The following is a 113,401-nucleotide window of genomic DNA, read 5'->3' on the forward strand; positions in this document are numbered from 1 at the left end:
CGTACGTCACCACCGGAGTGCGGCGCACGGGGTTAACGTCATGGACGGGGATGACCACAAGGAAGTTCTGCCCCCGATCCGTTCGGTGAATCGGTGAACGGGCGCTCCCGCACAAGCGTATGAACCGGCAACCGTCCGCGGCACGGGGAAGGCGGGCCGCGGAGACGACGTGAGGAACAGGCGATGAACGACCGGGTTACTCCTCCGATGCACGCCACGCCGGACGGCGAGGCGGAGATCGCGCTCGTGATCCGACTCCCTTGGGAGGACGTGGCCAGGCTCGGCCAGGAGGCGGGGCGGCTCGCCTCGCAGATGCAGCGGCCGGTGACGCTGGACGAGGCGGTGAGCCACCGCTTGCGTTCCCGGCCCGCGGCCGCCGCGCACGCGAAGCCCACGGAGCAGCCTGCGGCAAGCTCGCCGGTTTCCACGTTGCCGAGGCTGTCCGGGACGGCCTAGTCCTCCCGTATCAGTCGCCCCGCACCTTTGCCGACGCCTTTCTCGCCGCCACCAGCACCGGGTCCCATACCGGGCTGAACGGCGGGGCGTAGCCCAGGTCCAGGGCGGTCATCTGTTGCACCGTCATGCCGGCCGTGAGGGCCACCGCGGCGATGTCCACGCGTTTGCCCGCGCCCTCCCTGCCCACGATCTGCACGCCCAGCAGTCGGCCCGTGCGGCGTTCGGCGAGCATCTTGACCGTCATGGGGGAGGCGCCGGGGTAGTAGCCGGCGCGGCTGGTGGACTCGATGGTGACCGCCTCGTACTGGAGGCCGGCCCTGCGCGCGTCCTTCTCGCGCAGGCCGGTGCGGGCGATCTCCAGGTCGCAGACCTTGCTGACGGCCGTGCCGACGACGCCCGGGAAGGTGGCGTAACCGCCCCCGGCGTTGGTGCCGATGACCTGGCCGTGCTTGTTGGCGTGCGTGCCCAGGGGGACATGGCGTTCCTGACCCGACACCAGGTCGAGGACCTCCACGCAGTCGCCGCCGGCCCAGACGTTCTCATGGCCGCGCACCCGCATCCCCAGGTCGGTGAGCAGGCCGCGGTGGTCGCCCAGGGGGAGGCCGGCGGCCTCGGCCAGGGCCGTCTCCGGGCGGACGCCGATGCCGAGGACCACCACGTCCGCCGGGTACTCGGCGTCCTCCGTGACGACCGCCCGCACCCGGCCGTCCTCGCCGGTGAGCAGCTTGGTGACCTCGGCGTCGTTCACCATGGCGATGCCGAGGCCCTCCATGGCGCCGTGCACCAGCCGGCCCATGTCGGGGTCCAGCGTCGACATCGGTTCGCTGCCGCGGTTGACGACCGTCACCTCATACCCGCGGTTGATGAGCGCCTCCGCCATCTCCACGCCGATGTAGCCCGCGCCGACGACCACCGCGCGCCTGCCCCGCGCGCGCGTGAGCGTGTCGATCAGCTCCTGGCCGTCGTCCAGGGTCTGCACCCCGTGCACCCCGAGCGCGTCGACGCCCGGCATGTCGGGCCGGATCGGCCGGGCCCCCGTCGCGATGACGAGCTTGTCGTACGACGTCCAGGACAGCGCCCCGGAGTCGACGTCACGCGCGCGTACGCGCTGCCCGGCCACGTCGATCTCGGTGACCTCCGTGCGCAGCCGCAGGTCGATCCCGCGCGCGCGGTGCTCCTCGGGCGTGCGGGCGATCAGATCGTCCCGTTCGGTGACGTCGCCGCCCACCCAGTACGGGATGCCGCACGCCGAGTAGGACGTGAAGTGGCCCCGCTCGAAGGCCACGATCTCCAGGTCGTCCGGCCCCTTCAGCCGACGGGCCTGGGACGCCGCGGACATGCCCGCGGCGTCCCCGCCGATCACGACCAGCCGTTCCCGCCCGGCGCCCCCACGCGCGCCCCTGCCCTCGCTCATGTTCACGCTCATGCGAACACGCTACGTGCGGCACTTCGGTCCCGTCGGGGCCGGGTCGCTCCCGCGCGGTCCGGCGGGCCGGGTCAGTCCCGGGCGGGCTCGGCCGGGCGGGTCCTGCGCCGCCGGGCGCGCAGCAGCCACAGCCACACCAGCAGCAGCGCCAGGGCCAGCGCGGCGAACGGCAGCACCGCGCCGAACGCGACGGCGATCCAGCGCAGCGTCGTCACCAGCGCGTCCCAGCCGCCCGCGAGCGCGTCCAGGAACCCGGGGTCGTCGTCCTTCGCGGCCCGCTCCACCGGCGTCTCGGACAGCGTCAGCGTGACGGTGGCCATGCCGGTGCGGTCCTTCAGGGACGCCTGCCGGGCGAGCAGCGCCTCCAGGTCGGCCTCGCGGCGGCTCAACTCGCCCTCCAGAGTGACCACGTCGGTCAGCTTGGTGGCCTCGTCCATCAGGGCGCGGATACGGGCGACGCTGGCCCGCTGCGAGGCGATGCGGCTGTCGACGTCGACGACCTGATCGGTCACGTCCTGCGCCTTCGCCGTGCGCTCCAGGAGCTTGCCGGTGCCCTGGAGCGCGGTGAGGACGTCGTCGTACTTGTCGACGGGCACGCGCAGCACGACCCGGGTCTGGTCCGCGCCGTCCTCGTCGCGGGTGGTGGTCTCGTCGCCGACATAGCCGCCGGCGTTCTCGGCGGCCGTGCGGGCCGCGTCGAGCGCCTTGAGGACATCGCCGACCTGCACGGTCAGGGTCGCCGTGCGGATGACGCGGTTCACCGGCAGCTGCGGCGCGGAGCCGGCGCCGGTCGCCGCGCCGGACTGCGTCCCGCCCACGCCGGTCTTGGCGTCCGCGGCGGTCTCGCCGGCGGCGTCGGCTTCGGAGCCGCCGACCTCGTCGACGGCGGCGGCCTTGTCCTGCGCCTTCGAACTGCCGCCGTCCGAGTCGCCCCCGGCGCTGCATCCGGTGAGCGCGACGGCGGCGGCGAGCAGGAGTCCGGCCAGGGCCCGGGCCGGTCGTACGGTTCGTACGGATCGTCGTGTGCGCATGCGGGCGTACCCCCGAGAGTCGTGGAACGGCTTGACGGTCCTTCGACGCCGGGGCGCACCGGAACGTTGGCGGCCGACGGTCCCGAACAGGTCACGGTCGGGACGCGGGGAGGACACCGGGGCGCGGCGGGAGTGTCGGTGGGGTCTGAGAGAGTGGGGCCATGAGCGCAACGGGCACGAGCAGGGGGCATGTCGTCGTCGTGGGAGCCGGTGTCGCGGGCCTGGCCGCGGCCCACCGGCTGCTGGAGCGCGGCGCGCGCGTGACCGTGCTGGAGGCGTCCGGCCGGGTCGGCGGCAAGCTGCTGCCCGGCGAGATCGCGGGCGTCCGCGTCGACCTGGGCGCGGAGTCGATGCTGGCCCGCCGGCCCGAGGCGGTCGCCCTCGCGCGCGAGGTGGGCCTCGCCGGCCGTCTCCAGCCCCCGGCCACCGCCGGCGCCTCGCTGTGGACCCGCGGCGCGCTGCGCCCCATGCCCAAGGGGCACGTCATGGGCGTGCCCGGCGTCGCCTCCGCCCTGTCCGGCGTCCTCTCCGACGAGGGCCTCGCGCGCGTCGAGCGCGAGGCCGGCCTGCCGCGCACGGAGGTCGGCGAGGACGTGGCGGTCGGGGAGTACGTGGCGGCGCGCCTGGGCCGCGAGGTCGTCGACCGCCTCGTCGAGCCGCTCCTGGGCGGCGTCTACGCCGGTGACGCCTACCGCCTGTCGATGCGCTCGGCCGTCCCGCAGCTCTTCGAGGCGGCGCGCACGCACACCTCGCTGACGGAGGCCGTCCGCGGGATCCAGGCCAAGGCCGCCACCGCCGGGCAGACCGGGCCGGTGTTCATGGGCATCGAGGGCGGGGTGGGCTCACTGCCGCTCGCGGTCGCCGAGTCGGTCGGCGCGCGCGGCGGCGAGATCCTGACCGGGGCGCCGGTGACGGAACTCCGTAGGACGGCCCCGCCCGCGCCGTCCGCCGTCTCCGCTTCCACCCCCGCCTCCGCCCCCGCTTCCGGCCACGCGGCGGAGCAGCCGTCCACGGTCTGGCGGGTCGTGGCCGGCGGCCGGGTGCTGCACGCCGACGCCGTGATCGTCGCCGTCCCCGCGCCCGCCGCCGCCGCGCTGCTGGCCGCCGAGTCGCCCGAGGCCGCCGCCGAACTGCGGGCCGTCGAGTACGCCTCCATGGCCCTGATCACCCTCGCCTACCGCCGCTCCGAGGCCGCCGCCCTGCCCGCCGGCAGCGGCTTCCTCGTGCCGCCCGTCGAGGGGCGCACGATCAAGGCGTCCACGTTCGCCTCCCAGAAGTGGGGTTGGATCGCCGACGAGGACCCGGACGTCGTCGTCCTGCGCACCTCCGTGGGCCGGTACGGCGAGACGGAGATCCTGGAGCGCTCCGACGGCGACCTGGTCGACGTCTCCCGCCGCGACCTCGAAGCGGCCACCGGCCTCACCGCCACGCCCCTGGAGACCAGGGTCACCCGCTGGACGGACGGCCTGCCGCAGTACCCGGTCGGCCACCACGCGCGCGTGGCCCGCGTCCGCGAGCAGGTCGCCAAGGTGCCGGGCCTCGCGGTGTGCGGCGCGCAGTACGACGGCGTCGGCATCCCGGCGTGCGTCGCGAGCGCCCATGCGGCGGTCGACCAGATCCACGGCGACCTGCGCGCCGTGCGGGAGCTCACCGCCCACCCGGTGCAGAGCCTGCACGGCGGAGCGGGAGAATGAGGACCATGAGTGACGACGCCTCCACCCCCCAGCCCGGCAGGATCCCCAACAAGGGCAAGCTGGCCAAGGACCTCAACGAGGTCATCCGCTACACGCTGTGGTCCGTCTTCCGGCTGAAGGACGTGCTGCCCGAGGACCGCACCGGCTACGCTGACGAGGTCCAGGAGCTGTTCGACCAGCTCGCCGCCAAGGACGTCACGATCCGCGGCACGTACGACGTGTCCGGGCTGCGCGCCGACGCCGACGTCATGATCTGGTGGCACGCCGAGACCAGCGACCAGCTCCAGGAGGCGTACAACCTCTTCCGCCGCACGCGGCTCGGCCGCGCGCTGGAGCCGGTGTGGTCGAACATGGCGCTGCACCGCCCCGCCGAGTTCAACCGCTCGCACATCCCGGCGTTCCTCGCCGACGAGACGCCCCGCGACTACGTCAGCGTCTACCCCTTCGTGCGCTCCTACGACTGGTACCTGCTGCCCGACGAGGACCGCCGCCGCATGCTCGCCGACCACGGCAAGATGGCCCGCGGCTACCCGGACGTGCGCGCCAACACCGTCGCCTCGTTCTCGCTGGGCGACTACGAGTGGATCCTGGCCTTCGAGGCCGACGAGCTGTACCGCATCGTCGACCTCATGCGTCATCTGCGCGCCTCCGAGGCGCGGATGCACGTCCGCGAGGAGGTCCCGTTCTACACGGGCCGCCGCAAGTCGGTCGCCGACCTGATCGCCGGCCTCGCCTAGAGCGAACCGACGGGGACGCGGGGCCGCATCGAATGCGTTCCCGCGTCCCGTGTCCCCGCGGCCTCACCTCGTCCGTGCGCTCACTTCGCCGGGGCGTTCACGGTGGGCGCGTTCACCGTGGGCGCGGCGTGGCCCGCGCAGGCGGCGCGCCGCGCGGGCAGCCGGCCCTCCAGCAGGTAGGCGTCGAGATGCCCGTTGACGCACTTGTTGGGCCCGCCCGCGATGCCGTGGGTGCCGGCGTCCCGCTCCGTCACCAGCACCGAGTCCGACAGCCGCCGGTGCATCTCCAGCGCCCCGTCGTAGGGCGCGGCGGCGTCCCGCTCGGCGGCGAGGATCAGCGTCGGCGGCAGCTCGCCCGGCCCGGTCCGCACGTCCAGCGGCCGCTGCCGGGGCGCCTGCCAGTACGCGCACGGCAGGTTCGCCCACACGTTGTCCCAGGTCTCGAACGGCGCCACGCGCGCGAGACGCGTGTTGTCGCGGTCCCACACCCGGAAGTCGGTCGGCCAGGGCGCGTCGTTGCACTCGACGGCCGTGTAGACGGCGCTCGCGTTCTCCGCCTCCGCGGCGGCCTCCCGGACCGGCGAGGCCAGCGCGACCAGCGGCTTCGGATCGCCCTTCAGATACGCCGACAGCGCCTCCGCGCGGGACGGCCAGTAGTCGTCGTAGTAGCCCGCCTGGAGGAACGCGCCCTGGAGCTGCCCGGGGCCCACGGTGCCGCCGGCCGGCTCCTCGGCCAGCCGCGCCCGCGCCCGCTCGTAGCTGCGCCGCACCGCCTCCGCGGTCCTGCCCAGGCCGTAAGCGTCGTGGTTGCTCGCGACCCACTCGCGGAAGTCGGCCCAGCGGCTCTCGAACGCCGCCGACTGGTCGAGGTTGTTGCGGTACCAGACCTGCGCCGGGTCCGGGTTCACCGCCGCGTCGAACACCATCCGCCGCACGTGCGAGGGGAACATCGTCGCGTACAGCGCCCCGAAGTAGGTGCCGTACGACGCCCCCATGAACGTCAGCCGCTCCTCGCCGAGCGCGGCCCGCAGCACGTCCAGGTCGCGGGCGTTGTTGAGCGAGTTGTAGTGCCGCAGGGCGCTGCCCGTGCGCTCGGCGCAGCCGCGCGCGAACGCCTTGGCCTGCGCGACGCGTTCGCGCTTGTACGCCTCCGAGGGGTGGGTCGGGGCGAGCGAGGGGCCCTTGAAGAAGTCCTCGGGCTTCTGGCAGGACAGCGGCGCGGAACGGCCGACGCCGCGCGGGTCGTAGCCGACGAGGTCGTAGGCGGCCCCGATGCGCTTCCACTCGGGCAGCAGCCCGGCCAGCGGGAAGTACAGCCCGGAGGCGCCGGGGCCGCCCGGGTTGAAGACGAGCGCGCCCTGCCGGGGCACCCGGTGCTTGCTGTTGTTCGGGTCGCGGTGGGTGGCGCGCACCCGGCTGACCGTCAACTCGATCTGGCGGCCGTCCGGTCGCGCGTAGTCGAGCGGGACGGTGACCTTGCCGCACTGCAAGGCGCCCGGCAGGTCCTGCGCGTCGGAGCACGTCCCGAACCTGATGCCCTCCGCGGCGGCCCGCGCGGCGGCGAGTGCGACGCCGGAGGAGCCCGCGGCGGCCGGGGCCCCGGGGGAGCCCGCGGTGTTCGGGACACCGCCGGCCGGGGCGGCGGAGAGGGTGGACAGGAGCAGGGCTCCGGCGGCCGGGTAGAGGGCGGCGGCTCTCATCGGGGGTCCCTTCGGTGCGCGGCGGCGACAAAAGGGATGTTTGGTTCGGCCGAGGGGTGAAGGCAAGCACCGCGCCCGGGTGTCGCGCCCAATGCCCCCAGTGCGCCCCTCCCATGACGGCGCGCCCCTCGCCGCCCGGCGCGCCCCTTCAAGCACAGGTGCGCCTCGTCGAACGGAAGTGCCCCGCGGCCGGGCTCAGTCGTGGCGGTGGGCGAAGGCCGCGCGCAGGTCGGGTTCGCCGATCGCGTGGACGCCGTGGACGGCGACCGAGGTCAGGTAGGTGCGCTCGTCGCCCTCGCCCGCCGCGGGCAGGGCGAGCGTCCCCAGGAGCCGCTGCCCGGCCGGGGAGGCCCAGCGGGAGTACGGGTGCGCCTCGACCCGGGCGAGGGCCAGGCAGCTCAGGGTGAGCGCCAGGGGCAGCGCGAACCACAGGGCCACGTGCGCGCGTGGCGTGTCCGGCGCGACGGGCGTCAGCAGCGCGACGGCGCCCAGCGCGAGGACGACGACGGCGGCGGCCCGCACCTGCCGCACCCCGGCCGCGACCGTCGTACGGGCCGCGTCGGGCAGCGCCAGGCCCGCGCCGACGAGCCGGTCGGCGAGACCGCGCACGGCGTCGGCGGCTGCCGCGGCGGCCCGGACCGGCGCGATCCGTGACTGTCCCTCGGGTCCGATGGCCCCGATGACCGACCGCTCCATCTCGTCGCGCCCGCGCGGGTCGACGACGGTCGCCCAGCCGGTGTGGGCGAGCAGCAGCCGCCGCTGCCGGGCCATGGACACCAGGGTCAGCTCGGCGACGCGGGCGGGCCCGCCGGAGAGGAACGCCGCCTCGTAGAGCGTCAGATCGTGTCCGCGCCCCGTGCCCCTGTCCCCGTCCGTGTCCGTGTCCGTGTCCGTGTCCGTGTCGACGGTCGCCGCGCGGACGGCGGCCAGGCACAGCCGGGTGCACGCGGCGCCGGCGACGGCCCAGGCCAGGAGCAGGAGAAGGACCCAGAACATGCCGTTTTTCTATGCCAGACGCACAGGGGAACGCCATGCCTTGTTCGCGATCCGGACCGAGCGTTGCGGGTATGTGACGTTCCGTTTGTCCGCGTCAGTAGCGGCCTCACGACGCCGGTGACGGCGACGGCGGTCCGGTGGCGGCCGGCGGCAGCGGATAGGTCACCGACGGGGACGGCGCGACCGGGACGACCTGACCGACGCCGGCCGGGGGATCCGTCGGGACGGCGGAGGGGCCGGCCGGCGGGGCGGCGGAGGGGCCGGCCGGCGGGGCGGCGGTGGCCGCCATCTCCCGGGCCAGGGCGCCGAAATCGACGTAACCGGTCGCCTCCAGGACCGTGATGTGGTCCAGCACGGTGCTGTTGGCGTCGTCGGCCAGGCCGCGCACCAGCGCGTTCTGGGTGCTCGCCCGCACCTGTGCGACGACCGAGAAGACCCGGCCGTGCGCCAGCCGCAGGATGTTGGCGAACTTCCGGTCGTAGTCCACCCCTTGAGCGACCGACAGCTCGGTCAGCCAGGCCCTCTGCTGGGCGTCGGCCTCGTTCGGCAGCGGCACGCCGAGCTGCTCGGCGACGGTGCGCACCCGTTCGTCGAGGAACGTGTGCCCCTCGACGAGGTGCTTCCCCGCCGTCCGCACGGCCTCGGTGGTGCCCTTCTGCTGCGCCTGCTGACCGGCCGGCAGCTCCCACAGCCCGGCCAGCCGGACCTTGGTGAGGAAGTCCCGGTCGAGCGCGGACAACGGCCCGTACAGCGTCGCCACGGTCTCGGCGTTCAGCGTGTCGGCGCTCGCCCCCGGCGACTCGTCCTCGTAGGACCAGAAGGGGAGCAGCAACGCCACGAGCGTCGCCGCCAGGCCCGTGATGATGATCCCGGTGCCGGTGAATATGCCTCTGCCCCTGATCGGGGGTCGCGGTCGCATGGTGCCTCCTGCTCACCGCACCGCACGCCAGTGCGCTTCGGGTGCGGGAGAGGCATTTTACTGCGCCGGCCGCAGGGGCTGCCGCGAGGGGGCGGAGGGGCGGAGGGGCCACGAGCCGTCCCGCCGGCTTTCGCCGCTTCAGCAAGCGATCAGACCGATCAGCGACCGATCAGCGACCGATCAGCGAACGCCCCACCTGGCCCACCCGGGCCAGCCGTGACCGGGGCCTCGGGGCGGGCCCCGACCGGTCCAGCCACCACTGCCGCAGCTCCCGCCGGGGCCGGCCCTCCGTCAGCTTCCCCGCCAGCAGCAGGTTCTCCGCGAAGTCCAGGGCGTCCTGGCGGTAGCCCGCGCGCATCGGGTGGCGCTGGGCGTAGCCGACGAACGCGGGCCGGTACTCCGCGCCGAGGATCGTCGGCAGCTCTGGGGCGACCTTCGCCACCACGTCCGCCCGCTTGGCCGCCAGCGCCCGCGCCTGCACGCCGAGCCGCACCCGGTCGAACCCCTCCGGCACGGGCGTCCCGGCGACGAGCGCGGACAGCAGCGCGGCCTGCGCGAGCCCGAGCCGCTGCCGGGCGGAGGCCGAGTCGGACGCGGGGCCGGACTCGGAGTCGGAGGCGATGCCGGAGTCGGACGCGCGGCCGGACTCGGCGGTGCCGGAGTCGTGAGCAGGGGTGGCCGCAGGACGACGGATCCGCGCGCCCCTCTCCACCGCCTCCCGGATCGACGCCAACTCCCCTTCCAGCTCGCCCGGTTCGGGGAAGTTCTCGTCCCGCTCGAGGAGCACGCCGGGCGGGGAGATCCGGGAGGTGAGGTCGGTGAGGATGTCGAGGACCGGGCGCGGCACCGGGTGGGCGTGGCTGTCGTGCCACACGCCGTCCCGCTCGAAGCCGCCCGCGACATGGACGTACGCGATGGCCTCCAGGGGCAGTTCGGCGAGCGCCTTGGCCGGGTCCTCGCCGCGGTTGACGTGGTTGGTGTGGAGGTTGGCGACGTCGATGAGGAGCCGCACGCCGGTGCGGTCGGCGAGCTCGTAGAGGAACTGGCCCTCGGTCATCTCCTCGCCGGGCCAGGAGATGAGCGCGGCGATGTTCTCCACGGCGAGCGGTACGGGCAGCGCGTTCTGCGCGATGCGCACGTTCTCGCAGAGCACGTCGAGGGCGTCACGGGTGCGCGGCACGGGCAGCAGGTGCCCGGCCTCCAGGAGCGGGGAGGCCGTCAGGGGCCCGCCCGCCCGGACGAACGCGATGTGCTCGGTGACGAGCGGCGAGCCCAGCGCCTCGGCCCGCTCGGCCAGCGCCGTGAGCCGCCCCTCGTCGGGCCGGTCCGCCCCGCCGAGCCCGAGCGAGACGCCGTGCGGGACGACGGTGACGCCGCGCTCGCGCAGCCGCAGCAGGGAGTCGGGGAGGTGCCCGGGGCAGACGTTCTCCGCCACGGCCTCGACCCAGTCGATGCCCGGCATCCGTTCGACGGCGTCCGCGATCTCCGGCCGCCAGCCGATTCCCGTACCGAGTCGCGTCATGGTCCCCTCCTCCGTCCGGCCCCCACCGTGGTGACGGGGATATGACCCCACCGCCACGCCCCGAACCGCCCACCGCCGCCCTTCAGAGCAACATTTGAGGTTCGGCCCGGGGTCGCACGGGCAGCGCCTACCGGCCCCGTCCTCGTGTGGTACGGGCGGCGGGCGCGCGGGGTTCAAAAGACAGCGAAGAAGCCAGCGAAGAAGCCAGCGAAGAAGCCAGCGATGAAGCGAAGAGCGGTCACCGCGCCAGGGCCGGGTGGTCCGCGACCACCGTGCAGCTGCCGGGGGCGATCTCCGTGAAGCCGGCGTCCCGGACCAACGGCAGTCCGCTGGCGGTCAGTTCACGCCAGTGCGGTGGTTCCGCCGTGCGTACGGAGAGGGGGAAGCCCGACTGCCGCCACGCCGACCGCTCCTCGTCCGACAGTTCCCACCAGGCGAGCTGCGCGCCGTGGCCGGCCTGCGCCATCGCCTTCCCGGCGGACATCTCCACGTCCGGGTTCAGCCACAGCACCGGCGTACCCGGATCCGCCTCCGTCGGGGGCTCGGGGTCGTCCAGCTCGGTGCCGGACACCTGGAGCTTCGCCAGCTCCTTCGGCCAGCCGTCCAGCGGTACCGGCGGGAACACCCGCACCTCGGCCGCCTTCCCCGTGACGGTGATCCCGGGCAGCGCCTCGGCCCGCCGCCACTCGGCGCCCCGGGCCCGCCGTACGACCTTCCGGATGCGGGCGTCCTGCCAGTCCCGCACGGCCTGCGCCCACTCGCCGTCCCCGGCGGACCGCTCGTCGCTCAGCAGCACGAGCACGGCCCGGGCGGCGGTCTCCAGCGCGTCGGTACGGGCGGGAGGCGCCGCCTTCTCCAGGCGGAGGACGAGGGGCAGCACGAACTGCGGCGCGAGGTCGCGCGCGTTCGCCTCGGACCGGAAGGGGCTGTCGCCGGCGGACGCATGATCGGTGCTCACACCGGCCAACCCTACGGGGCGCGCGACCGTCCTCCTCCGCGAGGGCGTGTACGAGAGGATGCCGCCATGACACACGCGTTACGTCTGGACGGGGTGGGCCGGCGCTACGGCGTGCGCGGTCCGTGGGTGTTCCGCGACGTGAGCCTGGAGCTGACGCCCGGCACCCTCACCCGCGTCCAGGGGGCCAACGGCACCGGCAAGTCCACCCTCCTCCGGCTCCTGGCCCGCGTGGACGCCCCGACGGAGGGCCGGCTCACCGGCCGCCCCCGCACCGCGTACGTCCCGGAACGCTTCCCCGCCGCCCTGCCCTTCACCGCCGTCGGCTATCTCACCCACCTCGGCGCCGTGCACGGCCTCACCCGCGCCGCCGCGGGGCGCGCCGCCGAGGAGTGGCTCGACCGCTTCGGCGTCACCGCCTACGCGCGCGTGCCGATGGCCCGTCTTTCCAAGGGCAGCAGCCAGAAGATCGCCGTGGCGCAGGCCCTCCTCGCCGACCCGGAACTGCTCGTCCTCGACGAGGCGTGGACCGGCCTGGACGCCGACGCGCGGGCCGAGCTGGACCGCGCGGTCGCGGAGCGGACGGCCGCCGGGGCTGCCGTCGTCTTCGTCGACCACGACCCGCGCCGGCTCGCCGGGACCGCCGACGCCGAATACGCGGTCCGCGACTGCGCCCTGCACCCCCGCACGGGACCGGAACCGTCCGCCGCTCGCTCCGGTCCGCACGTGGTCGTCGTCGTGCAGGGACCGCCCGCCGGACCGCTGCCCGCGGAGGCGCTGCGTCTCGCCGTCACCGCCGAGGAACTCGCCCCCGGCAGCCACCGCCTCACCGCCCCCGCCTCCCGCTCCGACGTCCTGCTCCGCGCCCTGCTCGCCGCCCGCCCGCCGTGGCACGTGGTGAGCGTCGGCCCGGCGACGGCGGCCCCGCACGACCGCGAAGGCACCCCGTGAACGCCCTCCTGCGCTACCAGGCCGCCCTGCTCGTGCGCTCCCAGCGCTGGCTGCCGCCGTTCCTGCTGTACGCCGTCTTCCTGGTCGTCGGCGTGCGGAGCGGCCAGCCCGTGCTGGACTCGCTCGGCTACGCGGCAGCGGCCCTGCTGCCCGTCGCCGCCTGGCTGGTGCGGGTCTGCGTGGCCAACGAGCCCCCGGCGGCCCGTACCGTCGTCGCCGCGGCGGCCGGGCCCGGACGGGCGCACCTGGCCGCCGTGCTGGTGGCGCTGACGGCCGCCGCCGTGCTCGGAACGGCGACGACGGCCGTCCTGGCGCTGATCAGCGACCCGGTGAGCGCCGATCATCAGCAGCGGATCCCGCTGCCCCAGGCCGCCGGGGCGGGACTGCTCGCGGCCCTGACGTGCGCCCTGCTCGGCACGGCCGTGGGCGCGCTCGCCGCCTGGCCCGTGCTGCGCACGCCCGGCCGGGCGGTGCCCTCGCTGCTGCTCGCGGCCCTGCTGGCGCTGGTGGTCACGGGGTCCCCGGCGCACGCGGCGGTCCAGGGCCTGGTCAGCGGGTCGCACTCGGCGACGGTCCCTCTGCCGCTGCTGCCACTGGCCGCCGCGGTGCTGATCGCCGCCGCGGCCACGGCCGTGGCCTGCGCGCTCACGTCCCGCCGGTCGGCCTGAGGCGTCGGCGCGGAACAGGGTCCGCTCAGCCCGAGCAGGCCGTGCGCTGGGCCTCCTGCCATTCGCAGACGGGGCACAGGGTGATGCCCTTGTACGACTCCGGGTGCTCCGTCGGCTCGCGGCACAGCACGCACTCCGCGTACGGGGGACCGTCGGCCAGGGGAGGCCGGGTGGCGTCGATCAGGCAGTAGGCGTTGTCGCCGTCGTCGCTCATACCTCCAGCGTACGAAAGCGGCGCAAGCACGTATGCGCGTACGCAGGCACGTACGCGTGTGCCTCTCAGGGCCGCTCGCCCGCGGCCCGGATCAGCTCCGACACCTTGACGAAGCGGTAGCCCTGGCGGCGCAGTTCGGGCACGATCGCGCGGACCGCGCGCTCGGTCGTGGGGGCGGCGCTGCGGGTGCAGTGCATGACGACCACCGACCCGGGCTTCACCCCCTCCAGCACCTGCCGGGCCACGGCGTCCGCGTCCGTCGCGAACGCGTCGCCGCTCACCACGTCCCACTGCACGGCGGTGACGCCGGCACCGCCCACCGCGCGCAGCGCGCGCCGGTCGTAGCAGCCGCCCGGGAAGCGGAAGTAGGGCATCGCGTTCTCCACCCCGGCCTCGCGGAAGGCCTCGTACGCCCGTTCCACGTCGGCCCGCATCCGCTTCTCCGGCACCGTGGGCAGGCCGTAGCAGTCGTCGGTGAAGGCGTAGTGGCTGTAGGAGTGGTTGGCGACCTCGAACAGCGGGTCGCGTCCGACGGAGCGGGCCTGGTCCGGGTACTCCTCGGCCCAGCGGCCCGTCATGAACACCGTCGACGGCACTTTCAGCGCGCGCAGCGCGGCGATCAGTTCCGGGTGGTCGAAGCGCTCCCCGTCCGCCGCCCGCGCCCCCTGGTCGGCGGTCATGTCGGCGTCGAAGGTGAGGGCGACCGTCTTGTCGCCGGTGCGGGGGGCGTGGTGGAAGACGGGGGGGAGGCCCGCCGGTCCCGGGGCCAGCGTGGGCGCCCGGGACGGGGCGGGAGCGGGCGCGGCTGGGGAGGACGGTGCTGCGGAGGAACCGGCCGGGGCGGGCCGGTCGGGGGCCGGGCGGGCGGCCGGGGGCGCCGGAGCCGTGCCGCAGGCGGCCAGTGCGGCGCCCAGGGCACAGACCGCGGCGAGACGGCGTACGGGAATGATCACCCGATGAAACTACGGGGACCGGGCGATCACTCGTGTGTAAATATGCGCGCGTCTGCGGCCCCGTCACCCGCGCGGATCACCCGCCCGGATCACCGGGCCCGGACCCGTCGACGTCAACGACGCCAGGGCCCCGTCACGGCGAACGTCGTCCCCGGGGTGTAGCAGTTGACGTACATCGTGCGGCCGTCGGGAGAGAAGGCGACACCCGCGAACTCGCCCCACTCGGGCTCCTCGGGGGTGCCGCCCGCCGCGGTAGCGGCTGATGTGATCGCCTGCCGGCCGCGCGCCATCGCGTACACCTCCCCCCGCCGGGTCACCCCGTACACGTGCTGCGCGCCGTTGCCGTCCTCGCAGACCATCAGGCCGCCGCTGGGCGCGAGACAGATGTTGTCGGGGGACTCGCCGGGCAGCTGGACGTCCGTGTCCGGGCCGAAGACGATCACCAGGGTCAGCCGGCGGCGTACCGGGTCGTAGCGCCAGATCTGGCCGAAGTGGTCGCCCGCCGAACCCTCGGAGCCGCGCGCGAACGACGACACGAAGTACACGCTCCGCCCGCCCCAGTAGCAGCCCTCCAGCTTCTGCGCGTGCGTGATGCCCTTCGGGCCGAAGTCCTGGAGCCGGATCGGCGTCCCGACGGCCAGCGGGTCCGGCACGTCGACCCACTCGACGCCGTCGAAGGACGCGCCCGTCTCCTGGACGGCGGACAGGTCCGGCACGCCGGGGACGCGCATCGCCTGGAGCCGCCCGCCCGCGCGCAGCGAGCCCACCCCGCCGAGCGGCTTCTCGGGCAGGAACCGGTAGAAGAGGCCGAAGGGCTTGAGGAAGGCGTCCTCGGTCTCGTAGACGATGCCACGCTCCGGGTCGACGGCGATCGCCTCGTGCTGGAAGCGGCCCATCGCGGTGAGCGGGACGGCGCCGGTGCGGCGCGGGTCGGCCGGATCGACCTCGAAGATGAAGCCGTGGTCCTTCGTATAGCCGTTGACGCCGGCCTTGTCCTCGGTCTCCTCGCAGGTCAGCCAGGTGCGCCAAGGGGTGGGGCCGCCCGCGCAGTTGACGGCGGTGCCGGCGATCGCGACCCGCTCGGAGAGCACCCTGTCGCCGGGGCCGAGGGTCAGGGCCGTGCAGCCGCCCTTGCCCGCCGGGTCGTAGGTCAGGCCCTCGACCGTCGGGACGCCGTATTTCGCGGTGGGGCGGTTCTCGTGGTTGCGGACGAGGTGCACGCGGCCGGCGCGGCCGGGGAGGGCCGTCATGCCGTCGTGGTTGGAGGGGACCGGGCCCTCGCCGGAGCGCAGCGGGTCGCCCTCGCGGGAGAGGACCCGGTAGCGGAAGCCCGCCGGCAGGTCGAGCAGGCCGTTCGGGTCGGGGACGAGGGGGCCGTAGCCGCCGTGGCCGAGGTTCTGGGTGGCGGCGGCGGTGTCCGTGAACAGCTCGGACAGGGCCCCGGTGAAGACGATGCCCGCCCCCAACGCGCCGCTGCGGGCGAGGAGTTGACGGCGGGACGTCGTACCGGAGGATTCCGGGGAGGAGACAGTGGACCGAGAGGTTTCCGACATGGGCAGTAACCTTCCTGCTGGCGGACAGGAACACACTGACCCGCCTGTGTCTATCACTCGTCGTGCACCCCGGGAACCACGCGCGTAGCAGAGGTCACGGCGTGGCGGACGGAGCGGCATACGGCGCGGCGGCCTGCGCCGGAGGCGGCTGCGACGAGGGCTGCGGCGGCGGAGTCTGCTGCGACGAGGGAGGTTGCGTCGGAGGCTGCTGCGACGGGGTCTGTTGCGGCGCAGGCGGTTGCTGCGGCGGCGGTGCCGGCTGAGACGAGGTCTGCGGCGGCGGCGCCGCTTGCGCAGCGGGCTCTTGCGACATGGTCTGCTGTGGCGCGAGCGGCTGCTGCTGGGCCGCCCTCTCCAGGAAGCGCAGCAGCTCCACCGGGAAGGGCAGCACCAGCGTCGAGTTCTTCTCGGCGGCCACCGCCACCACCGTCTGGAGCAGCCGGAGCTGGAGCGCGGAGGGCGTGCCCTCCATCTGCTGCGCCGCCTCGGCCAGCTTCCGTGACGCCTGGAGCTCGGCGTCCGCGTTGATGATCCGGGCGCGCCGCTCCCGGTCGGCCTCGGCCTGACGGGCCATCGAGCGCTTCATCGTGTCCGGCAGGGAGACGTCCTTGATCTCGACCCGGTCGATCTGCACGCCCCAGCCCACAGCCGGGCTGTCGATCATCAGCTCCAGGCCCTGGTTGAGCTTCTCCCGGTCGGACAGCAGATCGTCCAGCTCGCTCTTGCCGATGATCGACCGCAGGGAGGTCTGCGCCATCTGTGAGACGGCGAAGCGGTAGTCCTCGACGTTGACGACCGCCGCCTGCGGGTCCACGACCTTGAAGTACACGACGGCGTCGACCCGCACGGTCACGTTGTCCCGGGTGATGCCCTCCTGGGCCGGCACGGGCATCGTCACGATCTGGAGGTTGACCTTGCGCATCCGGTCGACGGCGGGGATCACCATCGTGAATCCGGGCTTGCGCACCGGCCCCACGACCCGGCCCAGCCGGAAGACCAGCCCGCGCTCGTACTGCTTGACCACCCGCGCGCCCGCCACGACATACGCGAACCCCGCGGCGCCGACCGCCGCGGCCGCCGCCAGCAGATCCTCCAGCATGACGACCTCCTCACCCCGCGAACCGTTCCCCCGAACCTGTCGAGGGTCCGAGAAGTCCGTGCTGCAACGATATGCCCGTCAAGGGGTCCCGGGCCACGCGCGGTGACCTGGGACCCCGTGACGGGCGGAGTGCGGCGGTGAGGCCGGCCGGGCCGCTACGCCGCGGTGACCGTCTCCATCTTCGTCACCTTCACCGGTTCCGGGCCCACCGCGCTGTGCCGTTCGGCCCAGTTCTCCAGAGCGGTGCGGCAGGCGTGGTCGAGGTGGTGCAGGCCCGAGAGGTCCAGTTCGACCGGGCGGTCCTGGGGCAGAGCCTCCAGGTCGTCGAGGATCTTCGGCAGACGGAGGAAGGTCGCGTTGCCCGACAGGTACACCTGGACGGGGCCCGCGCCCTTGTCGACGACCTCGACCTTGATGTGCGAGGCCTCCCAGGCCGTCTTGACGACGGCGAGCGCGAGACCGATGAGGACGCCCTCGAACATGCTGACCGCGACGATCGACACGGCCGTCACGACGAGGATCAGCGCCTCGCCGCGGTGCTCGCGCCACATCGACGCGATCGAGCGCAGCGGCACGAGCTTGGCGCCGGCGTGCACGAGGATGCCCGCGAGGGCCGGCAGGGGGATGTAGGCCAGCACGCTCGGCAGCAGCGCCGCGAACAGCAGCAGCCACACGCCGTGCATCACCCGGGACGCCTTGGTGCGGGCGCCCGCCGCGACGTTGGCCGAGCTGCGCACGATCACCGCGGTCATCGGCAGCGCGCCGAGCACACCGCACACCGCGTTGCCCGCGCCCTGCGCCACCAGTTCCTTGTCGTACTCGGTGCGCGGCCCGTCGTGCAGCCGGTCCACCGCCGCCGCGCTGAACAGCGACTCGGCGGACGCGATCAGCGTGAACGCGATGATGGTGGCGAGCAGTCCGACGCTCGCCAGCTCGCCGAACGCGGTCAGCGGCGGCGGCTGGACGGAGCCGAGCAGGCCCTGCACCTCGACGGTGGCCACCGGCATCGAGAACACGAGGGCGGCCAGCGTGGCGAGGCCGACCGCCGCGAGCGGCCCGGGGACCGTGCGCACCTTGGCCGGCATCCGCTTCCACAGCACCAGTACGGCGATGGTGGCGGCGCCGAGTCCGAGCGAGGCCAGCGCGCCGGTGTCGCTGACGGAGTCCACGAGGGCCCCCGGCAGCCCGGCGATCTTCGCGAGCCCGGACTCCGGCGCCTTGGCGCCCGCCATCGAGTACAGCTGACCGGCGATCAGCACCAGGCCGATTCCGGCCAGCATGCCCTCGACGACGGAGACCGAGATGGCCCGGAACCAGCGCCCCAGCTTCAGGACGCCCATCGCGACCTGGAGCAGACCGGAGACGAGCACGATCACGCCGAGCGCGGGCAGCCCGAACTCCTGCACCGCCTCGAAGACCAGCACGGTCAGACCGGCCGCCGGACCGGACACCTGAAGGCTGCTGCCCCGCATCAGACCGGTGACGATGCCGCCGACGATGCCGGTGACGAGCCCGAGCTCGGCCGGCACGCCGGAGGCCACGGCCACGCCCACGCACAGCGGGAGCGCGACCAGGAAGACGACGAGCGAGGCGGCGAAGTCCTGCTTGAGATGGGGAAACCTGGATGTCTTCGCTATGTTCACGGGGCCCCTCACAGCGCGCGGAAGGCGTCGGAGGCGGTGTCGTGGGTCAGCACGGACCCGGTGTGCACCTCGTAGTACCAGGCGTGCACGGTGAGCTGACCGGCCGACAGCTTCTTGTCGACGAACGGGTACGAGCGCAGCCGCAGCACCTGGGCCAGGACGTGGTTCTGCACGCCCTCGGCCACGGCCGGGTCCTCGGCCGCGCCCGTCGGGCACGGTTCGGCCCGCGTGAGCCAGGCCTGCACGGCCGGCACGGCGGTCAGGTCGTCGCCGCGGACCAGGGCGCCGACGGCGCCGCAGTGGGAGTGCCCGCAGACCACGATGTCGCTGACGCCGAGGACCTCCACGGCGTACTCGATGGTGGCCGCCTCGCTGGTGGGGTGCTCGGAGGCGTACGGGGGGACGATGTTGCCCGCGGTGCGCAGCTCGAAGAGCTCGCCGGGCCGGGCGCCCGTGATCAGGGCCGGGACGACCCTGGAATCGGAGCAGGTGATGAACAGGACCTGCGGTGACTGGCCGGCGGCCAGCGGGGCGAACTCCTCAGGGCGCTGTCCGTGCGTGCGGGCGTTGTCGATGAGGGGCTGCATGGCGTGGTGACTCCTCCTGGCGCGCCGAAGGCGCGTCGGGCTTGCGTGACAGAGGTGGGGGGAACTGCTCTGCGGGTCAGCAGCGGAAGACCTGGAGTGCGGCCGGAGAGTGCGCTGTCGGGGGTCTCGACAGGGTGAACGCGGCGCGCGCGACGAGTGGGGGTGCGTCCGCACTGTCCTGGTCCGGCAGGGGGCGTTCGAGCCCCTGCGGAGGGAGGTCGGCGGCGCGGTGGCGGTCGCGGGCGCGCAGGGGACCGGTCGGGTCCCCTGAGGTGTCGCAGGGGCGCGGAACGGCGGTCTTGTCGCGGAGCGCCTTGCCGGAGAGCTTGTTTCCGGGCTGGGCGTTGGCCTCGACATGACGGGCCGTGTACGCGGATGCGAAGCACTCGGTGGGGGTGAGGAAGGGGAGGGCGAGCAGGGCGGCCGCGAGGACCGCCAGCATGGTCGAAACGGTGGTACCTCGGAACATGCGCCCCCTCCCGGCAGTTCACGCCTCTAGTCCGGACCAACGGTTGGTCAACGGCTGGTCAAGAAACACATTAACCCTGCAAAGTTGTTTGCAGGGTTAACTTAACGTTTCGAGCTGAAGAGAGGCTGAAGCGCGCGGGGTGGTTGGCGGGAACCGCCTCTTGATCCGCGTCAGTTGATCGGGTAGTGGGACCGTCAGCCGGTTTCGACGAGGTGCCGCGCGTCGCGGGCGAGCGCGGTGAGCCGGGAGATCGCCCGGAAGTACTTCTTGCGGTAGCCGCCGTTCAGCATCTCCTCGCTGAACAGCCGGTCGAAGGGCAGCCCGGAGGCCAGCACCGGCACCTCGCGGTCGTAGAGCCGGTCGGCGAGGACGACCAGGCGCAGCGCCGTCGACTGGTCGGGAACCGGCCCGACGTCGGTGAGGCAGACCGCTTTCAGGCCGTCGGTCAGCGCGCCGTAGCGGCTGGGGTGGACCTTGGCGAGGTGCTCCAGCAACCCCGGGAAGTCGTCGAGCGAGGCGCCCTCGTTCGCGTACGCCGCCTTCGTCACCTGTTCGTCGGAGTACGGCGCCGGCGCCTCGGGCAGGCCGCGGTGGCGGTAGTCCTCGCCGTCGATGCGCAGCGCGCGGAAGTGGGCCGACAGGCCCTGGATCTCGCGGAGGAAGTCGGCCGCCGCGAAGCGGCCCTCGCCGAGCTTGCCCGGCAGGGTGTTGGAGGTGGCGGCGAGCGCCACGCCCGCCTCGACCAGCTTGCCCAGCAGGCTGGAGACGAGGACGGTGTCGCCGGGGTCGTCCAGCTCGAACTCGTCGATGCACAGCAGCCGGTGCCCGGAGAGGGTCTGCACGGTCTGCTGGAAGCCGAGCGCGCCGACCAGGTTGGTCAGCTCCACGAAGGTGCCGAACGCCTTGAGCGCGGGCTCGGCCGGGGTGGCGTGCCACAGGGAGGCCAGCAGGTGGGTCTTGCCGACGCCGTAGCCGCCGTCGAGGTAGACGCCCCGCGGGCCGGCCGGTGTCCTGGGCGACTTCGCCCTGCCGAACCCGAAGAACCCCCGCTTGGCGGAGCCGGCGGCGTGCGCCCCGCCCAGCCCCGCGGCGAATCCCTCCAGCACCCCGACCGCCTCGGTCTGGCTGGGCTGCTTCGGATCCGGGATGTACGTGCTGAAGCGGACCGAGTCGAACCGCGGCGGCGGCACCATCTCGGCGACCAGCCGATCCGCGGGAACCCGCGGCTCGCGCGCGCACAGGGACACCGGGGCGGCGTCGGCTATGGGACCGGATGCGACGGCCGGGACGGAGGCGGGGGTGGATGACGACACGGTTCACCATGGTACGTCGCGTGCCAGACTGCCTGGCATGCGACGGCTGTTCCCTGTGACCGACCAGACAGCGACCCAGACAGCGACCCGGACGGCGACGAAGGTCCCCGGCGAGGGCGGTGCGGCGCCCGGGGCGCGCGACGCCCGGGAGTGGGGTCTCGACGAGATCGCCGAGGCCTACGCCTATCCGGAGCCCGCGCCCGGCAGGCCCGCGGCCTGGCTGCGGGCCAACATGGTGTCCACGCTCGACGGCGCCGCCCAGCACGACGGGCGCTCCCAGCCCATCTCCAACGCCACCGACATGCGGATCTTCGGCACCCTGCGGGCCCTCGCCGACGTCGTGCTCGTCGGCGCGGAAACGGTGCGCCAGGAGGGGTACCGCCCCGCACGCGCGCGTGCGGAGTTCGCCCGGCGGCGGGAGGCGGCCGGTCAGGGGCCCGCGCCGGCGATCGCGATCGTCTCCGCGAGCCTGGACCTCGACTTCTCCCTCCCGCTGTTCACCTCGCCGCTCGTGCCCACCCTCGTCCTGACGGGCGCGACGGCCGCCCCCGACCGGATCGCCGCCGCGGAGAAGGCCGGCGCCAGGGTCGTCGTCGCGGGTGACGGCACGGGCGTGGAACCGGAGCGGATCGTGCCGGCGCTCGCCGCGCTGGGGCACACCCGGCTGCTGACCGAGGGCGGCCCCCGCCTGCTGGGGCAGCTCGTCGCCGCCGGCGTGCTCGACGAGCTGTGCCTGACCCTCTCGCCGCTGCTCACCGCGGGCGACGCCCAGCGGATCGCGGGCGGCCCCACGATCGCCGTACCCCGGCAGTATGAGCTGGTCTCCCTCCTGGAGGAGGACGGATTCCTGTACGGAAGGTACGGGAGGGACGGCCGCGGCTGACGAGTCGGCCCCGGGTGGGCAGACTGGGAAGCAGTTCCTGTGGACACACGGGGAAGGATGGTTTCCGCAGGGCCGGGCACGGTCCACGGAGGACTGAGGGCCACGGGGGCCCTCGAAGAGAATGGGGCGCTGGTGTTCACAAGCGTTTTGATGATCGAGAAGGCCCTGACGTCCGCCGACGTGGAGTTCGTCACCACCTTGCACGGCGACGAGCAGGTCTCCTTCTACGTGCTGCTCCAGCCCCGCGGCGACCAGGCCGACCGTCTGCTGCGCGCCATCGACGACGTGGCGCTCGGCGAACTGGACGAGGCCGCGCGGGAGGGGGAGACCCCGGAGGGCGACGAGGCGAAGGGGTTCGGGGAACGGGCCCTGGACGTGTCCCTCCAGGCACTGCGCGTGGCCGGGAGCGAGGCCGTGGGACGGCTGGTGGAGGACCACCCGCTGGACGCGCTCAAGACCCTCGTCGTCGAGGTGGGCGCGGACGAGGTGATCGTGCTGACGGACCCCCACTACGTGGAGGAGTTCTTCCACCGCGACTGGGCCTCCCGGGCCCGTCACAAGGTGGGCGTACCGGTCCTGAAGCTGTTCTCCCACAGCAAGGCGTAGCCGACGGCGGGGCGGCGCTGTCGGGCGCACCTTGCGCGGCGCGTCCCTTCCGTACGCAATAGTCTGGGGGCGCGCTCCTGTCCGGGGGCGCGTTCACTGTCGTACGGAACTTGGGAGAACGCGCATGGCACCTGGCCTTCCTACCGCCATGGACCGACCGCACTTCATCGGCATCGGCGGCGCCGGGATGTCGGGGATCGCCAAGATCCTCGCTCAGCGTGGGGCCCAGGTGGCGGGCAGCGACGCCAAGGAGACGGCGACCGCCGAGGCGCTGCGTGCGCTCGGCGTGACCGTGCACATCGGGCACGCGGCCCAGCACCTGGCCGACGACGCGAGCTGCGTCGTGGTGTCGTCGGCGATCCGCGCGGACAACCCGGAGCTCACCCGTGCGGCGGAGCTGGGCATCCCGGTCGTCCACCGTTCGGATGCTCTTGCCCGCCTGATGGACGGACTGCGCCCGATCGCGGTCGCCGGCACCCACGGCAAGACCACCACCACGTCCATGCTGGCGGTCTCCCTGACCGAGCTGGCCCTGCACCCCTCGTACGCGATCGGCGGCGACCTCGACGTCCCCGGCTCCAACGCGGAGCACGGCGAGGGCGAGATCTTCGTCGCCGAGGCCGACGAGTCCGACCGCAGCTTCCACACCTACGCGCCCGAGGTCGCGATCGTCCTCAACGTGGAGCTGGACCACCACGCCAACTACGCCTCGATGGACGAGATCTACGAGTCCTTCGAGACCTTCGTCCGCAAGGTCGTGCCCGGCGGCACGCTGGTGATCTCCGCCGACCACGAGGGCGCGCGGGAGCTGACCCGGCGGATCGAGGGCGGCCTGCGGGTGGTGACGTACGGCGAGTCCGACGACGCCGACGTGCGGATCCTGTCCGTGACGGCCCAGGGCCTGAAGAGCCGCGTGGTCGTCGCCCTGGACGGCCAGGAGCTCACCTTCACGGTCTCCGTGCCCGGCCGCCACTACGCGCACAACGCGGTCGCCGCGCTCGCGGCGGGTGTCGCCGTGGGCGTCCCGGCCACCGCGCTGGCGACGGCGCTCGGCGCGTACACCGGAGTCAAGCGCCGCCTCCAGCTCAAGGGCGAGACGGCGGGCGTCCAGGTCGTGGACTCCTACGCGCACCACCCGACGGAGATGACCGCCGACCTGGAGGCCATGCGCGGCGCGGCCGGCGACGGCCGCATCCTCGTCGTCTACCAGCCCCACCTGTTCTCGCGGACGCAGGAGCTCGGCAAGGAGATGGGCGAGGCGCTGACCCTGGCCGACACCTCGCTGGTGCTCGACATCTACCCGGCCCGTGAGGACCCGATCCCGGGTGTGACCAGCGAGCTGATCATCGCCGCGGGCCGTGCGGCGGGCGCGGACGTGACGCCCGTCCACGACAAGGACGAGGCGCCGACCCTCGTCGCGGGAATGGCCAAGCCCGGTGATCTCGTTCTCACCATGGGCGCGGGAGACGTGACCGACCTGGGCCCGAGGATCCTGGACCGTCTCGCACAGCGGTAGAGAGAAACAGAGGGGTTGGCCTTCATGTCGTACGACGTCGAAAAGCCCGACGAGCAGTGGCGGGCGGAGCTGAACCCGGCCGAGTACGCCGTGCTGCGCCAGGCGGCCACCGAGCCCGCCTTCACCGGTGAGTACACCGACACCAAGACGCGGGGCGTGTACTCCTGCCGGGCCTGCGGCGCCGAACTGTTCACCTCCGACGCCAAGTTCGACTCGCACTGCGGCTGGCCGTCCTTCTTCGACCCGAAGGACACCGACGCGGTGGAGCTGATCGCGGACCGCTCGCACGGCATGGTGCGCACCGAGGTGCGCTGTGCGCGCTGCGGCTCGCACCTCGGCCATGTCTTCGAGGGCGAGGGCTATCCCACCCCGACGGACCAGCGGTACTGCATCAACAGCGTGTCGCTGCGGCTGGCTCCGGCGGAGAGCTGACTCCGGCGGAGAGCTGAGCTCTGGTTCTGGCGGCGCGACGCGACGCGGCCCGGCCCGGTGATCCGGGCCGGGCCGCGCCGGCCGTTCAGAGCGCCTCGCGCTGCACCATCGCCGAGAGCACCAGCATCCCCGGCAGCAGGGGCAGCCAGATCGTCAGGACGCGATAGCCGATCACGGTGGCTGTGGCGAGGTGGAGCGGCGCGCCGTAGCCGGCCAGGGTGAGGAGCAGCGCCGCGTCTACGGGCCCGATGCCGCCCGGCGCCGGGACCGCGCCGGCCGCGGTGCTCGCGGCGAGGAACGCGAACAGCAGCTGGGGCCAGGACAGCGGGACGCCCAGCGCCGTGCCGACCGAGGCGACCACGCAGGCCTGGAGCAGCGGGGCCGCCATCGCCCCGCACCACAGGGGCAGGAAGCGCGCGGGCCGGGCGTGCAGTCGGCGGGCGTCGGTGAGCGCCGTGCGGAAGAAGTCCACGACGGGGCGGCGCAGGGGACGCACCAGGGCGACGAGTGCCGTGGCCGCGGCGGGGACGAGCACCAGGACCGCGGCGGCCAGCAGCAGCGTCCGCCCCTCCGGCAGGAGGGAGACCGGGGGCGCGGCGGCCGGCACCGCCAGCAGCAGGAACACCAGCAGCGGGGTCTTCGCCACCGCCCTGACCAGCGAGTACAGGGCGATGGACGCCGTGGCGCGGGACAGCGGGACGCCCTGGCGCTGGAGGAAGCGGACGGTGACCGCGTGGGCGCCGATGCTCGCGGGCAGCAGGTGGTTCGCGGCGCCCGCGGCGATCTGCGAGGCGAGCAGCAGGCCCTTGGGCAGCCGTTCGGGGATCGCGCCCTGGCGGGCGCAGGCGGCGGCGACCCAGCCCAGGCAGGTGAAGACGCACCCGGCCAGCAGCCACCAGGGGTCGGCGGCGGCGAGGCGGGCGGTGCCGTCGCGCAGGGAGCGCCAGTCGAGGGCGGCCCAGACGCCGAGCATCAGCAGCGGCAACAGGGTCAGGACCCGGCGGACGGCGGGGGAGGCCGAGGGACCGGCGGCGACAGGTGCGCCGGGCTTCCGCCGCCGCGGAGGCGGGAGCGGGGAAAGAGACAGGGGCGGAGCAGGGGCTGAGGACGAGGACAGGGGTTGGGACTGGGGCTGGGGCGGGGCGGTCGTCAGGGGGCGGTCTGCCGCGCGGGGGAGCGGGGCGGCGGGACCGTCGAGCGGCAGCGGGGACACGGCGCACGGCGTCCTTTCGGGGGCGAGGGCTTCCCCTCCGGCGGGCTGTGAGATGTCTGCCCGCGTCCCTCACGCTTCATCCCGTGCCCATGTCATCCCCTTCCCGCGTTGTCCCGGGTCATGCCCCTACGCCGGCGTATGCGCCGTCGGCAGCGTGAGGGTGAAGACCGTCGGGGCCGGTGCGTCGGCCAGGGTGAGGGAGCCGCCGTGGGCGTCGACCAGGGACCGGGCCACCGCCAGACCGAGGCCGCTGCCGCCGCGGTCGCGGCTGCGGGCCTTGTCGACGCGGTAGAAGCGGTCGAAGACCCGCGCCCGGTCGCCGGACGGGATGCCGGGCCCCTTGTCGGCGATCCGCACCAGCGCCGCACCCGGCGTCAGCGACACCGCGACGGACACCGGCGTGCCGGCCGGGGTGTGCACGGCCGCGTTGGTGAGCAGGTTGTCCAGCACCTGGCGGATCCGGTGCGGGTCCAGCCGCAGCCGCACCGACGCCGGGCCGGGCCGGACCGTCAGCGGATGCCCGGGGTGGCTCGCGCGGAACGCGTCGGCGGCCTGCTCGACCAGGGCGACGAGGTCGGCGTCCTCCATCCGCAGCGGCGTCTCCACCTCCGCCGCGTCCAGCCGGGCGAGCAGCAGCAGATCGTCGAGGAGGACGCCCATCCGCGCGGCCTCGGCGCGCAGCCGGGCCAGATGCCGGTCCCGCTCCTCGGGCTCGTTGGCCGCCGCGTACTGGAAGAGGTCCGCGTACCCGCGCACCGACATCAGCGGCGTGCGCAGCTCGTGCGAGGCGTCCGCGACGAAGCGGCGCAGGCGCTGCTCGGCGCGGGCGCGGACCGCGAGGGAGTCGTCGATGTGCTCCAGCATCGTGTTGAACGCGGTGCGCAGCTCCTCCACCTCCGGGCCGCCGCCCGGCGCGTCCGCGCGCAGGTGCAGCCGGGACGCCGACTCCGTCAGATCGTGCGAGGCGATGCCGTGCGCGGTGTGCGCCATGTCGCTCAGCGGCTTCAGACCGCGCCGCAGCAGCGCCCGGCCGAACACCACGAGGGCCAGCAGCGCGAGTCCGAAGGTGACGACCTGCACCGTGATCAGGTGCCGCACGGTGCCCTCGATGGCGTCCATCGGCGCGCCGCTGACCAGGACCACGCCCGGCTCCACCTCGCAGGCGCGCAGCCGGTACAGGCCCTCGCCCTTGAGGTGCTCCGTGCGCAGGACCTCGGCGCCGGTGACGGTCTGCGCCCTGGCCAGCGCGGTGAGGTCGTCGACGCTGTCGGGGTCCTCGGGCATGTCGCCTGCGTCCTCGGGCCTGCGCAGCACGGGCGCGCCGTCCGACACGTCGTACACGGCGTAGTACCAGCGGTAGTACTTCTTCCCGGTGAGCGAGCCGGAGTCCAGGATGCTCTTGGACTGGGCGACCTGGGCGAGCTTCAGCTGGTCGTTGAGCTGCGCCGACAGGTAGTCGCGCATGTACGTCGTCAACGCCGTGCCGACGATGGCGAACACCACCAGGGCCAGCGCGCCCAGGCCCAGCGCCAGCCGGGTGCCGAGCCGCAGCCTGCGGTACGCCCCCCAGATCCGGCGGATCACTCCGCCGCCTGCCGGATGACGTACCCGAAGCCGCGCACGGTGTGGATCAGCGGCACGCCCGTCGCGTCGAGCTTGCGCCGCAGCCGGCTCACCACCAGCTCGACGACGTTGGAGCGGCCCCCGAAGCCGTACTCCCACACATGGTCGAGGATCTGCGCCTTGGTCAGCACGGTCGGCGACTTGCGCATCAGATAGCGCAGCACCTCGTACTCCGTCGGTGTCAGCGTCAGCAGGCTCTCGTCGCGCCGCACCTCACGCGTGTCCTCGTCCATCGTCAGGTCCCCCACCCGCAGGACCGACCGCTGGAAGGCGGGGCCGGCGCTGCGCCGCAGCACGGTGCGCAGCCGGGCCATCAGCTCCTCCACCGCGAACGGCTTCACCAGGTAGTCGTCACCCCCACGGGTCAGTCCCGCGACCCGATCGGCGACTCCGTCGCGCGCGGTCAGGAACACCACCGGCACCATGGTTCCGGACCTGCGCAGACGGTCCAGGACGCCGAAGCCGTCGACGTCCGGCAGCATCAGGTCGAGCACCACGATGTCGGGGCGGAACTCGGTGGCGCGGCGCAGCGCCTCCTCGCCCGTGTTCGCGGTGACCGCGTCCCAGCCCTCGTACCGGGCGACCGTCGCCACGAGGTCGGCGATGGGCGGGTCGTCGTCCACCACGAGGAGTCGCACTTTTTCCACTCGTTCATACTGCGTCACGGACCCGGCCCCACCGGACCCCGGTCCCGCACCCGTGCGCAGATCGATACGCACTTGAAAGTTGTACGACAGGTAATCGACAGCTCCGGCCGGACAAGCTCTGTGTCCTGAGGACCCGATCGAGGAGTTTCCGTCCGTGACGACCGTCCAATCGCCTTCCGTAACCCCCACGGCGATACGGCCCAGAGCAGTGGCCCGCACCGGCCTGTACACCGTGCTGGCCGCCAACGCGGCCGTCGTGACCCTGTTCGCCGTCCAGGCGGGCTTCGCCTCCAACGCGCTGGTCGTGCTGGGCCGGTTCACCGGCCTGTACGCCGCGCTGCTGATGGCGTTCCAGCTGCTGCTGGTCGCCCGGCTGCCCTGGCTCGACCGCCGCATCGGCATGGACCGGCTGACCAACTGGCACCGCTGGACCGGCTTCGGTCTGCTGTGGACGCTGGTCGGGCACGTGGTGTTCATCACCTTCGGCTACGCCCGGTCCTCGTCGATGGACCCGGTCAGCCAGCTCGTGGACCTGGCCGAGACCGTCGAGGGCGTCTTCCGCGCGGTCGTCGCCCTGGCGCTGATCCTGGTCGTCGGCGGCGCCTCCGCCCGCTGGGCCCGCCGCCGACTGGCCTATGAGACCTGGCACTTCATCCACCTGTACACCTACGTCGCGGTGGTGCTCGCCTTCACCCACCAGGTCGCCGTCGGCACCACCTTCGCGACGTCGTCCGCCGCGACGGCGTACTGGTACGGCGTGTGGGGCGTCGCCCTCGGCTCGGTGTTCGTCGGCCGGCTCGTGCTGCCGCTGTGGCGGAACTGGCGGCACCAGCTGCGCGTCGAGGCGGTCGTCCCCGAGTCGGACAACGTCGTCTCCGTCTACATCACCGGCCGCGACCTGGACCGGATGCCGGCCCGCGCGGGCCAGTTCTTCCTGTGGCGGTTCCTCACCAAGGACCGCTGGTGGCAGGCCAACCCGTTCTCGCTGTCGGCCGCGCCCGACGGCCGCACCCTGCGGCTGACCGCCAAGGCCGCGGGCGACGGCTCCGCCGGGCTGCGCCACGTCAAGCCCGGCACGCGCGTCTTCGCCGAGGGCCCCTACGGCGCGTTCACCGCGATGCACCGCACCCGTCCCGAGGCCGTCCTCGTCGCCGGCGGCGTCGGCGTCACGCCGATCCGGGCGCTGCTGGAGGAGCTGCACGGGCACGCCGTCGTCATCTACCGCGTCGGCGCCGACCGGGACGCGGTCCTCTACGACGAGCTGCGCGAGCTCGCCCAGGCCAAGGGCGCCGAGCTGCACCTGGTCACCGGGCCGCCCGTCCCCGACCGGCTGGCCGCGGGCGAGCTGGTCCGGCTGGTGCCGGACATCGCCGAGCGGGACGTGTTCCTGTGCGGGCCGCCCCCGATGATGAACGCGGTGCTGGGCAGTCTGCGCGAGCTGGACGTGCCCCGCACGCAGATCCACTTCGAGCGTTTCAGCCTGGCGGGATGAGAGAGAGATCGTGAAGCGAGCACTGCCTGTCCTGGTCCTGAGCATCGCGGGTCTCATCCCGGTCTGGCGCTACGAGCCGTCCACGGGGACGTCGGCCGGCGAGGTCGCCTCGCCGGCGTCCACGCCGACGTCCTCCACGGGGTCTTCCTCCTCCTCGTCCGGGTCGTCCGTCGTCGTCAAGGGCACGGTCGTCAGCACCGACAAGGGGGACGTGCAGGTCGAGGTCACCTTCGAGGGCGACAAGATCACGGCCGTCAGGATGCTGAAGCAGCCGGACCATCCGCAGACGACGGCGGCGGTGCCGAAGCTGATCGCGGAGACGCTTCAGGCGCAGAGCGCGGACGTGGACACGGTGTCGGGGGCGACGATCACGAGCGACGGCTACCGGGAGTCGCTCCAGGCGGCGATCGACGCGCAGACGGCGGCGGCGTCGGCGTCTCCCTCCGCTTCGGCCTCCGCCGCGGCGTCCCAGGTCGTGGCCGGGACCACCGTCGCCACCGACAAGGGGGACGTGCAGGTCGAGGTCACCTTCGAGGGCGACAAGATCACGGCCGTCAGGATGCTGAAGCAGCCGGACCATCCGCAGACGACGGCGGCGGTGCCGAAGCTGATCGCGGAGACGCTTCAGGCGCAGAGCGCGGACGTGGACACGGTGTCGGGGGCGACGATCACGAGCGACGGCTACAAGGAGTCGCTCCAGGCCGCCATCGACGCCAAGGCCGCCTGACGTGCCGCTGCACCGCGTCGAACACGTCATGGGCTTCCCCGTCTCGCTGCGGGTGGACGACGACGGCGTCCCGGGCGAGGTCGGGGACGCCGTGTTCGCGTGGCTGCGGAAGGTCGACGAGCGGTTCAGCCCCTTCAAGTCCGGCAGCGAGGTGTCCCGGTACGGCCGGGGCGAACTGCCGGAGTCCGAGCTGAGCGCGGACCTGAGGGAGGTGCTCGGCCTCTGCGAGCACTACCGGGCCGCGACCGGCGGCGCGTTCGACGCGTGGCTGTCCGGACGGGGCTTCGACCCCTGCGGGATCGTCAAGGGCTGGTCCGTGCAGCGGGCGGCGGACCTGCTGTCGGCGGCCGGCGCGCGCCGCTACTGCCTCAACGCCGGGGGCGACGTGGTCGCGGCGGGCGGCCCGTGGCGGGTGGGCGTACGGCACCCCGAATTCGCGGACCGGCTCTGCACGGTGCTGGAGCTGACCGACGGGGCGGTGGCGACGTCGGCGCGCTACGAACGCGGCGACCACATCCTCGACGGCCGAACGGGCGAGGCGGCGACGGGCCTCCTGAGCGTGACCGTCACGGCCCCGACCCTGACAGAAGCGGACGCGGTGGCCACGGGGGCGTTCGCGATGGGTGCCGCGGGGGTCGAGTGGGCGGCAGGCGTGCCGGGGTGCGAGGTGTTCGTGGTGGACGACGGGACGGGGGTCCTGCGAAGCACGGGGTTCCCTTCGGCGGGGACGCCGGCGCCGTAGGCGGAGCAGGGCCTATGCCCACCCACCACCCGACTCGCTCGGACAAGAGGCGCCCTGCACCCATGGGTGTTCCGCTTGACTTACCGAGTCGGGTGGTGGGTGGGCATAGGCCGGGGGTGTGGGGGCGGAGCCCCCAGGGCTCACGTGACGTCGGAGGCGTTGAGGCGGTAGAGGCCTGTGTAGGTGGTTATCGCGGTGGCGTTTGACTTTACCCAGGTTGCTGTTTCGGTGTTCGAGCCGGCTCGGCTGCTGTCGGTGATCACTATGTAGTGGAGCTTGCCTGACTTGACCAGGCTCTTCAGCTTGGTCAACGTCATCGCGTCGTCCGTGCCGGACCAGCCGCCCATGGAGATCACGGGTTCGCCCGACTCCAGGATGATCGACGCCGCGGTCTGGTCGGTGGCCACCGCTACCAGCCAGGTGGCGCCGTCCTGGTTCTTCTTCAGATACGTGATCATCTCGGACGAGACCTGGGTGTCGCCGCCCGTGGGTGCGGTGCCGGTCGGGCGCTGGGTGCCGCCTTCCTTGGGGCCTCCGCCCGTTCCGCCGCCGCTGCCACGGCCCATGCCGCCCCCGCCGGTGCTCGGGCCCGCCGTCGGGTTGGTGCCGTTGGGGGTCGAGGTCGCCGCCGAGGCGGCGTACGCGGTCGGGCCGGCCAGCAGGGCGACGATCGCCGTCAGCGCCGCGATGCCCATCAGCCGGCGTCGCCGCGCGAACCGGCCGAGCAGCAGCCCGATCACCGCCGCCGCGCCGGCCACTCCCGCGACCACCTGCGCGACCGTGTACGCCGTCCCGGAGCCGGAGACCCGCTGGAGCAGGACCACCGACCACACCGCGCTCACCGCGACCGCGGCCGGGAGGACCCAGCCCCACCTGGCCGCCGGGCGGAGCCGGGTCTGAGGGAAGAGTGAGAATCAGCCGACTCACAGGAAGGCCACAGAAGACGGCGGGCGGCCATGGGAGAAACACGGGAGAACACAGGAGGACACAGGAGAACGCAGATGACAGGGGCCGCCGCCCGTCAAAACCCCCGCAACATGAGAGGTCTAGACTCTTTACGCAACGGCCCGGCCTCTTGTGGTCGAGAGCGGGCGGAGACTGTCAGACCCGAAGGGTATTCGGCGTTTTGATACGGATAGATTCAGTCACGAAGCGGTACCCGGACGGCACAGTGGCGGTCGACCGGCTCTCCCTCGACATACCGGACCGCTCGATCACCGTCCTGGTCGGCCCCTCGGGCTGCGGCAAGACGACGACCCTGCGCATGATCAACCGGATGATCGACCCCAGCGAGGGTTCCATCCTCCTGGACGGCAAGGACATCCAGCAGCAGCCGGTCAACACCCTGCGCCGGTCCATGGGCTACGTCATCCAGAACGCCGGTCTCTTCCAGCACCGCACCATCGTCGACAACATCGCCACCGTGCCGCGGCTGCTCGGCTGGAGCAAGGACAAGTCCCGCACGCGCGCACGGGAGTTGATGGAGCGCGTCGGCCTCGACGCCTCGCTCGCCAAGCGGTACCCGTACCAGCTCTCCGGCGGGCAGCAGCAACGCGTGGGCGTGGCACGGGCGTTGGCCGCCGATCCGCCGGTCCTGCTGATGGACGAGCCGTTCTCCGCCGTCGACCCCGTCGTCCGCAAGGGCCTCCAGGACGAACTGCTGCGGCTCCAGGCGGAGTTGGGGAAGACCATCGTCTTCGTCACGCACGACATCGACGAGGCCGTGAAGATCGGCACGATGGTCGCCGTGCTGCGCACCGGCGGCCGGCTCGCCCAGTTCGCGCCGCCCGCCGAGCTGTTGTCCCACCCGGCCGACGCGTTCGTCGAGGACTTCCTCGGGGCCGACCGCGGCGTCCGCCGGCTGTCCTTCTTCTCCTCCGCCGGACTCGACCTGCTCACCGCGCCGATCGTCGCGATCGACGCGAGCGCCGAGAAGATCGCGGCCCGCGCCGACGCCGGGGCTCCCTACCTCCTCGTCACCGACGTCGCGGGCAAGCCCCTCGGCTGGGGCGAGCCGGACGAGCTGACCGCCGGCCCGATCGACCCCGCTCGACTGCTCTCCTGCGGACGGCCGTTCGTCGCCGGGACGGAGTCGCTGCGGGCCGCCCTGGACTGCGCCGTGCTCTCGCCCACCGGCTGGGCCGTCGCCGTGGACGCCGAGGGCCGGGCCGCCGGGGTCGTCTCCCAGCAGGCCATCGGCGAGGCGATCCGCGGCGCCCACGCAGAGGGCGCCGGCAAGACCGCGGGGGCCGCGGGGGCCGCGGGGGCGGACAGCGTGCGGGACCCGGAAGACGCCGAGTCCTCCGACTCCGCCGGCTCCTCCAAGTCCCTCAGCTCCTCCAAGTCCGCCGGCTCCTCCGAGCCCCCCTCCAAGTCCTCCAAGTCCCCGAAATCCCCGAAGGCCGTTCGATGAGCGGGTTCTTCGACATCCCCAGCGACCTCCAGCACAGCTGGCTCGGTCTCATCGGGCTGCATCTGCGCGAGGCCCTGCTCCCCGTCCTGGCCGGCCTGCTGTTCGCGCTCCCGCTCGCCCAACTCTGCGTGCGACTGCGCTGGTTGTACCCGCCGGTGCTGTGGGTGACGACCGTGCTGTACGCGATCCCCTCGCTGGCCTTCTTCGTCGTCCTCATCGACTACACCGGCCAGACCGAGCTGACCGTGATGATTCCGCTGACCGTCTACACCCTGGTGGTCCTCGTGCCCGCGATCGTGGACGGGGTGCGCTCGGTGCCGCAGGAGACGCTCGCCGCCGCGACCGCCATGGGCTTCGGCCCCATACGCCGTTACCTCCAGGTGCAGTTGCCGATCGCCGTGCCCGCGATCATCGCCGGGCTGCGGGTGGCGACCGTGTCGAGCATCAGCCTCGTCAGCGTCGGCACCCTCATCGGCAACCAGGGCGCGCTCGGCAACCTGCTGCACGACGCCACCATCTACAACCGGCCCGAACTCGCCTGGAACGCCGTCCTCACCATGGCCGCCCTCGCGATCCTCGCCGACGCCCTGCTGGTCCTCGTGCGCGTGCTGCTGACCCCCTGGATGCCGAGCGGCACGCGCACGGCCCGGAAGGCGGTCGCGGCCCGGTGAACGTCCTCAACTTCGTCAGCGCCTTCTTCAGCGACGGCGCCCACTGGCAGGGCTACGACGGCATCCCCACCCGCCTCGGGGAGCACGTCGAGTACACCCTGCAAGCGCTCGCCCTGGCCGCCGCCATCGGACTGCCGATCGGCCTGGTCACCGGCCACTACGGGCGCGGCGGGAACGTCCTGTCCATGGTCGCCACCGCGGGGCGGGCCCTGCCCACCTTCGGCCTGCTGGTGCTGATGACCATGCTGCTCGGCTTCGGCATGCTGCCGGTGATGATCCCGCTGGTCGTCCTCGCCGTCCCGCCGATCCTGGTCACGACGTACGAGGCCGTGCGCTCCGTGGACCCGTCCCCGGTCGACGCCGCCCGGGGCATGGGCATGCGGGAGGGCGGAATCCTCTTCCGGGTGGAACTCCCGGTCGCGCTCCCGCTGATCCTCGGCGGTCTGCGCTCCGCCGCCATCCAGATCGTCTCCACGGCGACCATCGCCGCGTACGTCAGCCTCGGCGGCCTCGGCCGCTACATCGTCGATGGCCTCTACCAGCGGAACTACGAGAAGGTCGTGGGCGGCGCCACCCTGACCGCCGTGATGGCGCTCGCGACCCTCGCGGTGTTCTGGGCGGTGACCCGCGTGACGGTGTCGCCCGGGGTGCGCCGAAGCAACTAGGCCGCCGCACAGCCGCGTTGGTACGCCGCCGCGCCGCCCTGTCATGGCGCGGCGCGGCGGCGCCGGATCACTGCGAACTACAGCTGATCGACTCGACCTTGACCGTCTGGCTCGACGACAGCTTGTACCAGGGCGACCACGCCTCGCGGCTGCCCGACCGGGTGACCGGCCCCGAGGGGTGGTCGCCGGGTCCGCTCGCGGTCACGCGCGCCGAACAGCGCGCGGGGATCCGGTAGAAGTCCACGTCGATGCGCTCGGACCAGCCGCCGATGCCGCGGTTGGCGATGCTCCGGATGTCGGTGGAGGTGATCTGCACCTGGATCGGGACGGCCGACTGGTTCACCACCCGGCCGCAGGGCGGGACGACACTGCATCCGCTCGCCGCGGCCGACGGCGCGAAGGTGATGCCCCCGCCGAGCATCAGGGCGAGGGCGCCGAACGTGGCGGCGGAGCGCTGTCGCGCTCTGAGCCGGGAACGGGGAACGTCATTGTGGTGCACGGTGCCTCCGGTGTGTGGGGAGTGACCCCGGAGAGGGGCGAGCACATTTTCGACCTGGCGTCGGCGGCCGTCATTGTCCTGGAGTGCCAGACGGTTGTCAGCGTGCGCCGGGCAACGCGAGCGTCGGTTCCGGTGGTCTTAAAGTCAGACCACAAAAGGGGGTTGACGATGCATCAGGCGCTGGACCCACGTGACATGCCTGCCCGTGAACGCTTCTCCTTCCGGCAGGAGACCGTGATCCGCCCACCCCTGCCCGGCGACGAGCCCGGCCCGCACGACCCGCACGGCCCCCAGGTTCCGCACACCGACGGCTTCCGGGCGAGCACCCGCACGACGAGCCTCGGCCCGGTCCGGATGTCCGTCCACACCTACTCCCCGTTGTGGGACCGGGCCGGCCGGGACAGCACCGTGACCAGGAGCGACCTCGTGCTCTGCGATCCGTCGCACACCTGCCACGGCCCGGATCCCGCGGCCCACGGCACGGATCCGGCCGCTCACGGCACCGTCGCCGCCATCCACGTCCAGGTCCCGAGAGCGCTGATACCGCTGCGCCAGGACCAGGTCGACCGGCTGGCCGCCGTACGGATGCCGGCGGGCGAGGGAATCGGCGCGCTGCTGGGACAGTTCCTCACCCAGGTCGACCGGGACGCGTCCGGCTACCGGCCCGCGGACGCCGCCCGGCTGGGCAGCACCCTGATCGACCTGCTCACCGCCCTGCTCGTCCACCACCTCGACGCGGACGCCGAGCCGGAACCCCCGGCGAGCGGCCGGCGTTCCCCGGCGGGCGGACGGCGGGAGCTGCTGGCGCGGATCCACGACCACATCGAACGGTCCCTGAGCGATCGGGAGTTGTGCCCGGCGGCGATCGCCGTCGCGTGCCATGTCTCCCTGCGCACCCTGCACCGCCTCTTCCGGGAAGAGGACACCACCGTCCGGGACTGGATCCGCGCCCGGCGCCTGGAACGCTGCCGCCGCGAACTGGCCGATCCCCGCTGCCGGCACCAGCCCGTCCACGTCATCGCCGCCCGCTGGGGCCACCCCGACCCGGCCAACTTCACCCGGGCCTTCCGCACCGCGTACGGGGTCACCCCGCACAGCTACCGCCGGCAGTGCCTCGACGACTCGCAGCAGAGCTGAGCCCGGCGGCCCCGCGAGGAGGGCCCCGTCACCCCTCCGTGCGCGCCAGCGCCTGTTCCAGCACCACCAGCAGCGCGTCGCGGACCGAGCCGCGTTCACGGGCGTCGAAGAGCAGGACCGGGACGCCCTCGGAGACGTCGAGCGCCCAGCGGACCTCCTCCAGCGTGTGCGCGACCCGGCCGTCGAAGGCGTTGACGGCCACCGCGAAGGGGATCCGTCGGTGCTCGAAGTAGTCGACGGCGGCGTAGCAGTCGTCGAGGCGGCGGGTGTCGACGATGACGAGTCCGCCGACCGCGCCCTCCACGATGTCGTCCCACATGAACCCGAACCGCTCCTGCCCGGGCGTGCCGAACAGGTACAGCTTCAGGGTCGGGTCGATGGTGATGCAGCCGAAGTCCATCGCGACCGTGGTCGTGGTCTTGCGCGGGGTGTGGCTGAGGTCGTCCACACCCGCGGCGACCTCGGTGATGGCCGCCTCGGTGGTCAGCGGCTCGATCTCGGAGATCGCGCCGACGGCGGTGGTCTTGCCCACGCCGAAGCCGCCCGCGATCACCAGTTTCACCGGCAGCGGGGGCCGTACGGCGGCCTGGTCGGCGGTGTGCCGTACGAGTGGTTCAGTCGGAGTCACGGAGTACCCCCCGGGAGTCGGGGATGGCACGGAGGCCATCGATGAGCCTGCGCAGGACGGACGCGTCGTGGGTGACGCCGGCGTCCGGCACGTGCACCGACAGCTGCCCCGCCGCGCGCAGGTCCTCGGCGAGGACCCGCACCACGTTCAGGTGCAGCCGCAGCCGGGCCGCGATCTCCGCGATCGACTGCGGCACCCGGCAGGCGGCGACGATGTCGTGCTGTTCGAAGGAGAGCCGGTCGAGCGCCTCGAGCCCTCCGGTGGTGGCCACCAGCTGGGTCTCGACGGGCATCGTCCGCCCGGACGACGCCTCGCCCGCGCCGGCGACCCGGCCCGCGGTGACCAGGAAGGGCCGGACGGCGGACGCGGGACCGACCGGTGCGGCGCCGTCCTCGTCGGCGCCGCGCGGAGTGCGGCCGTCCGCCATCGCTGGTTCGCTTCCTCTCTGGACCGGCGGGACCTGTGGTGGCGGCCGGTCAGCGCGACCTGACGGCGCCGACGCTGTTCTTCAGCTCCAGGACGAGCTGCGGGCTCAGCGCGGCGCCGGCGCGGTTGGCGAACACGGTCATCTCGTAGGCGATGTTGCCGAGCTTGGCCTCCTTGTCGGTGACCACGCCGAGCACGGCGCCGCTGCCGATCGCGGAGACCAGCACATGGCCGCCCTCCAGATCGATGATGACCTTGTTCAGGCCGCCCAGGCCGTAGTTGCCGGACGCGCCCGCGGCCAGGCTGGTGATGCCGGAGACGATCGCGGCCAGCCGCTCGGAGTCGGCGTGCTCGCGCAGCTCCGACACGGCGATCAGCAGGCCGTCGGAGGACACCGCGATGGCGTCCACCACCCCCGCGGTCTCGGTGGCGAATCGATTGAGCAGCCAGGTGAAGTCGGCTGCCGCGGCCCGCAGATCGGTCGGCGTGGCGTCTCCCTGGGGAGTCTCACCTGTCGACGTGCTCACTGCTCGGCTCCTTCCGGAAGGTGGTTCTGGTGACGCGTGGGGTTCCGGTGGTCGGTGGGGTCACCGTGACGGTCGTCGGTCCGGTCGTCGGTTCGGTCTTCGGCTCGTTCGCCGGACCGGTGGTCCGGTCTCTCCCCGTCGCGGCGGGCTTCGGGGGCGGCGGGTCGGGGGTGCTCCCCGGTGTCCCGGTGGGCGCGTTCCACGGCCGCCTCGAACTCCTCCATCGCGCTGCGGACCGCGTCCGCGTCCACCGTGCGGGCGGGGCCGCGCGCGGCCTGCTGTGCGGCGGCGTCGACGGTCGTCCGCAGCGTGGCCCCGCGGACCCGGCGACGGAGGGGGCGCGAACCGGCGGCGTCGGCAGGGGACGTCGCGCGGTCGTGCGCCCCGGCGTCGCTGTCGAGGCCGGGGGCGGCCGTGCGGGCGTGGACCGGGGGCTCCTCGGCGAGGGCCGCCTCGGCTGACGTGGGCTGCCGGTCGTCGGCGTGGTCCGCCTCGTCCGCCGGGGACGGGTCGCGGCGGGGGACGCGGCGGGGGAGGGGAGCCGGTTCGCCGTCGTCGACGGCCCAGGTCGGCACGGAGACCGAACGGGAGGGGCCGGACACGGGAGCCGACGGCGCGCGCAGCGCTTCCGGCGTCGCGTCGGACGAAGGCTTGGCGTGCGTATCGGCCGATGGCTCGGCGCGCGAAGTCGTGTCGGAGACCGTTCCCGGCAGTCCCGTCCCGCTCAGCGACAGCAACAGGGTGGACGGGATCACCGCCTCCGCCGTCACACCGCCGCCCGGTGTGCGGGAGAGGGTGACAGCGATGTCCCAGCGGCGCGCCAACGCACCGACCACGAACAGGCCGAGCACCTTCGTCGGTACGACGTCCAGGCGTTCGCGGCGCACCAGGCGCGCGTTCTCCTCGGCGAGCCGCTCGGCGCTCATGCCCAGGCCGTGGTCGGCGACGGTGATCGTCGCGCCGTCGTCACGGGAGTCGACGGCCACCTCGACGGGGCTGCCCTCGGGCGAGAACGACACGGCGTTCTCCACGAGTTCGGCGATCATCAGCGTGAGGTCGCCGATGACGTCGGGCTCCACCGTGACCTCGGTCCCGGCGTGCAGCCGTACCCGCTGGAAGCCCTCGATCTGGCCGAGTGCGGCGCGCACCACGTTGGTCAGCGCGCTCGGACCCGAGTCGAGGACGGTCTCGCGGATGCCGGCCAGCAGCATCAGGCTGTCGGCGTTGCGGCGCAGACGGACCGCGATGTGGTCGATGGAGTAGAGCCGTTTGAGCAGCGCGGGATCGGTCTCACCGCGCTCCACCGCGTCGATCAGGGCGAGTTGACGTGTCGTCAGGTTGCTGACGCGGCGGCCGACGTTGCCGAACATCTCGGCGACGTTGCGCCGGCTGAGCACCTGACGCTCCAGCAGCGCCGCCGCGGTGGTCTGAACGTTGTTGAAGGCTTCGGCGAGTTCACCGATCTCGTCGTCCGCGGTGACCGGCAGCTCGCGCAGTCGCGGCGGCCCGCTCTCCTCCGCGTCGTCGTCCGCCACCCGGGCCAGCTCGCGCCCGGCGACGTCGGCGACCTCCTGCGCGGCCCCCGTCAGGGCCAGCACCGGCCGGATCACGGAGCGGCGCACCAGGACCGACAGGGCGATCCACAGCGCGAAGCCGAGCAGCGCCAGGTTGAGCAGCAGGCCCGCGCGCCACTGGGCGCTGACGGAGGCGTCGTCGGCCCGGTCGGCGATCTGGTCGATGAGCGAGGCGGTGATCGCGATCCGGGTGGAGGCCTGCTCGCTGTAGAGGTGGTACGCGTCGAGCGCCTGCCGGAAAGCCGTGCGCAGCTCGTCCTTGGAGCCGGCCTGCAACGCGCTGGGGTCGACGGCCAGTTCGGCGTAGTGCTGGCCGATCTCGGCCATCGAGGGGTTGTGCTCGATGCCGCCGAGCTCGTCGGTCTGCGCCTCATTGGCGAACCGGGCGAAGCGCTCGGCCTGGTAGGCGTACGACTCGGCGGAGCCGACCGCGCCCATGAACTCGATGAGGGCGTTGCTGTCGCCGGTGCGGGCGGAGAAGACGCCGGTCTCGAAGGCGCCGTGCGCGGCGTCGGCGCGCAGCAGCGAGTCGAGCAGGTTGCCGGTGAAGGTGGTCGCGAGATCGGAGCTGCGGTCCAGGCCGAGCCCGTCGATGAGGCCGTCGGCGGCGCCGGTGTAAGCCGGGTCGATGTTGTCGGCGGGGAGGTAGCCCTGCTCGATGGTGTCCCGCAGTCCGCCGAGGCCCTCGACCTCCTTGAGGGCCTGCGCCTCGGTGGCCGGCAGCCGGTCGCCGAAGGTCTCGCGCACCTTCTGCACCTGTGCGTCGACGGCGAGTTGGGCGAGCCGGTAGGCGTTGGTGGAGGGGGTGCCGCCGTCGAACGCCGCCTCGTGCCGCACGGAGAGCAGGACGGCCTGCTGGTGCTCGGCCTGTACGTCGGCGACGAGTTGGGCGACCTGGGAGCTGTCCCGGACCAGTTGTGCCGCCGACTCGGCGCGGTCGGACTCGTCGATCAGGTTGACGATGAGGTACGTCAGCAGCAGCGCGATCACCGTCATCGGAACACCGACGAGGACGTTCAACTTGCGCTGGAAGGGCCATCGGTCTGCGAAGCCCCGCAGACCCCGGCGGACGGACGAGGTCACCTTGGGTGCCGGCCGGGCAGGCGCGTCCACCGGATTCGTGGACACCAGGCCTCCTTCATGGGTCTTGCAGGCGTACGCCGTTGTGACCGACGTCAACTCCGGTGACACTATCGCGCCTCTGTACGGTCGAGTGTGTTGCCCTAAGTCAAGAATCCATTACGAAGCGCCTCCTTATGAGTACGCAAGTGGCCACGAATCGAAGCCGATCGGTAACCCGGTGGCACTTGACTGATGGAGAAGTGGATGGATTGGATCAGTTGCAGCGTGCTTCAGTTCCACCTCATCGATCCCCCGAGCCCGGAACGGCAACCGTGACTTCCAACGCCCACAGCAGCAGGTCCCTCCGGCACCACCCCGGCGCGGCGGCCGTCGCCCTCGCCGCGACGACGGCCCTGCTGGCGGGATGTTCCTCCTCCGGCGACACCTCCGACCCGCTCGCCGAGGGCAAGGCGGACGGCAACACCGTCGTCGTCGGCTCCAACAACTTCGCCGAGAGCATCCTCCTCGCCGACATCTACGGCGAGGCCCTCAAGGCCAAGGGCATCAAGGTGTCCTACAAGCCCAACATCGGCAGCCGCGAGACCACGTACGGCCTGCTCAAGAACGGTTCCATCACCGTGCTGCCCGAGTACAACGGCTCGCTGCTGGCGTACCTCGACCCGAAGGCGGAGCAGAAGTCGCTGGAGGCGGTCAACGCCGCGGCGAAGGCCAAGCTCGACTCCAAGCTGACGCTGCTGGAGTCCTCGCCGGCCGAGGACAAGGACTCCGTCACGGTCAACCAGGAGACCGCGAAGAAGTACAACCTCACGGCGCAGTCCACCCTCGCCGACCTCAAGAACGTCGCGCCGGAGCTGGTCCTCGGCGGTTCGCCCGAGTTCCAGACCCGGCAGCAGGGCATGGTCGGCCTGGAGGCGGTCTACGGGCTGAAGTTCAAGTCCTTCAAGGCGCTCGACGCCGGCGGGCCGCTGACCCAGGCCGCACTGAAGAAGAACACCGTGCAGGCCGCGGACATCTTCACCACGGACCCGACCATCACCAAGGAGAAGTTCGTGGTCCTCCAGGACCCGCAGAACCTCTTCGGCTTCGCCAACGTGACCCCGCTGGTCTACAAGAGCGGGCTCCCGCAGGAGGGCGTCGACGCGCTCAACGCGGTCTCCGCCAAGCTCGACACCAAGACGCTGCTCGACCTGGACTACCAGGTGCAGCTCCAGAGCAAGGACCCGCTGGACGTCGCCAGGGCCTGGCTGAAGTCGGCCGGCCTGGGCTGACGCGGGCGCACCACGGACCGGCCGGCGCGCCACGCGCACGACGCACCCGAACCACCTTGAACACGCCCGCCCCCGGCCCGGCCCCGGTGCCTCGCGCCCCGGGGGCCGCCCGGATCCTGCTGACCGGATCGGCCCTCACCGTCGGCGAGTTGATCGCGTTCGCCGACGGTGCGGCCGTGCCCGCCGTGGACCCCGAGGCCCGCGAGCGGGCGGTGCGCTCCTGGCACACCGCCCAGCGGCTGGCCGCCGCCGGCCGGCTCTACGGCCGCGGCACCGGCGTCGGCGCCCACCGCTCCGTGACGGTCGACGCGGACGACGAGGCCGCCCACGGCCTGCGCCTGCTGCGCAGCCACGCGGGCGGCGCCGGCGCGTTGCTGCCCGCCCGGCAGGTCCGCGCGATGCTCGCCGTCCGCACGAACCAGCTCCTCGCCGGCGGCTCCGGCATCCACCCGTCCTTCATCGACGCCCTCGCTGAGGCGCTCGAACTGGGCGTCCACCCTGCCGTCAACGAGTACGGCGGCATAGGCACAGCAGACCTCACAGCCCTGGCCCAAACAGCCCTGACCCTCCTCGGCGAACGCCCCTGGACGGACGAACGGGGGGCCCTGCGGGGCGGCCGGGACGGACGGGGCGGCGACGGGGGCTGTCCGCCGGGGGGCGGGGCAACCGGCCTCGCCGACGGGCCGACCAGCGGGCGGGCTGCCCTGCGGGGCGGCGGGCCGGACGCTGAGCGGGGTGCTGGGCCGGTCACCGGGTGGGGTGACGGGGCGGTCGGCCGGCAGGGCGGTGGGTCGGTAGGCGCGCGGGGTGGGGGTTCGGTCGGCCCGCAGGGCAGTGGGCCGGTCGCCGGGTGGGGTGACGGGGTGGTCGGCGGGCAGGGCGGTGGGTCGGTAGGCGGGCAGGGTAGTGGGCCGGTTGGCGCGCGGGGTGGGGGTTCGGTCGGCCCGCTGGGCAGTGGGCCGGTCGGGCGGAGTGCGGGTGGGGTGGTGGGGGGCGGGTCGGACGGGCTTCTGGACGGGCGCGCCACCGCCGGGCTCTACGACTGGTTGGACAGCCGGCCGGCCGATGAGCGGGGCGGAGCAGCGGGCGGCGGCCTCGGTCGCGGCGTGTCCGCCTCGCGGCTTCCCGCGCCCGTCGTCCTTCGTCCCGGTGATGCCCTCGCGTTGCTCAGCAGCAACGCGCTCGCGCTCGGGCAGGCCGCGCTCGGCGGGCACGCGCTCGACGTGTTGCTGCGGGCCACCCACGCGGTGGCCGCGTTGTCGCTCGCCGCGGTGTCGGGCTCGGCGGAGGCGTACGCCGCACCCGTGCACGCGCTGAGGCCCTACCCCGGCGCGGCCCACGCCGCCGCGGAGGTACGCCGCCTGCTCGAACTGCCCGACGGACGGCCCGACCTGGGCCCCCACGCCGGCCCCCGCGTCAGCCATCGTATACAGGACCCCTTCGGGTTTCGGGTGTTTCCGCAGGTGCACGGGGGTGCTCTCGACGCTGCTGATCGGCTGCGGCACGTCGTCGAGGTGGAGGTCAACTGTCCCTCGGAGAACCCCGTCGTGCTCGCCGACGCGGACGCCGCCTACCATCACGGCGGTTTCTACGCCGCGCCCCTGGGACTCGCCCTCGACGGGGCGAATCTCGCGCTGCTCCAGACCGCGCAGCTCTCCACCGCACGTCTGACCGCGCTCGGCGAACCCGGTCTCACCGGGCTGCCCGCGTTCCTCGCGGCGGGGCCCGCGAGCAGTTCGGGCACGATGATCCTGGAGTACACCGCCAACTCGGCGCTGGCGGAACTGCGTTCATGCGCGACACCGGCGACCGCGGGGCACGCGGTCCTCGCGCACGGTCTGGAGGAAGCCGCCAGTTTCGCCGGCCAGGCCGCCCGGCAGGCCCTGCGCGCCACGGACGCCTACGTCACCGTCCTCGCCTGCGAACTGGTCGCCGCCGTACGGGCGTTGCGTCTTCACCACCCGGTACCTCCAGCCGTCCCCGTCTTCCGCGTCGCGGACGCCGCTCTGCCCGACGGCACGGACGACCGCCCCTTGACCGGAGACGTGATGGCGGCTGCCGAACTGCTGCCGAGACTGGCCGAGTTGTGACTTACGAAAACCAGAGGCGGCCCCACGCGCCCCCGCACTACCCTCAGCGCCCGTGAACAGACGGCGACAGAAGAAGCTGACCAGACGCCTCGTGGAAGCGGCGGCGTCCGGCGACACCCGGAGCGTCGACGCGCTCCTCCGCACCGGCGCCGACCCGGCCAAGGCGGACACCGACGGCCGCACCCCGCTCTACGCGGCCTCCGTCCAGGGCGAAGCGGACACCGCCCGCGCCCTCCTCGCCGCCGGCGCCCCGCCCGACGCGCAGAGCGGCGGCCTCGGCTCGGAGGGCACCCCCCTGTGCGCCGCCGCCTGCTGGGGCCACACCGACACCGTCCGCGCCCTCCTCGACCACGGCGCCGATCCCAACCTCCGCGAGGACGACGGCACCGGCCACACCCCCCTGAAGTGGGCGACGACAGGGCCGTACCCCGAGACGATCGCCGTTCTGCGCGCCGCAGGAGCGAGCTGACGAGTCGTCAAGAAGCCGCTGATCGACCGGCGTCGGCGATCAGGAGATCGATCAGCGCGACGAGAACATCACGGCACGACTCCCGCTCCCGCGCGTCGCACAGCAGCAGCGGAACGCCCGCCGGCAACGCCAGCGCCTCCCGGATCGCCTCCGCCGGATAGGGGTGCAGCCCGTGGAAACCGTTCACCGCGACGACGAACGGGATCTTCCGCCGTTCGAAGAAGTCGATCGCCGCGAAACTGGCGTCGGGCCGGCGCACGTCGACCAGCACCACCGCCCCCAGCGCGCCGACGGCCAGGTCGTTCCACATGAACCAGAACCGCTGCTGCCCCGGCGTGCCGAAGAGGTACAGCACCAGGTCCTCGCCGAGGGTGATCCGCCCGAAGTCGAGCGCCACGGTGGTGGACCGTTTCTCCTCGACGCCCTTCAGGTCGTCGACGTCCAGCCCCGCGACGGTCAGCGGCTCCTCCGTGCGCAGCGGCGCGATCTCGCTGACCGCCCCGACCATGGTGGTCTTGCCGACGCCGAAGCCGCCGGCGACGAGGATCTTCACCGCGTCGGGCGCCGTGACCGTCCCGGCGGTGGGGTCAGATGCGGCCAAGACCGTCCCTCACTTTCTCCAGCAGCTCCAGGTCCCGGCCGTCGGCGCCGGTCACGGGGCGGGGCGGCCGGGCCGTGATCAGGCCCGCCTCCAGCAGATCGCAGAGCATGATCACGACCACGCTCACCGGCAGGTCCAGCAGCGCCGCGAGCTCCGCCACGGCGACCGGCCGGGCGCACAGCCGCAGGATCCGGACGTGCTCGGGCTGCGGACGCGCGGCCCGTTCCGGCGGCGGGTCCACCGCGGTCACGGTCGTGATGAGCGTGAAGTCGGCGCGGCTGGGGCGGGTCCGTCCACCGGTGAGGGTGAACGGCCGCACCAGCCGGCCCGCTTCGTCGCCTCCGCTCACCTCACCCGCCGAGGGTGCGCGGGGCGGGACCGAGACCGGTCCGCGGCGCCGCGCTGAGGTGCTCGCCGATCTTCTTCACCAGCATGTTCATCTGGTACGCCACGACGCCGACGTCCGCGTGCGAGCCGGCGAGCACCACGAGGTGGGCCCCGGGCCCGGCCGAGGTGAGGATCAGGTAGCTGTTGGCCATCTCGATGAGTGCCTGGCGCACCGGGCCGCCCCGGAAGTCCATGCTGACGCCCTTGCTGAGGCTCATCAGCCCCGACGCGGTGGCCGCCAGCCGCTCGGCGTCGTCCCGCAGGAAGCCCAGGGACTTGCTGACCACGAGACCGTCCTCGGAGAGCACGACGGCCTGGTTCACGTCGGCGACCCGTTCCACGAGACCGGTGAGCAACTGGTCGAGCTTGGTGTTCGTGGCGGGGGTGGAGTGTGTCATCGCGGTGTCCTTCATGAGCGGTCGGCGGGCGGTGTGGAGTTCGGGGCGTCGTCGCGTGCGCGCAGCGTGCCGCGCTGGAAACCGGCGAGGGAGGAGGCGGCACGCTCCGCGGTGAACTCCTCGAACGCGTCGACCCCACCGGCGTCGCCTCCGTCCCCTCCCGGCTCCTCCCGCAACTCGGCAACGAGACTGCTCTGCGGAACCCTGCGGGGCAACGGCGCGAGATCGCGGAAATCGCCGGAAACCGAGCCACCGCCCGCGACCACGCTCCCGGCCCCCTTCGCGGCCGGGGCGGCCGGGGCCTCCGAAGTGGCCGGAACCGTCGGAGTGGTCGGAGTTGCCGGATCCGCCGGAGCAGCGGGGGCCTCCGGGGTGACTGGGGCGGCCGGGGCCGTCGAAGTAGTCGGAGTTGCCGGATTCGCTGGGGCTGCCGGAGCTGCCGGATCTGCCGGGGCTGCCGGGGCTGCCGGGGCTGCCGGAACCGCCGGGGCCGTCAGAGTGGTCGGAGCTGCCGGATCCGTTGGGGCTGCCGGGGTTGCCGTGGCCGTCGGAGTGGTCGGAACAGCCGGGGCCGCCAAGGCCGCCGGTGCGTCCGGTGCTGCCGAAGCATCCGGTGTCGCCAGCGCACCCGTTGCCGCCGTTGCCTCCGCCGAAGTCGTCGTCCCCGTCGCCCCAGACCCCGCCCCCGCCCCCGTCCCCTCGCGCGTCCGCGCCCCCGCGCCCCCCGGTGTCCGCATGGGCAGCCCCGGCGTCGCCGGCGGTGTCGTCAGCGCCTTGCGTACTGCTTCCAGTACGTCCCGTGGGGGTGGCGCGAGAGGGGTGGGGTCATCGGTATGGGGTGGAGTCGGCTCGGGGACCACGATGTCCTGTGGTAGCAGGACGATCGCGGTGGTTCCGCCGTACGGTGACGGGCGGAGGGTGACTGTGATGCCGTGTCGGGTGGCCAGGCGGGCGATCACGAACATGCCCAGGCGCAGGTCGTCGGCGAGGGCGACCACGTCGAACTGCGGTTCCACGGCCAACTGCGCGTTGAGCGAGGCGTAGTCCTCCTCGGAGAGACCGAGCCCGCGGTCCTCCACTTCGATCGCCAGACCCTTGGCCACCGTCGACGCCCGCACCACGACCGGGCTCGGCGCGGGCGAGTAGGCGGTCGCGTTGTCGATGAGCTCGGCCAGCAGGTGGATCACGTCCGCCACGGCGGGCGGTGCGACGCACACCTCCTCCTCGGTGTGCACCTCCACCCGCCGGTACTCGGCGACCTCACCGACCGCGCTGCGCAGGATGTCGATCAGCGCGACCGGCTCCGACCAGCTGCGTCCGGGCCGGCCGCCGCTGATGATGACGAGGTTCTCCTCGTACCGCCGCAACTGGCTGGCCGTGGAGTCCAGTTCGTACAGTCCCTTGAGGACGTCCGGGTCCTGGTGCGTGCGCTCCAGCGTGTCCAGCTTGCTCAGCTGGAGGTTGACCAGGTTCTGACTCTGCCGCGCGATGCCGAGGATGACCTTCTGGAAACCGCGCCGGGTGTCGGCGAGTTCGACGGCGGTGTGCACGGCGGTGCGCTGCGCCGTGTTGAACGCCTCGGCCACCTGGCCGAGTTCGTCGCCGCCGTAGTCCAGGGGCGGGGTCGCCGAGTCCACGTCGACAGTCTCTCCCCGGTCGAGCCGGGCCACCACATCGGGGAGCCGCTCCCGCGCCAGACTCAGCGTCGCCATGCGCAGTCCGCGCAGCCGCCGGAACAGCGAGCGGGTGATCCGCCAGGACATCCCGACGCACAGCAGCAGCGCCACGAGTCCGCCGGCGCTCAGCGCGGCGGCCTTGATCAGCAGTGCGCGCGCCTCGTCCCCGCTGCTCCGCAGCAGCGCTTCGGTCTGCTGCCGGATCAGCGTCGAGTACTGCTCGGAGACGTCGATGAGAGCGGCGCGCCACTGCTTCTGCACGTCCGGCAGCGGGATGTCGCCGTCCTGGCGCTGGTCGGAGCGGGCCGCGAGGACCTTGTCCTCGACGGACTCCAGGGTCCGCCACTCGGCGCTGCGCAGGATCCTCTCGGTCCGCGTCTTCGTCGAGCCGGTGAGCGAGGGCACGATCTGGTCCTGCACGAGCCAGCGGCGCGCGTTCACCGTCTGTGCGAACGCGGCCCACTGCTTCTCGTCCATCCGCCCCGCCGGACCGGCGAGCGTGAGGTGCAGGTCCTCCTCCGAGACCAGTTCGGCCGCGTGCTCCAGGGCGACGAGCGGGCCGGCCTGCGAGGTGAGGTCGCCGTCGTCGACCTGGGACAGCTCCTGGAAGGCGTGGATCTGGTCGTCGATGATCGAGGTGTACTGGTCCAGCGCCTGCGCGGCGGTGATGTCGGTGGGATTGTCGACCTGGCCCCGGTAGTACTCCAGGCTGCCCACGGAGGCGATGACCGAGTACATCCGGTCGCGGACGCGGGCCGGCGCCCGCTGGATGTCGCCGGCGCGGGCGACCAGCTTGCCGACCGCCTCGTCCGTCCTCCTGCGCTGTGCCGTCAGCGGGGCGCGGGAGCCCTCGGGCGCGGCCAGCCACACGGCCGACAGACTGCGTTCCTGCTGGAGCGCGAGCGTCGCCTCGGTGCCCATGGCGCCGGTGGACCGGCTCAGTTCGGTCTGGTCGCGCAGCCGCAGTCCCTCCGAGAACATCTGGATCGTCGTCACGCTCCACATGGCCGCGAGGGTGACGCCGGGCACCAGCGCCAGGAGGATCAGGGAGAGACGTATGGAGCCGAGACGGCGGCGCCGGGCACCTGTCCGTGGTGACATGGTCGTCCTTGGGCGGGGGAGCGGAGGCAGAAGGGGGAAGCGGGAACGGCTGGGGGACCCGGCGTCAGCGGGTGCCGCGGGCGGCGAAGCGGGCGACGTCGGCGACGTTCGCCTTGGTGACGAAGGCGGGGCCCGTCAGGACGGGGGCCGTTCCGCCGCCGCTGACGTTGCCGTTGGTGCGGTAGAGCCAGAGCGCGTCCACCGCGAGATAGCCCTGGAGATAGGGCTGTTGGTCCACCGCGAAGCGCACGCTGCCGTCGCGGACGGCTTCGACCAGATCCTTGTTCAGGTCGAACGTGGCGACCTCGGCGTCACTGCCGGTGTCCTGCGCCGCCTTCACCGCGGCGAGCGCGAACTGCGCCCCGTTGGCGATGACCTGATCGATGTCCGGCTCCTGCCCGAGGCGCGCCCCGACGGCCGCGGTCACCGCGTCCATGTCGGTGCCGTCGACGTAGAGCATCTCGGTCTCGCCGGAGAACGTCTTCTTCACCCCCGCGCAGCGGGCTTCCAGGGCGACGTTGCCCCGCTCGTGGATGACGCACAGGGCGTGCCGTCCACCGAGGCCGTCGAGCTTGTCGCCGACGGCCCGCCCCGCGACGCTCTCGTCCTGGCCGAAGTACTCCAGCAGCCCCGTCGAACGCCAGGCGTCGATACCCGAGTTGAGGCCGACCACAGGGATGCCGGCCGCCTTGGCCTCGGCCACCGGGCCTTTCATCGCCTGGGGCTTGGCCAGGGTCACCGCGATGCCGTCGACCTTGCCGCGGACCGCGTCCCGGACCAGCTCGGCCTGTCCGGCGGCGTCGGCGTCGCTCGCGTAGGTCAGGTCGACGCCGTCCTTGGCGGCGGCGGCCTCCGCGCCCCTGCGCACCAACTCCCAGAAGTCGTCGCCCTTTCCGCCGTGGGTGACCAGCGCGACCGTCATCCGGCCGCCCGGACCGCCCGCGGCGTCCGCGTCCGCGCCGGACGACGTGTCGCCGGAGCAGCCGGTGACGAGGAGGAGACAGCACACGGCGGCGGCGGTCAGGCTCGTGGATCTGAGGGAACGGGAGGATGCGCGAGCGGGGAGGGGAGTGTTCATGGAGGGCTGCACCTCGCTGAGCGGCAGAGCAGGAGGACGGGCGAGCGCCACCGGCACGAAGGGGCACGCACCGGCGGAAAGCTTTCGCTGGCTCGGAGCCAACCGTGTGTGACCGCCGGTAGTCAAGTGAACGACCACACGGGGTGAGGCGCTGCTGCCGCATTGTGATGTGGAACGGGGTCGAGGTGGTATCGCCGCAGGTGAATTGAATGAACGTCAGTAAATGCGGAAGGTGCGGGTTCTCGGTGCCAGAGGCACTGTCCGTGCCATCGATGTCACCGACGTCAACCGTCGACGCCCCGGCGCCGCAAGCGGTGCCGGGGCTCGTCGCGGCCCTGGGGTCCGGTTCGGGCCGGGACCGTGCCGCGGAAGGGTCAGGCCGGTTCCCCGGTCCGGGGAAACGCCATGGCCTTGTCCGCCTGGGCGTCCTTGCGTCGCTGCCGGCGGCTGCGCCGGGGTTCCTGGTCGGGCAGCCAGCCGAAGGCCATGCAGCTACCGGTGACACCGAGGAGCAGGCCGATGACGAAGCCCCCGATGTTCGAGGTGAGCCACGAGCCCAGGGAGCACAGGACGCCGATGATCGAGTAGAAGAGGCGCTGCGAGGGGTTGACCAGGAGCAGCAGCCCGCACAGCAGCATCAGCGTCGGCAGGAGATAGCCGGCCAGGCCCTGCATGCCGATGCGCAGGATGACCGGCAGCGGAGCCTTCATGGTCAGCAGGATCTCCGCGCCGCCCAGGGCGAGCAGCACTCCGCCCGCGAAGGGCCGGTGCCTCTTCCACGACTGGAAGCGGTTCACTGCGGGCAGCCCTTGCCCCCGAACCTCATGTGCAGGTCGGGAAGCTTGAAGACGGCCGCGGTGGCGCCGTAGTTGTGCTGGTAGAGGTCGGTGATGACGACCTTGTCGGCCTGCTGGCCGTAGACGCCGGGCGGGCCCTGCTTGTTGACCTTGTCGAAGGTGCTGGAGTCCCGGCCGATCTCGATGTTGTTGAACGCGGCGTCACCGGTGATCTCGTCGGAGTCGATGGCCAGGTTCTCGACGTCGACCTTGGTGCCCTTGTTGCCGGCGGTCAGGACGAGCTGGATGCCGCCGAGGTCGACGCTCTGACAGAGGTTGGTCAGCTTTCCCTTCTTGACGACCGAGGTGACGACCAGCACCTGGCCGCCGGTGTCGCCCTCGTTGGGGCTGTTCTCGATCATGTGGTCGAGTGCGCCGAACTGCGCGAACCCTTCGCCTTCGAGCTTGTCGGCGGTGACCACGAAGGGCATACCTGAGATCGCGAACTGCACACCCAGCGCTCCCTGAGCGGTGAGGACCGCGAGGCCGGCCGCGACACAGGTCGCGGGCACCGCCATCACGGCGGCCCGGCGCAGCCGGACCCGGCCGCGTCGTGCGGCGGAACCGCTGTCGGGGTTCTCGGGGGTGTTGTCGGCGGACGACGTGACGTCCGGGGACGAGGCCATGTCTGCTCCCATGGGCATAGTCATGCGGGTTGGGCTTCAACGGCGTCGTTGTCCTGGCGCGGACAGCGGACTGCCGCGCACCGCTCCTCACAACTCCCGGATGTTGTCGCAAGGGCTTACTCGTTACGCGTCAGTAGCCTTACCCGGAAGTTACCGATGGTTACACCCAAGGGTCAAGGGAGATGTGGAAAAACAGTGTCCATTGTGTATCGCTCGTGATCCATTCTGTTTCCGGAGTGCGCGCATATTTCCAATGGATCATCAACTTCCTTACAAGTGCTTGACGTTGACTGACCCTCAGGTCTACAACTCTCGTGGCTCAGACCGGATCCGTGGCGCCGGATCCGCCGCGCGGTGACATCGACCGCGCTCCCGGACACAGGTCCGGCCGCCGTCGACCGGCGGCCGGACCTCCTGCCGGCATCGGTACCTCCGCCCGGGCATCCAGCACGGGCTTTCATGCGCCCCGAGTCCGATTCATCCACCCGCGCCGCACACGGCCGCCGTCCCCTGCCGGTCGTGTCCGACGCCTCTCACCGCTGCCGGTCCGTCACGTACGGAGAAGGCGTGACGGACCGGTTCCGGCCGACGCGGACTCGTGTCCCCCCGTCCCTCGACCCCCGTTCACCCGACCCCCCACGTGATCCACCCGCACGTTCGATCAACTCCCCCGAATGACCCCCCACTTCAGGAATGAGGCACCCGCATGCGCATCCGCTCCCTCCTCGCCGTCGCCGGTTCCGTCGCCGCCCTCTCGCTGACGGCGGTCTCCCCCGCCTCGGCGGCCGACCCCGCGGTCCTGTCCACCGCGGGCGGCGACCTCGCCGTCGGTGACGTCATCACCGCGTCCCTGGCCACCGGCACCAACGCCACGTTCTACTCGACCGCCACCGGCACCAGCGGCGTCTCGTGCACGACGTCCAGCTTCTCGGCCACCGTCACCGACAACCCGACCGCGCCCGGCACCGCCACCGAGTCGCTCACCCAGCAGGCCTTCACCGGCTGCACCTCGAACGTCCTCGGCGTGCTCGGCGTCACCAGCATCACCGTCAACAACCTCCCGTACACCGCGACCGTCTCCTCCGGCGGCGGCGTCACCGTCTCCGCGGCGACCGGCTCCAACATCCGCACGACCGTCGTCCTGCGCACCCTGCTGGGCAGCGTCAACTGTGTGTACGAGGGCCCGAGCCTGGTCGGCACGGCGAGCAACGCCGACAACACCATCGCCTTCGCCAACCAGCCGTTCACCAAGCTGTCCGGCTCGACGCTCTGCTTCTCCAACGCCTTCTTCAGCGCCAAGTACGCCCCGGTGTCCGCCGGCTCGCCGGTCATCGTCAACTAATCGCTGACACAGGCGGGTTCATCGGACCCGCTCGGATCAGCGACTCCGCAGACGCAGTACCAGGGCGGCGCCGCCGGTGAGCACCAGCACGGCGGCGGCGCCGCCCGCCAGCACGGGCGCGGACGGACCCGAGTCATCGGCCCCGGTGGTGGACGCCACCGGGGTGCTCGCGGGCCCGGCCGCGGCCGAGGGCGCCCCGCCGCCGACCACGCCCGCCGAAGCCGAGACCGAAGCCGCGGCGGAGGCCGGGACGGAAGGCGACGCGGACGCCGAACCGCTCGCGGAAGCCGTGGCCGATGCCGACGGACTGCTGGACGGCGTCTTCGGAGCCGTGCCCGCGGACGCTCCCGAGGACGGCTCCTTCGTGCCGGCCCGCTCCGGGAACACCACGTCCGAGCACGAGTAGTAGGTGTCCGGCGTGCTGCTGTTCTGCCAGATCGTGTACAGCAGCTGCCGCCCCGTCCGGTCGGCGGGGAGCTTCGCCGAGAAGCGGTACGCGCCGTCCGTCAATGCCGGGTCCTTGACCTCGGCGAACGGCCGCTGCGGAAGATCCGCCCAGGTCAGCGGCTGCGACGGGTCGTAACCCGGCTTCGTCAGATACAGCTTGAACGTGCCCTTGTGCGGGATCGTCGAGACATACGTCATGCGCAGCGTCCCGCCCGGCGCGACCCGGGTCGACGGCCAGTCGGCGCGCGCCACGTCCAGCCCCTTGTAGGCGGACAGCCCCCCGCTGCACAGCTCCCCGTCGGGAATCGTCTGCCGGTCCCGCCCGTCCACGTTCGCCACCCGCAGGTTGTCGAAGGCCCCGAGCCGCCCGCCGTTGGCCGCCACGGCGGCGCGGCACGCCGCCGACCGGGACGCCGTGCCGACGTCGGGGGAGCAGGCGTACAGCCGGCTCACCGGGTCCGTGGGCGCTCCGTGCGCCTGCGTCGGCCCCGCGGTCCACAGTCCCAGCAGGAGCGGGCTCACGGCGGCGAACGCCAGGGCGGCGGTGCGGTGTGCGGTCGTGCGGCGCATCGGGGACGTCTCCTCGGCCGGCGCGGATACGGTTCTGCCCGTGCAGTACGGAAAACCGGTGCGACGCGTTCACTACGCCCACGCACCGGGCGTCACCTGAGCAAACCGGTTCATTCGCCGGGTCGTTGAGAGCGTCAAGGGTGCGGATCCGGCCGGATCGAGGGTTTCCCCTGTATCCGGACGCCGGTCCCTTTGCCTATCGTTCACCGCACAACCGACCCACAGGTAACCCCACTCGGGAACGGTTTCCGCGCCTGGCCGGCCAACGCGTCGCTCCTCGGTTCACCCCCCTCCGCTTCGACGACGAAGCGAATCGACCGCCGCTCCGTCATGTCCGGAGCAGGCCACGAAAGGCACGCTCTTGCGCACCTCCCCTGCCCTGAGACGGAAGCTGATATCCGTCGCCGCTGTCTCCGCGGCCCTCCTCACCGCCGCCTCCACCGCCTCGGTCGTCGCCGCGGACAGCGACCCGCAGGCCGCCGCCGTCCCCGCCGCCCAGACCGAGGCCGCGCCCGGCGCCCCGGCCGAGCGTCTCATCGTCGGCTACAAGTCCGGCGCCGCGGAGGCGAAGTCGAACCCGGCCGCCGAGGCCGACGCCGCCGCCAAGGCCGAGGAGACCGGCGAGGACGTCGACTTCCAGCGCCGCCTCGGCACCGGCGCCGCCCTGGTCGGCCTGGGCGAGAACGTCTCCAGCGCCGACGTCGCCGACGTCGTGGCCGAGTACCGGGCGGACCCGCAGGTCGCCTATGTCGTCCCGGACCGCCTCAACACGCCGCAGGCCGACCCGAACGACACCGAGTACGCCAAGCAGTGGGACCTGTTCGAGTCCACCGCCGGCATGAACGTTCCGGCCGCCTGGAACACCACCACCGGCGCCGGCGTCACGGTCGCCGTCATCGACACCGGCTACGTCGCCCACTCCGACCTCGCCGCGAACATCGTCGGCGGCTACGATTTCATCGCCGACACCGCCGTCTCGGTGGACGGCGACGGCCGTGACAGCAACCCGGCCGACCCGGGCGACTGGTACAACGCCAACGAGTGCGGCACGGGCATCCCGGCCTCCACCTCCTCCTGGCACGGCACCCACGTGGCCGGCACCATCGCCGCCGCCACCAACAACGGCAAGGGCATTGCCGGCATCGCCTACGGCGCGAAGATCTCCCCGGTCCGCGTCCTCGGCAAGTGCGGCGGCTACGACTCCGACATCATCGACGCCATCACCTGGGCGTCCGGCGGCACCGTCTCCGGCGTCCCCGCCAACTCCAACGTCGCCAAGGTCATCAACATGAGCCTCGGCGGCGACGGCGCCTGCACCTCGGCGACCCAGAGCGCGATCAACGCGGCCGTGACCCGGGGCACCACCGTCGTCGTGGCCTCCGGCAACGACAACGACAACGTCGCGAACCACTCGCCGGGCAACTGCGCCAACGTCATCTCGGTCGCCGCGACCAACCGCGCCGGCGCGAAGGCCTCCTACTCCAACTACGGCGCCCTGGTGGACATCTCGGCGCCCGGCGGCCAGACCAGCACCGGCAACGCCAACGGCATCCTGTCCACGCTGAACGCCGGCACCAAGACGCCGGCCGGCGAGAACTACGCCTACTACCAGGGCACCAGCATGGCCACCCCGCACGTCGCGGGCCTCGCCGCGCTGCTGAAGTCGGCGAAGTCCTCGCTGACCCCGGCCCAGATCGAGGCGGCCATCAAGGCCAACGCCCGTACGCTGCCGGGCGCCTGCTCGGGCGGCTGCGGCGCGGGCCTCGCCGACGCGGCCAAGACCGTGGCGGCCGTGACCGGCACGGGCGGCGGCTCCACCGGCGCCACCTTCTCCAACACCACCGCCGTGGCCGTCCCGGACAACGGCGCGGCGATCGAGTCCTCCATCGCGGTCACCGGCCGCACGGGGAACGCGCCCTCCACCCTCCAGGTCGGCGTGGACATCACCCACACCTACCGCGGCGACCTGGTCATCGACCTCATCGCCCCGGACGGCACCGCGTACCCCCTGAAGACGTCCGGCTCGGACTCCGCGGACAACGTCGTCGCCACCTACACGGTGAACGCCTCCAGCGAGGTCGCCAACGGCACCTGGAAGCTGCGCGTGCAGGACGTGGCCTCGCAGGACACGGGCCGGCTCAACAGCTGGAAGCTGACCTTCTGAGCAGAGTGACCCGTCGATGAACGGGCGGGCCGGCCGGTGTGGATGGACACCGGCCGGCCCGCCGTACGTCTTTCCCGCGGAGGCTGCGGAGGTTGCCGGGCCGGACCCCGCGGGCCTGCCGGGCTAGGAGGCCGCGCGCTCCTCCAGCGCGGCCAGCACCCGCACCCCCCGGTCGGCGCGGGCGTCGAGGCCGGGCAGCAGACCGGGCACGGCGATGCTCGGCAGCACATGGGCCCACATCACCGCCAACCGCTCCGCGAGATCCGCGCGGCCCGTGAGCGCCCTCGACATCAGCTGGATGCCGGTGAAGGAGCCCACGAGCAGCTCGACCGTCTCCGCGGGCCGCACCGTGGGCAGCAACTCGCCGCGCTCACGCGCCTGTTCGAGCAGCTCTGTCAGCCGGCGCGCCCACTGGAGGAACGGCTCGCCGTGGTCCACTCCGGAAGGCGTCTCCTGGTCCACCGCCAGCCGCACGCTGCCTCGCAACAGGGCGTTGCCCAGCAGCCGTTGGCCCACGACGAACGTCATGTCGACGATCTCCTGGAGCTTGCACGGCTGCGGCGGGACCGCCCCGAAGGGCACCTGCTCGTTCAGGACCGCCTGGGCGAGCGACTCCTTCGACGGGAAGTGGAAGTACAGGGCGCCTTTGGTGACTTCGGCGCGCTCCAGGACCATCGAGATGGTGGTGGCGGCATAGCCGTACTCGTCGAAGACCGCGCCGGCCGCTTCCAGGATCGCCCTGCGCGTTCTGATCGCGCGCTCCTGTTTTGCCATAACAGCCCCTTCACGGCGTCGAGTTGACCACGTCCGCGATACTGCGCGAATGCGGCCCGATCATCGGATGCCGTCGACTGATCTCATTGAAACCAAACCGGTCACCTCGTACTCTAACGCTCGACGAAGCGGACGGTTCGCCGCCGGGCGTGGCCTTCCGGCGACCGTAGGGAGAGACATGACTCGACCGCGGCAGCTTGCCGACGCCCCGTCCCTGACGGCAACCGTGCCACGCCAACTGGTCCACCGCGCCGCCGTGGCGGAGACGCTCCTCACCGACTGGCGGCGCACCGGGACCGACCGCTTCTCCGTCTCGGCCCAGTGGCCGCGCGCGCACGGATTACACGTGTCGTCGGACTGGTCGGCATACGATCCGCTGCTCGTCGTCGAGACCGTCCGGCAGAGCGGCACCCTGGTCGCCCACACCGAGTACGACGTGCCCCTGGACCACCAGTTCGTGCTCCAGGAGTTACAGGTCGTCACCGTACCAGGGAAGTTGGGCGTCGGCCCGCTGCCGGCCGAGCCGGAGGTCGAACTCGCCTTCACCGACGTCCGGTACCGCGGCCGCCGCCCCGCCGCCGTCCGCTACACCGCGCGCGTCCTGCGCGACGGCGACCCCGTCGCCACCGCGGACGTCGCCTTCACCTGCGTCAGCGCGCCCGTCTACCGAAGGCTGCGCGGCGGGCGCACCCCGGACACCGTCACCGCGGTCCCCGTCCCGCCCGCGGCGCCCGCCGCCGACGTCGGCCGCAGCCTGCCGACGGACGTCGTCCTGTCCTCGGCCGACGGCCCGGACCGCAGGCAGCTGAGAGTGGATACCGGACACCCCGTTTTCTTCGACCACCCCCTCGATCACGTGCCCGGCATGCTCCTGCTGGAGGCGGCCCGCCAGGCGGCGCGGCTGCGGACCGGCCCCGAGCGCGCCCCGGTGGCGTACGGAGCGCGCTTTCACCGGTACGCCGAACTGGACGAACCCGTCTGGATCGAGACGAGCGGCGGACAGCGCGGCGACGTCCAAGTCCTGGGCGCACAGGGGAAGTCGACGGTCTTCGAATGCCTGGTGGGCACCGCCGCGCGGTGAGTTAGGGTGTAGAGGGGGTAAGAAACAAACGGCATGACCCGTTCTTAAAGCCAGGAGTACCAGGCGATGGTGAGGCAGTTACGCGCCGAACAGACCCGCGCGACGATCATCAGGGCCGCGGCCGAGCTGTTCGACCGGCACGGCTACGAGTCGACGAGCCTCAGTGACATCGTCGAACACGCCCAAGTCACCAAGGGGGCGCTCTACTTCCACTTCGCGGCCAAGGAGGACCTCGCCCACGCGATCCTGGTCCTCCAGTCGGAGGCATCCCGCCGGGTCGCCGGCGAGATCGACGACCGGGGCTGCTCCTCCCTCGAAGCGCTGATGCGCCTCACCTTCGCCATGGCACGGCTGTCCGTGGACGGCCCGATCATCCGCGCCGGCATGCGGCTCGCCACCGGCGGCGTCGCGGTCCGGCCGCCCCTACCGCATCCCTTCGCGGAATGGATGGACCTGGTCACCCGGCGGCTCGTAGGCGCGCTCAGGGAGGCCGACATCCATCCGGACGTCGACGTGGACGCCGTCGCCCACTCCCTCGTCTGCTTCTTCGTCGGCACCCGCGTCGTCGGCCGCTCCCGCGAGCCGGCCGCCCGACTCCCGCGCCGCACGGCCGAGATGTGGTACGTCCTCATCCGCGGCCTGGTCCCGGTCCCGCGCCGCCCCCGCTATCTGACCCTGGCGGCCCGCCTGGAACACGAGGTCATGGCGACGACGTGAGCGCCGCACGGCCGGGAGCGCCCGCACGGCTCGGGCCCGCGGCCGACGGCGTGCGGGACGCGCCCCGGACAGGGGGAGCGGCTACCGTGATCCGTATGCCCGACACCCCCGCCCCGCCCGTGATCCTCGGCGACGAGCCCGGCTCCTTCCCGCACGGCGTCCTGGCCGAGCGGCACCCCGCGATCATCCGGCAGGTGCGGGACGCCTTCCCCTACGATCCCGGCGTCCACCGCGCCCTGGACGCGCTGCTCCTCAGCTGCACGGAGGGCTTCGTCCCGCCGCTGCCCGAGGACGCGCACGACCGGGACCGGTGGCGGAGCTGGGGCCTGGACGCGTATGCGGGCCGCTCCTGGTTCGAGATCCCCTGGCTGTGGTCGGAGAGCTACTTCTACCGTCAACTCCTGCAAGTCGTCGGCTACTTCGGCGGCGGCGACGGCACCTGGCGGGGAATCGACCCGTTCCGTCCCTTCAAGCTCGCCGAACTCGACTCGCCCGAGACCGACCAGGAACTCGCCGCGCTCGACGACCTGGCCGACCGCCCCGCCGAGGAACAGGCGCGCGCCCTGCTGCACGGCTCGCTCTGGGGCAACCGCGCCGACCTCGGCTTCCGCCTCTCCGACGCGGACGCCCAGCACCGGGAGGCGGTCCACGCGCTGGTCTCCGACGACAGCGAGGCCCTCTGGTCGCTGCTGCCCGCCTCCCCGGGCGGCTCCGGCACCCTGTGCCTGGTCGCCGACAACGCGGGCCGCGAACTCGTCCCCGACCTCCTCCTCGCCGCCCACCTGCTCGCCCACGGGCGGATCGGCCGGGTCGTCCTGCACGTCAAGCCGTACCCGTACTACGTCTCCGACGCCACCGCCGCCGACGTCGTCGACGCGCTGCGCAGGCTGACCGCCGCGCCCGGCGAGGCCGCCGCGTACGGCCGCCGGCTGTGGTCGGCGATGGCGGACGGCACGCTCGTCCTGCGCGCCCACCCCTTCGCCGCCGCCCCGCTGCCGTACGCGGAGATGCCCGACGACCTGCGCGCGGAATTCGCCGCCGCCACCCTCACCATCGTCAAGGGCGACCTCAACTACCGCCGTCTCGTGGGCGACCGGCCGTGGCCCCCCACGACCCCCTTCGCGGAGGTCACCGCCCATTTCCCCGGCCCCGTCGTCGCCCTGCGCACCCTCAAGTCGGACGTCGTCACCGGCCTGACGGCCGACACCGAGGCGGCCCTGGTCGCCGCGGAAGGGCAGCGCTGGCGCACCGGAGGCACGCGCGCGTTGATCCAGGCCAGGAAGTGATCGCCCGCAGCCCACACGCCCGCGTGCGGCCGAGTTCCCGAATCGGGGGGATTTCCGCCCGGTTCACGCGATGGTGTGATCATGTGCCGCCCCGCGGATGGCCGTCGGAGCCCGCGGGTAGGGCCCGGCCATGACCCAGCCGTTCGAACTCCCGCACTTCTACATGCCGTATCCCGCGCGGCTCAACCCGCACGTCGACGAGGCCCGCGCCCACTCGACCGCGTGGGCGCGCGAGACGGGCATGCTGGAGGGCTCCGGGATCTGGGAGCAGGCCGACCTGGAGGCGCACGACTACGGCCTGCTCTGCGCCTACACCCACCCCGACTGCGACGGCCCCGCCCTGTCGCTGATCACCGACTGGTACGTGTGGGTGTTCTTCTTCGACGACCACTTCCTCGACATGTTCAAACGCACCCCGGACCGGGCCGCCGGCAAGGCCCACCTGGACCGGCTGCCGCTGTTCATGCCGCTCGACCTCGCCACGCCGGTGCCCGAGCCGCGCAACCCGGTGGAGGCGGGCCTCGCCGACCTGTGGGCGCGCACCGTGCCGGCCATGTCCGTCGACTGGCGCCGCCGCTTCGCCGTCGCCACCGAGCACCTGCTCAACGAGTCGATGTGGGAGCTGTCGAACATCGACGAGGGACGGATCGCCAACCCCGTCGAGTACATCGAGATGCGCCGCAAGGTCGGCGGCGCACCCTGGTCGGCCGGTCTCGTCGAGTACGCGACCGCCGAAGTCCCCGCCTCCGTCGCCGAGGCCAGGCCCCTGCGCGTGCTGATGGAGACCTTCTCCGACGGCGTCCACCTGCGCAACGACCTGTTCTCCTACCAGCGGGAGGTCGAGGACGAGGGCGAGAACAGCAACGGCGTGCTCGTCCTGGAGACGTTCTTCGGCTGCACCACCCAGCAGGCCGCCGACACCGTCAACGACATCCTCACCTCCCGCCTCCACCAGTTCGAGCACACCGCGCTCACCGAAGTGCCCGCGATCGCCCTGGAGAAGGGCCTCGCACCGGACGAGGTCGCCGCGATCGCCGCCTACACCAAGGGACTTCAGGACTGGCAGTCCGGCGGCCACGAATGGCACCTGCGCTCCAGCCGCTACATGAACGAGGGCGCCGCCACCGTCACGCCCTGGCAGCGCCTCACCGGCCCCGGCACCTCCGCCGCCGACATCGGCGCACTGCTCGCCTCGGCCGCCGCCGAACGCCTGCGCGCCCACACGCACGTGCCGCACCAGAAGGTCGGACCGTCCCTGCTGCCCGACTTCCACATGCCGTTCCAGGTGGAGTTGAGCCCGCACCTCGGAGCGGCCCGCGAGCGTCTCGTGGCGTGGGCGCACCGCATGGGCGTACTGTCCGAAGGCGTCTGGGACGAGGGCAAGCTCGCCTCCTGCGACCTCGCGCTCTGCTCGGCGGGACTGGACCCCGACGCCACGCCCGAGGCCCTCGACCTCAGCGCGGCATGGCTCGCGTTCGGCACCTACGGCGACGACTACTACCCGCTGGTCCACGGCCACCGCCGTGACCTGGCCGCCGCCCGGCTCACCACGGCCCGGCTCTCCGCGTGCATGACCGTCGAGGGCGAGGCGACGCCCGTCGTCCCCGTCAACGCGATGGAACGCGCGCTGATCGACCTGTGGGCGCGCACCACGGCGGAGATGACCGCCGAACAGCGGCGCACCCTCAAGGAAGCGGTCGACAAGATGACCGAGAGCTGGGTGTGGGAGCTGTCCAACCAGCTCCAGCACCGCGTCCCCGACCCGGTCGACTACCTGGAGATGCGCCGCGCCACCTTCGGCTCCGACCTCACCCTCAGCCTGTCCCGGATGGGCCACGGCCCCGCCGTCCCGCCGGAGATCTACCGCAGCGGGCCCGTCCGCTCCCTGGAGAACGCGGCGATCGACTACGCCTGTCTCATCAACGACGTGTTCTCGTACCAGAAGGAGATCGAGTACGAGGGGGAGGTCCACAACGCGATCCTCGTCGTGCAGAACTTCTTCGGCTGCGACTACCCGACCGCCCTCGGCATCGTCCACGACCTGATGACCCAGCGCATGGAGCAGTTCCAGCATGTCGTCGCGCACGAACTGCCCGTCCTCTACGACGACTTCGGCCTCTCTGCCGAGGGCCGTGACGCCATGGACGGCTATGTGGCCGACCTGGAGAACTGGCTGGCGGGCATCCTGAACTGGCACCGCGAGGTCGACCGCTACAAGTCCGCCTACCTCGCCCGGCGCGCCCACGGCTTCGTCCCGGACCGCCTGCCGGGCGTCCCCGCGCTGTCCTTCGGCTGACGCCTGAAGGGCCCTCACACGGGCCGCGGTCGGGCACACCGCGCGGCGTGCCCGACCGCGGCCCGCGCCGGCCCCCGTACCAGCGGGTGCGGGCGCGAGCCGTCGCCGTGCAGCTCCGGCTGGAAGAGGGAGGTCAGGAAGAAGGGGTGGCCGGGGAGTTCCGCCATCCGTACTCGGCCCGCCGCGTCCCGCCCGCTGAAGCGCAGCCCGTGGGCGCTCAGGGTGCCGAGGTGGCGGGACGGGCCGTAGTGGCACGAGTAGCGCTCCACCGTGCGCTCCGCGCCGACCAGGGAGTGGGCCAGCGACCCCGTCTGACCTCCCGCGCGGGACTGCGTCTCGCCGACCTGGCCGACGCGCGCTGGCTCGACGCCCCCGACACGGCCCTGCCGCTGACCCGCCTGCGCGCCGCGAACGGCGGTCACGGCTTCCGTCCCGCCCTGCGCTACGAGGGCGCCGACGTCCGCACACTGACCGCGCTGGCCGCCGCGGGGGATGGTGACGGCGTTGTCGACGCGGGCGGAAGCCTCCTGATCCAGCTGATCCCGCGTCAGTCTCACTCGTTCGTGGCTCGTGGTGCGCCGGTGCGGCGGGTAGGGCACCGGGCAGCACCAGCCGGAGGCGAACCATGGAACAGACCGCGTTGCGTCCCAAGCCCCTGCCCGGACAGGAGCCCCACGTGCCTGACGTGCCCGACGAGTCCCCTGAGACGAGCGGGGCCGGCGGCCCCGTCCGGCGTCCGCGTGCCGCGCGTCGTCGTGGCCGACGGCTGACGTCCCTGCTGTTCGGCCTGTTCGCCGGGACCGTGCTGGTCCTGGCCGGCGTCGGTCTCGGCGCCGTCGGGACGAGTGTGATCGCCACGAGGGACCTGGCGCAGCTCAAGAGCCAGGCGACGCGGGACGCGCAGGGCGTCGCCTCCGTCCCGGTCGGCTCGAGGTCGTCGACCGCGGCCGGGGCGGCCGTCCCGCGCAGCCGCCACGCGCGCGCCACCCTGGGGCTGGAGGTCGTGGACGCGGAGAAGTCGGGGGCCCGGATCGTCGCCGTCCATGTCCCCGGCCCCGGGTATTCGGCGGGCCTGGTGCGCGGTGACGTGCTGCTGAGGTTCGGCAGGACCCGGATCGACTCGGCGACGGACCTCGCGCGGGCGGTCGAGCGGGCGCGGCCGGGCCGGGACGTGAAGATGACGGTGCGTCACAAAAGTGGCGGGCGGCAGCAGTTGACGGTCGTTCCGGGCGTGGTCACCTGAGCCGAGGGGGGTTGGGCCTGGGGGTGAGGAGGGCGGGCGGGCCCGGTCAGGCGACCGTGCGGAAGTGGCTCGTGAGCCTGCGGTCGTCGTCCAGGACGTGGAAGGCCAGCCCGGCCGGCGCCTCCCGGTCGGCGACCTGCTCGCCCTCCCAGGGCAGCCGCAGCGTCCAGGTCACCGCGGGGCCGACGACCAGCGGACGCCCCGCGAAGGTGGTCGCGGCCGGTGTGTGGGCGTGGCCCGTGAGGATCCCGGCGATCTCGGGCCTGCGGTCCAGCAGGGCGGCCAGCCGGCCGGGATCGCCCAGCCGGTACGCGTCGGGCAGGGGGTGGTGCAGGGCGACGGGCGGGTGGTGGAACGCGAGCAGCGCCGGCATGTCCCCGCCCAGTTCGTCGAGGCTCTCCTCGATCCAGTCGTACGTCCCGTCGGTGAGCGCGCCGTCGTCCTCGCCCGGGATGCTCGAATCGCACATCAGCACGGCGGCGTCGTCGAAGACGTGCACGCTGTTGACCGGGGAGTCGTCGGCCGGGCGGCCGAGGAGGGCCTTGCGGTAGGGCGCGCGGCTGTCGTGGTTGCCCGGACAGGTGAGCACCGGGAACGGCGCGCCCCCGTCGCTCAGCCCGAGCAGACGCGCCGCCTCCTCGTACTCCGCCTCCGCCCCGTGGTCCGCGATGTCGCCGGTGACCAGCAGGGCGTCCACCGGCCTCGGCAGGCTCCAGAGCCGGTCCCGCACCCGCTCGGCGCGTTCGGTGGCCCGCGCGCTCCCGTCCAGGTGCAGATCACTGATGTGGGCGAGTACGAGCACGGCGGTCGGCCTCCCAGGCGCGGTGCGGTTAATGCTGTGAACGGATCTAACCATTAGTGCTAATGGGTGCGCAATCCTGAACCGTTAGACGGGTGGGGCGGATGTTCCGCGCGGGAACCGTGCCGATCGGCTCGCGCGGCCCCCGCTGTGCGGGCAGGATGCTGCCCGTAGCCCCCACGTCCTTCGCCAGCTCCTCAGGGAGGCCCGGATGACCGGCCGTACGCCCGCGCCCTTCGCCGCCGACGACTACCGGACCCGCATGGAGCGGGCCGCCCGCGCGGCCGGCGACGCCGGGCTGGCCGGACTGCTCGTGGCGCCGGGCCCGGACCTCGTCTGGCTCACCGGCTACACGCCCCCCGCCGCCACCGAGCGGCTCACCCTGCTCGTCCTCGCTCCCGGCCGCGACCCCGTGCTCGTCGTGCCCGCCCTGGAGGCCCCCGACGCCGCAAAGGCGGTCGGCGCGCCGGCGCTCGCCCTGCGGGACTGGGCCGACGGCGAGGACCCCTACGCCGCCACCGCCGCGCTGCTCGGCGCGGGCGGCCGGTTCGGCATCAGCGACAACGCCTGGGCGATGCACCTGCTGGGCCTCCAGAAGGCCCTGCCGGGCAGCTCCTGCGCCGCCCTCACCGAGGCCCTGCCCATGCTGCGCGCCGTCAAGGACGCGGCGGAGCTGGAGCTGATGGCGGCGGCGGGAGCGGCCGCGGACGCGGCGTTCGAGGAGATCCGGAAGGTTCCCTTCGCCGGCCGGCGCGAGTCCGACGTCGGCGCCGATCTCGCCGGGCTGCTGCGGCGGTTCGGCCACTCCCAGGTCGACTTCACCATCGTCGCCTCGGGGCCCAACGGGGCCAACCCGCACCACGAGGTCGGCGACCGCGTCATCGAACGCGGCGACATGGTCGTCCTCGACTTCGGCGGCCTCAAGGACGGCTACGGCTCCGACACCTCCCGCACCGTCCACGTCGGCGAGCCCACCGAGGAGGAGCGCCGGGTGCACGACCTGGTGCGCGAGGCCCAGGAAGCGGGCTTCCGCGCGGTGCGGCCCGGGGTCGCCTGCCAGGAGGTCGACCGGGCCGCCCGCGCGGTCATCGCCGACGCGGGGTACGGCGAGTACTTCATCCACCGCACCGGGCACGGCATCGGCGTCACCACGCACGAGCCGCCGTACATGATCGAGGGCGAGGAGCAGCCCCTCGTGCCCGGCATGTGCTTCTCCGTGGAGCCCGGCGTCTACCTGCCCGGGAAGTTCGGGGTGCGCATCGAGGACATCGTCACGGTGACGGAGGACGGCGGACGCCGTCTCAACGACACCACCCGCGAGCTGGTCATAGTGGACTGAGGCATTCCGTGCGATCCCCGGCACCCACCCCGAACGGCGACGGCGCGACCATGACCCAGGCACCCACCCCCACCGCGGACACCGTCCGCCGACTGGTCCGCGCGCTCCTGAAGGAGGGCGGGCCGGACGCGGGCGGCGGCGGGAACGACAGGAACGGCGGGGTCGGGAACGGCGAGGGCGAGGGCGGGGGCGGTTCCGGCGGGCCCGAGGTGCGGCCCGTCGTCGAGGGCCGGGTCTGGACGTGGTGGGTCGGCTCCCGCCATGTGCTGCGGCTCGCCGCCGACCGCGAGGCCGCCGACCGCCGACGCCGCGAGCTGAGACTGCGCGACCTCGTCCGCCCGCACCTGCCGGTCGCCGTGCCGGCCGCGGTCGCGCACGGCGAGTGGTCCCCGGGCCTGCCCTACACCCTGGACCTCAGGCTGCCCGGCGGGACCGGCGAGGAGCACGACGTGTCGGCCGTCGGCGAGGCCGACCTCGCCGGGCTGCTCGGCGGTCTGCGGGAGGTGCCGGCCCGCCAGGCCGAGGCGCTCGGCGTGCCGCGCACCGCCCCGCGGTCACTGGAGGCGCTGCGCCGCATGGCGGTGGCCGCCGCCCAACGCCTCGCCCGCGCCGACGAGTTCGACCCGGCCCGGCTGCACCAGCTCACGTCGACCGGCGCGGCGCAGCTCGCCGCGCAGCCCGCCACCGCCGTCCTCGTCCACCACGCGCTGGCGGGCGAGCACCTCGTGGTCAGCCCCGACGGCCGGGTGCGCGGCGTCCTCGACTGGACCCGGGCGGTCCTCGGCGACCCCGCCGAGGACATCGCCGGTCTCGCCCTCGCCGTCGGCTCCGGGGCCGCCGTCCGCGCCGCCACCCTCACCGGCTACGGGGCCCGCCCCTGTCTGCGCGGCCTCTGGCTGGCCCGCTGCGACACGGTCGTCCGCCTGGCGGACTGCCTCGACGGCCGGCCCACCGCCCCCCTGCCGCTCCTGCGCACCCGGCTCGGCCGCGCCTGGGAGACGATCCTGCTGGAACGGGTGACGGAACTCAGAGAGGACGGCGACGGGCCGGACGCGGAGCTCTGACGGACACGGCTCCGACAGACACACGGCTCTGACGCACATGGCTCCGACGGACACACGGACACACGGCTCTGACGGGCACGCGGCTCTCAGGCCCGTCCTGCGTCCGCGTCAGCGGGCTCCGGGATCAGTCCTGCTCCAGCACCACGCAAGCCTCCCCGGGCACATGCAGCAGGCCGTCCGGGCCCGGGACCTCGACCGGTTCCCAGGCCGCCAGGACGCGGGCGGGGCGGGAGCCCAGCGGGATGGCCGCCGGGTCCTTGCCGAGGTTGACCGCCACGCGGACGTCCCCCCGGCGGAAGGCCAGCCAGCGGGCCCGCGTGTCGTGGGCGACCTTGAGGTCGGCCAGGTCGGGGTCGGTCAGATCCGCCAGCTCGTGCCGCAGCGCGATCAGGCGCCGGTACCAGTCCAGCACGCGCGCGTGGGGTTCGTGGTCCGGCTCGGACCAGTCAAGGCAGGAGCGCTCGCGCGTCGCCGGGTCCTGCGGGTCGGGCACGTCCTCCTCGGCCCAGCCGTGCGCGGCGAACTCCCGCCGCCTGCCCCGCCGTACGGCGTCCGCCAGCTCGGGGTCGGTGTGGTCGGTGAAGAACTGCCAGGGCGTCCCGGCCGCCCACTCCTCGCCCATGAACAGCATGGGCGTGAACGGGGACGTCAGCGTCAGGGCGGCCGCGCAGGCCAGCAGGCCGGGGGAGAGCGACGCCGACAGACGGTCGCCCTGGGCGCGGTTGCCCACCTGGTCGTGGGTCTGGCCGTAGCCGAGGAGGCGGTGTCCGGGCAGCCGTGCCCGGTCCAGCGGCCGGCCGTGGCGGCGGCCCCGGAAGCTGGAGTACGCGCCGTCGTGGAAGTAGCCGCCGGTGAGGGTCTTGGCGAGCGCCGCGAGCGGGTCGCGCGCGAAGTCGGCGTAGTAGCCCTGGGACTCACCCGTGAGGGCGGTGTGCAGCGCGTGGTGGAAGTCGTCGTTCCACTGCGCGTGCAGGCCGAGGCCGCCCTCGCGGCGGGGGGTGATCAGCCGCGGGTCGTTCAGATCGGACTCGGCGATCAGGAACAGCGGCCGGCCCGTCTCGGCGGCGAGCGCGTCCACGGACTCCGACAGCTCCTCCAGGAACGGGTACGCGCGCGTGTCGGCCAGCGCGTGCACCGCGTCCAGCCGCAGCCCGTCCAGCCGGTAGTCGCGCAGCCAGGCCAGCGCACTGTCCAGCAGATACGCGCGGACCTCGTCCGAGCCGGGCGCGTCCAGGTTCACGGCGGAGCCCCACGGCGTGTGGTGCGTGTCCGTGAAGTACGGGCCGAAGGCGGGCAGGTAGTTCCCGGACGGGCCCAGATGGTTGTGCACGACGTCCAGGACGACGCCGAGCCCGAGCTCGTGCGCCCGGTCGACGAACCGCTTCAGCGCCTCCGGCCCGCCGTACGGCTCGTGCACCGCCCACAGCGAGACGCCCTCGTAGCCCCAGCCGTGCCGGCCCGGGAAGGGGCACAGCGGCATCAACTCGACGTGTGTGACGCCGAGTTCGACAAGATGACCGAGCCGCTCGGCGGCCGAGTCCAGCGTGCCCGCGGGGGTGTACGTGCCCACGTGCAGCTCGTAGAGGACCGCGCCCGCCAGCGGACGCCCGGCCCATTCCGTACGCCATGTGTGGCGGTCCTGGTCCACGATCGCGCTCAGCCCGTCGGGGCCGTCCGGCTGACGGCGGGAGCGCGGGTCGGGCAGCACGGGCCCGTCGTCCACCGCGAACCCGTAGCGCGTGCCGTCGGAGGCCTCGGCCTCGCCGGTCCACCAGCCCGCCCGTTCCGGATCGCGTTCCAACGCGCGCATAACGCCGTCGCACTGGAGCGTCACACGTTCGGCCTGCGGTGCCCACACCTCGAACTGCACGGACGGTTCCCCTTCGTCTGCTCACCGGGATGTAGCCCGTCCCATCGTGCTGCAAACGGGATCGATCCGCTTTCGGAACGCTCCCCTTGCCCGAGGGTGTCGCGGCGGAACCGAGAGCGGGGCCGAGAGCGGGGCCGAAAGAGTACGCGCGCGTGACCGCCGTTTTCCCGTTTTCTGGACACCCGGGGTCCGCTGACCGACAATCACCAGCGTGACGTCGTCATTCGAGTTCAACACGTACCCCGCGCGGCTCTCCGACGCGGAGCGCGACCGGGCGCTGAAGGTGCTGCGTGACGGTGTCGCCATGGGCCGGCTGTCGCACGACACGTTCATCCGCCGCATGGAGCTGGCGCTCGTCGCCCGCCGGTCCGACGAGCTCGTCGCCCTCACCGCCGACCTGCCCAAGGAGAGCCGCCTCTCCCGTGTCGTCTTCGGCACCGTCGAGGCGGTCTCCGGCTTCGGCGTCCGGCTGCGCCGGGCCTGGCAGGCGGAGCGGCTGCCCAAGCTGCTGCTGCCGCACCCCGGCACCGCGCACGCCCTGCGCATCGGCCGGGACCCGGTGAACGGGCTCAGGCTGCACCACGAGAGCGTCTCGCGCGTGCACGCCGAACTCAGCCGCCAGGGCGGCATGTGGGTCCTGCGCGATCTGGGCTCGACCAACGGCACCGCCGTCAACGGACGCCGGGTCATCGGCGCGGCCGTCGTCCGCGAGGGCGACCAGGTGGCCTTCGGCCGCATGGCCTTCCGCCTCTCGGCGAGCTGAACGACGGGCGGCGGCCCAAGCCACCCCGTCCGAGGCGGTGTTGACGTACCCCGCGGGTCATGACTCACTGTGCGTACACCGGATACGCCAGGTGAACCGACGGCATCGCATCGTGGAGGTGGGTCCTGCCGCCACTGCTGCGCTACCCGACCGTGGACGAGCTCGCGGCCCGCGCCGCCGCGCTCGCCGCCCGCCGGCCCCGGCAGGCCCGGCTGCGCCGCGTCGGGACGTCCCGTGCGGGCACGCCCTTGTGGCTGCTCTCCGTCGGTCACGGCGCACGCCAGGCCCTCGTCGTCGCCGGGCCGCACGCCAACGAGCCCGTGGGCGGCGCCACCGTCCTGCGGCTGGCCGAGCGCGTCCTCGCCGACCCCCGGCTCACCGAGGGCGCCGACGCCACCTGGAACCTGCTGCTCTGCCTCGACCCGGACGGCCTGCGCCGCAACGAGGGCTGGCTGTCCGGCCCGTACACCCTCGGCCGCTACTTCCGGAACTTCTTCCGGCCCGGCTTCCTGGAGCAGCCCGAGTGGCTGCCCGAGGGCGCGGCGGCCGCCGCGCTTCCGGAGACCCGGGCGCTGCTCGCCCTCCAGGACGAGCTGAAACCGTTCTTCCAGTGCTCGCTGCACGGCGTCGACGTCGGCGGCGGCTTCGTGGAACTCACCCGCGACCTGCCCGGACTGTCCCGCCGCGTCGCGCACGCCGCCGCCCGCCTCGGCATCCCCCGGGAACTCGGCCCCTACGACACCCTGTACTGGCCCGGCCTCGGCCCCGCCGTCTACCGGATCCCGCCGCCCTGCCCCCGCGACCTGGCCGCCGCGATCACCGAGGCCGCCGTCGAGTCGACCTGGTACCACCCGCACCGGCACGGCACCGTGACCGCCGTCGTCGAGGCGCCCATGTGGGGCGTCGCCGCCGTCGAGGACGGCTCCCCGCCCGCCGACCGCGACACGGCGCTGCGCACGGTGAGCCGGACGCTGCGCCAGGACACCCGGGTCCTGGAACGCGTCCTCACGCGCGTGCGTCCCCACCTCCGTGACGTCCCCGACGCGGCGCGCATGCTCGCCCCGGTCGACGACTACCTGCTGGTCTGCCCCGGCCTCGCCGACGCCTGGGACCCCGACGCCGGCGACCCCGTCCGCCCCCTGCCGCCGCTCAGCAGCGCCCATCTGGCCGCCCTGCGCATCGCGGGCCGCCGGATCGCCGTGCGGACGGCGGGCCTGCTGCACCAGCTCGTCGCCCGCGCGGGGCACGACCCCGCCGGCGCGCTGCCGGAACTGGACGGGCTCATCGACGCCTGGTGCGCCGACTACCACGACGGCTGCGGGGCGCGCTGGATCCCCGTCGCCCGGCAGGTGGAGTACCAGGCGCGGGTCGTGCTCGCGGCGTTCGAACTGGCCGGACGGAGCGCGCCCGCCGCCGCACGAACGGGTGAGCCGGACTGGGGAAACGAGCCCGTCGTGCCGATGCACCGGGAATGAGGCACTTCCCCACACCGCTCCTGCTGTCGGCCCTCCCCGGCGCGGCCGCCGTCCTGCTCGCCATCGGCGCCGTCACCCCCGCCGAGGCCGGCATCCCCGGCAACTGGCTCCAGCTGACCGTCACCGAGGGCGACTCCCGCTCCAGCGACACCCGCGGCACGCTGCTGCTGTGCGACCCGCCCCAGGGCCACGCCCGCGCCGCCGAGGCCTGCGACCAGCTCACCGCCGCGAACGGCGACGTCGGCGCCGTACCGCCGAAGGCCGACACCGTCTGCTCCCTCGTCCACGCCCCGCTGACGGCCCGCGCCCACGGCCAGTGGAACGGCCGCCCTGTCACCTACGCGAAGACGTTCCCCAACGCGTGCGTGATGGGCGCGGAAACGGGCGCGATCTTCAGCCTGGACGACGAGCAGCTCCCGGACCTGGTGGTCCCGGGCCTGCCCCTGTAGCCGGGGACCCGCGCGACGGCGGCGCGGCACGCGCGGGCGGGCGGGCGGGTGGGCGGGCGCGACGGCACCGGCCCGCGCGCGGGGCCCCTTACCCCTCGCGCGCGTGCAACGCCGCCGCGACCACCGTGCGGGATTGGTGTTCGACCTGGTGTTCCAGGGGGACCCAGCGGGCGCGGAAGCGGTCGGTGAAGGCGTCGCTCCAGGTCTCGACGAGGTGTCCGAGATGGGGGGCGGCGTGGTCGTCGTGTTCGCGCAGGACCCGCCACAGCATCGCCGCGGCCCGCAGCGGCAGGCGGCGGGCGAAGGCGTCCACGCTGCCGACGTACGCCATCGTCGTGTCGGCCGGCGGGGTGTGGGTCCAGTCCGCGGCCAGGCCCGGCACCAGCTCCAGCGCCCAGCGGGCCGCCCTCAGCAGTGGCCCGTCGACTCCCTCCAGGCGCGGCAGCGCCTCCGCGAGCACTCGCTCCACCTCCAGCGCGTCCCGCAGCAGCCGGCTCGCCAGACGCCGTATCGCCGCGGCCGGCGCGGGGTGCGGCGCGGGGTCGTCCACCATGTCGCTCGCCCACATCGGCACCTCCACGACCGCCGTCAGGCCGCCCCAGCGGTGCGCGTGGTACCAGGTGCTGTGCCGGGCGTCGTCCGGCATGCTCGGGTAGGCCACGCTCGCCCCCGGCGGCGGCATCACGTGCACGCCGGGACCCGACGCGGGCCAGCCCGCCGCGTCCGAGGCGCCCGTCTCCACCGGGATGTGCAGCTGCGCCGCGGACTTGGCGAACGGTTCGGCCAGACCCGGTATGTCCTTCGTCAACTGCACCCAGCTGCCGCCCAGTTCGGTGCCGTGCAGCGTCACCTGGAGGTAGGGCCGCAACTCGTCGATCACGCGGGTCAACACCCGTGTCTCGGGCGGCAGTCGGTCGGGCGGGAGCACGGCGGGCGACCACTCCGGCTGCTCCGGGCCCGCCGGCCGGAAGAAGCCCCGGTGGTACTCCAGCAGACTGCGCGGCGCCGGGGCCCTGTGCAGGCTCGCTCCGTCGGGGTCCGCGCACAGCAGGAAGTGCCAGGACGTACCGTCCCGCAACTCCCGCTCGTGCAGCACCCGTTCGGCGACCGCGAGGAGCGTCGGACCGCCCGTCGGCTCGTTCGCGTGGGCCCCCGCGACGACCAGCACGGCCCGCCGGGCATGCCCCACGGACAGCAGGTGCAGGGGGCGGCCGGCCCGGGAGGAGCCCACCTGCCGCAGCGCGCACAGCCCCGGCCGGAGTGCGGCCAACGCCCGTGCGGAGGAGGTCAGTTCGGTCACAGTGGGGTAGCGCTGCTCCGGCAGGAGACTCACCCCCGTCATGTCCGCCCGGCCTTCGCATCCGCAGTACCCCACGGACTCCGAGCCCTGTCAAGGACGCGTCGGGGAGCCTCCAGGGGGCTTCCAGAAGCACACGAGCCGGACCCCGAACACACGTCCGCCCAACGGTGCGCACGGGGCCGCCGAACGGCTCGCTCCACCCCCTCCGCCAGCACCGCCGGTCCGCTCGGTCCGCCGTCTTCGGCAGCACTGCCGGTCCGCTCGGTCCGCCGTCTTCGGCAGCACCGCCGTGCCGCTCAGTCCACCCGCTCCAGCAGCGCCGCCGGCAGCCGTTCGAACAGCTCCTCCACGTGCGCGTGCCCTGTGAACTCCCGCCCGGTAGACAGGACATCGGCCCACCGCCCCGGCGGCAGCGTCAGCCGGGTGCCGCGCCAGCCGCCCGCCTCCGCCAGCCGCAGCGACAGCCGGGTCACCGCCGTGACCGTCCGCCCGGAGCGCGCGAACGCCAGGCAGTGGTCCGCGGCCGGGCCCTCGGCCGGCAGCGCCTCGTACGTCGCCGACACACCGAAGACGTCCGGCAGCCGCCGCCGCAGCCGCAGCGCCGCCGCGGTCACCTCGGCCTTGACGCCCGGACCGTCCGGCGGGAAGCGGACGGGACGCCGGTTGTCCGGGTCCACCAGCGCCAGATACTCGTCCTCCGTGCCCTGGTAGACGTCCGGCACGCCCGGCATCGTCAGGTGCACCAGCGCCGTGCCCAGCACGTTCGCCCGGATGTGCGGGTCCAGCGCGGCGCGCAGCGCGGCCACCCGCTCGCCCGGCGGCCCGCACGGCCCCGCCGCGACGAACGCCGCCACCGCCTCCTCGTACGGCGGCTCCTGCTCCGTCCAGCTCGTGTAGAGCCCCGCCTCGCGCACATGCTTGAGCAGCGCCTCCCGCACCCGCTCCACGGCCGCCGGGCCGAGCCCGAACACCGTCTGCCAGGCCGCCCACGCCACCTGCCCGTCGGGCACGGTCACCTCCGCGTGCGTGACCTGCTCCAGCACCCGCGCCCAGCGCCCCGGGCACTCCGTGAGAACGGCCAGCGCGGCCCGTACGTCCGCGCTGCGCTTGGTGTCGTGCGTCGACACCACCGTCCCGCCGGCCGGCCAGTCACGCTGCACGCGCGCGCAGTAGGCGTGGAAGTCGGCCGGGGACACGCCCTGCCGCCCCGGATCGCCGCCCACCTCGTTCGCCGCCAGCAGCGGCACGTACCGGTAGAACGCCGTGTCCTCCACCGACTTGGCCCGCAGCGCGGACGCCGTCTGCGCGAACCGCGTCCGGAACTCCACGGCCGCCGGCCCCTCGCCCCGCCCCAGCACCAGCGCGCGCACCACGTCCACCGCGCCCGCCTCCTCGGGTACGACGAAGGCCCGCCGCGCCTCCTCGGCCGCCTCCTCCGTGACGACGGCGGCTGCGTCGCCCGAGGTGTAGGGCCGGTAGACCTCCATCCGCACCAGCAGCTCCACCAGCGCCGTGCGCAGCGCCCAGGGCGCGCGGTCGCGCAGCGCCGGGTCGGGGGAGGCGGCGCACACGCGGACCGCCGTCCGGGTCAACCGGTCCAGCTCGGTGGCCAGTTCGTGCGAGAGCACCGCGTAGGCCGCCCGCCGCGCGGTCGCCGCCCAGTCGCCGCCCCGGTCCGTCTGCGGGGCGGCGAAACGGCGGTAGAGGGCCAGCAGCTCCCCGGCGCCTCCGGCGTCCGTGAACAGGCCGTCGACCTGGCGCAGGGCGTCGTAGCCGGTGGTGCCGGCGACCGGCCAGGCGTCCGGGAGGCGCTCCCCGTCCGCGAGGATCTTCTCGACGACCGTCCAGCGGCCCCCGCTCGCCTGGTCCAGCCGCGCCAGGTACCCGTCGGGGTCGGCGAGGCCGTCGGGGTGGTCGACGCGCAGTCCGTCCACCACGCCCTCGTGCAGCAGCTGGAGGATCTTGGCGTGCGTGGCCTCGAAGACCTCGGGGTCCTCCACCCGCACCCCGATCAGCTCCGAGATGCTGAAGAACCGCCGGTAGTTCAGCTCGGTCCTGGCCAGCCGCCACCACACCGGCCGGTACCACTGCGCGTCCAGCAACTGCGGCAGGGGCAGCTCCGCGGTGCCCTCACGCAGCGGGAAGACATGGTCGTAGTAGCGCAGCAGGTCCCCGTCGACGCGCAGCTCGTCCAGCACGTCGCCGAGCGGCCCGCCGAGCACCGGCAGCAGCACCTGACCGCCCTGCGCCTCCCAGTCGACGTCGAACCAGCGCGCGTACGGCGACTTCGGGCCCTCCCGCAGCAGCTCCCACAGGGCGCGGTTGTGGGCGGGGGCCATGGCCATGTGGTTGGGGACGATGTCCACGACCAGCCCGAGCCCGCGCTCCCGCGCGGTGCGCGCGAGCGCCCGCAGGCCCTCCTCGCCGCCCAACTCCTCGCGCACGCGCGCGTGGTCCACGACGTCGTACCCGTGCGACGAGCCCGGCACCGCCTCCAGGACGGGCGACAGATGCAGATGCGACACGCCGAGCGAGGCCAGATACGGCACGGCCGCCGCGGCGGCGGCGAACGGGAACCGCGGCTGGAGCTGAAGCCGGTAGGTGGCCGTGGGCACGACGGGTCCGAGACGCTCAGAGCTCATGCAGACCTACGTACCCGCCCAGCCCCCTTTCCTGTCACCACCCGCCCGTTTACCGTCACCCTCCGCCCACCGGACCCCCGCATGTCCCCGTCACCCCACCGGCCGGGCGACGGGCGGTGGGGTGACGGGCACGGCCGGGCTCAGGCCGGGCGTTGCAGGACCGTCATGCTGCGGTCGGGGAGGGTCAGACGGTCGCCGGCGGTCACCTTCGCGCCTTCGCCCCGGGCCACCGCCTCCGGGTTCGCCGTGTCCACGACCACCTGCCACTGGCGGCCGTGGTCGACCGGCACCACGAACTCCAGCGGACGCGGCGAGGCGTTGAACATCAGCAGGAAGGAGTCGTCGGCGATCCGCTCCCCGCGCGCCCCGGGCTCCGAGATCGCGTTGCCGTTGAGGAACACCGTCAGCGCCGACGCCTGCGCGGAGTTCCAGTCCCGCTGCGCCATCTCCTTGCCCTCGGGCGTGAACCACGCGATGTCCGACAGATCGTCGTGGGTGCCCTCCACGGGCCGGCCGTGGAAGAAGCGCCGCCGCCGGAACACGGGGTGCTCCTTGCGCAGCCGCACCACCGCGCGCGTGAACTCGAGCAGCTCGCTGCGGTCCTCGCCCGGGTCGGGCCACTCCACCCAGGCCAGCTCGCTGTCCTGGCAGTAGGCGTTGTTGTTGCCGTGCTGCGTGCGCCCCACCTCGTCCCCGTGGCTGATCATCGGCACGCCCTGGGACAGCATCAGCGTGGCGAGGAAGTTCCGCGTCTGCCGCGCGCGCAGCGCCAGCACGTCCGGGTCGTCGGTCTCGCCCTCGGCACCGCAGTTCCAGGACCGGTTGTGGCTCTCGCCGTCCCGGTTGTCCTCGCCGTTGGCGTCGTTGTGCTTCTCGTTGTACGACACCAGGTCGTGCAGGGTGAACCCGTCGTGGCAGGTCACGAAGTTGATCGAGGCCAGCGGACGGCGCCCGTCGTCCTGGTAGAGGTCGGAGGAGCCGGTCAGCCGGGAGGCGAACTCCGCGAGCGTGCGCGGCTCGCCCCGCCACAGGTCCCGCACGGTGTCCCGGTACTTGCCGTTCCACTCGGTCCACAGCGGCGGGAAGTTCCCCACCTGGTAGCCGCCCTCGCCGACGTCCCACGGCTCGGCGATCAGCTTCACCTGGGAGACGATCGGGTCCTGCTGCACCAGGTCGAAGAACGACGACAGCCGGTCCACCTCGTGGAACTGCCGGGCCAGGGTCGCCGCCAGGTCGAAGCGGAACCCGTCGACGTGCATGTCCGTCACCCAGTACCGCAACGAGTCCATGATCAGCTGGAGCACGTGCGGGGACCGCATGAGCAGCGAGTTCCCGGTCCCGGTGGTGTCCATGTAGTAGCGGGGGTCGTCGGCCAGCCGGTAGTACTGCGGATTGTCCAGGCCCCGGAAGGACAGCGTCGGACCCAGGTGGTTGCCCTCGGCGGTGTGGTTGTAGACCACGTCGAGGATGACCTCGATGCCCGCCTCGTGCAGCGCCCGCACCGCCGACTTGAACTCCAGCACCTGCTGCCCGCGGTCGCCCCAGGAGGCGTAGGCGTTGTGCGGGGCGAAGAAGCCGATCGTGTTGTAGCCCCAGTAGTTGTTGAGGCCCATCTCGACCAGACGGTGATCGTTGACGAACTGGTGTACGGGCATCAGCTCCAGCGCCGTGACGCCCAGCTCGGTCAGGTGTTCGAGGATCGCCGGGTGCGCGAGGGCCGCGTAGGTGCCGCGCAGCTCCTCCGGCAGCCCCGGATGCCGCATCGTGAGGCCCTTCACGTGCGCCTCGTAGATCACCGTGTGGTGGTACTCGGTGCGCGGGCTGCGGTCGTCGCCCCAGTCGAAGTAGGGGTTGACCACGACCGAGGTCATCGTGTGCGGCGCCGAGTCGAGGTCGTTGCGCCGTTCGGGGGAGCCGAAGTGGTAGCCGTACACCTCCTCGCCCCAGCGGACCTGGCCGCTGACGGCCTTCGCGTACGGGTCGAGCAGCAGCTTCGCCGAGTTGCAGCGCAGCCCGCGCTCGGGCGCGTGCGGGCCGTGCACGCGGAAGCCGTAGCGCTGCCCCGGCATGATGCCCGGCAGGTACGCGTGCCGCACGAACGCGTCGCTCTCCCGCAGTTCCACCGCCGTCTCCGAGCCGTCGTCGTGCAGCAGACACAGCTCTACTCGGTCCGCGGCCTCCGTGAAGACCGCGAAGTTCGTGCCGGCGCCGTCGTACGTGGCGCCGAGGGGATATGCCTCTCCAGGCCAGACCTGCATGGATACGACTCTTTCAGGTGTGCCGCCCCGCTGGGGGTGCCTTGGCATCGAGTCTCCCGGAAAGTGAGGGAACCACCTGTGGCTTACGCACCTCTTACCCGCCGATCGGCGCATACGCCGCCCAGTGGCGTTTGTCGTACCCGGTGGTCAGCCCGCCCGCCGACGGACGACCGCGCGCGCCCTCGCGGGCGGGAACGGACGCCCTCGCGCAAGCAGTTGAGAAACGACCTGTCCATCCGGCTGCACCGCCGACCGCTCCCGGAGTACCCTTCCTTGATCGTTGGCAGATGGTAGGGAAAAAACGCTGGAACGGGGATGCCCGGGTAGGCGGAAGGCGGTGCGCGGGTGGGCTCGGGAGGGCTGGAGCTGCCCCCTGGTGACGAGGGTCACGAGGGAGGCTCCTCCACAGACGTCCCGCCCGGCACGGTGTCCCTGGCCCGGCCGATGGAGGGCGCCATCGGGCCGGAGCTGGACTGGGACGCGGAGGCCTGGTGCGAGGTCCGCACCCGCGCCCAGCGGGCCGGCCGGGCCTACATCTGGCTGAACCTCGTCGAACAGCGGCTGCGCGCCGTCGTGTCGGCCGTGCTGCGGCCCATCTACGAACCCGTCCACGGCGACGAGTGGGTGGTCGCCGCGGCCGGCCCCGCCGGACAGGAGTGGGTGCAGCGCGCCGTCGCCGTGCGCGAGGTCAGCCGCCGCAAGGGCTATCTGCTCGACCCGGCCGACGACAACGTCATCTCCTTCCTCACGCTGCCGCAGCTGCGCGAGCTGATGGTGCAGCACTGGCCCTGCTTCGAGCCGTACCTCGACGACCGGCGCGACGTCGAACTCGCCCTGGACGAGCTGGAGGTGACCCGCAACGTCGTCTCCCGCAACCGGGCGCTGTCCGAAGCGGTCCTGGGCCAGGCCGAACGCGCCTCGGCGCGGCTGCTGGAGACCCTCGGCACCGGCGGCGACGTCCCCTCCGCCCGCCGGCTGCCCGTGGACGCGGTCGAGGACCTCGTCGGCGAGCGGTACGCGGACGTGGTCGCCGTCCACCCCGACCGGGTGCGGCTGATGCGGCAGTTCCCCGCCGAGGACATCTTCGACGGCGCGCGCCGGCTCGACGCGATCGGCATCGGCCTCAACCTGCTCGTGCAGAACTTCTCCGGGCGGCGGCTGATCCGGCTCGCCGAGGCCGGCGCCCGGGTGCGGCTGCTGTTCATCAACCCGGCCTCCAGCGCGGTGAAGCGCCGCGAACGCGAACTTGGCATGAAACGCGGCGAGTTGAGCCGGTCCGTGGAGATGAACATCCTGCACATGCGCAGGGTCCGCTCCCGGCTGCGCGACCCGGGCGCGTTCCAGATCCAGGTGTACGACGAGACGCCTCGCTTCACCGCCTACCTGGTCGACGGTGACGGCACCGACGGCATAGCGGTCGTGCAGTCGTATCTGCGGCGCATGCGCGGGATGGAGGCTCCGGTGCTGGTGCTGCGCAACGGCAGCCGGGTGGTCAAGTCGGGCGAGGCGGACGAAGGCGGGCTTTTCGGTGCCTATCGCGAGGAGTTCGAGCTCGCCTGGGCGGATTCGCGGCCGGTGTCCTGAACTGCCCGGTTCCTCCTGTGAGTCCACCGGGTAAGCGGAACGCGCTCCTCTGATTGTCAGTGGTGCATGCGAAGGTGGAAACCACTGGGGGAATGCACCACCGAGAAGGGGGGCCACCATGGCCTGGCACCGAGAGCTGCTCATCGGCTTCGACCTGGAGACGACCGGGACGGATCCGCGCGAGGCGCGCATCGTCACAGCGGCCGTGATCGAGGTCAAGGGCGGGCAGGTCCTGGGCCGCCGGGAGTGGCTGGCCGATCCGGGCGTGGAGATCCCGGCGGACGCGGTCGCGGTCCACGGGATCAGCAACGAACGGGCGGCGTCCGAGGGCCGGCCGGCCGACGAGGTCGCCGACGCCCTCGCCGACGTCCTCGTGGCGTACTGGAAGACGGGCGTGCCCGTCGTCGCCTACAACGCCGCCTTCGACCTCACCCTCCTCTCCGCCGAACTGCGGCGGCACTCCCTGCCGTCGCTGCGCGAGCGGCTGGGCGGCCGGGCCCCGGCCCCGGTCGTCGACCCCTACACCATCGACCGCTGGGCCGACCGCTACCGCCGGGGAAAACGCAACCTCGAAGCGGTCTGCGCCGAGTACGGCATCGTCCTCGGCACGGCGCACGACGCCTGCGCCGACGCCCTCGCCGCGGCCCGGCTGGCCTGCGCGATAGCCGAGCGCCACCCCAAGGTCGCCGCCCTCGGCCCGGCCGAGCTGCACCGCCGGCAGATCGAGTGGTACGCCGAGTGGGCCGCCGATTTCCAGGACTTCCTGCGCCGCAAGGGCGACGCGCAGGCGGTGGTCGACGGGACCTGGCCGGTGCGGGAACCGGCGGACGAACCGGTCTGAGCGGCCTCGCCCCCGCGCGGGGCGGGCCCGGTCAGAAGGGGTGCCAGCGCACCGACTCGTCCCCGTCCCGCAGCGACGCCACCCGGCGCTCGAACTCCTTCAGCGCCCCGGGGCTGCTCGGCGCGTGCTGGGCGACCCACGCGCAGCTCGCCGTCTCCCGCGCGCCGCGCAGCACACCGCAGCCCTCCCACTCCCGCACGTCCCAGCCGTACGCCCGGGTGAAGGAGTCATAGGCGTCGGCGGGCAGTCCGTAGCGGTCGCGGGAGAGGGCCATGACGACCAGGTCGTGCTCGCGCAGGTCGACGGAGAAGGTCTCCAGGTCGACCAGGACCGGGCCGTCCGGGCCGATGTGCACATTGCGGGGCAGGGCGTCGCCGTGGACGGGGCCGCGCGGCAGCCGCGGGGTGAGCGCGGCGGCGGCCGTCGCGAAGCCGTCGCGGCGCGCGCGCAGGAACGCCGCGTCCGCGGGATCGACCGCGTCGCCCGCGAGCCGCAGCCAGCGCTCCACGCCGGCCAGCAGATCGCGCGGGGGCAGGGCGAAGGAGGGGGCGGGCAGGGCGTGCACGAGGCGCAGGAGTTCGGCCAGATCCCGCGGCTCGGCGGGCCGCACCGGGTCGGGCAGCCGGCGCCACACCGTCACCGGGTGTCCCTCGACCAGCCGTGCCTTCGGTTCGGCCGACCGGACGGCGGGGACGCCGGTCTCCTCCAGCCAGGCCGCGACGTCCAGCTCGCGCCGGGCGCGGTCGAGGAGTTCGGCGTCGCGGCCCACCTTCACCACCAGGGGACCTGCGGCGAACACCGCGTTCTCGCCCAGCGCGAGGAGCCGCGCGTCCCCGGCCGGGCCGGGCAGCACGCCCGCCGCGGCCAGTACGTCCCGCGCCCGTGCCTCGTCCATGGTCCGCCTCCGTGTCGCTTCCCGGCCCGCCGTCCGGATGACGCCGGGATTCGGCCATCCGACGGCCAGTCTCGCATTCGTACAGGTCGGACCGTGTGCGCGGTGCCTTGACGGCGCACGGCGGCTTCACGACCATGGCGGGGCCCGCCGCAGCCGCCGGGAAGGGGGGACCGCTCCGTGTCGTCACCGAGGGCCGGTCGGCCCGGGGCCTGGTTCCTGGTGCTGCCGGCGCTGATCCCGATCCTGGTGCTGAGCGTCGGCCCGCTGCTGTACGGGATCCTGCTCGCCTTCACCGACGCCCAGTCGGGCCGCACCGAGCCCACCCGCTGGATCGGCGCTCTCAACTTCCGGGACCTGTGGCACGACACCCTGTTCTGGGAGTCGTTCCGCATCGGCCTGGTCTGGGCGGTCGGGGTGACCGTCCCGCAGTTCGTGCTCGCCCTCGGCCTCGCACTGCTGCTGAACGCCGAGTTACGGCTGCGGTGGCTGGCCCGCGCCCTGGCGATCGTCCCGTGGGCGATGCCCGAGGTCGTCGTCGGCGTCATGTGGCGGCTCGTCTACAACCCGGACGCCGGCGTCCTCAACGAGACGCTGCGGGACCTCGGGCTGGGCGACGGGCGGGACTGGCTCAGCGGCCTCGCCACCGCCCTGCCCGCGGTGATCGTCGTCGGCGTCTGGGCGGGGATGCCGCAGACGACCGTCGCCCTGCTCGCCGGCCTCCAGAACACCCCGCGCGAACTGCACGAGGCCGCCGCCGTGGACGGCGCGGGCGCCTGGCGTCGCTTCCGCACGGTCACCTGGCCGGCCCTGCGCCCCGTCGCCCTCGCGATCACCGCCCTCAACTTCATCTGGAACGTCAACTCCTTCGCCCTGGTCTATGTCCTGACCAACGGCGGACCGGGCGGCCGCACCCGGCTGCCGATGCTCTTCGCCTACGAAGAGGCCTTCACCTACGGCCAGTTCGGCTACGCGGCGGCGATGGGATGTGTGATGGTCGCGGTGATCTCGGTACTGCTCGCCCTGTTCCTCGTCGGCCGGCTCAGGGGAGGCGACCCGGCATGAGGACCAGCGCCGCGGGCCGGGCGGGCCAGTACCTGGCCCTGCTCGCCTATCTCGTCTTCCTCGCCTTCCCCTTCCTCTGGCTGCTCTCCACGGCCTTCAAGTCCCCCCGGGAACTGGGCAGTCTGCACCCCCGCTGGATCCCCGACGACCCCACCCTCGCCAACTTCCGGCAGGCCTTCGACGAACAGCCGCTGCTGCGCGCCGCGGGCAACTCCCTGCTCGCCGCCGCCGGGGCCGCGCTGATCGCCGTACTGATCGCGACGCCGTCGGCCTACGTCATGGCCCGCCGCCGCACCGCGCTCGCCCGCGCCGCGACCGGCTGGGTGGTGGTCAGCCAGGCCTTCCCGCTGGTGCTGGTGATCATCCCGCTGTTCCTGGTGCTGAAGAACCTGCGGCTCGTCGACAGCATGGCGGGGCTGATCATGGTGTACGTGGTGTGGGCCCTGCCGTTCGCGCTGTGGATGCTCGTCGGCTACGTCAGAGCCGTGCCCGTCGAGCTGGAGGAGGCGGCGGCCGTCGACGGGGCCGGGCGGCTGCGGACCCTGGTGTCGGTGACCGCGCCGCTGCTCGCGCCGGGGATCGTGGCCACGGGCCTCTTCGCGTTCGTCACCGCGTGGAACGAGTTCTTCTTCGCGCTGGTGCTGCTGAAGACGCCGGAGAAGCAGACCCTGCCGGTCGTCCTCACCCACTTCATCGGCGCGGAGGGCGTCGCCGACCTCGGGCCGCTGGCCGCCGCCGCGTTCCTCGCCACACTGCCCTCGCTCGTCGTCTTCGCGGTCGTCCAGCGGCGGATCACGGGCGGCATGCTCGCCGGGGCGGTGAAGAGCTGATGCGCGCCCGGTGGACCGTCCTCCTCGTCCTCGCCCTCCTCCTCGCCGGCTGCACGGACGGCGGCGCCTCGGACACGGGTCGGGTCACCCTGCGCTTCCAGTCCCTCGCCTGGCAGGAGGAGTCCGTCGAGGCCAACAAGGAGCTGGTCGCGGAGTGGAACGCCCGCCATCCCGACGTCGAGGTGGAGTACGTACAGAGAAGTTGGGACAGCGTCCACGACCAGCTCCTCACCTCCTTCGAGGGCGGCGAGGCCCCGGACGTCATCCACGACGCCGCCGACGACCTCGCCGACTTCGCCTACGGCGGCTACCTCGCCGACCTGACCGGCCTGCTGTCCGAGCGGCTCACGTCGGACATCCCGCAGACCGGTTGGGACACGGTGACCTTCGGCGACGGCGTGTACGGAGTGCCGTTCCTCCAGGAACCGCGTGTGCTGGTCGCGAACTCCGACCGGCTTGCGCGGTCCGGCGTCCGCGTCCCGACCCCCGAACGGCCGTGGAGCTGGCAGGAGTTCCGCGCCGTCACCGAGCGGCTCAGCGGCGACGGCCGGTACGGGGTCGCCTGGCCGCTGAAGGACCCCGTCTCCGCCACGCTCAACCTCTCCCTCTCGACGGGCGGCCGGCTCTTCCACCGGGGCGCCGACGGCAAGGTCACGGTCCGTTTCGAGGCGGGCGACGAGGTCGTGCCGCGCACCGTCCACGACCAGGTCGAGGGCGGCAGCGCCCCCGGCTCGCTGCTCGGCAGCGGCGGCTCGGACACCCTGCCCGGCTTCTTCGCCGGCAAGTACGCGATGGTCCCGCTCGGCTTCTCCTATCGCCAGCAGATCGCGCAGCAGGCGCCGGAGGGCTTCGACTGGCAGGTGCTGCCCGCCCCGGCCGGCGCGCAGGGCCTCGTCCAGGGCGTCAGCCCGCAGACCCTGTCCGTCGCCGAGGACAGCCCGCACAAGGAGGAGGCCGCCGCCTTCATCGACTTCCTGCTCCGGCCGCCGAACATGGTCCGGCTGGCCCTCGGCGACTGGATGCTGCCCACCGGCGCCCAGGCGCTCGCCGACCCCGCCCTGCACACCGCGGACAACGGCTGGGCCACCGGCGTCGCGCTCGCGGCGCAGCTGCGCCCGGCGCCCGCGCTCCCGGTGCGCGGCTACCGGGAGTGGAAGGACAAGGTGGCGACCCCGGCGTTCCAGGAGTACTACAGCGGCGCGATCGACCTCGACGAGCTGCGGCACCGCCTGGAGGAGGACGGCAATCTGGTGCTGGCCCGCTATCAGCGCTGAGCGCGCGCCTCCTGCCGGGGCCCGTGGGCCGGGGGCCGAGGGGTCGGGGGCGGCCGGGCTCAGGGGACGGCCGGGCTCAGGGGACGGCCGGGCCGGTCAGCAGCCGCCCCTTCTCGTCGTAGGGCCAGACGTTGGGCACGCAGCCCTTCATGCCCTTGATCTGCTGCATCATCGCGGGGGCGGGCTTTCCCGGGCCGGGGCAGCCGACGTGGCCATGGCCGAGGAAGTGGCCGACCTCGTGGTTGACGATCAGGGCGCGGTAGGCCGTCACGTCGTTCGCGTAGACGGGCGTCGCCAGGAGCCAGCGTCTGAGGTTGACCATCACGTTGTCGGCCACGTTGCAGTTGACCTCGCCGCCGGTGTCCAGCCCGAACTCACCGCAGATCTTGTCCACGGTCCCCGGTGTGGCGACCCGCACGACGAAGTCGGTGGCGCCGCTCGACACCCGCTCGAACGCCGAGCGGCCGTCCGCCGTCCAGCCGCGCCGGTCGGCGAGGATGCCCTCCACCTGCTCGGCGACGTCCGGGGCGGACAGCGCGAGGCCGTTCTCGACCTCGACCCGGTAGCGCAGGACCTTTCCCTTCCCCGTCTTGGCGCTCCCGCCGGGCGCGACGGCGAAGGTGCCGGGGCCGGTGGACGGGATGTCGGGCGCGGTGGAGGAACCGCCGGAACCGGCCGACGGATCAGGGGAGTCGCCGGCGGACGAGCCGACAGGAGGGGCGGCGGGCGAGCCGACGGACGAACCGGCCGGCGGGGCCGCCGGGGCGCCGGACGAGGAGGCCGGGCCGGACGGGGAGGCGTCGGGAGATAAACGGTCCGTGGGCCGCGCGGGGGCGGGCGGGACGGCTCGGCCCCCGGCCGTCTCCCCGTCGCCGTCCGTCCATCCCGCGACCGCGAACCCGCTGGCCCCGAGGACGGTGAGCGCGGCCAGACCCGCCCACAGCGGCCCTGTCCGACGCCGCCCGGAGGCGTGGGTGGGGCCACCCCGACGATGTCGGGTGCGGAAGGGATCTGTTCGGTGCGTGCTCATGGTCGTCCAGGTTGTGATCGGGATGTGATCGAATCTGGCCCGAATGATAACGAAGTAATAACGCCCGGCTGGCCATGGATCCATATGATCATCCGGTAACAGAGGTCCGAACGGGCCCCGGACGTACGGATACTGAGCCCATGCCACGCGTTCTGCTGATCGAAGACGACCGAGCCGTACGGGAAGGAGTCGCCCTCGCGCTGCGCCGACGCGGCCACGAGGTCGCCGTCGCCGGGACCGGCGAGGAGGGGCTCGACAGGCTGCGGTCGTTCCGGCCGGACGTCGTGGTGCTGGACCTGATGCTGCCCGGCATGCCCGGACTGGACGTGTGCCGCGCCATGCGCGCCCTCGACCAGACCCTGCCGATCGTCATGGCGACCGCGCGCGGCGACGACGAGGACATCGTCGTAGGGCTCGAAGCCGGGGCCGACGACTACGTGGTCAAACCCGTGCAGGCCCGCGTGCTGGAGGCGCGCATCCGGGCCGTGCTGCGCCGGGCCGCGGGGACGCCCGCCGACGGCGGAATCCCCAGGATCGACACCTACGGCGACCTGGCCGTCGACCGCGCCGGACTCTCCGTCGCCCTGCGCGGCGCGCCCGTCGCGCTCGCCCCCTCCGAACTGCGGCTGCTGCTCACCCTCTCCGCGGCGCCCGGCCAGGTGTTCAGCCGGCAGCAACTCCTGGAAGCGGTCTGGGAGCACAGCTACCACGGGGACGCCCGGCTGGTGGACGCCTGCGTCAAACGGCTGCGCTCCAAGATGGGCGAGCCGCCGCGCGAGCCCCGCTACATCCAGACCGTGCGCGGCTTCGGCTACCGGTTCGCGTCCGCGTCACTGTCACCGTCCCCGACCTCGTCTTCGTCCCCGACCTCGTCCCCGTCCGGCTCCCGAAGCGCCTCCCGGTGAGGCGGGCGCTGCCGGTCTCCCGTATACGGGTCCCCCAACTGCGCGGGCTGCGCGTCCGGTTGGTGGTGGCGTTCGCGCTCGTCGCCGCGCTCACCGCCGCCACCACCGGCTCGCTGACCTTCCGCGAGGCGCGCACCGGCGTGCTCCAGCAGAGCCAGGACACCGTGATCAGGTTGCTGCGCGAAGAGGTCGACGACATGGCCGTGGCCTTCGACCTCCCCCTGTCCGAGGACGAGTTGCAGGGCTTCGCGGCCGAGGTGGCCGCCGCCGACCCGGCCAGGACCTGGCGCGTCCTCATCGCCTACGGCGATCTGCGCGCCACCTCGACCCCCGGCGACCCGTTCCCGGAACTGACGCCCGCCCTGCGCGAGGCCGTGAACTCCCGTAGGGCGACCGTCTTCCAGCGGGTGAGGAGCGGCGAGCGCCCCGCCCTCGTCGTCGGCATGCCGGTCACCTACGCCGCGACCGGCGGGGCGGGCGCCATCGCCAGCGGCGTACAGGTCTACCTCACGGTGCCCCAGACCACGGAGGCGAAGTACGTCGACGCCCTGGTCGACGCGGTCGAACGGGCCGCCGTCCCCGCCCTGGCGCTGGCCGTGCTGCTCGCGCTGCTCGCTGCGCGCGGGGTGCTGCGGCCGGTGCGCGCGCTGCGCCACGCCACCCGCAGCATCGCCGAGGGGAGGCTGGACACCCGGCTCGCCGTGCACGGATCCGACGAACTCGCCGACCTGTCGCACACGTTCAACGAGACCGCCGCAGCGCTGGAGGGGTCCGTGGCCGAACTGCGCGGCATGGAGGCCCGGGCCCGCCGCTTCGCCGCGGACGTCTCGCACGAACTGCGCACGCCGCTGGCCGCCATGTCGGCGGTCACCGACGTCCTCGACGAGGACGCCGCCCGCCTCGACCCGGACACCGCCACCGCCGTCCGGCTGATCAGCCAGGAGACCGTCAAACTGGCCCGGCTGGTCGACGACTTGATGGAGATCTCCCGCTTCGACGCGGGCGCGGCCGTCCTCCACCTCGACGAGATCGACCTCGCCGAGTCGCTGCGCCGCACCCTCGCCGCCCGCGCCTGGACCGACCTGGTGGACACCGAACTCCCGCCGCCCGACGCCCTGCGCGCCCGCGTCGACCCACGCCGCCTCGACGTCGTCGTCGCCAACCTGGTCGGCAACGCCCTGCGGCACGGCGCCCGCCCCGTTCTCCTGCGCCTGGGCGAGGGCGAGGACCCGCGCGCCGGGCGGTCGGCGGTGATCGAGGTGCTGGACAGCGGGCCCGGCATCCCCGACACGGTCCTGCCGCACGTCTTCGAGCGCTTCTACAAGTCCGACGCCGCCCGCACCCGCACCGAGGGCAGCGGACTGGGCCTCGCCATCACCGCGGAGAACGTCCGCGTGCACGGCGGCGAGGTCCGCGCCGCCAACCGGCCCGAGGGCGGCGCCGTCTTCACCGTCGAACTCCCGCTGCGCGCGGACGACCTGCCCCAGGAGAACCGACCGTGAGAGCCCCGCGCCGAACCGCCCTGCTGTGCCTGCCCGTTCTGACCGCGCTCGCCTCCTGCGGCATCCCCACGACCGGCGTGGTGGAGGCGGGCCGACCCGCCGGCGGAGTGGAGCCGCGGGTGCGGATCTACCTCGTGCGGGACGGGGCCCTGTTCGACGTCCCTCGCAGGACCGCCCTGCCGATCGACGTGGAGTCGGCCGTCGACGCGCTGCTCCAGGGCCCAACCGACGACGAACGCGCCCAGCGCGTCACCACGTTCCTGCCGCTGACGGGCCTCCCGCCCACGCACACGGCCGCCCCCGCCCCGCTGCCCAGCATGGACGTGTCGTCCCTGTCCACGCCGGTCCCCGGGACGTCCGCCCAGGAGCGGGACCTCGTCCGGGTGAGGACGACGGCCGACCGGGTGACGATCGAACTCAACAAATTCGCAGGGCCGTTGAACGACCTCGCGGCCGCCCAGCTGATCTGCACCGCCCTCGCGGCACAGCGCGTCGCCGACCCGACGGCCGCGCCGAAGCCGGTGACCGTGGAGGACTCGGCCGGCCGCGGTGTCGAGGCGACGGAGGTGGACTGCCCGCCGGGATAGCCGCCCTCCACGCCCGGCGGCACAGCCGCCCTCCACGCGGGCCGATGGACATGCGTTGTGCAGTCATTGGCCATGCTCTCGTCATCGGCGTGCACAAAGGTCACACGGGTCCTGTCCGGCTCGACGCTCGCTCACGGCGGCGATCCCGTCCTGCGCGCCGTGCATCCTGGAGACACCGTTGACCATCGCTCCGCCCCTGGAGACCGTCACGCCGGCCCCGGGCGGCGACATCAGCACACCGGCCCGGCGCACCTCCGAGCGACTCGCCCGGACCCTCGCCCGCCGCTGGGGCCCCGCCGTCGGCGAATGCGTGGTCGCCGTGGTGACGGCGCTCGGCTTCACCTACTGGGGGCGGTCGGTCGACAACAATCCGATCACCCGCATCGGTCAGGTCAGCGGGCTGTCGAACCTTCAATTCCGGCTCGCGCTGGTCGTGTTGGTGATCCTGCTCGTCGTGGGCTGGGCGACCGCGCGCGGGAGCGAACGGGTTCGGGCGGTGACGGTCCGGCTGGCCGCCGCGGCCGTCGCCGGACTGGGCACCGGCTTCATCGGCGCGGGCCAGGTCTTCGCCCTGCGCGGCACGCCCTGGCCGCTCAACGGGCCGTACGCGGACAACAACCGCATCCTCGGCTGGGCGGAGCAGGTGCTGCACACCGGCTCGATGGACGCCTTCTACCCGCCGGCGGTGCCCTACCTCCTCGGGTACACGGCCAAGGCCGGCCTCTTCGACGGTGAGCCCGCGTTCGGGCTGAAGTGGCTGTTCATCGCCTTCGTGGCGCTGACCGGACCGGCCGCCTACCTGGCCTGGCGGTCCTGTCTGCGCCCGCTGCCCGCGCTCGCCGTCGGACTGCTGCCCGCGCTCCAGCAGACCCTGCCCCTCAAGCCGTACAGCCCGTTCGTGCTGGTCGTGCTCGTGCCGCTGATCGCGAAGCTGCTGCTGTGGCTGCGGGCCTCGCCGCGCTTCACCGCGCGGGGTGCGGCCCTGCGCGGCGGTTTCCTCGGCGTCCTCCTCGGGCTGCTCTTCCTCGTCTACGCCGGCTGGCATCTGTGGTCGCTGCCGGGCGTGATCGTCGCCGGTCTCTTCTTCTACCCCTGGCGGACGGGGCCGCTGCGCGGTCTGCTCCTCCTCGGCGGCGCCCTGGCCGGCTTCCTGCTGGTGGCCGGCGTGTACCTGCGCATCCTGCTCGGGGCCACGGGCACCCGCGACCAGTGGTGCTCCGGGTTCGCCATGACCGAGCCGGCCTACATCGGCACGTCCCCGCTGACCGACCGGGCCTGGGACGAGCCGGGCGAGTACCCCGGGGTCGGCGAGTTCGCCGGGCTGCACGTGTACGCCGTCGTGGCGCTGATCGGGCTCGGCGTCGCCGTCGCGCTCGGGCTGCGCAAGGCCGTCGTCGTCGCGCCGCTCGCCTGCTTCGCCAGCGCGTGGTTCATCCGGTTCTGGCTGGCCGGCCACATGGAGGCGGACCAGCAGATCCAGCTCTTCCCGCGCACCATGATGCAGATCCAGGTCACGCTCACGGCCCTCGTCGTCCTGGCGTGCGTCCTGGCGGTGAGGAAACTGGCGCCGCTGGTCCGCCGGGCGGCGAGCGAGCCGACGCGGCAGTTCACCGCCGTCGGAGGGCTCCTCGCCCTGGCCCTGGCCGGCGGCATGATCGGCTCGTACTTCGCCAACCAGTACCTGCCCACCGTGCCCGGCGAGCGGCTCGTGGGCTCGATGGCCTGGGAGTCCCACCAGTTCCGCAAGCCGGACGGCACGTGCCCGAAGTACGCCGACCGCCACACCTGCCGGGACTTCCCCCACCGTGCCGTCATCGAGTCGGCGCCGGTGAAGCGGATGGTGTGCGAGTACCCCTGGCGCAAGCTCGGCCCCGACGGCTCGGTCGAAATGCGCTCGTCGCGAAGGTGACGGACGGGGGCGGGGGGTGCGCGCGGTACGGAGGCGAGTGCGGGCTGGGTTCGGGGCACGGGGCGGGTTCGGGGCGCGGGGTGGGCTTCGGGGTGTGAGGCGGGTTCGGGCTGCGAGGCGTGCTTCGGGGTGCGGGGCGTGCTTCGGGGTGCGAGGCGGATTCGGGACACGGGGTGGATTCGGGACGCGAGGCGGCTTAGGGACGCGGTGCGTTTCGGGACACGGGGCGGAATCGGGACACAGGGCAGGTTCGGGACACGGGGCGGAATCGGGAAGCGAGGCGGATTAGGGGCGCGCGAATTCGGGAGGAAAGGCAGATTCGGGACGCCGACGTAATTCGGATTGCACGAGACGTCTCGTCTCGTCTACTGTCGGCGGCATGACCGACCCCGCGCACATCGCCATGTTCTCCATCGCCGCCCACGGCCACGTGAACCCCAGCCTGGAAGTGATCCGCGAACTCGTCGCGCGCGGCCACCGGGTCACCTACGCCATCCCGCCCGCCTTCGCCGACAAGGTCGCCGCGACCGGCGCCGAGGTCGTGCCGTGGCACTCCACGCTGCCCGGCCCCGACGACGACCCCTCGGCCTGGGGTGACACCCTCCTCGACAACGTGGAGCCGTTCCTCGCCGACGCGATCCAGGCCCTGCCCCAGCTGATCGAGGCCTACGAAGGGGACGAACCCGACCTCGTCCTGCACGACATCGCCTCCTATCCCGCCCGCGTTCTGGCCCACCGCTGGGCCGTCCCCGCGGTCTCCCTCTCGCCCAACCTCGTCGCCTGGGACGGCTACGAGCAGGAGGTCGCCGAGCCGATGTGGGCGGAGCCGAAGAAGACCGAACGCGGCCGGGCCTACTACGCCCGCTTCCACGCCTGGCTGGAGGCCAACGGGATCACCCGGCACCCCGACGACTTCGCCGGCCGCCCCGACCGCTCCCTGGTCCTCATCCCGAAGGCGCTCCAGCCGAACGCCGACCGGGTCGACGAGAGCGTGCACAGCTTCGTCGGGGCCTGCCAGGGCGACCGCGCCGCCGAGGGCGGGTGGACGCGGCCCGAAGACGCGCGCAAGGTCGTGCTCGTCTCCCTCGGCTCCGCCTTCACCCGGCAGCCGGCCTTCTACCGCGCCTGCGCCGAGGCGTTCGCCGGGCTGCCCGGCTGGCACCTCGTCCTCCAGATCGGCCGGCACGTCGACCCCGCCGAGCTGGGCGACCTGCCGGACAACGTGGAAGTGCACTCCTGGGTACCGCAGTTGGCGATCCTGAAGCAGGCCGACCTGTTCGTCACCCACGCCGGCGCGGGCGGCAGCCAGGAGGGGCTGGTCACGGCGACCCCGATGATCGCCGTACCGCAGGCCGTGGACCAGTTCGGGAACGCGGAGATGCTCCAGGCGCTCGGCGTCGCCCGGCGGATCGCGACGGAGGAGGCCACCGCCGAGACCCTGCGAGCCGCCGCCCTGGCCCTCGTCGACGATCCCGAGGTGGCCCACCGGCTGAAGGAGCTCCAGGCGGAGACCGCCGGCGAGGGCGGCACCCGCCGCGCGGCCGACCTCATCGAGGCCGAACTGCCCTCACGACAGGCATGAGTGAGGGCCCGCCGGCTCCCCCAAGAGACCGACGGGCCCTCACGTTTCAGCAGCCCTGACGGACCGTGTTCCAGCAGCCCTGACGGACCGCGTTCCAGCAGTCCTGGCGGACTGTCAGACCCTCACGGGCTCGCCCTCGTCGTCCCGCGCCGCCGGCGCGACCGCGACCGCCTCCGGCGACTCGTCGTGGGTGAGGTCGGGCAGCCGGTGCAGCCACTTCGGCAGGTACCAGTTGCCCTCGCCGAGCAGCGCCATGACCGCCGGGAGCAGCACGCCCCGGATGATCGTCGCGTCGATCAGCACCGCCGCCGCCAGGCCCACGCCCATCTGCTTCATGGACTGCATGGTCAGCGTCCCGAAGATCGCGAACACGGCGACCATGATGACGGCGGCGCTGGTCACGACGCCCGCCGTGGTGACCACGCCGTGCGTGATCGCGTCCTTCGTCGTCCGCCCCCGCAGCCGTGCCTCACGGATCCGGGAGACCACGAACACGTGGTAGTCCATCGACAGGCCGAACAGGATCACGAACAGGAACAGCGGCAGCCAGGTGACGATGGCGCCGACGCCCTCCGCGCCCACCAGCGACGCGCCCCAGCCGTGCTGGAAGACGCCCACGAGGATGCCGTACGCGGCGCCCACCGACAGCAGGTTCAGCACGATCGACGTGATCGCGATCGTCAGCGAGCGGAACGACAGCAGCATCAGCACGAAGGCGAAGACCACGACGAACGCGAAGACCGGGACGACCGCTCCGCCCAGCTGGTCGTTGAAGTCCTTGGAACCGGCGACCTGTCCGGTGATCGGCGCGTCCAGGCCCGCCACCTTGCCGAGCGTGGCCGGCCGCACCTCGTCGCGCAGCTTGTCCAGGCTCGCGCCCGCCTTGTCCAGGTCGGAGCCGCCGACCAGCGGGACGTACACGAAGGCGACGTTCTGCTGGTCGTGCAGCTTGATCTCGACCGGGCCCTGCGAGGCGCCCGAACTGACCGCCCGCTCACGGAAGTCGGCGAGCGCGGACTTCACCTCGGGCGCGTTGATGTCCTTCGCCTTGACGACCACCTCGGCCGGCTCGGAGCCGCCCGGGAACGCCTCGTTGAGCCGGTTGTAGGTCTGCACGATCGGCAGCGAGTCGCCGAACTCCTGGTCCAGCGTGAGCTGTTGCGTCTTCATGCCGAGCGCGGGCGCGGCGATGGCGAGCAGCGCGCCGGCCGCGACGACGACCGAGATCACCGGCCGGGCGAGGACGCCCTTGAGCACGGCCGTCCAGAACCGGCTCTCGCCGGTGCCGCGCCCACGCTTGCGGCGGAGCTTGCTCTCCGGGTGCAGGTAGGGGATCTTGCCCTTCTCGACCCGTCCGCCCAGCAGCGACAGCAGCGCGGGCAGCACGGTCACCGAGCCGACCATGGCCACGGCCACCACCATCAGCGAGGCCAGACCCATCGCCTCGAACTCGGCGAGCCCGGTGAACAGCATGCCCGCCATCGCCACGCACACCGTGACACCGGAGACGACGATCGCCCGGCCGCTGGTCGCGGCGGCGATCCGCAGCGCGGTCTGCGCGTCCCGGCCCGCCGCGCGCTCCTCGCGCTCACGGCGCAGATAGAACAGGCAGTAGTCGACGCCGACGGCCAGACCCACCAGCAGCATCACCGAGTTGGCGGTGTCGCTCATCGGCATCACATGGCTGACGAGACCCATCAGGCCCATCGTCGCCATGATCGCGCTGACCGCCAGCAGCACCGGCAGCAGCGCCGCGACGACCGCGCCGAAGGCGATCAGCAGAATGCCGAGGGCCACCGGCACCGCGGAATACTCGGCCTTCTGGAAGTCGTCCCCGAACGCGTCGTCGAACGTCTTCATCATGCTCGCGCCGCCGATCTCCTCGATCCGCAGCGACCCGTGCTCCTTCTGCACACCCTCGACGGCCTCCAGGACCGGTTCCACCCGCTCGCCCGCGGTGTCGGAGGCCCCGCGCATGTCGAACTGCACCAGCGCGCTGCGGCCGTCCTTGGAGATGGTCTGCGCGTCGTAGGGGGAGGTGACGTCGGAGACCTCGCCCGTGGCCTCGACGGCCTTCATGACCGCCTCGACGGCCTGCCGGAACTCGGCGTCCGTGGCCTTCAGGCCGCCGTCCTTCGCCTGGACGAGGACCGTCTCGCTCGCCGGCTCCTCGATCCCGGCATCCTCGATGATCTTGGCGGCGGTGTGCGTCTCGCCCTTCAGCTGGTCGCTGTCCTTGACGTCGACCCGGCCTGCCGCCGACCCGAGCCCCACGGCCAGGACGACGAACAGCACCCATATCCCGACGGCGGACCACCGGTGCCGGGCGCTCCAGCCGCCGGCCCGCGCGGCGATGCCCCGCACCCGCGAATCTCCGCTCTTCCCCATGACGGGCTTTCCCCCTACAGCCACGGCGGCGGCCCCTGCCGACACCTTTCGCTATGAAGGTATGGGCCGGATAAGGCCATCTCGTCGTGCTGCCCGGTGAGGTCGCGTCCGCCCGGGTCCTCCGCTCGGACCGCGCCGTCTCACCGCTGGGGAGGAGGTGGGCCCTTACATCTATTTCCGTCGTCTCGGGGATGATCATCAGAGTGACCGGCGCGAAGAGCCCGTTGTCCGGTCCGTCGGCGAAGCTCCGGCTTTGTCGTCGCGCAAGTTTGTCGAACCCGTCACAGGGATGTGGAGAAGTCGCCGAGGAGTTGATCCGCGCCCCGCGCATCGGCCAGAGTTTCGCGCAGCCCCCGGGCGAGCGCCGGCGCCGGCGCCCGGGGCGGGCGGCCCTCGTGCCCACCCCCACGGGGCACGACGGCCGCCCTACTGTGGGCGCATGACGACGACGTACGCGGCGCTGCTGCGCGGCATCAACGTGGGCGGCGCCCGGAAGGTCTCCATGGCCGACCTGCGGGCCCTCATCGAGGGCCTCGGCCACGACGGCGTGCGCACCTACCTCCAGAGCGGCCAGGCCGTGTTCACCTCCGACCGCGGCGACGACGACAGCCTCGCCGAGGAGCTCGCGCGGGCGGTCGAGGAGCGGTTCGGCTTCGCCGTCGACGTGATCGTCCGCGACCACGCCTATCTGAGGGCCGTCGCCGAGAACTGCCCCTTCCCGGCCGCCGAGTTGGAGGCCAAGCAGCTCCATGCGACCTACCTCTCCGCGCCCGTCGCCCCGGAACGCTTCGCGGAGATCGACCGGGAGGCGTTCCTCCCCGAGGAGTTCCGCCTCGGCGACCGCGTCCTGTACCTGTACGCCCCCGAGGGCCTCGGCCGCTCCAAGCTCGCCGAGCAGCTGTCCAGGCCCCGCCTCACCAAGGGGCTGACCGCGACGACCCGGAACTGGAACACCGTGGTCAAACTGGTGGAGATGACACGGAGTTGATCCGGCGTCCACACACCTGTGCGACGCTCGTCCCATGCGCTACATCATCATCGGGGCAGGAGCGGTCGGCGGAACCGTCGGAGGGCGGCTCGCGGGAGCCGGGCACGAGGTCGTGCTGGTCGCGCGGGGCGCGCACCGGGCGGCGCTCGCCGAGGGCGGCCTGCGGCTGCGGGTGCCCGAGGGCGAGCTGACCTACCGGCTGCCCGTCGTCGAAGGACCCGACGCGCTCGGCGCGCTGCGCCCCGACGACGTCCTCGTCCTCGCGGTGAAGACCCAGGACAGCGAGTCCGCCCTGAGCGCGTGGGGACCGGCCCCGGTCGACGGCGGGGGCACGGCGGCCGAGCTGCTGCCGCTGGTCTGCGCGCAGAACGGCGTGGAGAGTCAGCGCCTGGCCCTGCGTCGCTTCCGGCACGTCTACGGCGTCTGCGTCTGGCTGCCGTGCACCCACCTCGACCCCGGCCTGGTCAGCGCCGCCGGCGCCCCGCTCACCGGGGTGCTCCACCTCGGCCGCTTCCCGCACGGCGTGGACGAGACCGCCCACCGCATCGCCGCCGACCTGGAGAAGGCGCGCTTCGAGGCGCCGGTCGTCCCGGACGTGTCCCGCTGGCAGTACGCCAAGCTGCTGGCCAACCTGGGCAACGCGCTGGAGGCGGTCAGCGGCCCGCTCGACGGGGAGGAGGCCGCCGCGCTGTTCGGGAGGGTGCGGGCCGAGGGGGAGGCCGTGCTGCGGGCCGCGGGCATCGACTTCGTGAGCCCCGAGGAGCAGCGGGCGGCCCGCGGCGACAAGGTCACCCTGGTGCCGCTGGACGGCGTCCCGCGCGGCGGCGGCTCCTCCTGGCAGTCCCTCAGCCGGGGCGCCGGCACCATCGAGGCCGACCACCTCAACGGCGAGATCGTCCTGCTGGGCCGGCTGCACAGGGTCCCGACCCCGCTGAACGAACTCCTGCAACGGCTCGCGAACCAGCACGCGCGCGAACGCAGGCGGCCCGGCTCGCTGCCGGTGCGCGAACTGACCCGGCTGGCGGACGACGCTGTCGCGTTCGTTCAAGACCCCGGCGGCGCGCGTCCCTAGCGTGAGCCGCATGAAGTACGACGAGACGCACCGGTACATGTCCGAATGCGCCGCCGAGGCGTCGCGCGTCGCGCGCGGCGTCCCCACGGCCCGACTCGACGACCCCACGCACTGCACCGACTGGGACCTGCGCGCCCTGGTCGACCACTGGGTCCTCTACACCTCCCACGGCCTGGAGCACCGCGCCCTGCGCAAGCAGCTCCCCGAGGAGCTCGTCGCCCGCGACTTCACCGCCGACCCGCACTGGGCCGAGGCGTACGCCGACCAGCTCGACCGCGCGGTCGCCGCGTGGGCCGACCCGGCGGTGTGGGAGGGCGAGGTCGACCTCGGCGGCGGCAGCCTGCCCGCCCCCGAACTCGCCGGGATGATCATCAAGGAGACGGCCGTCCACGGCTGGGACGTGGCCGTCTGCACCGGCCAGACGTTCCGCGTCTCGGACGGCGCGGCCCGACTGATCCTCGACGTCGTCGAACGCCACGGCGACCTGTACCGCCAGTACGACGGCTTCGCGCCACCGGTACCGACCCCACCGGACGCCCCCGTGTTCACCCGCGCACTGGCAGCGAGCGGCAGGAACCCAAAACTGGGCCCGTGACGACACACCCCCCCGCCCCCGCCGCCTGGACGCCTCGCGCCGCCCGCCGCCTGCTGCCTCGCGCCGCCCGCCGCCTGGACGCCTCGCGCCGCCCGCCGCCTCGTCCCTCGCGCCGTCTCATCCCTCGCCCCGCCAAGCGTCCCGGCTCGCCCAGCGGGCCGCTGGGCCCACGGCCAGGCCCGCTGCCGCGAACAGCAGGCCCAGGGCGGCCCAGCCCGCCGAGCCGTGGCTGATCGCGGTGACCGTGACCAGGGCCGGGCCCGCCATCATGCCCGCGGACATGCCCGCTCCGAAGACCCCCTGGTAGACGCCGTGCACACGGGCGTCGGCGAGGGCGTAGCCGAGGGTCCAGCCGCCCGCCGCGGAGAGGACCTCGGCGAAGACGTGGACGACGGCGCCGACGGTGAGGGCGAGCACGGCCCAGACGGGGGAGAGGCCCGCCGAGAGGGCGTACACCGCGCAGGCGGCGGCGAGCAGCAGCCCCGACCAGCTCATCGCCCGCACCGCACCGGGCACTTGGGAGAAGCGGCGGGCCACCGGCACCTGGAGCAGGGCCACCAGCACACAGTTCACGATCATCAGCAGGGCGGCCGTCCAGCGCGGGGCCTCGGTCCGCTCGACGATCCACAGCGGCAGCCCCACCTCGGCGAGCGTGTACTGCACGACGAGAACCGCGTTCAGCACGGTCACCGTCAGATACGGCAGATCGCGCACCGCCCGCCAGCGGTCCCCGGCCGGGGTGTCGTCGCCGAGGGCCGCACGGCTCAGGGCGTGCGGGGCCCGCGGCAGACCGGGGATGAGCAGCGCGGGCCCCGCGAAGGACAGCGCGTTGATCACAATGACCGTCACATACGCGTCACGCGTGTCGAGTTGCAGCGCGACCGCCCCGAACACCCCGCCCAGCCCCATGGCGACGTTGGTGACCGTCCGCAGATACGCCCGCGACTCCACCCGCGTCGCCACCGGCAGCACCTCCGCGTACAGCGCGCCCTGCACACCGCGCGACGCCATCTGCAACCCGGTCGCGCAGACCACCGCGACGAGGAAACCGGAGTACGTGTGCACGAGCACGTACGCGGCCGTCGCCACCCCCGTGCCGGCCCACAGCAGCGCGGCCACGCGCCGCGCGCCCCAGCGGTCCGCCGCCCGCCCCGCGGGCACCCCGGCCGCCACGCCGACCAGCCCCGCGCCCGTCATCCCGAGCCCGACCGCCGTCGCGTCGAGGCCGACGATCCGGGTGAAGTACAGGACGCCGAGCGGGAAGTAGAGCCCGTTTCCCAGGGAGTTGACGAGAGTGAGCAGCGCGGCGCGGCGCAGGACGGGGTCGGCGGGCAGCAGCCCGGAGACCCGGGGGGCGGCGGGTCCGTCCACCGCGTCAGCGTCGGGCGAACCGCCCTTGTCGGAAGCCGAGTCGGCCGGGGTGATGGTCATGCCGACACCCAACCCGGCGATGGGCGGGCGGCGGCACTGATTTAGCGTGGCGCTCAATGATCGAGTTCCGCTTCGACGTCGGCGACCTCGCCACCACCTCCTTCGCCTACTCCCCGCTCCAGGAGGCGGCGTTCTCCCTGCGCAGCCTGAGCGACCCCGGCCGCTACCCGCACCACCGGCCCTGGCTGCGCCGTATCGGACCCCGACTGGACGCCCTCGACCGTGAGTTGCTCACCGCGCTGGTCGCCCCCTGGCTGTGGGTCCCCGACTTCCTCACCCCGCGCCCCGACCGGGCCCGCCCCGTCTTCGCCGACGAACTCGACCGCGTCCGCGAGACCCCGCCCGAGGTCGTCGCGGCCGACCTCCGCGCCGCCTACCGCACCGAGGACGCGCTGCCGCCGGTCGTCGCCCGCGGTCTCGCCCGGCCCGACCGCCTCCTCGTCCGGCTGACGGACGCGCTCGACGCCTACTGGCACACCTGCCTCGCCCCCGACTGGTGGCCCCGCGCACAGAGCGTCCTGGAGGCCGATCTCGCCTATCGGGGACGGGTCCTGGCGGAGCGGGGCGCGGCCGAGCTGCTGCCGGGACTGGACGGGCGGCTCTCCTGGACGGGCAGCCATCTGCGCGTGGACACAAGGGACTTCCTCGGCCAGGTGCCCTGGGCCGACATCAGCGTCGCGGGCCGCGGCATGGTGCTGCTGCCGACGCTCTTCGCGCGCGGCGCCCAGTTCCTGATCGACCCCGCCCGTCCGCCGGTGCTGATCTACCCGGCCCGCGGCCGGGCCACCCTCGCCGAACAGCCGCCCCCGGTCAGCGACCAGGCCCTCGTACGGCTCCTCGGGCGGGCCCGGACCCGGCTGCTCCTGCTGCTCGCCGAACCGGCCTCCACGACGGAGCTCGCCCACCGCCTGGAGGTCACCCCGGGCGCGGTCAGCCAGCACCTCGCGATCCTCCACGACGTCGGGCTCCTCACCCGCACCCGTCACGGCAGGACCGTACGGTACGTCCGCTCACCCCTGGGCGACGACCTGTGCCGTTGACCGTCGGTTCTCCGCAACTGGGCTGTGGATGCCGGGACTTACGCCCCCACCGCCGCCAACAGGGGCACACGGGCGGCGTCGTAGCGTTCGAGGAGGACGCGGGCCACCTCCGGGGACGGGCCGAGCACGTCGGCCAGGACGTCCGCCTCCGCCGCGCCGCGGGCGATGCGGTCCGGCAGGAAGCCGGGGGCGAGCACGTACGGGGCGACCGCCACCGTCGAGCAGCCCAACGCGCGCAGCTCCCGCACCGCGTCCTCGGTACGCGGGAACCCCGCGGGCGCGCCGGCGGAGCGAGAGCCGGCGGAGGAAGACCCCGCGGAGGAAGAGCCGGCGGAGGCGAACGCGGGCCGCACGGCGCACCAACCGGTGTGCCACCACTCCCGCGCGATGTCTGCGATCACCGCGATCGCCTCCGGGTCCTTGGACCCCGCCGAGGCCAGCACGACCCCGGTCGAGGACTTGTCGACGGGCGTCAACCCCGCCTCGTACAAACGGCGTTCCAGCGCGGACAGCAGCAGCGGCGACGGGCCCAGCACCTCCGCCTGCCGGATCCGCAGCCGCGACGGCGCGTCCCGCAGCACCGCCGGGATGTCCGCCTTCGCGTGGAAGGCCCGCGTCAGCAGCAGCGGCAGCGCCACGACGTCCCGCACGCCCTCCGCCGCCAGGGACTCCAACACGCCCTGCACAGAAGGAATGTTGAAGTCCAGGAAGCCGGTCTCCACGCGCAGCCCCGGCCGCAGCGACCGTACCCGCCGCACCAGGGCGTGGACGGTCGCCGCGTGCCGCGGGTCGCGGCTGCCGTGGGCGATGACGACGAGGACGGGGCCGACCGGCTGACGGCGCATGGAGATCAGCCCTTCACCAGCAGACCGCGACCGCGCAGCACCCGCCGCTCCAGCGGACTGAAGATCAGCAGGTCGATCGCGATGCCGACGAACAGGATCAGGATGATCGCCTCGAACACCATGGCCATGGAGCTGGCGTTGCGGCCGTTCTCCAGCAACGCGCCCAGACCGATGCCCAGATCGGGGGAGGAGGCGATGATCTCCGCCGCCATCAGCGACCGCCAGGAGAACGCCCAGCCCTGCTTCAGACCGCCCAGGTAGCCGGGCAGCGCGGCCGGCATGACGATGTACCGCGCGCCCTTCAGCCCCGTCGCCCCCATCGTCCGGCCGGCCCGCAGGAACAGCGGCGGCACCTGGTCGATGCCGGAGACGAGACCGTTGGCGATGGACGGGACGGCGCCCAGCAGGATCACCGCGTACATCATCGAGTTGTTCAGACCCAGCCAGATCACCGCCGGCGGCACCCACGCCACCGACGGCAGCGACTGGAGCCCGGACAGGATCGGACCGATGGCCGCCCGCACGAACTTCACCCGGGCCACGATCAGCCCCAGCGGGGTGCCGATGGCCAGCGCCAGCAGGAAGCCCAGCAGACCGCGCGAGACGCTGGTCCAGATGTACTCGAGGAGCTTGCCCTCCAGCCAGGCGTCCTGGAACTCGCCGCCCACGTCGGCCGGCGAGGGCAGCTTGCTCGGATCGTCGACGATCTTGAAGGAGACCAGCGCCTGCCAGACGACCAGCACCACGGCGATCGCCAGCACCGGCGGCAGGATCTTGTTGACGAAGGTCTCACGGAACGGCGTACGGCCCGCCGACGAGGTCTCCAGGGCGTCGAGGCCCGCCTCCAGACCCCCCAGCCCGGCCCTGTCCTCGGCGGAGGACGAGGCCGCGGCCGAGGCGGAGGCGCCGGCCTTCGGGTCGGTGGTCTCAGTGCTGGCCATGACGGCGGATCTCCCCACGCAGGACTTCGGTGATCTCCAGGGACAGTTCGGCCACGGGCGCGTCCTCGATGCGGCGCGGCTGCGGAATGCCGACCGTCCACTCCCGCTCCACCCGGCCCGGGCGGGAGGAGAGCAGGATGACGCGCTGCGCGAGGCGCACCGCCTCCCGCACGTTGTGCGTGACGAACAGGACGGACACCCCGGTCTCCTCCCAGATCCGGGTCAGCTCGTCGTGCAGCACGTCTCGCGTGATCGCGTCGAGCGCCGCGAACGGCTCGTCCATCAGCAGCAGCCGGCTCTCCTGGGCGAGCGCCCGGGCCAGCGCCACCCGCTGCCGCATACCGCCGGACAGCTCGTGCACCCGCTTGCCGTACGAGCCGCTCAGCCGCACCAGGGCGAGCAGCTCCTCGGCCCGGCCGCGCCGTTCGTTCTTCGGAACTCCCCCGAGCTTCAGGGCGAGTTCGATGTTCTTGCCCGCGGTCAGCCACGGGAACAGGGCGTGCTCCTGGAACATCAGAGACGGACGCCCGTCGGTCGTGATGCGGCCGGAGCTGGGCTCGTCCAGCCCCGCCACCAGGTTCAGCAGCGTGGACTTGCCACAGCCGGAGGCCCCCAGGAGGGTGACGAACTCTCCCGGCGCGACATCGAGTGTGATGTCGTCCAGGACGAGCTGCTGCCCGGCGGGCCCGGCGAAGGACTTCGAGACGTGCTCGATACGCGCGGCGTACTGCACCGACTCGGCGCTCTCGGCCTTGGCGAGGGTGGTGGCCATGGTCGTCACCTCCTGGGAACTCATCCGACTTCGGGCTTACTTGGCGCCGAGGCCGGCGTCGTCGACAGTGCTCTCACCCGCGGCCTTGAGGACCGTGTTCAGCGGGGCGAGGTCGTAGATGCCGTCCAGCAGCGGGTCCTCCAGCAGACCGGCCTTCACGGCGTGCTGCGCCTCGGTGTTGAGGGTGGAGGCCAGCGGGTCGTTGGTGAACTGGATCGACTTCCACGCCGGGTCCAGCACCTCCGCGGGCAGCGCCTTGCCGGAGTCCGTCTTCAGCTGGGCGTTGGCCGCCGCCTTCGCGGCGTCCGGGTTGGCGTTGATGTACTTGTTGACCTCGACCGAGGCCTTCAGCACCGCCTCGACGGCCTTCGGGTGCTCCTTCAGGAACTTCTGCGACACGATGATGTTCGTGATCACGAACTTCTTGTCCGGCCACAGGTCGGCCTCGTCCAGCAGCACCTTCGCGCCCTCGGCGACCAGCTTCGACGCGGTCGGCTCCGGCACCCACGCGCCGTCGATGGAGCCCGACTTGTAGGCGTCCGGGGTGACCTTGTTGTCGGTGCGCACCACCGACACATCGCCCTTGCCGCTCTCCGCGTCGACCTTCCAGCCCTGCTCCGCGATCCAGTTGAGGAACGCCACGTCCTGGGTGTTGCCGAGCTGCGGGGTCGCGATCTTCTTGCCCTTGACGTCCTTCAGGGACTTGATCTTCTCCGGGTTGACCACCAGCTTCACCCCGCCGGAGGCCGAACCGCCGATGATGCGCAGGTTCTTGCCCGCGGACTTGGTGTAGCCGTTGATCGCGGGGGAGGGGCCGATCCAACCGATGTCGATGGAGCCCGAGTTGAGCGCCTCGATCTCGGAGGGTCCGGCGTTGAAGATCTGGTACTGCGCCTTCGTCGCGCCGAGCGCCTTCTGGAAGTAGCCCTTGTTCACGCCGACCAGAGCGGTCCCGTGGGTCAGGTTGCCGAAGTAGCCGATCTTGACGGAGTCGAGGCCGTCGATCTTCTCCGCGCCGGCGGCGACCTTCTGGGCGGAGGGGTTGTCGTCGGACTCGGAGCCGTAGCCGCAGGCCGCGAGGGTGAGCAGGGGAAGAGCGGCTACGGCGGCGATGCCGCGGCGAAGAAAGCCCGAACGGGCGGAGGTGTTGGCAGGCACGGGAGGTGTTCCTCTCGTTGGCCCGGCGGTCACGGTCTCTCAGGTCGTGGCCGGGAGTTCGGCAAGGGGTCTTCGTCGCTTCCGGGACGTCGGGTGGGGGGACAGGGCGCGCGAGCGGTGCGCGTACGTCAGCGCGCACATCGCGCCACTCCGCCCTGCCCGCTGCCGAGGGCGCCGCTGCCGACGCGGCCGCCCTCCTTCGCGAACGTGGAGTAGAAGTCGGGGGAGTTCATCGTCAGAAGTCCCACCCGTCGTCCTCGGCACGGTCCTTGACCGGCTCCGGGGAGGCGAAGGACTCGCCGACCATGCCCGCGGTGAGCGTGGTGCCGTCGTTCGGGTCGATCAGGATGAACGAGCCCGTGCGGCGCGAGTCGGCGTAGGAGTCGACGGGAAGCGGTTCCGCGGTGCGGATCTTCACCCGGCCGATGTCGTTGGCGACGAGCTGTCCCGGATGCGGGTGCAGGGACAGGTCGTCGAGCGTGAGACGGGACGGGATGTCCTTGACGATCGCCTTGACCGTGCGGGTGCCGTGCTTGAGCAGCACCCGGTGGCCGACGCTCAGCGGCTGGTCGGCCACATGGCACACGGTGGCCTCGACGTCCTGGGTGGTGGCCGGCGCGTCCTTGCTCGGCACCAGCAGGTCGCCGCGCGAGACGTCGATGTCGTCCTCAAGCCGCACGGTCACCGACTGCGTCGTCCACGCGACGTCGACGGTCCGGCCCAGCAGCTCGATCGCGGCGATCGTCGACGTCTTCCCGGACGGCAGGACGGTGACCGGCTCGCCCACCCGGAAGGAGCCGGCGGCGATCTGGCCCGCGTAGCCGCGGTAGTCGGGGAGCTCGGCGGTCTGCGGCCGGATCACGTACTGCACGGGCAGCCGCGCGTGGCAGTGCGCCAGATCGTGGCTCACGGGAACGGTCTCCAGGTGTTCCAGCACCGTCGGGCCGCCGTACCAGTCCATGGTCGCGGACGGCTCCACCACGTTGTCCCCGGCGAGCGCCGAGATCGGTATCGCGGTGACCTCCGGGACGCCCAGCTCGGTCGCGTACGCCGTGAACTCCTCGGCGATCGCGGCGAAGACGGGCTCGCGGTAGTCGACCAGGTCCATCTTGTTCACGGCGAGCACGACGTGCGGGACGCGCAGCAGCGCGGCGATGGCGGCGTGCCGGCGGGTCTGCTCGACGACGCCGTTGCGGGCGTCGACCAGGATCACCGTCAGCTCGGCGGTGGAGGCCCCGGTGACCATGTTGCGCGTGTACTGCACATGGCCCGGAGTGTCGGCGAGGATGAACCGGCGGCGGGGCGTGGCGAAGTAGCGGTACGCCACGTCGATGGTGATGCCCTGCTCGCGCTCGGCGCGCAGCCCGTCGGTGAGCAGCGCGAGGTCGGGAGCCTCCTGGCCCCGGCTCGCCGAGACGCGCTCCACGGCCTCCAGCTGATCGGTGAGGATCGACTTGGAGTCGTGCAGCAGCCGTCCCACGAGCGTGGACTTGCCGTCGTCGACGGAGCCGGCGGTGGCGAACCGCAGCAGGGTCGTGGCCGAGAGCTCCTCGGTCGTGATCGTGCTCATGCTTAGAAGTACCCCTCGCGCTTGCGGTCTTCCATCGCGGCCTCGGAGAGCTTGTCGTCGGCCCGGGTGGCGCCGCGCTCGGTCAGCCGGGACGCGGCGATCTCGGTGATGACCTGCTCCAGGGTCACCGCCTCGGAGTCGACGGCGCCCGTGCAGGACATGTCACCGACGGTGCGGTAGCGCACCAGCCGCTTCTCGACGGTCTCACCGTCCTTGGGGCCGCCCCAGTCGCCGGCGGTCAGCCACATCCCCGACCGCCGGAACACCTCGCGCTCGTGCGCGAAGTAGATCTCGGGCAGCGCGATGTCCTCGCGGGCGATGTACTGCCACACGTCCAGCTCGGTCCAGTTGGACAGCGGGAACACCCGGACGTGCTCCCCGGGCGCGTGCCGCCCGTTGTACAGGTTCCACAGCTCGGGCCGCTGGCGGCGCGGGTCCCACTGGGAGAACTCGTCCCGCAGGGAGAACACCCGCTCCTTGGCGCGGGCCTTCTCCTCGTCGCGACGGCCGCCGCCGAAGACGGCGTCGAACCGCTCCGACTGGATTTTCTCCGTCAGCGGCAGGGTCTGGAGCGGATTGCGCGTCCCGTCCGGACGCTCCTTCAGCACACCGCGGTCGATGTAGTCCTGTACGGAGGCCACATGGAGGCGCAGCCCATGGTCGGCCACCACACGGTCGCGGTACTCGATGACCTCGGGGAAGTTGTGTCCGGTGTCCACATGCAGCAGCGAGAACGGCACCGGCGCGGGCGTGAACGCCTTCAGCGCCAGATGCAGCATGACGATGGAGTCCTTGCCGCCGGAGAACAGGATCACCGGGTTCTCGAACTCGCCCGCCACCTCGCGGAAGATGTGCACCGCCTCCGACTCCAGGGAGTCGAGGTGGCTTAGGGCGTACGGGCTGCCCGTGCCCTCTTCGGCCTCGGCGACGGTCGTCACGCCAGTCCCCTTTCGCTGAGCAGGGCGTACACCGACGCCGCGGACTGGGACACGGTCTGGTCCTGGGACTCGATCCGCAGATCCGGCGCCTCGGGCGCCTCGTACGGGTCGTCGACGCCGGTCAGCCCGGTCAGCTCGCCCGCCGCCTGCTTGGCGTACAGGCCCTTCACATCCCGTTCGCTGCACACCTCGACCGGGGTCGCCACATGCACCTCCAGGTACGGCGTGCCGCTCTCCTGGTGGCGCTTGCGCACCGCCTCACGGCTGTCGGCGTAGGGCGCGATGACCGGCACCAGCGCCTTGACGCCGTTGCGGGCGAGCAGTTCGGCGAGGAAGCCGACGCGCTGCACGTTGGTGTGCCGGTCCTCGCGGCTGAAGCCGAGGCCCGCGGAGAGGAACTCGCGGATCTCGTCGCCGTCGAGCACCTCGACGAGGTGGCCCTCCTCGCGCAGCCGGCCGGCCAGCTCGTACGCGATGGTGGTCTTGCCGGCACTCGGCAGACCCGTGAGCCATACGGTGGCTCCGGTGGTCACGTGATTCTCCTGGGTCGCAGTGGTCGCTTCCGTGGCTGCTGTGGCAGCGGTTCCTTCTGTCACAGCAGTAGCAACAGCGGCTGTGGGCGGCGTGTGAACGAGGTGGGTGTCCGTCATCCGTGCAGCCCGCACTCGGTCTTCGAACGGCCCGCCCAGCGGCCGGCGCGCGCGTCCTCGCCCTCCAGCACCCGCCGGGTGCAGGGGGCGCAGCCGACGGAGGCGTAGCCGTCCATCAGCAGCGGGTTGGTCAGCACGCCGTGCTCGGCGACGTACGCGTCCACGTCGTCCTGGGTCCAGCGGGCGATGGGGGAGACCTTCACCTTCTGCCGCTTCTCGTCCCAGCCGACCACGGGGGTGTTCGCCCGGGTCGGGGACTCGTCGCGGCGCAACCCGGTCGCCCACGCCCGGTAGCCCCGCAGCCCCTCCTCCAGCGGCCGCACCTTGCGGAGCTTGCAGCACAGGTCGGGGTCGCGGTCGTGCAGCCGGGGCCCGTACTCGGCGTCCTGCTCGGCGACCGTCTGCCGCGGGGTGAGGGTGATGACGTTGACGTCCATCACGGCCTCGACCGCGTCCCGGGTGCCGATCGTCTCGGGGAAGTGGTAGCCGGTGTCGAGGAACACCACGTCCACGCCCTTCAGCACACGCGACGCCAGATGCGCGACCACCGCGTCCTCCATGGAGGAGGTCACGCAGAACTCCTCGCCGAAGGCGTCGACCGCCCACTGGAGGATCTCCAGCGCGGAGGCGTCCTCCAGCTCACGGCCGGCGCGCTCGGCGAGCGCCTTCAACTCCTCTGCGCCGCGGGCTTGCTGAACCGCCGTCATATCCGGTCCCCTCCCGTGTCGTCACGCCGAACACCCCGGGCGAGCAGCCCGAGGAACTTCAGCTGGAATGCGCGGTTGCACGCCGCGCATTCCCAGGCGCCATGGCCTTCCTCGCTCGGACGCAGGTCCTCGTCGCCGCAGTAGGGGCAGTAGAAGGGGGCTGCACGCTCGCTCATGAGAGGGCCTCCTCGGAAGCGCGGGCCGCCCAGACGGCGAACCGCTCGCCGTCCTCGCGCTCGGCCTGGAATCGCTTCAGGACGCGCTCGACGTAGTCCGGCAGCTCCTCGGCGGTCACCTTCAGGCCGCGCACCTTGCGGCCGAAGCCGGCGTCCAGGCCGAGCGCGCCGCCCAGGTGGACCTGGTAGCCCTCGACCTGCTCGCCCTTGTCGTCGAGGACGAGCTGCCCCTTGAGACCGATGTCCGCGACCTGGATACGGGCGCAGGCGTTCGGGCAGCCGTTGATGTTGATCGTCAGCGGCTCGTCGAAGTCCGGGACGCGCCGCTCCAGTTCGTCGATCAGGGTGATGCCGCGCTGCTTGGTCTCGACGATGGCGAGCTTGCAGTACTCGATGCCGGTGCACGCCATGGTGCCGCGCCGGAACGGGGACGGGCTGGCCGTGAGGTCCAGCGCCTCCAGGCCGGAGACCAGGGACTCGACCTGCGCCTCCTCGACGTCGAGCACGATCATCTTCTGCTCGACGGTGGTGCGCACGCGGCCGGAGCCGTGCGCCTCGGCGAGGTCGGCGATCTTCGCCAGGGTGGCGCCGTCGACCCGGCCGACCCGGGGCGCGAAGCCGACGTAGAACCGCCCGTCCTGCTGTCGGTGCACACCGACGTGGTCGCGCCAGCGCTCCACCGGCTGGGCGGGGGCCGGACCGTCGACCAGCGCGCGCTTGAGGTACTCGTCCTCCAGGACCTGGCGGAACTTCTCCGCGCCCCAGTCGGCGACCAGGAACTTCAGCCGGGCCCGGGTGCGCAGCCGCCGGTAGCCGTAGTCGCGGAAGATCGAGATGACGCCCTCGTAGACCTCGGGAACCTCGTCCAGCGGCACCCAGGCGCCGAGCCGCACACCGATCTTGGGGTTGGTGGACAGGCCGCCGCCGACCCACAGGTCGAAACCGGGGCCGTGCTCGGGGTGGTCCACGCCGACGAACGCGATGTCGTTGATCTCGTGCGCCACGTCCAGCAGCGGCGAGCCGGAGATCGCGGACTTGAACTTGCGGGGCAGGTTCGAGAAGTCCTTGTTGCCGATGATCCGCCGGTGGATCTCCTCGATGGCCGGGGTGCCGTCGATGATCTCGTCCTCGGCGATGCCGGCGACGGGCGAGCCGATGATCACGCGGGGCGTGTCGCCGCAGGCCTCGGTGGTGGACAGGCCGACCGCCTCCAGGCGGTTCCAGATCTCGGGCACGTCCTCGATGCGGATCCAGTGGTACTGGACGTTCTGCCGGTCCGTGATGTCGGCCGTGCCGCGCGCGAACTCCTGCGAGATCTCACCGATCACCCGCAGCTGCTCGGTGGTCAGCCGGCCGCCGTCGATGCGCACGCGCAGCATGAAGTACTTGTCGTCCAGCTCCTCCGGCTCCAGGACGGCCGTCTTGCCGCCGTCGATGCCGGGCTTGCGCTGGGTGTACAGACCCCACCAGCGCATGCGTCCGCGCAGGTCGTTGGGGTCGATGGAGTCGAAACCGCGCTGGGAGTAGATCGTCTCAATACGTGTCCGTACGTTGAGACCGTCGTCGTCCTTCTTGAACTGTTCGTTGCCGTTGAGCGGGGTGAAGTGACCCACGGCCCACTGACCCTCACCGCGGTGACGACTCACCTTGCGGCGGGGCGCGGAGGCGGCAGGATTCTGCGGGGTGGCGGCCATGGTGGACACGTCCTTCGGGACAGGCGAAAAAGCGGCTCTGACCTGCGCATACGGGCGCATGGGGAAATGCGCGTCATTGCGCGGGAGGGAGGGCGGAAGGCAGGGGATGTCGGCGGAGCTGGGGCTCTCAGCTCACGCGACAGATGGCGCTGGACATGCGGCCGAGGTCGACGTGCCGCCGACTCACCAAGGCAATTCCAGTTCCAGGCATGGCGAAAGCGTGTCACGGCGATCTGGACAGAGTCCAGCTTCGTCCGCCATGCGGACACCCTGGTCCCGAAGTCTGAGACAAGAGTGTCGTCGGTCACATGCCGTGCGCGGCGGCTTGTCCGCGCAGGTCAGCCGGGATATGGAGGCCGGGGTCAGGCGGGGAACGCACCAGGCCAGGGGCCCGGCGTGGCCACCTCCCGCTCCTCCTCGACCTTCGTGTCGAACAGCCGGAAACCCCGGCGCAGGTAGTTGTCCATCGCGTACGGACCGTCCTTGCTGCACGTGTGCAGCCACACCCGCTTGGTCGGCGGCAGCCCCGGACGACGCTCCCCGAGGTCCCAGGCGCGGGCCACGCCGTACGACAGCAGGTGCCCGCCGATCCGCCGCCCGCGGAAGGCCGGGATCAGCCCGAAGTAGGCGATCTCCACGACGCCGTCGTCCTGCGGCTCGAACTCCACGTAACCGGCGGGCGTGCCCCGCTCGTAGGCGACCCAGGTCTCCACGCCCGGCCGGTCCAGGTGCTCCTGCCACCGCGCGTGGCTCCAGCCGAGCCGGTCGATCCAGCGGATGTCGCCGCCGACCGACGCGTACAGGAAACGGCTGAACTCGGGCGAGGGCACCTCGGAGCGGACGATCCGGACGTCGCCCTCGGGCGCGGCGGCCGGCAGCAGGTCGCTCTGCGCGGTCTGCTCCAGGGACCAGGTGGTCACGGGGATGTGCGTCATGCAGGTCAGGGAACCATCTACTCCGCTGATCTGTCGATGGAGGCCAGCGGCAGCGAGAACAGCGTGCGGCCCGACTGCGCCCACACCTCGCCGGACGCCTCCGCGTAGGAGAGGGACTCGGTCCCGGGGCTCCAGCAGGCACGCGACTCCGCGGCGCCGCAGCGGGCGGCGCGGGCCCCCTCCGTGTCCTGCCGCCACATCGTCCCGGGCCCGTCGCCGTCGCCTTCGCCGTCATCGGCGTCGCGGGTCAGGTACCAGGCTCCGTGGTACGCCAGCACTCCGCGCACCCCGCTCAGCTTCGTCCGGTACGCCTGTGTCGCCCGGACCTGCCCGGAGGCGTCCGGGGCGAGGAGGCCGGCGCGGCCCGGGTCCCGGTCCAGGGCGTACCGCCACAGCCGCGCGCCCTGGTCCGAGCCGTCCAGGGTCCACTCCCCGGCGACCAGGGTGTCCGGCGTGGTGCTGCGGTCGAGGGAGACGGCGGCGGGGTGCGGGGCGTCCGCGCCCCCGGCCGCCCGGTAGACGGCCACGGCCGGGAGGACGTACCGGGCGCCGTGCGCCGACCAGCCGCCGGGCACCCGTCCGATCGCCTCACCGGCGACGGTCGCGCGGTGGATGCGGTTCATGTCGTAGACGTAGAGCGCCGCCCGGTCCCCGTCGTCGGTGGTGACCAGCAGCTTGTTCTGGTACCAGACCATGCCGGAGACCTGCGAGACGAGCCCGCGGTAGTCGCGTCCGCCGTCGACCGGGACGGCGAGGAGCGCCCAGCTGTAGGTGAGACGGTTCAGGTTGCCCGCGTCGACCAGCGCGATCCGGGCCAGGCCGCGGTCGGGCGTCGGGCCGGACGCGCGCGACCAGCCGGAGAGGACCACGCGGTGCGCTCCCCACAGGCCGTCGTCGTCGGCGTCGCCGGACGTGGTGACCGCGCCGGGCCGCCAGCCCTGGGTGTCGTCGGTGTTCCAGCAGTAGGCGCGCGCCGCCGTCGGAGACACGGGCAGCGCCTCGCGCTCGGCGGCCGTGCAGTCGACCGAGTCGCGCAGGACGCGGTCGGCGCCGCCGAGCACGGTGCCGACGCCGACCGGCGGGCCCATCTCGGCGGCGAGCCGGTCCAAGGAGGCCCGCGGCACGGGGTCCTCCGTCAGCCGCAGCGCGTCGGTGTCGGCGGCCGCCGTGAGCGGCTTCAACGCCCCGGGGTCGCCGGTGACCGTGGCCTGGGAGGCGCTGATCATGGTGGCGGCGGCGGTGAGCGCGAGAGCCGTTCCCGTCAGGAACGCCCGCACCGCTCTTCCCCGCCTGCGCCGGCGATGTCGGCCGCGTTGCTTCATTCGTCCTCCCGAGGCGGGCCAACTGCTCCGCACGATCCGTACGTTGACCGAGGAACAGGTGGGGTGACCCGTAGGGGATGCTACGACAGCCGGCTCGCGCCCGGGACGAAGACCTCACAATGCAGCAAAGACGCGGCGACATAAGTCGATTCAGGACACGGAACGCACGGTCGGGACCGCCTCGGGACACGAAATCCGTCGTCCGGGCACATGTGCCCCCCTCACCATGCCCCCGTCACCGTGCCCCCGTCACCGTGCCCCCGTCACCGCCGGTGCCGTCGAATGCGGCAGCAGCATCCCCCGGTCCTCCGGGAGCAGTACGTCGACCTCCGCGTCGTCGCGGTAGCGGTAGGGGCGGTGGTCCAGCAGGCCGCCCAGGTACCGTCGCACCCGTGACATCTCGGCGCGTACCGTCACCGTGCGTCCCCGGTCGCCGAACACGTCCTCCGCCAGGTCCGCGGCGCTGCGACCGCCCCGGTGCACCGCCAACAGGTACAGCAACTCGGCGTGCCGAGGGCTGAGTTCGTGGGACCAGGCGCCCGCGGGACCGGTCACCGTCAGCGACCAGCGGTGCGCCCGCGACAGATCCAGCACGATCCGCGCGCCGCCGGCCGGCGCCGGCTCGGCCGCCCCGTCCACCGACCGCACCAACCAGCCCCCGTCCAGCGGCTCCACCGAGCACAGCCCCAGCGCCGGCAGCCACCGACGCCCCGGCGAGGGCGACTTGGGCAACGCGATCCGCCGCACGTACGGCATCCCCGTCACGGCCGCCGTCCAGCCGTCCCCGTCCACCGCCGCCGCCCGGCCGCCCAGCCGGGCCAGCACCGGCGCCGCCACCGCGCGCAGCCGCTCCAGCGAACTCACGTGCAGCTCCCGCAGTCTGGCCTCCGCCAGCTTCGCCACCGCGTCCACCCAGGCGAGCGTGGCCGGATGCATCGTCTCCAACGGCCCGCTGACGTCGACCACTCCGAGCAGCCGGCCGTCACGCGGGTCGGTGATCGGGGCCCCGGCACACGTCCACGCGGTGTGCGAACGCGCGAAGTGCTCGGCCGCGAACACCTGCACGGGCCGCCGCACCACCGCGGGGGTGCCCACGCCGTTGGTGCCGACGACGTCCTCCCGCCAGTCCGCGCCCAGTTCGAGACCCAGCCCGTCGGCCTTGCGCAGCACCGGGGAACAGCCCTCCCGCCACAGCACCCGCCCCTCCCCGTCCGCGACGATCATGATGTGGTGGGCGGTGTCCGCGACCGACAACAGGCCCTCGCGCAGCACCGGGAGCACCTCCCGCAGCGGTGACTCCTCGCGCCGCCGCCGCACCTCCTCCGGACTGAGCAGCGCGGTCCTGAAGTCGTGCTCCGGATCGACCCCGCCGCGCAGCATCCGCTGCCAGGACTGTTCGATCACCGGCCGGGGCGCGATCCGCGCCGGCTGACCGGCGAGCCGGGCGTCGCGCACCTCGCTGAGCAGCCGCGCCGCCCGCGCGGCGTCGACGGCCGCGAGCCGCGGCACGTTCATCGGCGGCTTCGCCACTGGGGCCTCCCCGGGGAGCACACGGTCGCCGGACCGGAGGATGTCAAGCGCTCCGGGCGACTGTTTCCGGTCTTGCTGAAGGTCCCATACTGCCGTCCGCCGGTGACGGAGGGGCACAGTCCGCTCACCGTGGCCGACTCAGCGGCCGACAGGTTGCAACCCCCTGCAACCCTGGCCGCCACGCACCCGGTGGTTGAAACTTGTGCCACGCCGTCCCGAGCGGCGCTCCTGGCCTCGCAGGGCCATCGCCGCGGGGGTGGTGCCGTGTCGGCGCGGCACCACCCCCGCTCGCGGCACCACCCCGCTCGCGTGGCCTTCGTCGTCGTCGTTCGCGTGGCCGTCGCCGTCGCCGTCGTCGCCTCAGAGCACGGGCCGGGCCCGTTCCACGATCGCCTCCAGGTCCAGGCTGTGCGGCAGCGTGCCGAAGGCGGCGCCCCCGTCGCCGCCCAGCCGCGAGGCGCAGAACGCGTCCGCCACCTCCGGCGGCGCGAACCGCACGAGCAGCGACCCCTGGAGCACCAGCGCGAACCGCTCGGTCAGCCGCCGGGCCCGCGCCTCCGCGCCCTCCAGATCGGCCAGTTCGGTCAACAGGTCCTTGATCGCCGCGTCCAGCCGGTGATCGGCGCCCCGCGCCCGCCCCACCTCCTGGAGGTAGGCGTTCAGCGCCTGCGGCTCCCGCCGCAACGCCCGCAGCACGTCCAGCGCCTGGACGTTGCCCGCGCCCTCCCAGATCGAGTTCAGCGGCGACTCCCGCACCAGCCGCGGCATCCCCGACTCCTCGACGTAGCCGTTGCCGCCCAGACACTCGGACGCCTCCACCGTCATCGGCGTACAGCGCTTGGTCACCCAGTACTTGGCCGTCGGCACCGCGATCCGCAGCAGCGCCCGCTCCTGCTCGCCGCCGTCGTCGTAGGCCGCGGCGAGCCGCAGCCCTAGCGTCGTCGCCGCCTCCGACTCCAGCGCGAGATCGGCCAGGACGTTGCGCATCAGCGGCTTGTCGAGGAGCTTCCCGCCGAACGCCTCCCGGTGCGCACAGTGGTGGGCGGCCTGCGTGACGGCCGCCCGCATCAGCCCCGCCGAGCCCAGCACACAGTCGAGCCGGGTCGCCGCGACCATCCCCATGACGGTCCGCACCCCGCGCCCCTCCTCGCCCACCCGCCGCGCCCACGTCCCGTCGAACTCGACCTCGGCGGACGCGTTCGACCGGTTGCCGAGCTTGTCCTTGAGCCGCTGGATGTGGAACCGGTTACGGCCGCCGTCCGCCAGGACCCGGGGCACGAGGAAACAGGTCAGCCCGCCGGAGGCCTGGGCCAGCACCAGGAAGCCGTCCGACATCGGCGCCGAGCAGAACCACTTGTGCCCGGTCAGCTCGTACGTGCCGTCCTCGGCGAGCGCCCGCGCGGACGTCGTGTTGGCCCGGACGTCGCTGCCGCCCTGCTTCTCCGTCATCCCCATCCCGAACAGCGCGCCCGCCTTCGCCCCGGCAGGCCGCAGCTCACGCTCGTAGATCGTCGACGTCAGCCGGGGCTCCCACTCGGCGGCCAGCTCCGGATCGGCGCGCAGGGCGGGCACGGCCGCGTGGGTCATCGACAGCGGGCAGCAGTTCCCCGCCTCGACCTGCGTCCACACGACGAAAGCGGCGGCCCGCCGCACATGCCCGCCCGGCCGCGCCCAGGCCGAGGTCAGACCGGCCCCGACGCCCTTGCCGAGCAGCCGGTGCCAGGCCGGATGGAAGTCCACCTCGTCGACACGTTCGCCGTAGCGGTCGTGGGTGCGCAGGGTCGGCGGGTTCTCGTTGGCCTGGATCGCCCACTCGTGCAGCTGCGCCGACCCGGCCGCCCGCCCCAGC

General features: G+C 72.9%; 102 protein-coding genes and 2 pseudogenes (2 of these 104 only partly in view). 45 read left to right on the top strand and 59 right to left on the bottom strand.

All coding sequences use genetic code 11. The annotated features are described in order from the left end of the window. Positions 1-58, bottom strand: the start of a protein-coding gene (locus ACFYX4_RS26865) for a rhomboid family intramembrane serine protease (protein ID WP_389338487.1). The gene continues 755 nt to the left of window position 1, outside the view; 58 of the gene's 813 nt are visible here — the first part of the coding sequence; its start codon is at positions 56-58; its stop codon lies off the left edge, out of view. Between the two features lie 125 nt (positions 59-183). Here ACFYX4_RS26865 and ACFYX4_RS26870 point away from each other — a divergent pair, with 125 nt between their 5' ends. Next, entirely contained in the window at positions 184-456 is a 273-nt protein-coding gene (locus tag ACFYX4_RS26870; RefSeq protein ID WP_389338489.1) for a hypothetical protein, read from the top strand. Positions 457-466: 10 nt separating this feature from the next. Here the strand turns inward: ACFYX4_RS26870 and ACFYX4_RS26875 are convergent, their stop codons facing one another. Both ACFYX4_RS26875 and ACFYX4_RS26880 read right to left on the bottom strand, forming a co-directional pair. Continuing rightward, complete coding sequence (locus tag ACFYX4_RS26875) at positions 467-1,882, bottom strand: FAD-dependent oxidoreductase (RefSeq protein WP_389338492.1); 1,416 nt, start codon at positions 1,880-1,882, stop codon at positions 467-469. 71 nt (positions 1,883-1,953) lie between these two features. Then, complete coding sequence (locus ACFYX4_RS26880; protein WP_389338495.1) at positions 1,954-2,913, bottom strand: DUF4349 domain-containing protein; 960 nt, start codon at positions 2,911-2,913, stop codon at positions 1,954-1,956. Between the two features lie 161 nt (positions 2,914-3,074). Here ACFYX4_RS26880 and hemG point away from each other — a divergent pair, with 161 nt between their 5' ends. Both hemG and hemQ read left to right on the top strand, forming a co-directional pair. Further along, positions 3,075-4,607, top strand: a complete 1,533-nt coding sequence (gene hemG, locus ACFYX4_RS26885; protein WP_389338498.1) for a protoporphyrinogen oxidase — start codon at positions 3,075-3,077, stop codon at positions 4,605-4,607. Between the two features lie 5 nt (positions 4,608-4,612). Next, positions 4,613-5,344, top strand: a complete 732-nt coding sequence (gene hemQ, locus ACFYX4_RS26890; RefSeq protein WP_389338501.1) for a hydrogen peroxide-dependent heme synthase — start codon at positions 4,613-4,615, stop codon at positions 5,342-5,344. Positions 5,345-5,424: 80 nt separating this feature from the next. Here the strand turns inward: hemQ and ACFYX4_RS26895 are convergent, their stop codons facing one another. From ACFYX4_RS26895 to ACFYX4_RS26915, 5 genes are all read right to left on the bottom strand, one after another. Continuing rightward, positions 5,425-7,044, bottom strand: coding sequence for an alpha/beta hydrolase (locus tag ACFYX4_RS26895; RefSeq protein ID WP_389338504.1), 1,620 nt, complete (start codon positions 7,042-7,044; stop codon positions 5,425-5,427). Between the two features lie 195 nt (positions 7,045-7,239). After that, the gene (locus tag ACFYX4_RS26900; protein ID WP_389338507.1) at positions 7,240-8,040 is read right to left on the bottom strand and encodes a TIGR04222 domain-containing membrane protein; all 801 of its coding nucleotides are present in this window, start codon (positions 8,038-8,040) and stop codon (positions 7,240-7,242) included. A gap of 106 nt (positions 8,041-8,146) precedes the next feature. After that, positions 8,147-8,959 carry a DUF4142 domain-containing protein gene (locus ACFYX4_RS26905; protein ID WP_389338510.1) on the bottom strand — a complete coding sequence of 271 codons (813 nt, stop codon included), beginning with the start codon at positions 8,957-8,959 and terminating at the stop codon, positions 8,147-8,149. 169 nt (positions 8,960-9,128) lie between these two features. Beyond that, a complete protein-coding gene (locus ACFYX4_RS26910) occupies positions 9,129-10,481 on the bottom strand; it encodes a DUF692 domain-containing protein (protein ID WP_389338513.1) in 1,353 nt (450 codons plus the stop codon). Between the two features lie 238 nt (positions 10,482-10,719). After that, complete coding sequence (locus ACFYX4_RS26915; RefSeq protein ID WP_389338516.1) at positions 10,720-11,448, bottom strand: aminoacyl-tRNA hydrolase; 729 nt, start codon at positions 11,446-11,448, stop codon at positions 10,720-10,722. A gap of 57 nt (positions 11,449-11,505) precedes the next feature. On the opposite strand from ACFYX4_RS26915, the gene ACFYX4_RS26920 reads away from it, so the two are divergent. After that, positions 11,506-12,387, top strand: a complete 882-nt coding sequence (locus tag ACFYX4_RS26920; RefSeq protein ID WP_389338519.1) for an ATP-binding cassette domain-containing protein — start codon at positions 11,506-11,508, stop codon at positions 12,385-12,387. Further along, positions 12,384-13,055 (top strand): ABC transporter, encoded by a 672-nt coding sequence (locus ACFYX4_RS26925; protein WP_389338522.1) that lies wholly within the window; start codon positions 12,384-12,386, stop codon positions 13,053-13,055. The genes ACFYX4_RS26920 and ACFYX4_RS26925 overlap by 4 nt, the downstream gene beginning before the upstream one ends. Positions 13,056-13,080: 25 nt before the next feature. Here ACFYX4_RS26925 and ACFYX4_RS26930 read toward each other — a convergent pair whose 3' ends face one another. From ACFYX4_RS26930 to zapE, 8 genes are all read right to left on the bottom strand, one after another. Further along, on the bottom strand, positions 13,081-13,269 hold the full coding sequence (locus tag ACFYX4_RS26930; RefSeq protein WP_389338525.1) for a hypothetical protein: 189 nt from the start codon (positions 13,267-13,269) through the stop codon (positions 13,081-13,083). 65 nt (positions 13,270-13,334) lie between these two features. Then, complete coding sequence (locus tag ACFYX4_RS26935; protein WP_389338528.1) at positions 13,335-14,222, bottom strand: polysaccharide deacetylase family protein; 888 nt, start codon at positions 14,220-14,222, stop codon at positions 13,335-13,337. 113 nt (positions 14,223-14,335) lie between these two features. After that, positions 14,336-15,775 (bottom strand): alkaline phosphatase PhoX, encoded by a 1,440-nt coding sequence (locus tag ACFYX4_RS26940; protein WP_389338531.1) that lies wholly within the window; start codon positions 15,773-15,775, stop codon positions 14,336-14,338. A 94-nt stretch (positions 15,776-15,869) separates the two neighbouring features. Further along, the gene (locus ACFYX4_RS26945) at positions 15,870-16,874 is read right to left on the bottom strand and encodes a slipin family protein (protein WP_389338534.1); all 1,005 of its coding nucleotides are present in this window, start codon (positions 16,872-16,874) and stop codon (positions 15,870-15,872) included. Positions 16,875-17,029: 155 nt separating this feature from the next. Then, positions 17,030-18,517, bottom strand: a complete 1,488-nt coding sequence (locus tag ACFYX4_RS26950; protein WP_389338537.1) for a SulP family inorganic anion transporter — start codon at positions 18,515-18,517, stop codon at positions 17,030-17,032. An 8-nt stretch (positions 18,518-18,525) separates the two neighbouring features. Beyond that, positions 18,526-19,104, bottom strand: a complete 579-nt coding sequence (locus tag ACFYX4_RS26955; protein WP_389338540.1) for a carbonic anhydrase — start codon at positions 19,102-19,104, stop codon at positions 18,526-18,528. Between the two features lie 76 nt (positions 19,105-19,180). Continuing rightward, entirely contained in the window at positions 19,181-19,573 is a 393-nt protein-coding gene (locus ACFYX4_RS26960) for a hypothetical protein (protein ID WP_389338543.1), read from the bottom strand. A 194-nt stretch (positions 19,574-19,767) separates the two neighbouring features. After that, complete coding sequence (gene zapE / locus ACFYX4_RS26965; RefSeq protein ID WP_389338546.1) at positions 19,768-20,886, bottom strand: cell division protein ZapE; 1,119 nt, start codon at positions 20,884-20,886, stop codon at positions 19,768-19,770. 37 nt (positions 20,887-20,923) lie between these two features. On the opposite strand from zapE, the gene ACFYX4_RS26970 reads away from it, so the two are divergent. The 4 genes from ACFYX4_RS26970 to msrB all read left to right on the top strand — a co-directional run bounded on the left by ACFYX4_RS26970 (position 20,924) and on the right by msrB (position 24,323). After that, positions 20,924-21,769: a pyrimidine reductase family protein gene (locus ACFYX4_RS26970; protein ID WP_389338549.1), complete on the top strand. Its 846-nt coding sequence runs from the start codon at positions 20,924-20,926 to the stop codon at positions 21,767-21,769. A gap of 132 nt (positions 21,770-21,901) precedes the next feature. After that, positions 21,902-22,375 (top strand): indole-3-glycerol phosphate synthase, encoded by a 474-nt coding sequence (locus ACFYX4_RS26975; RefSeq protein ID WP_389338552.1) that lies wholly within the window; start codon positions 21,902-21,904, stop codon positions 22,373-22,375. Positions 22,376-22,499: 124 nt separating this feature from the next. Further along, positions 22,500-23,891, top strand: a complete 1,392-nt coding sequence (murC, locus tag ACFYX4_RS26980) for a UDP-N-acetylmuramate--L-alanine ligase (protein ID WP_389338555.1) — start codon at positions 22,500-22,502, stop codon at positions 23,889-23,891. A 24-nt stretch (positions 23,892-23,915) separates the two neighbouring features. Next, complete coding sequence (gene msrB / locus ACFYX4_RS26985) at positions 23,916-24,323, top strand: peptide-methionine (R)-S-oxide reductase MsrB (protein ID WP_389338558.1); 408 nt, start codon at positions 23,916-23,918, stop codon at positions 24,321-24,323. Between the two features lie 85 nt (positions 24,324-24,408). Here the strand turns inward: msrB and ACFYX4_RS26990 are convergent, their stop codons facing one another. The 3 genes from ACFYX4_RS26990 to ACFYX4_RS27000 form a co-directional block, all read right to left on the bottom strand. Next, a complete protein-coding gene (locus ACFYX4_RS26990; RefSeq protein WP_389338561.1) occupies positions 24,409-25,536 on the bottom strand; it encodes a YbhN family protein in 1,128 nt (375 codons plus the stop codon). Positions 25,537-25,662: 126 nt separating this feature from the next. Continuing rightward, the gene (locus ACFYX4_RS26995) at positions 25,663-27,120 is read right to left on the bottom strand and encodes a sensor histidine kinase (protein ID WP_389338564.1); all 1,458 of its coding nucleotides are present in this window, start codon (positions 27,118-27,120) and stop codon (positions 25,663-25,665) included. Beyond that, positions 27,117-27,806: a response regulator transcription factor gene (locus ACFYX4_RS27000; RefSeq protein ID WP_389338567.1), complete on the bottom strand. Its 690-nt coding sequence runs from the start codon at positions 27,804-27,806 to the stop codon at positions 27,117-27,119. The genes ACFYX4_RS26995 and ACFYX4_RS27000 overlap by 4 nt, the downstream gene beginning before the upstream one ends. 154 nt (positions 27,807-27,960) lie before the next feature. Between ACFYX4_RS27000 and ACFYX4_RS27005 the strand changes: the two genes are divergently transcribed. Genes ACFYX4_RS27005 through ACFYX4_RS27015 form a run of 3 tightly spaced genes read left to right on the top strand, consistent with a single transcriptional unit; the run spans position 27,961 to position 30,767 of the window. Next, the gene (locus tag ACFYX4_RS27005; RefSeq protein WP_389338570.1) at positions 27,961-29,298 is read left to right on the top strand and encodes a ferric reductase-like transmembrane domain-containing protein; all 1,338 of its coding nucleotides are present in this window, start codon (positions 27,961-27,963) and stop codon (positions 29,296-29,298) included. A 10-nt stretch (positions 29,299-29,308) separates the two neighbouring features. After that, the gene (locus tag ACFYX4_RS27010; protein WP_389338574.1) at positions 29,309-30,025 is read left to right on the top strand and encodes an FMN-binding protein; all 717 of its coding nucleotides are present in this window, start codon (positions 29,309-29,311) and stop codon (positions 30,023-30,025) included. Between the two features lie 7 nt (positions 30,026-30,032). Next, positions 30,033-30,767 carry an FAD:protein FMN transferase gene (locus ACFYX4_RS27015; RefSeq protein WP_389339001.1) on the top strand — a complete coding sequence of 245 codons (735 nt, stop codon included), beginning with the start codon at positions 30,033-30,035 and terminating at the stop codon, positions 30,765-30,767. 140 nt (positions 30,768-30,907) lie between these two features. On the opposite strand, the gene ACFYX4_RS27020 is transcribed toward ACFYX4_RS27015, so the two are convergent. Next, on the bottom strand, positions 30,908-31,609 hold the full coding sequence (locus ACFYX4_RS27020) for a hypothetical protein (RefSeq protein WP_389338577.1): 702 nt from the start codon (positions 31,607-31,609) through the stop codon (positions 30,908-30,910). 284 nt (positions 31,610-31,893) lie between these two features. Here ACFYX4_RS27020 and ACFYX4_RS27025 point away from each other — a divergent pair, with 284 nt between their 5' ends. From ACFYX4_RS27025 to ACFYX4_RS27035, 3 genes are read left to right on the top strand one after another with little or no spacing between them, the layout of a single operon-like run. Continuing rightward, positions 31,894-33,180: an ABC transporter ATP-binding protein gene (locus ACFYX4_RS27025; RefSeq protein WP_389338580.1), complete on the top strand. Its 1,287-nt coding sequence runs from the start codon at positions 31,894-31,896 to the stop codon at positions 33,178-33,180. After that, on the top strand, positions 33,177-33,851 hold the full coding sequence (locus ACFYX4_RS27030; RefSeq protein WP_389338583.1) for an ABC transporter permease: 675 nt from the start codon (positions 33,177-33,179) through the stop codon (positions 33,849-33,851). Before ACFYX4_RS27025 ends, ACFYX4_RS27030 begins: the two co-directional genes overlap by 4 nt. Next, the gene (locus tag ACFYX4_RS27035; RefSeq protein WP_389338586.1) at positions 33,848-34,516 is read left to right on the top strand and encodes an ABC transporter permease; all 669 of its coding nucleotides are present in this window, start codon (positions 33,848-33,850) and stop codon (positions 34,514-34,516) included. The genes ACFYX4_RS27030 and ACFYX4_RS27035 overlap by 4 nt, the downstream gene beginning before the upstream one ends. Positions 34,517-34,583: 67 nt before the next feature. Here ACFYX4_RS27035 and ACFYX4_RS27040 read toward each other — a convergent pair whose 3' ends face one another. Next, positions 34,584-35,015, bottom strand: coding sequence for a hypothetical protein (locus ACFYX4_RS27040; protein WP_389338589.1), 432 nt, complete (start codon positions 35,013-35,015; stop codon positions 34,584-34,586). Between the two features lie 195 nt (positions 35,016-35,210). Between ACFYX4_RS27040 and ACFYX4_RS27045 the strand changes: the two genes are divergently transcribed. Continuing rightward, complete coding sequence (locus ACFYX4_RS27045; RefSeq protein WP_389338592.1) at positions 35,211-36,152, top strand: AraC family transcriptional regulator; 942 nt, start codon at positions 35,211-35,213, stop codon at positions 36,150-36,152. A gap of 28 nt (positions 36,153-36,180) precedes the next feature. Here the strand turns inward: ACFYX4_RS27045 and ACFYX4_RS27050 are convergent, their stop codons facing one another. The 4 genes from ACFYX4_RS27050 to ACFYX4_RS27065 are packed head-to-tail and all read right to left on the bottom strand — an operon-like array spanning position 36,181 to position 40,435. Further along, positions 36,181-36,780 carry an ATP/GTP-binding protein gene (locus ACFYX4_RS27050; RefSeq protein ID WP_389338595.1) on the bottom strand — a complete coding sequence of 200 codons (600 nt, stop codon included), beginning with the start codon at positions 36,778-36,780 and terminating at the stop codon, positions 36,181-36,183. Further along, the gene (locus ACFYX4_RS27055) at positions 36,767-37,207 is read right to left on the bottom strand and encodes a DUF742 domain-containing protein (RefSeq protein ID WP_389338598.1); all 441 of its coding nucleotides are present in this window, start codon (positions 37,205-37,207) and stop codon (positions 36,767-36,769) included. Before ACFYX4_RS27055 ends, ACFYX4_RS27050 begins: the two co-directional genes overlap by 14 nt. Positions 37,208-37,256: 49 nt before the next feature. Further along, positions 37,257-37,733, bottom strand: coding sequence for a roadblock/LC7 domain-containing protein (locus ACFYX4_RS27060; RefSeq protein WP_389338601.1), 477 nt, complete (start codon positions 37,731-37,733; stop codon positions 37,257-37,259). Next, complete coding sequence (locus tag ACFYX4_RS27065; protein ID WP_389338604.1) at positions 37,730-40,435, bottom strand: ATP-binding protein; 2,706 nt, start codon at positions 40,433-40,435, stop codon at positions 37,730-37,732. Before ACFYX4_RS27065 ends, ACFYX4_RS27060 begins: the two co-directional genes overlap by 4 nt. A 266-nt stretch (positions 40,436-40,701) precedes the next feature. Here ACFYX4_RS27065 and ACFYX4_RS27070 point away from each other — a divergent pair, with 266 nt between their 5' ends. From ACFYX4_RS27070 to ACFYX4_RS27080, 3 genes are read left to right on the top strand one after another with little or no spacing between them, the layout of a single operon-like run. Continuing rightward, entirely contained in the window at positions 40,702-41,658 is a 957-nt protein-coding gene (locus ACFYX4_RS27070; protein ID WP_389338607.1) for an ABC transporter substrate-binding protein, read from the top strand. A 56-nt stretch (positions 41,659-41,714) separates the two neighbouring features. Beyond that, positions 41,715-43,748 (top strand): aromatic amino acid lyase, encoded by a 2,034-nt coding sequence (locus ACFYX4_RS27075; protein WP_389338610.1) that lies wholly within the window; start codon positions 41,715-41,717, stop codon positions 43,746-43,748. Positions 43,749-43,800: 52 nt separating this feature from the next. Then, complete coding sequence (locus ACFYX4_RS27080) at positions 43,801-44,217, top strand: ankyrin repeat domain-containing protein (protein WP_389338613.1); 417 nt, start codon at positions 43,801-43,803, stop codon at positions 44,215-44,217. Between the two features lie 7 nt (positions 44,218-44,224). Here the strand turns inward: ACFYX4_RS27080 and ACFYX4_RS27085 are convergent, their stop codons facing one another. The 7 genes from ACFYX4_RS27085 to ACFYX4_RS27115 form a co-directional block, all read right to left on the bottom strand. Next, positions 44,225-44,818 carry an ATP/GTP-binding protein gene (locus tag ACFYX4_RS27085; protein WP_389338616.1) on the bottom strand — a complete coding sequence of 198 codons (594 nt, stop codon included), beginning with the start codon at positions 44,816-44,818 and terminating at the stop codon, positions 44,225-44,227. Then, on the bottom strand, positions 44,805-45,167 hold the full coding sequence (locus ACFYX4_RS27090) for a DUF742 domain-containing protein (RefSeq protein ID WP_389338619.1): 363 nt from the start codon (positions 45,165-45,167) through the stop codon (positions 44,805-44,807). Before ACFYX4_RS27090 ends, ACFYX4_RS27085 begins: the two co-directional genes overlap by 14 nt. 1 nt (position 45,168) lies before the next feature. Beyond that, positions 45,169-45,603 carry a roadblock/LC7 domain-containing protein gene (locus tag ACFYX4_RS27095; RefSeq protein ID WP_389338622.1) on the bottom strand — a complete coding sequence of 145 codons (435 nt, stop codon included), beginning with the start codon at positions 45,601-45,603 and terminating at the stop codon, positions 45,169-45,171. Between the two features lie 11 nt (positions 45,604-45,614). Next, positions 45,615-48,380, bottom strand: coding sequence for a nitrate- and nitrite sensing domain-containing protein (locus tag ACFYX4_RS27100; RefSeq protein ID WP_389338625.1), 2,766 nt, complete (start codon positions 48,378-48,380; stop codon positions 45,615-45,617). Between the two features lie 64 nt (positions 48,381-48,444). Beyond that, on the bottom strand, positions 48,445-49,458 hold the full coding sequence (locus ACFYX4_RS27105) for a substrate-binding domain-containing protein (RefSeq protein WP_389338628.1): 1,014 nt from the start codon (positions 49,456-49,458) through the stop codon (positions 48,445-48,447). A 374-nt stretch (positions 49,459-49,832) separates the two neighbouring features. After that, complete coding sequence (locus tag ACFYX4_RS27110) at positions 49,833-50,255, bottom strand: DUF6114 domain-containing protein (RefSeq protein ID WP_389338631.1); 423 nt, start codon at positions 50,253-50,255, stop codon at positions 49,833-49,835. Further along, the gene (locus tag ACFYX4_RS27115) at positions 50,252-50,920 is read right to left on the bottom strand and encodes a DUF6230 family protein (protein WP_389338634.1); all 669 of its coding nucleotides are present in this window, start codon (positions 50,918-50,920) and stop codon (positions 50,252-50,254) included. Before ACFYX4_RS27115 ends, ACFYX4_RS27110 begins: the two co-directional genes overlap by 4 nt. Positions 50,921-51,626: 706 nt before the next feature. Between ACFYX4_RS27115 and ACFYX4_RS27120 the strand changes: the two genes are divergently transcribed. After that, positions 51,627-52,262: a Tat pathway signal sequence domain protein gene (locus ACFYX4_RS27120; RefSeq protein ID WP_389338637.1), complete on the top strand. Its 636-nt coding sequence runs from the start codon at positions 51,627-51,629 to the stop codon at positions 52,260-52,262. Positions 52,263-52,298: 36 nt separating this feature from the next. On the opposite strand, the gene ACFYX4_RS27125 is transcribed toward ACFYX4_RS27120, so the two are convergent. Further along, complete coding sequence (locus tag ACFYX4_RS27125) at positions 52,299-53,279, bottom strand: lytic polysaccharide monooxygenase (RefSeq protein WP_389338640.1); 981 nt, start codon at positions 53,277-53,279, stop codon at positions 52,299-52,301. Positions 53,280-53,640: 361 nt separating this feature from the next. Between ACFYX4_RS27125 and ACFYX4_RS27130 the strand changes: the two genes are divergently transcribed. Next, a complete protein-coding gene (locus tag ACFYX4_RS27130; protein WP_389338643.1) occupies positions 53,641-55,443 on the top strand; it encodes a S8 family serine peptidase in 1,803 nt (600 codons plus the stop codon). Positions 55,444-55,566: 123 nt separating this feature from the next. Here ACFYX4_RS27130 and ACFYX4_RS27135 read toward each other — a convergent pair whose 3' ends face one another. After that, positions 55,567-56,217, bottom strand: coding sequence for a ScbR family autoregulator-binding transcription factor (locus tag ACFYX4_RS27135; RefSeq protein ID WP_389338646.1), 651 nt, complete (start codon positions 56,215-56,217; stop codon positions 55,567-55,569). A gap of 178 nt (positions 56,218-56,395) precedes the next feature. Between ACFYX4_RS27135 and ACFYX4_RS27140 the strand changes: the two genes are divergently transcribed. From ACFYX4_RS27140 to cyc2, 4 genes are all read left to right on the top strand, one after another. Then, complete coding sequence (locus ACFYX4_RS27140; protein ID WP_389338651.1) at positions 56,396-57,298, top strand: ScbA/BarX family gamma-butyrolactone biosynthesis protein; 903 nt, start codon at positions 56,396-56,398, stop codon at positions 57,296-57,298. A 66-nt stretch (positions 57,299-57,364) separates the two neighbouring features. Continuing rightward, a complete protein-coding gene (locus ACFYX4_RS27145; RefSeq protein WP_389338655.1) occupies positions 57,365-58,015 on the top strand; it encodes a ScbR family autoregulator-binding transcription factor in 651 nt (216 codons plus the stop codon). 95 nt (positions 58,016-58,110) lie between these two features. After that, entirely contained in the window at positions 58,111-59,301 is a 1,191-nt protein-coding gene (locus ACFYX4_RS27150) for a damage-control phosphatase ARMT1 family protein (protein WP_389338658.1), read from the top strand. Positions 59,302-59,431: 130 nt separating this feature from the next. Continuing rightward, a complete protein-coding gene (gene cyc2 / locus ACFYX4_RS27155; RefSeq protein WP_389338661.1) occupies positions 59,432-61,597 on the top strand; it encodes a germacradienol/geosmin synthase Cyc2 in 2,166 nt (721 codons plus the stop codon). 14 nt (positions 61,598-61,611) lie between these two features. On the opposite strand, the pseudogene ACFYX4_RS27160 reads toward cyc2, so the two are convergent. Continuing rightward, positions 61,612-61,908 (bottom strand): annotated as a pseudogene (locus tag ACFYX4_RS27160) (hypothetical protein); the annotation flags it as partial. Positions 61,909-62,222: 314 nt separating this feature from the next. On the opposite strand from ACFYX4_RS27160, the gene ACFYX4_RS27165 reads away from it, so the two are divergent. Beyond that, the gene (locus tag ACFYX4_RS27165) at positions 62,223-62,840 is read left to right on the top strand and encodes a PDZ domain-containing protein (protein ID WP_389338664.1); all 618 of its coding nucleotides are present in this window, start codon (positions 62,223-62,225) and stop codon (positions 62,838-62,840) included. Between the two features lie 46 nt (positions 62,841-62,886). Here ACFYX4_RS27165 and ACFYX4_RS27170 read toward each other — a convergent pair whose 3' ends face one another. Continuing rightward, positions 62,887-63,642 (bottom strand): metallophosphoesterase, encoded by a 756-nt coding sequence (locus ACFYX4_RS27170; RefSeq protein ID WP_389338667.1) that lies wholly within the window; start codon positions 63,640-63,642, stop codon positions 62,887-62,889. Positions 63,643-63,850: 208 nt separating this feature from the next. Between ACFYX4_RS27170 and ACFYX4_RS27175 the strand changes: the two genes are divergently transcribed. Together ACFYX4_RS27175 and ACFYX4_RS27180 are read left to right on the top strand one after the other, a co-directional pair. After that, complete coding sequence (locus tag ACFYX4_RS27175) at positions 63,851-64,978, top strand: M24 family metallopeptidase (RefSeq protein WP_389338670.1); 1,128 nt, start codon at positions 63,851-63,853, stop codon at positions 64,976-64,978. A 50-nt stretch (positions 64,979-65,028) separates the two neighbouring features. Continuing rightward, a complete protein-coding gene (locus ACFYX4_RS27180; protein ID WP_389338673.1) occupies positions 65,029-66,042 on the top strand; it encodes an aminoglycoside phosphotransferase family protein in 1,014 nt (337 codons plus the stop codon). Positions 66,043-66,166: 124 nt separating this feature from the next. Here the strand turns inward: ACFYX4_RS27180 and treZ are convergent, their stop codons facing one another. Then, on the bottom strand, positions 66,167-67,912 hold the full coding sequence (gene treZ, locus ACFYX4_RS27185) for a malto-oligosyltrehalose trehalohydrolase (protein ID WP_389338676.1): 1,746 nt from the start codon (positions 67,910-67,912) through the stop codon (positions 66,167-66,169). A 211-nt stretch (positions 67,913-68,123) separates the two neighbouring features. On the opposite strand from treZ, the gene ACFYX4_RS27190 reads away from it, so the two are divergent. The 3 genes from ACFYX4_RS27190 to ACFYX4_RS27200 all read left to right on the top strand — a co-directional run bounded on the left by ACFYX4_RS27190 (position 68,124) and on the right by ACFYX4_RS27200 (position 70,599). After that, positions 68,124-68,675, top strand: a complete 552-nt coding sequence (locus ACFYX4_RS27190; RefSeq protein WP_389338679.1) for an FHA domain-containing protein — start codon at positions 68,124-68,126, stop codon at positions 68,673-68,675. A gap of 152 nt (positions 68,676-68,827) precedes the next feature. Next, positions 68,828-70,150: a M14 family zinc carboxypeptidase gene (locus ACFYX4_RS27195; protein ID WP_389338682.1), complete on the top strand. Its 1,323-nt coding sequence runs from the start codon at positions 68,828-68,830 to the stop codon at positions 70,148-70,150. Beyond that, positions 70,147-70,599 carry an SSI family serine proteinase inhibitor gene (locus tag ACFYX4_RS27200; protein ID WP_389338685.1) on the top strand — a complete coding sequence of 151 codons (453 nt, stop codon included), beginning with the start codon at positions 70,147-70,149 and terminating at the stop codon, positions 70,597-70,599. The genes ACFYX4_RS27195 and ACFYX4_RS27200 overlap by 4 nt, the downstream gene beginning before the upstream one ends. A gap of 88 nt (positions 70,600-70,687) precedes the next feature. On the opposite strand, the gene ACFYX4_RS27205 is transcribed toward ACFYX4_RS27200, so the two are convergent. From ACFYX4_RS27205 to glgX, 3 genes are all read right to left on the bottom strand, one after another. Next, positions 70,688-71,932: a M14 family zinc carboxypeptidase gene (locus ACFYX4_RS27205; RefSeq protein WP_389339003.1), complete on the bottom strand. Its 1,245-nt coding sequence runs from the start codon at positions 71,930-71,932 to the stop codon at positions 70,688-70,690. 263 nt (positions 71,933-72,195) lie between these two features. Next, positions 72,196-74,541, bottom strand: coding sequence for a malto-oligosyltrehalose synthase (gene treY / locus ACFYX4_RS27210; RefSeq protein ID WP_389338687.1), 2,346 nt, complete (start codon positions 74,539-74,541; stop codon positions 72,196-72,198). Positions 74,542-74,681: 140 nt separating this feature from the next. Continuing rightward, complete coding sequence (glgX, locus tag ACFYX4_RS27215) at positions 74,682-76,799, bottom strand: glycogen debranching protein GlgX (RefSeq protein WP_389338690.1); 2,118 nt, start codon at positions 76,797-76,799, stop codon at positions 74,682-74,684. A gap of 345 nt (positions 76,800-77,144) precedes the next feature. Between glgX and ACFYX4_RS27220 the strand changes: the two genes are divergently transcribed. Then, on the top strand, positions 77,145-78,383 hold the full coding sequence (locus tag ACFYX4_RS27220) for an SAV2148 family HEPN domain-containing protein (RefSeq protein WP_389338693.1): 1,239 nt from the start codon (positions 77,145-77,147) through the stop codon (positions 78,381-78,383). 118 nt (positions 78,384-78,501) lie between these two features. Further along, a complete protein-coding gene (locus ACFYX4_RS27225; protein ID WP_389338696.1) occupies positions 78,502-79,224 on the top strand; it encodes a 3'-5' exonuclease in 723 nt (240 codons plus the stop codon). A 31-nt stretch (positions 79,225-79,255) separates the two neighbouring features. Here the strand turns inward: ACFYX4_RS27225 and ACFYX4_RS27230 are convergent, their stop codons facing one another. Beyond that, positions 79,256-80,119 carry a phosphotransferase enzyme family protein gene (locus ACFYX4_RS27230; RefSeq protein ID WP_389338699.1) on the bottom strand — a complete coding sequence of 288 codons (864 nt, stop codon included), beginning with the start codon at positions 80,117-80,119 and terminating at the stop codon, positions 79,256-79,258. A gap of 177 nt (positions 80,120-80,296) precedes the next feature. On the opposite strand from ACFYX4_RS27230, the gene ACFYX4_RS27235 reads away from it, so the two are divergent. From ACFYX4_RS27235 to ACFYX4_RS27245, 3 genes are read left to right on the top strand one after another with little or no spacing between them, the layout of a single operon-like run. Further along, positions 80,297-81,181 carry a carbohydrate ABC transporter permease gene (locus ACFYX4_RS27235; protein WP_389338702.1) on the top strand — a complete coding sequence of 295 codons (885 nt, stop codon included), beginning with the start codon at positions 80,297-80,299 and terminating at the stop codon, positions 81,179-81,181. Continuing rightward, positions 81,178-82,011: a carbohydrate ABC transporter permease gene (locus tag ACFYX4_RS27240; protein ID WP_389338705.1), complete on the top strand. Its 834-nt coding sequence runs from the start codon at positions 81,178-81,180 to the stop codon at positions 82,009-82,011. The genes ACFYX4_RS27235 and ACFYX4_RS27240 overlap by 4 nt, the downstream gene beginning before the upstream one ends. Beyond that, positions 82,011-83,285 carry an ABC transporter substrate-binding protein gene (locus ACFYX4_RS27245; protein WP_389338709.1) on the top strand — a complete coding sequence of 425 codons (1,275 nt, stop codon included), beginning with the start codon at positions 82,011-82,013 and terminating at the stop codon, positions 83,283-83,285. The genes ACFYX4_RS27240 and ACFYX4_RS27245 overlap by 1 nt, the downstream gene beginning before the upstream one ends. Before the next feature lie 76 nt (positions 83,286-83,361). On the opposite strand, the gene ACFYX4_RS27250 is transcribed toward ACFYX4_RS27245, so the two are convergent. Next, on the bottom strand, positions 83,362-84,315 hold the full coding sequence (locus ACFYX4_RS27250; protein WP_389338712.1) for a DUF3152 domain-containing protein: 954 nt from the start codon (positions 84,313-84,315) through the stop codon (positions 83,362-83,364). 140 nt (positions 84,316-84,455) lie between these two features. Between ACFYX4_RS27250 and ACFYX4_RS27255 the strand changes: the two genes are divergently transcribed. From ACFYX4_RS27255 to mgt, 5 genes and pseudogenes are all read left to right on the top strand, one after another. Then, entirely contained in the window at positions 84,456-85,220 is a 765-nt protein-coding gene (locus tag ACFYX4_RS27255; RefSeq protein ID WP_389338715.1) for a response regulator, read from the top strand. Between the two features lie 23 nt (positions 85,221-85,243). Further along, positions 85,244-86,722 (top strand): sensor histidine kinase, encoded by a 1,479-nt coding sequence (locus tag ACFYX4_RS27260; protein WP_389339005.1) that lies wholly within the window; start codon positions 85,244-85,246, stop codon positions 86,720-86,722. Further along, positions 86,719-87,309: a hypothetical protein gene (locus tag ACFYX4_RS27265; protein WP_389338718.1), complete on the top strand. Its 591-nt coding sequence runs from the start codon at positions 86,719-86,721 to the stop codon at positions 87,307-87,309. The genes ACFYX4_RS27260 and ACFYX4_RS27265 overlap by 4 nt, the downstream gene beginning before the upstream one ends. Positions 87,310-87,487: 178 nt before the next feature. Beyond that, the gene (locus ACFYX4_RS27270) at positions 87,488-89,218 is read left to right on the top strand and encodes a hypothetical protein (protein ID WP_389338721.1); all 1,731 of its coding nucleotides are present in this window, start codon (positions 87,488-87,490) and stop codon (positions 89,216-89,218) included. A 342-nt stretch (positions 89,219-89,560) separates the two neighbouring features. Next, positions 89,561-90,800, top strand: a pseudogene (gene mgt, locus ACFYX4_RS27275) (macrolide-inactivating glycosyltransferase). Positions 90,801-90,914: 114 nt separating this feature from the next. Here the strand turns inward: mgt and ACFYX4_RS27280 are convergent. Continuing rightward, the gene (locus ACFYX4_RS27280; protein ID WP_389338723.1) at positions 90,915-93,188 is read right to left on the bottom strand and encodes an MMPL family transporter; all 2,274 of its coding nucleotides are present in this window, start codon (positions 93,186-93,188) and stop codon (positions 90,915-90,917) included. Between the two features lie 439 nt (positions 93,189-93,627). Between ACFYX4_RS27280 and ACFYX4_RS27285 the strand changes: the two genes are divergently transcribed. From ACFYX4_RS27285 to ACFYX4_RS27295, 3 genes are read left to right on the top strand one after another with little or no spacing between them, the layout of a single operon-like run. Beyond that, a complete protein-coding gene (locus tag ACFYX4_RS27285) occupies positions 93,628-94,176 on the top strand; it encodes a DUF1697 domain-containing protein (protein WP_389338726.1) in 549 nt (182 codons plus the stop codon). Positions 94,177-94,210: 34 nt separating this feature from the next. Beyond that, a complete protein-coding gene (locus tag ACFYX4_RS27290; RefSeq protein ID WP_389338729.1) occupies positions 94,211-95,248 on the top strand; it encodes a ketopantoate reductase family protein in 1,038 nt (345 codons plus the stop codon). A 10-nt stretch (positions 95,249-95,258) separates the two neighbouring features. Further along, the gene (locus ACFYX4_RS27295; RefSeq protein WP_389338732.1) at positions 95,259-95,843 is read left to right on the top strand and encodes a TIGR03086 family metal-binding protein; all 585 of its coding nucleotides are present in this window, start codon (positions 95,259-95,261) and stop codon (positions 95,841-95,843) included. Positions 95,844-95,960: 117 nt separating this feature from the next. On the opposite strand, the gene ACFYX4_RS27300 is transcribed toward ACFYX4_RS27295, so the two are convergent. Further along, on the bottom strand, positions 95,961-97,274 hold the full coding sequence (locus ACFYX4_RS27300; protein ID WP_389338735.1) for an MFS transporter: 1,314 nt from the start codon (positions 97,272-97,274) through the stop codon (positions 95,961-95,963). Positions 97,275-97,330: 56 nt separating this feature from the next. Between ACFYX4_RS27300 and ACFYX4_RS27305 the strand changes: the two genes are divergently transcribed. Beyond that, positions 97,331-98,314, top strand: a complete 984-nt coding sequence (locus tag ACFYX4_RS27305) for an ArsR family transcriptional regulator (RefSeq protein ID WP_389338738.1) — start codon at positions 97,331-97,333, stop codon at positions 98,312-98,314. 38 nt (positions 98,315-98,352) lie between these two features. On the opposite strand, the gene ACFYX4_RS27310 is transcribed toward ACFYX4_RS27305, so the two are convergent. The 15 genes from ACFYX4_RS27310 to ACFYX4_RS27380 form a co-directional block, all read right to left on the bottom strand. Continuing rightward, positions 98,353-99,159: a sirohydrochlorin chelatase gene (locus ACFYX4_RS27310; RefSeq protein ID WP_389338741.1), complete on the bottom strand. Its 807-nt coding sequence runs from the start codon at positions 99,157-99,159 to the stop codon at positions 98,353-98,355. Positions 99,160-99,164: 5 nt separating this feature from the next. Further along, the gene (locus tag ACFYX4_RS27315) at positions 99,165-100,100 is read right to left on the bottom strand and encodes an ABC transporter permease (RefSeq protein WP_389338744.1); all 936 of its coding nucleotides are present in this window, start codon (positions 100,098-100,100) and stop codon (positions 99,165-99,167) included. Continuing rightward, entirely contained in the window at positions 100,087-100,896 is an 810-nt protein-coding gene (locus ACFYX4_RS27320; protein ID WP_389338747.1) for an ABC transporter ATP-binding protein, read from the bottom strand. The genes ACFYX4_RS27315 and ACFYX4_RS27320 overlap by 14 nt, the downstream gene beginning before the upstream one ends. A gap of 12 nt (positions 100,897-100,908) precedes the next feature. Next, positions 100,909-102,030 carry an ABC transporter substrate-binding protein gene (locus ACFYX4_RS27325; protein ID WP_389338750.1) on the bottom strand — a complete coding sequence of 374 codons (1,122 nt, stop codon included), beginning with the start codon at positions 102,028-102,030 and terminating at the stop codon, positions 100,909-100,911. A 235-nt stretch (positions 102,031-102,265) separates the two neighbouring features. After that, positions 102,266-103,600 (bottom strand): sulfate adenylyltransferase subunit 1, encoded by a 1,335-nt coding sequence (locus ACFYX4_RS27330; RefSeq protein WP_389338753.1) that lies wholly within the window; start codon positions 103,598-103,600, stop codon positions 102,266-102,268. A gap of 2 nt (positions 103,601-103,602) precedes the next feature. Next, the gene (gene cysD, locus ACFYX4_RS27335; RefSeq protein WP_389338756.1) at positions 103,603-104,538 is read right to left on the bottom strand and encodes a sulfate adenylyltransferase subunit CysD; all 936 of its coding nucleotides are present in this window, start codon (positions 104,536-104,538) and stop codon (positions 103,603-103,605) included. After that, positions 104,535-105,188 carry an adenylyl-sulfate kinase gene (gene cysC / locus ACFYX4_RS27340; RefSeq protein ID WP_389338759.1) on the bottom strand — a complete coding sequence of 218 codons (654 nt, stop codon included), beginning with the start codon at positions 105,186-105,188 and terminating at the stop codon, positions 104,535-104,537. Before cysC ends, cysD begins: the two co-directional genes overlap by 4 nt. Beyond that, complete coding sequence (locus ACFYX4_RS27345; RefSeq protein ID WP_389338762.1) at positions 105,185-105,895, bottom strand: phosphoadenylyl-sulfate reductase; 711 nt, start codon at positions 105,893-105,895, stop codon at positions 105,185-105,187. The genes cysC and ACFYX4_RS27345 overlap by 4 nt, the downstream gene beginning before the upstream one ends. Further along, on the bottom strand, positions 105,892-106,071 hold the full coding sequence (locus ACFYX4_RS27350) for a hypothetical protein (protein WP_389338765.1): 180 nt from the start codon (positions 106,069-106,071) through the stop codon (positions 105,892-105,894). The genes ACFYX4_RS27345 and ACFYX4_RS27350 overlap by 4 nt, the downstream gene beginning before the upstream one ends. Then, positions 106,068-107,765, bottom strand: coding sequence for a nitrite/sulfite reductase (locus ACFYX4_RS27355; protein ID WP_389338768.1), 1,698 nt, complete (start codon positions 107,763-107,765; stop codon positions 106,068-106,070). The genes ACFYX4_RS27350 and ACFYX4_RS27355 overlap by 4 nt, the downstream gene beginning before the upstream one ends. A gap of 127 nt (positions 107,766-107,892) precedes the next feature. Next, complete coding sequence (locus ACFYX4_RS27360; RefSeq protein WP_389339007.1) at positions 107,893-107,976, bottom strand: putative leader peptide; 84 nt, start codon at positions 107,974-107,976, stop codon at positions 107,893-107,895. Between the two features lie 151 nt (positions 107,977-108,127). Beyond that, positions 108,128-108,700: a GNAT family N-acetyltransferase gene (locus ACFYX4_RS27365; RefSeq protein ID WP_389338771.1), complete on the bottom strand. Its 573-nt coding sequence runs from the start codon at positions 108,698-108,700 to the stop codon at positions 108,128-108,130. A 17-nt stretch (positions 108,701-108,717) separates the two neighbouring features. Beyond that, entirely contained in the window at positions 108,718-110,022 is a 1,305-nt protein-coding gene (locus ACFYX4_RS27370; protein WP_389338774.1) for a hypothetical protein, read from the bottom strand. A 249-nt stretch (positions 110,023-110,271) separates the two neighbouring features. After that, the gene (locus ACFYX4_RS27375; protein WP_389339009.1) at positions 110,272-111,537 is read right to left on the bottom strand and encodes a GAF domain-containing protein; all 1,266 of its coding nucleotides are present in this window, start codon (positions 111,535-111,537) and stop codon (positions 110,272-110,274) included. 375 nt (positions 111,538-111,912) lie between these two features. Then, positions 111,913-113,401 carry the 3' portion of an acyl-CoA dehydrogenase family protein gene (locus ACFYX4_RS27380; protein WP_389338777.1) on the bottom strand. The gene runs 146 nt beyond the window's last position, so only the last 1,489 of its 1,635 coding nucleotides appear in the window; its start codon lies beyond the right edge, outside the window — the gene reads right to left on this strand; it ends in the stop codon at positions 111,913-111,915.

This window comes from Streptomyces sp. NPDC002328 (assembly GCF_042890065.1).
GTDB lineage: Bacteria > Actinomycetota > Actinomycetes > Streptomycetales > Streptomycetaceae > Streptomyces.

Coding starts and splice junctions, on each gene's coding strand:
- ACFYX4_RS27030 (WP_389338583.1), top strand. CDS start 33,177: ATGAGCGGGTTCTTCGACATCCCCAGCGACCTCCAGCACAGCTGGCTC.
- ACFYX4_RS27285 (WP_389338726.1), top strand. CDS start 93,628: ATGACGACGACGTACGCGGCGCTGCTGCGCGGCATCAACGTGGGCGGC.
- ACFYX4_RS26960 (WP_389338543.1), bottom strand. CDS start 19,573: ATGTTCCGAGGTACCACCGTTTCGACCATGCTGGCGGTCCTCGCGGCC.
- ACFYX4_RS26920 (WP_389338519.1), top strand. CDS start 11,506: ATGACACACGCGTTACGTCTGGACGGGGTGGGCCGGCGCTACGGCGTG.
- ACFYX4_RS27045 (WP_389338592.1), top strand. CDS start 35,211: ATGCCTGCCCGTGAACGCTTCTCCTTCCGGCAGGAGACCGTGATCCGC.
- ACFYX4_RS26895 (WP_389338504.1), bottom strand. CDS start 7,044: ATGAGAGCCGCCGCCCTCTACCCGGCCGCCGGAGCCCTGCTCCTGTCC.
- cysC (WP_389338759.1), bottom strand. CDS start 105,188: ATGACGGACACCCACCTCGTTCACACGCCGCCCACAGCCGCTGTTGCT.
- ACFYX4_RS27120 (WP_389338637.1), top strand. CDS start 51,627: ATGCGCATCCGCTCCCTCCTCGCCGTCGCCGGTTCCGTCGCCGCCCTC.
- ACFYX4_RS26955 (WP_389338540.1), bottom strand. CDS start 19,104: ATGCAGCCCCTCATCGACAACGCCCGCACGCACGGACAGCGCCCTGAG.
- ACFYX4_RS27200 (WP_389338685.1), top strand. CDS start 70,147: ATGAGGCACTTCCCCACACCGCTCCTGCTGTCGGCCCTCCCCGGCGCG.
- glgX (WP_389338690.1), bottom strand. CDS start 76,799: ATGCAGGTCTGGCCTGGAGAGGCATATCCCCTCGGCGCCACGTACGAC.
- ACFYX4_RS26940 (WP_389338531.1), bottom strand. CDS start 15,775: ATGTCGGAAACCTCTCGGTCCACTGTCTCCTCCCCGGAATCCTCCGGT.
- hemQ (WP_389338501.1), top strand. CDS start 4,613: ATGAGTGACGACGCCTCCACCCCCCAGCCCGGCAGGATCCCCAACAAG.
- ACFYX4_RS27150 (WP_389338658.1), top strand. CDS start 58,111: ATGCCCGACACCCCCGCCCCGCCCGTGATCCTCGGCGACGAGCCCGGC.
- ACFYX4_RS27180 (WP_389338673.1), top strand. CDS start 65,029: ATGACCCAGGCACCCACCCCCACCGCGGACACCGTCCGCCGACTGGTC.
- hemG (WP_389338498.1), top strand. CDS start 3,075: ATGAGCGCAACGGGCACGAGCAGGGGGCATGTCGTCGTCGTGGGAGCC.
- ACFYX4_RS27165 (WP_389338664.1), top strand. CDS start 62,223: ATGGAACAGACCGCGTTGCGTCCCAAGCCCCTGCCCGGACAGGAGCCC.
- ACFYX4_RS27175 (WP_389338670.1), top strand. CDS start 63,851: ATGACCGGCCGTACGCCCGCGCCCTTCGCCGCCGACGACTACCGGACC.
- ACFYX4_RS26870 (WP_389338489.1), top strand. CDS start 184: ATGAACGACCGGGTTACTCCTCCGATGCACGCCACGCCGGACGGCGAG.
- ACFYX4_RS26970 (WP_389338549.1), top strand. CDS start 20,924: ATGCGACGGCTGTTCCCTGTGACCGACCAGACAGCGACCCAGACAGCG.
- msrB (WP_389338558.1), top strand. CDS start 23,916: ATGTCGTACGACGTCGAAAAGCCCGACGAGCAGTGGCGGGCGGAGCTG.
- ACFYX4_RS27250 (WP_389338712.1), bottom strand. CDS start 84,315: ATGAGCACGCACCGAACAGATCCCTTCCGCACCCGACATCGTCGGGGT.
- ACFYX4_RS27100 (WP_389338625.1), bottom strand. CDS start 48,380: ATGTCACCACGGACAGGTGCCCGGCGCCGCCGTCTCGGCTCCATACGT.
- ACFYX4_RS27315 (WP_389338744.1), bottom strand. CDS start 100,100: ATGGCCAGCACTGAGACCACCGACCCGAAGGCCGGCGCCTCCGCCTCG.
- ACFYX4_RS27240 (WP_389338705.1), top strand. CDS start 81,178: ATGAGGACCAGCGCCGCGGGCCGGGCGGGCCAGTACCTGGCCCTGCTC.
- ACFYX4_RS27115 (WP_389338634.1), bottom strand. CDS start 50,920: ATGGCCTCGTCCCCGGACGTCACGTCGTCCGCCGACAACACCCCCGAG.
- ACFYX4_RS27360 (WP_389339007.1), bottom strand. CDS start 107,976: ATGCCTGGAACTGGAATTGCCTTGGTGAGTCGGCGGCACGTCGACCTC.
- ACFYX4_RS27095 (WP_389338622.1), bottom strand. CDS start 45,603: ATGACACACTCCACCCCCGCCACGAACACCAAGCTCGACCAGTTGCTC.
- ACFYX4_RS27280 (WP_389338723.1), bottom strand. CDS start 93,188: ATGGGGAAGAGCGGAGATTCGCGGGTGCGGGGCATCGCCGCGCGGGCC.
- ACFYX4_RS27230 (WP_389338699.1), bottom strand. CDS start 80,119: ATGGACGAGGCACGGGCGCGGGACGTACTGGCCGCGGCGGGCGTGCTG.
- ACFYX4_RS27145 (WP_389338655.1), top strand. CDS start 57,365: ATGGTGAGGCAGTTACGCGCCGAACAGACCCGCGCGACGATCATCAGG.
- ACFYX4_RS27345 (WP_389338762.1), bottom strand. CDS start 105,895: ATGACGGCGGTTCAGCAAGCCCGCGGCGCAGAGGAGTTGAAGGCGCTC.
- ACFYX4_RS27330 (WP_389338753.1), bottom strand. CDS start 103,600: ATGAGCACGATCACGACCGAGGAGCTCTCGGCCACGACCCTGCTGCGG.
- ACFYX4_RS26905 (WP_389338510.1), bottom strand. CDS start 8,959: ATGCGACCGCGACCCCCGATCAGGGGCAGAGGCATATTCACCGGCACC.
- ACFYX4_RS27140 (WP_389338651.1), top strand. CDS start 56,396: ATGACTCGACCGCGGCAGCTTGCCGACGCCCCGTCCCTGACGGCAACC.
- ACFYX4_RS27055 (WP_389338598.1), bottom strand. CDS start 37,207: ATGGCGGACGGCCGCACTCCGCGCGGCGCCGACGAGGACGGCGCCGCA.
- ACFYX4_RS27245 (WP_389338709.1), top strand. CDS start 82,011: ATGCGCGCCCGGTGGACCGTCCTCCTCGTCCTCGCCCTCCTCCTCGCC.
- murC (WP_389338555.1), top strand. CDS start 22,500: ATGGCACCTGGCCTTCCTACCGCCATGGACCGACCGCACTTCATCGGC.
- treY (WP_389338687.1), bottom strand. CDS start 74,541: ATGAGCTCTGAGCGTCTCGGACCCGTCGTGCCCACGGCCACCTACCGG.
- ACFYX4_RS26875 (WP_389338492.1), bottom strand. CDS start 1,882: ATGAGCGTGAACATGAGCGAGGGCAGGGGCGCGCGTGGGGGCGCCGGG.
- ACFYX4_RS26910 (WP_389338513.1), bottom strand. CDS start 10,481: ATGACGCGACTCGGTACGGGAATCGGCTGGCGGCCGGAGATCGCGGAC.
- ACFYX4_RS26930 (WP_389338525.1), bottom strand. CDS start 13,269: ATGAGCGACGACGGCGACAACGCCTACTGCCTGATCGACGCCACCCGG.
- ACFYX4_RS26880 (WP_389338495.1), bottom strand. CDS start 2,913: ATGCGCACACGACGATCCGTACGAACCGTACGACCGGCCCGGGCCCTG.
- ACFYX4_RS27370 (WP_389338774.1), bottom strand. CDS start 110,022: ATGAAGCAACGCGGCCGACATCGCCGGCGCAGGCGGGGAAGAGCGGTG.
- cyc2 (WP_389338661.1), top strand. CDS start 59,432: ATGACCCAGCCGTTCGAACTCCCGCACTTCTACATGCCGTATCCCGCG.
- ACFYX4_RS27300 (WP_389338735.1), bottom strand. CDS start 97,274: ATGACCATCACCCCGGCCGACTCGGCTTCCGACAAGGGCGGTTCGCCC.
- ACFYX4_RS27225 (WP_389338696.1), top strand. CDS start 78,502: ATGGCCTGGCACCGAGAGCTGCTCATCGGCTTCGACCTGGAGACGACC.
- ACFYX4_RS27125 (WP_389338640.1), bottom strand. CDS start 53,279: ATGCGCCGCACGACCGCACACCGCACCGCCGCCCTGGCGTTCGCCGCC.
- ACFYX4_RS27375 (WP_389339009.1), bottom strand. CDS start 111,537: ATGAACGTGCCGCGGCTCGCGGCCGTCGACGCCGCGCGGGCGGCGCGG.
- ACFYX4_RS26900 (WP_389338507.1), bottom strand. CDS start 8,040: ATGTTCTGGGTCCTTCTCCTGCTCCTGGCCTGGGCCGTCGCCGGCGCC.
- ACFYX4_RS27135 (WP_389338646.1), bottom strand. CDS start 56,217: ATGGCAAAACAGGAGCGCGCGATCAGAACGCGCAGGGCGATCCTGGAA.
- ACFYX4_RS27355 (WP_389338768.1), bottom strand. CDS start 107,765: ATGGCCGCCACCCCGCAGAATCCTGCCGCCTCCGCGCCCCGCCGCAAG.
- ACFYX4_RS27295 (WP_389338732.1), top strand. CDS start 95,259: ATGAAGTACGACGAGACGCACCGGTACATGTCCGAATGCGCCGCCGAG.
- ACFYX4_RS27290 (WP_389338729.1), top strand. CDS start 94,211: ATGCGCTACATCATCATCGGGGCAGGAGCGGTCGGCGGAACCGTCGGA.
- ACFYX4_RS27350 (WP_389338765.1), bottom strand. CDS start 106,071: ATGAGCGAGCGTGCAGCCCCCTTCTACTGCCCCTACTGCGGCGACGAG.
- ACFYX4_RS27255 (WP_389338715.1), top strand. CDS start 84,456: ATGCCACGCGTTCTGCTGATCGAAGACGACCGAGCCGTACGGGAAGGA.
- ACFYX4_RS27320 (WP_389338747.1), bottom strand. CDS start 100,896: ATGAGTTCCCAGGAGGTGACGACCATGGCCACCACCCTCGCCAAGGCC.
- ACFYX4_RS27310 (WP_389338741.1), bottom strand. CDS start 99,159: ATGCGCCGTCAGCCGGTCGGCCCCGTCCTCGTCGTCATCGCCCACGGC.
- ACFYX4_RS27105 (WP_389338628.1), bottom strand. CDS start 49,458: ATGAACACTCCCCTCCCCGCTCGCGCATCCTCCCGTTCCCTCAGATCC.
- ACFYX4_RS27305 (WP_389338738.1), top strand. CDS start 97,331: ATGATCGAGTTCCGCTTCGACGTCGGCGACCTCGCCACCACCTCCTTC.
- ACFYX4_RS26945 (WP_389338534.1), bottom strand. CDS start 16,874: ATGCTGGAGGATCTGCTGGCGGCGGCCGCGGCGGTCGGCGCCGCGGGG.
- ACFYX4_RS27365 (WP_389338771.1), bottom strand. CDS start 108,700: ATGACGCACATCCCCGTGACCACCTGGTCCCTGGAGCAGACCGCGCAG.